The sequence below is a fragment of the Kribbella sp. NBC_01245 genome, from assembly GCF_036226525.1.
Taxonomy (GTDB): Bacteria; Actinomycetota; Actinomycetes; order Propionibacteriales; family Kribbellaceae; genus Kribbella.
Window position 1 is genome coordinate 403,067 of record NZ_CP108487.1, and the last position, 115,343, is coordinate 518,409.

98 protein-coding genes and 1 pseudogene (2 of these 99 running past the window's edge) are annotated in these 115,343 nt (G+C 67.8%); 65 read left to right on the plus strand and 34 right to left on the minus strand.

Annotation, left to right across the window (positions count from 1 at the left end; all coding sequences use genetic code 11):
• Positions 1–150, minus strand: partial view of an ADP-ribosylglycohydrolase family protein gene (locus OG394_RS01810; protein ID WP_328992990.1) — the 5' end (the start) only. It extends 918 nt beyond the left edge of the window; 150 of the gene's 1,068 nt are visible here — the first part of the coding sequence; it begins with the start codon at positions 148–150; its stop codon lies off the left edge, out of view.
• Positions 151–313: 163 nt separating this feature from the next.
• On the opposite strand from OG394_RS01810, the gene OG394_RS01815 reads away from it, so the two are divergent.
• The 4 genes from OG394_RS01815 (at position 314) to aroB (ending at position 3,335) form a co-directional block, all read left to right on the plus strand.
• Positions 314–475 carry an alpha/beta hydrolase gene (locus OG394_RS01815; RefSeq protein WP_328992991.1) on the plus strand — a complete coding sequence of 54 codons (162 nt, stop codon included), beginning with the start codon at positions 314–316 and terminating at the stop codon, positions 473–475.
• A gap of 63 nt (positions 476–538) precedes the next feature.
• On the plus strand, positions 539–1,732 hold the full coding sequence (gene aroC, locus OG394_RS01820) for a chorismate synthase (protein ID WP_328992992.1): 1,194 nt from the start codon (positions 539–541) through the stop codon (positions 1,730–1,732).
• Positions 1,733–1,743: 11 nt separating this feature from the next.
• Complete coding sequence (locus tag OG394_RS01825) at positions 1,744–2,241, plus strand: shikimate kinase (protein ID WP_328992993.1); 498 nt, start codon at positions 1,744–1,746, stop codon at positions 2,239–2,241.
• Entirely contained in the window at positions 2,238–3,335 is a 1,098-nt protein-coding gene (gene aroB, locus OG394_RS01830) for a 3-dehydroquinate synthase (protein WP_328992994.1), read from the plus strand. The genes OG394_RS01825 and aroB overlap by 4 nt, the downstream gene beginning before the upstream one ends.
• A 15-nt stretch (positions 3,336–3,350) precedes the next feature.
• Here aroB and OG394_RS01835 read toward each other — a convergent pair.
• A pseudogene (locus OG394_RS01835) lies at positions 3,351–5,330 on the minus strand (HelD family protein); the annotation flags it as partial.
• An 81-nt stretch (positions 5,331–5,411) separates the two neighbouring features.
• On the opposite strand from OG394_RS01835, the gene OG394_RS01840 reads away from it, so the two are divergent.
• The 3 genes from OG394_RS01840 to OG394_RS01850 all read left to right on the plus strand — a co-directional run bounded on the left by OG394_RS01840 (position 5,412) and on the right by OG394_RS01850 (position 7,371).
• Positions 5,412–5,990, plus strand: a complete 579-nt coding sequence (locus OG394_RS01840) for a TetR/AcrR family transcriptional regulator (RefSeq protein WP_328992995.1) — start codon at positions 5,412–5,414, stop codon at positions 5,988–5,990.
• Between the two features lie 4 nt (positions 5,991–5,994).
• Positions 5,995–6,435 carry a type II 3-dehydroquinate dehydratase gene (gene aroQ / locus OG394_RS01845; protein WP_328992996.1) on the plus strand — a complete coding sequence of 147 codons (441 nt, stop codon included), beginning with the start codon at positions 5,995–5,997 and terminating at the stop codon, positions 6,433–6,435.
• A 123-nt stretch (positions 6,436–6,558) separates the two neighbouring features.
• A complete protein-coding gene (locus OG394_RS01850) occupies positions 6,559–7,371 on the plus strand; it encodes a response regulator transcription factor (RefSeq protein WP_328992997.1) in 813 nt (270 codons plus the stop codon).
• Between the two features lie 612 nt (positions 7,372–7,983).
• Here the strand turns inward: OG394_RS01850 and OG394_RS01855 are convergent.
• Genes OG394_RS01855 through OG394_RS01865 form a run of 3 tightly spaced genes read right to left on the minus strand, consistent with a single transcriptional unit; the run spans position 7,984 to position 10,535 of the window.
• On the minus strand, positions 7,984–8,967 hold the full coding sequence (locus OG394_RS01855; RefSeq protein WP_328992998.1) for a hypothetical protein: 984 nt from the start codon (positions 8,965–8,967) through the stop codon (positions 7,984–7,986).
• Positions 8,964–9,608 carry an RNA polymerase sigma factor gene (locus tag OG394_RS01860; RefSeq protein WP_328992999.1) on the minus strand — a complete coding sequence of 215 codons (645 nt, stop codon included), beginning with the start codon at positions 9,606–9,608 and terminating at the stop codon, positions 8,964–8,966. Before OG394_RS01860 ends, OG394_RS01855 begins: the two co-directional genes overlap by 4 nt.
• A gap of 48 nt (positions 9,609–9,656) precedes the next feature.
• A complete protein-coding gene (locus OG394_RS01865; RefSeq protein ID WP_328993000.1) occupies positions 9,657–10,535 on the minus strand; it encodes a hypothetical protein in 879 nt (292 codons plus the stop codon).
• Positions 10,536–10,736: 201 nt separating this feature from the next.
• On the opposite strand from OG394_RS01865, the gene efp reads away from it, so the two are divergent.
• From efp to OG394_RS01880, 3 genes are read left to right on the plus strand one after another with little or no spacing between them, the layout of a single operon-like run.
• A complete protein-coding gene (gene efp, locus OG394_RS01870; RefSeq protein ID WP_328993001.1) occupies positions 10,737–11,300 on the plus strand; it encodes an elongation factor P in 564 nt (187 codons plus the stop codon).
• A gap of 33 nt (positions 11,301–11,333) precedes the next feature.
• The gene (gene nusB / locus OG394_RS01875; RefSeq protein WP_328993002.1) at positions 11,334–11,744 is read left to right on the plus strand and encodes a transcription antitermination factor NusB; all 411 of its coding nucleotides are present in this window, start codon (positions 11,334–11,336) and stop codon (positions 11,742–11,744) included.
• 41 nt (positions 11,745–11,785) lie between these two features.
• A complete protein-coding gene (locus OG394_RS01880; protein WP_328993003.1) occupies positions 11,786–12,655 on the plus strand; it encodes a hypothetical protein in 870 nt (289 codons plus the stop codon).
• A gap of 133 nt (positions 12,656–12,788) precedes the next feature.
• Here OG394_RS01880 and bldD read toward each other — a convergent pair whose 3' ends face one another.
• Positions 12,789–13,310, minus strand: a complete 522-nt coding sequence (gene bldD / locus OG394_RS01885) for a transcriptional regulator BldD (protein WP_442914266.1) — start codon at positions 13,308–13,310, stop codon at positions 12,789–12,791.
• 183 nt (positions 13,311–13,493) lie between these two features.
• Between bldD and pyrR the strand changes: the two genes are divergently transcribed.
• The 18 genes from pyrR (at position 13,494) to OG394_RS01975 (ending at position 32,530) form a co-directional block, all read left to right on the plus strand.
• A complete protein-coding gene (gene pyrR, locus OG394_RS01890) occupies positions 13,494–14,117 on the plus strand; it encodes a bifunctional pyr operon transcriptional regulator/uracil phosphoribosyltransferase PyrR (protein ID WP_442914293.1) in 624 nt (207 codons plus the stop codon).
• On the plus strand, positions 14,114–15,061 hold the full coding sequence (locus tag OG394_RS01895) for an aspartate carbamoyltransferase catalytic subunit (RefSeq protein ID WP_328993005.1): 948 nt from the start codon (positions 14,114–14,116) through the stop codon (positions 15,059–15,061). The genes pyrR and OG394_RS01895 overlap by 4 nt, the downstream gene beginning before the upstream one ends.
• Positions 15,058–16,350, plus strand: coding sequence for a dihydroorotase (locus OG394_RS01900; protein ID WP_328993006.1), 1,293 nt, complete (start codon positions 15,058–15,060; stop codon positions 16,348–16,350). Before OG394_RS01895 ends, OG394_RS01900 begins: the two co-directional genes overlap by 4 nt.
• Positions 16,347–16,835, plus strand: a complete 489-nt coding sequence (locus OG394_RS01905) for a PH-like domain-containing protein (protein WP_328993007.1) — start codon at positions 16,347–16,349, stop codon at positions 16,833–16,835. The genes OG394_RS01900 and OG394_RS01905 overlap by 4 nt, the downstream gene beginning before the upstream one ends.
• Positions 16,832–17,953, plus strand: coding sequence for a glutamine-hydrolyzing carbamoyl-phosphate synthase small subunit (gene carA, locus OG394_RS01910; protein ID WP_328993008.1), 1,122 nt, complete (start codon positions 16,832–16,834; stop codon positions 17,951–17,953). The genes OG394_RS01905 and carA overlap by 4 nt, the downstream gene beginning before the upstream one ends.
• Positions 17,953–21,270: a carbamoyl-phosphate synthase large subunit gene (gene carB, locus OG394_RS01915; RefSeq protein WP_328993010.1), complete on the plus strand. Its 3,318-nt coding sequence runs from the start codon at positions 17,953–17,955 to the stop codon at positions 21,268–21,270. The genes carA and carB overlap by 1 nt, the downstream gene beginning before the upstream one ends.
• Positions 21,267–22,319, plus strand: a complete 1,053-nt coding sequence (locus OG394_RS01920; protein WP_328993011.1) for a quinone-dependent dihydroorotate dehydrogenase — start codon at positions 21,267–21,269, stop codon at positions 22,317–22,319. The genes carB and OG394_RS01920 overlap by 4 nt, the downstream gene beginning before the upstream one ends.
• Positions 22,316–23,149, plus strand: coding sequence for an orotidine-5'-phosphate decarboxylase (gene pyrF, locus OG394_RS01925; protein ID WP_328993012.1), 834 nt, complete (start codon positions 22,316–22,318; stop codon positions 23,147–23,149). The genes OG394_RS01920 and pyrF overlap by 4 nt, the downstream gene beginning before the upstream one ends.
• Positions 23,150–23,155: 6 nt before the next feature.
• Positions 23,156–24,241 (plus strand): helix-turn-helix domain-containing protein, encoded by a 1,086-nt coding sequence (locus OG394_RS01930; protein WP_328993013.1) that lies wholly within the window; start codon positions 23,156–23,158, stop codon positions 24,239–24,241.
• A complete protein-coding gene (locus OG394_RS01935; RefSeq protein WP_328993015.1) occupies positions 24,238–25,440 on the plus strand; it encodes a tetratricopeptide repeat protein in 1,203 nt (400 codons plus the stop codon). Before OG394_RS01930 ends, OG394_RS01935 begins: the two co-directional genes overlap by 4 nt.
• The gene (locus tag OG394_RS01940) at positions 25,437–27,683 is read left to right on the plus strand and encodes a helix-turn-helix domain-containing protein (RefSeq protein ID WP_328993016.1); all 2,247 of its coding nucleotides are present in this window, start codon (positions 25,437–25,439) and stop codon (positions 27,681–27,683) included. Before OG394_RS01935 ends, OG394_RS01940 begins: the two co-directional genes overlap by 4 nt.
• Before the next feature lie 144 nt (positions 27,684–27,827).
• The gene (locus OG394_RS01945; protein ID WP_328993017.1) at positions 27,828–28,190 is read left to right on the plus strand and encodes a hypothetical protein; all 363 of its coding nucleotides are present in this window, start codon (positions 27,828–27,830) and stop codon (positions 28,188–28,190) included.
• A 134-nt stretch (positions 28,191–28,324) separates the two neighbouring features.
• A complete protein-coding gene (locus tag OG394_RS01950) occupies positions 28,325–28,711 on the plus strand; it encodes a hypothetical protein (protein WP_328993018.1) in 387 nt (128 codons plus the stop codon).
• Positions 28,712–28,787: 76 nt separating this feature from the next.
• Positions 28,788–29,102, plus strand: a complete 315-nt coding sequence (gene mihF, locus OG394_RS01955; protein ID WP_328993020.1) for an integration host factor, actinobacterial type — start codon at positions 28,788–28,790, stop codon at positions 29,100–29,102.
• A gap of 28 nt (positions 29,103–29,130) precedes the next feature.
• Positions 29,131–29,757 (plus strand): guanylate kinase, encoded by a 627-nt coding sequence (gene gmk / locus OG394_RS01960; protein ID WP_328993021.1) that lies wholly within the window; start codon positions 29,131–29,133, stop codon positions 29,755–29,757.
• Positions 29,758–29,760: 3 nt separating this feature from the next.
• Positions 29,761–30,060 (plus strand): DNA-directed RNA polymerase subunit omega, encoded by a 300-nt coding sequence (gene rpoZ / locus OG394_RS01965; protein WP_328993022.1) that lies wholly within the window; start codon positions 29,761–29,763, stop codon positions 30,058–30,060.
• A gap of 15 nt (positions 30,061–30,075) precedes the next feature.
• Positions 30,076–31,338: a bifunctional phosphopantothenoylcysteine decarboxylase/phosphopantothenate--cysteine ligase CoaBC gene (gene coaBC, locus OG394_RS01970; RefSeq protein ID WP_328993023.1), complete on the plus strand. Its 1,263-nt coding sequence runs from the start codon at positions 30,076–30,078 to the stop codon at positions 31,336–31,338.
• Between the two features lie 52 nt (positions 31,339–31,390).
• A complete protein-coding gene (locus OG394_RS01975; protein ID WP_328993025.1) occupies positions 31,391–32,530 on the plus strand; it encodes a winged helix DNA-binding domain-containing protein in 1,140 nt (379 codons plus the stop codon).
• Positions 32,531–32,762: 232 nt separating this feature from the next.
• On the opposite strand, the gene OG394_RS01980 is transcribed toward OG394_RS01975, so the two are convergent.
• The 3 genes from OG394_RS01980 to OG394_RS01990 all read right to left on the minus strand — a co-directional run bounded on the left by OG394_RS01980 (position 32,763) and on the right by OG394_RS01990 (position 34,451).
• Positions 32,763–33,341 (minus strand): vitamin K epoxide reductase family protein, encoded by a 579-nt coding sequence (locus tag OG394_RS01980; protein WP_328993026.1) that lies wholly within the window; start codon positions 33,339–33,341, stop codon positions 32,763–32,765.
• Positions 33,322–33,987, minus strand: coding sequence for a DsbA family protein (locus OG394_RS01985; protein WP_328993027.1), 666 nt, complete (start codon positions 33,985–33,987; stop codon positions 33,322–33,324). Before OG394_RS01985 ends, OG394_RS01980 begins: the two co-directional genes overlap by 20 nt.
• A gap of 92 nt (positions 33,988–34,079) precedes the next feature.
• Complete coding sequence (locus OG394_RS01990) at positions 34,080–34,451, minus strand: hypothetical protein (protein ID WP_328993028.1); 372 nt, start codon at positions 34,449–34,451, stop codon at positions 34,080–34,082.
• 150 nt (positions 34,452–34,601) lie between these two features.
• Here OG394_RS01990 and metK point away from each other — a divergent pair, with 150 nt between their 5' ends.
• Both metK and OG394_RS02000 read left to right on the plus strand, forming a co-directional pair.
• On the plus strand, positions 34,602–35,795 hold the full coding sequence (metK, locus tag OG394_RS01995) for a methionine adenosyltransferase (RefSeq protein ID WP_328993029.1): 1,194 nt from the start codon (positions 34,602–34,604) through the stop codon (positions 35,793–35,795).
• A 96-nt stretch (positions 35,796–35,891) separates the two neighbouring features.
• A complete protein-coding gene (locus OG394_RS02000; protein WP_328993030.1) occupies positions 35,892–37,898 on the plus strand; it encodes a primosomal protein N' in 2,007 nt (668 codons plus the stop codon).
• A 157-nt stretch (positions 37,899–38,055) separates the two neighbouring features.
• On the opposite strand, the gene OG394_RS02005 is transcribed toward OG394_RS02000, so the two are convergent.
• The gene (locus OG394_RS02005; RefSeq protein WP_328993032.1) at positions 38,056–39,024 is read right to left on the minus strand and encodes an ArsR/SmtB family transcription factor; all 969 of its coding nucleotides are present in this window, start codon (positions 39,022–39,024) and stop codon (positions 38,056–38,058) included.
• A 73-nt stretch (positions 39,025–39,097) separates the two neighbouring features.
• Between OG394_RS02005 and OG394_RS02010 the strand changes: the two genes are divergently transcribed.
• Both OG394_RS02010 and OG394_RS02015 read left to right on the plus strand, forming a co-directional pair.
• Entirely contained in the window at positions 39,098–40,297 is a 1,200-nt protein-coding gene (locus tag OG394_RS02010) for an MDR family MFS transporter (protein WP_328993033.1), read from the plus strand.
• Positions 40,298–40,310: 13 nt separating this feature from the next.
• Positions 40,311–40,919, plus strand: a complete 609-nt coding sequence (locus OG394_RS02015) for an HAD family hydrolase (RefSeq protein WP_328993034.1) — start codon at positions 40,311–40,313, stop codon at positions 40,917–40,919.
• Here the strand turns inward: OG394_RS02015 and OG394_RS02020 are convergent.
• Together OG394_RS02020 and OG394_RS02025 are read right to left on the minus strand one after the other, a co-directional pair.
• Complete coding sequence (locus tag OG394_RS02020; RefSeq protein WP_328993035.1) at positions 40,916–42,031, minus strand: hypothetical protein; 1,116 nt, start codon at positions 42,029–42,031, stop codon at positions 40,916–40,918. The two genes, OG394_RS02015 and OG394_RS02020, sit on opposite strands and share 4 nt — an antisense overlap.
• 4 nt (positions 42,032–42,035) lie before the next feature.
• On the minus strand, positions 42,036–43,094 hold the full coding sequence (locus OG394_RS02025) for a hypothetical protein (RefSeq protein ID WP_328993037.1): 1,059 nt from the start codon (positions 43,092–43,094) through the stop codon (positions 42,036–42,038).
• Between the two features lie 132 nt (positions 43,095–43,226).
• Here OG394_RS02025 and def point away from each other — a divergent pair, with 132 nt between their 5' ends.
• Genes def through OG394_RS02045 form a run of 4 tightly spaced genes read left to right on the plus strand, consistent with a single transcriptional unit; the run spans position 43,227 to position 47,219 of the window.
• Positions 43,227–43,790: a peptide deformylase gene (def, locus tag OG394_RS02030; protein ID WP_328993038.1), complete on the plus strand. Its 564-nt coding sequence runs from the start codon at positions 43,227–43,229 to the stop codon at positions 43,788–43,790.
• The gene (gene fmt, locus OG394_RS02035; protein WP_328993039.1) at positions 43,787–44,719 is read left to right on the plus strand and encodes a methionyl-tRNA formyltransferase; all 933 of its coding nucleotides are present in this window, start codon (positions 43,787–43,789) and stop codon (positions 44,717–44,719) included. Before def ends, fmt begins: the two co-directional genes overlap by 4 nt.
• Positions 44,716–46,149 carry an RsmB/NOP family class I SAM-dependent RNA methyltransferase gene (locus OG394_RS02040; protein WP_328993040.1) on the plus strand — a complete coding sequence of 478 codons (1,434 nt, stop codon included), beginning with the start codon at positions 44,716–44,718 and terminating at the stop codon, positions 46,147–46,149. Before fmt ends, OG394_RS02040 begins: the two co-directional genes overlap by 4 nt.
• A 47-nt stretch (positions 46,150–46,196) precedes the next feature.
• Complete coding sequence (locus OG394_RS02045) at positions 46,197–47,219, plus strand: DMT family transporter (RefSeq protein WP_328993042.1); 1,023 nt, start codon at positions 46,197–46,199, stop codon at positions 47,217–47,219.
• On the opposite strand, the gene OG394_RS02050 is transcribed toward OG394_RS02045, so the two are convergent.
• On the minus strand, positions 47,216–48,184 hold the full coding sequence (locus tag OG394_RS02050; protein ID WP_442914267.1) for a DMT family transporter: 969 nt from the start codon (positions 48,182–48,184) through the stop codon (positions 47,216–47,218). The genes OG394_RS02045 and OG394_RS02050 overlap by 4 nt on opposite strands.
• Before the next feature lie 67 nt (positions 48,185–48,251).
• Between OG394_RS02050 and OG394_RS02055 the strand changes: the two genes are divergently transcribed.
• On the plus strand, positions 48,252–49,433 hold the full coding sequence (locus OG394_RS02055; RefSeq protein ID WP_328993044.1) for a cysteine desulfurase-like protein: 1,182 nt from the start codon (positions 48,252–48,254) through the stop codon (positions 49,431–49,433).
• Here OG394_RS02055 and OG394_RS02060 read toward each other — a convergent pair.
• Positions 49,430–50,506 (minus strand): Gfo/Idh/MocA family protein, encoded by a 1,077-nt coding sequence (locus tag OG394_RS02060; RefSeq protein ID WP_328993045.1) that lies wholly within the window; start codon positions 50,504–50,506, stop codon positions 49,430–49,432. The two genes, OG394_RS02055 and OG394_RS02060, sit on opposite strands and share 4 nt — an antisense overlap.
• Positions 50,507–50,691: 185 nt before the next feature.
• Here OG394_RS02060 and OG394_RS02065 point away from each other — a divergent pair, with 185 nt between their 5' ends.
• Genes OG394_RS02065 through OG394_RS02075 form a run of 3 tightly spaced genes read left to right on the plus strand, consistent with a single transcriptional unit; the run spans position 50,692 to position 54,828 of the window.
• Positions 50,692–52,278 carry a hypothetical protein gene (locus tag OG394_RS02065; RefSeq protein WP_328993046.1) on the plus strand — a complete coding sequence of 529 codons (1,587 nt, stop codon included), beginning with the start codon at positions 50,692–50,694 and terminating at the stop codon, positions 52,276–52,278.
• Positions 52,279–52,325: 47 nt separating this feature from the next.
• A complete protein-coding gene (locus OG394_RS02070; protein ID WP_328993047.1) occupies positions 52,326–53,516 on the plus strand; it encodes an ROK family transcriptional regulator in 1,191 nt (396 codons plus the stop codon).
• Positions 53,517–53,541: 25 nt separating this feature from the next.
• On the plus strand, positions 53,542–54,828 hold the full coding sequence (locus OG394_RS02075) for a glycoside hydrolase family 125 protein (protein ID WP_328993048.1): 1,287 nt from the start codon (positions 53,542–53,544) through the stop codon (positions 54,826–54,828).
• On the opposite strand, the gene OG394_RS02080 is transcribed toward OG394_RS02075, so the two are convergent.
• The 3 genes from OG394_RS02080 to OG394_RS02090 all read right to left on the minus strand — a co-directional run bounded on the left by OG394_RS02080 (position 54,821) and on the right by OG394_RS02090 (position 57,427).
• Positions 54,821–55,666, minus strand: coding sequence for an ABC transporter permease (locus OG394_RS02080; RefSeq protein WP_328993049.1), 846 nt, complete (start codon positions 55,664–55,666; stop codon positions 54,821–54,823). The genes OG394_RS02075 and OG394_RS02080 overlap by 8 nt on opposite strands.
• On the minus strand, positions 55,656–56,618 hold the full coding sequence (locus OG394_RS02085; protein ID WP_328993050.1) for an ABC transporter ATP-binding protein: 963 nt from the start codon (positions 56,616–56,618) through the stop codon (positions 55,656–55,658). The genes OG394_RS02080 and OG394_RS02085 overlap by 11 nt, the downstream gene beginning before the upstream one ends.
• Before the next feature lie 143 nt (positions 56,619–56,761).
• Positions 56,762–57,427 (minus strand): response regulator transcription factor, encoded by a 666-nt coding sequence (locus OG394_RS02090; RefSeq protein WP_328993051.1) that lies wholly within the window; start codon positions 57,425–57,427, stop codon positions 56,762–56,764.
• Positions 57,428–57,722: 295 nt separating this feature from the next.
• On the opposite strand from OG394_RS02090, the gene OG394_RS02095 reads away from it, so the two are divergent.
• Positions 57,723–66,494 (plus strand): SpvB/TcaC N-terminal domain-containing protein, encoded by an 8,772-nt coding sequence (locus tag OG394_RS02095; RefSeq protein WP_328993052.1) that lies wholly within the window; start codon positions 57,723–57,725, stop codon positions 66,492–66,494.
• Between the two features lies 1 nt (position 66,495).
• The gene (locus tag OG394_RS02100) at positions 66,496–66,864 is read left to right on the plus strand and encodes a hypothetical protein (protein ID WP_328993053.1); all 369 of its coding nucleotides are present in this window, start codon (positions 66,496–66,498) and stop codon (positions 66,862–66,864) included.
• Positions 66,865–66,878: 14 nt separating this feature from the next.
• On the opposite strand, the gene OG394_RS02105 is transcribed toward OG394_RS02100, so the two are convergent.
• Positions 66,879–67,580 (minus strand): FadR/GntR family transcriptional regulator, encoded by a 702-nt coding sequence (locus tag OG394_RS02105; RefSeq protein ID WP_328993054.1) that lies wholly within the window; start codon positions 67,578–67,580, stop codon positions 66,879–66,881.
• Positions 67,581–67,659: 79 nt separating this feature from the next.
• Here OG394_RS02105 and OG394_RS02110 point away from each other — a divergent pair, with 79 nt between their 5' ends.
• Positions 67,660–68,874, plus strand: coding sequence for an alpha-hydroxy acid oxidase (locus OG394_RS02110; protein ID WP_328993055.1), 1,215 nt, complete (start codon positions 67,660–67,662; stop codon positions 68,872–68,874).
• On the opposite strand, the gene OG394_RS02115 is transcribed toward OG394_RS02110, so the two are convergent.
• Entirely contained in the window at positions 68,843–70,000 is a 1,158-nt protein-coding gene (locus tag OG394_RS02115; protein WP_328993056.1) for a sensor histidine kinase, read from the minus strand. The two genes, OG394_RS02110 and OG394_RS02115, sit on opposite strands and share 32 nt — an antisense overlap.
• A gap of 104 nt (positions 70,001–70,104) precedes the next feature.
• Between OG394_RS02115 and OG394_RS02120 the strand changes: the two genes are divergently transcribed.
• On the plus strand, positions 70,105–70,713 hold the full coding sequence (locus OG394_RS02120; RefSeq protein ID WP_328993058.1) for a dTMP kinase: 609 nt from the start codon (positions 70,105–70,107) through the stop codon (positions 70,711–70,713).
• On the opposite strand, the gene OG394_RS02125 is transcribed toward OG394_RS02120, so the two are convergent.
• The gene (locus OG394_RS02125) at positions 70,686–71,318 is read right to left on the minus strand and encodes a pyridoxamine 5'-phosphate oxidase family protein (protein ID WP_328993059.1); all 633 of its coding nucleotides are present in this window, start codon (positions 71,316–71,318) and stop codon (positions 70,686–70,688) included. The genes OG394_RS02120 and OG394_RS02125 overlap by 28 nt on opposite strands.
• Positions 71,318–72,562 carry an MFS transporter gene (locus OG394_RS02130; RefSeq protein ID WP_328993060.1) on the minus strand — a complete coding sequence of 415 codons (1,245 nt, stop codon included), beginning with the start codon at positions 72,560–72,562 and terminating at the stop codon, positions 71,318–71,320. Before OG394_RS02130 ends, OG394_RS02125 begins: the two co-directional genes overlap by 1 nt.
• Before the next feature lie 167 nt (positions 72,563–72,729).
• Here OG394_RS02130 and OG394_RS40000 point away from each other — a divergent pair, with 167 nt between their 5' ends.
• The 4 genes from OG394_RS40000 (at position 72,730) to OG394_RS02145 (ending at position 74,755) form a co-directional block, all read left to right on the plus strand.
• Positions 72,730–72,801 (plus strand): putative leader peptide, encoded by a 72-nt coding sequence (locus OG394_RS40000; protein ID WP_442914294.1) that lies wholly within the window; start codon positions 72,730–72,732, stop codon positions 72,799–72,801.
• Positions 72,802–72,905: 104 nt separating this feature from the next.
• Entirely contained in the window at positions 72,906–74,123 is a 1,218-nt protein-coding gene (locus OG394_RS02135) for an acyl-CoA dehydrogenase family protein (RefSeq protein WP_328993061.1), read from the plus strand.
• Between the two features lie 12 nt (positions 74,124–74,135).
• The gene (locus OG394_RS02140) at positions 74,136–74,570 is read left to right on the plus strand and encodes an LLM class flavin-dependent oxidoreductase (RefSeq protein WP_328993062.1); all 435 of its coding nucleotides are present in this window, start codon (positions 74,136–74,138) and stop codon (positions 74,568–74,570) included.
• Positions 74,571–74,602: 32 nt separating this feature from the next.
• On the plus strand, positions 74,603–74,755 hold the full coding sequence (locus tag OG394_RS02145) for a hypothetical protein (RefSeq protein WP_328993063.1): 153 nt from the start codon (positions 74,603–74,605) through the stop codon (positions 74,753–74,755).
• Between the two features lie 45 nt (positions 74,756–74,800).
• Here the strand turns inward: OG394_RS02145 and OG394_RS02150 are convergent, their stop codons facing one another.
• Positions 74,801–75,574 (minus strand): heparin lyase I family protein, encoded by a 774-nt coding sequence (locus tag OG394_RS02150; RefSeq protein ID WP_328993064.1) that lies wholly within the window; start codon positions 75,572–75,574, stop codon positions 74,801–74,803.
• A 168-nt stretch (positions 75,575–75,742) separates the two neighbouring features.
• Here OG394_RS02150 and OG394_RS02155 point away from each other — a divergent pair, with 168 nt between their 5' ends.
• Positions 75,743–76,156 (plus strand): hypothetical protein, encoded by a 414-nt coding sequence (locus OG394_RS02155; protein WP_328993065.1) that lies wholly within the window; start codon positions 75,743–75,745, stop codon positions 76,154–76,156.
• On the opposite strand, the gene OG394_RS02160 is transcribed toward OG394_RS02155, so the two are convergent.
• The 3 genes from OG394_RS02160 to OG394_RS02170 form a co-directional block, all read right to left on the minus strand.
• Entirely contained in the window at positions 76,103–76,630 is a 528-nt protein-coding gene (locus tag OG394_RS02160) for a diadenosine tetraphosphate hydrolase (RefSeq protein WP_328993066.1), read from the minus strand. The two genes, OG394_RS02155 and OG394_RS02160, sit on opposite strands and share 54 nt — an antisense overlap.
• Positions 76,631–76,740: 110 nt before the next feature.
• Positions 76,741–77,394 (minus strand): helix-turn-helix transcriptional regulator, encoded by a 654-nt coding sequence (locus OG394_RS02165; RefSeq protein ID WP_328993067.1) that lies wholly within the window; start codon positions 77,392–77,394, stop codon positions 76,741–76,743.
• Positions 77,395–77,932: 538 nt separating this feature from the next.
• Entirely contained in the window at positions 77,933–78,559 is a 627-nt protein-coding gene (locus OG394_RS02170) for an alpha-ketoglutarate-dependent dioxygenase AlkB (protein ID WP_328993068.1), read from the minus strand.
• 494 nt (positions 78,560–79,053) lie between these two features.
• On the opposite strand from OG394_RS02170, the gene OG394_RS02175 reads away from it, so the two are divergent.
• Positions 79,054–79,974, plus strand: a complete 921-nt coding sequence (locus tag OG394_RS02175) for a TolB family protein (protein WP_328993069.1) — start codon at positions 79,054–79,056, stop codon at positions 79,972–79,974.
• Between the two features lie 441 nt (positions 79,975–80,415).
• Positions 80,416–80,811 carry a VOC family protein gene (locus OG394_RS02180; protein WP_328993071.1) on the plus strand — a complete coding sequence of 132 codons (396 nt, stop codon included), beginning with the start codon at positions 80,416–80,418 and terminating at the stop codon, positions 80,809–80,811.
• Between the two features lie 45 nt (positions 80,812–80,856).
• On the opposite strand, the gene OG394_RS02185 is transcribed toward OG394_RS02180, so the two are convergent.
• The 3 genes from OG394_RS02185 to OG394_RS02195 all read right to left on the minus strand — a co-directional run bounded on the left by OG394_RS02185 (position 80,857) and on the right by OG394_RS02195 (position 86,921).
• Complete coding sequence (locus OG394_RS02185) at positions 80,857–82,347, minus strand: nickel/cobalt transporter (protein WP_328993073.1); 1,491 nt, start codon at positions 82,345–82,347, stop codon at positions 80,857–80,859.
• Positions 82,319–85,996 carry an outer membrane protein assembly factor BamB family protein gene (locus tag OG394_RS02190; RefSeq protein WP_328993074.1) on the minus strand — a complete coding sequence of 1,226 codons (3,678 nt, stop codon included), beginning with the start codon at positions 85,994–85,996 and terminating at the stop codon, positions 82,319–82,321. Before OG394_RS02190 ends, OG394_RS02185 begins: the two co-directional genes overlap by 29 nt.
• A 115-nt stretch (positions 85,997–86,111) precedes the next feature.
• A complete protein-coding gene (locus OG394_RS02195; protein ID WP_328993075.1) occupies positions 86,112–86,921 on the minus strand; it encodes a phosphotransferase in 810 nt (269 codons plus the stop codon).
• 48 nt (positions 86,922–86,969) lie between these two features.
• Here OG394_RS02195 and OG394_RS02200 point away from each other — a divergent pair, with 48 nt between their 5' ends.
• Entirely contained in the window at positions 86,970–88,307 is a 1,338-nt protein-coding gene (locus tag OG394_RS02200; RefSeq protein WP_328993077.1) for an amidohydrolase, read from the plus strand.
• Here OG394_RS02200 and OG394_RS02205 read toward each other — a convergent pair.
• A complete protein-coding gene (locus tag OG394_RS02205) occupies positions 88,304–90,364 on the minus strand; it encodes a DUF1906 domain-containing protein (RefSeq protein ID WP_328993078.1) in 2,061 nt (686 codons plus the stop codon). The genes OG394_RS02200 and OG394_RS02205 overlap by 4 nt on opposite strands.
• A gap of 52 nt (positions 90,365–90,416) precedes the next feature.
• Positions 90,417–93,242 carry a S8 family serine peptidase gene (locus OG394_RS02210; RefSeq protein ID WP_328993080.1) on the minus strand — a complete coding sequence of 942 codons (2,826 nt, stop codon included), beginning with the start codon at positions 93,240–93,242 and terminating at the stop codon, positions 90,417–90,419.
• 149 nt (positions 93,243–93,391) lie between these two features.
• Between OG394_RS02210 and OG394_RS02215 the strand changes: the two genes are divergently transcribed.
• The 3 genes from OG394_RS02215 to OG394_RS02225 all read left to right on the plus strand — a co-directional run bounded on the left by OG394_RS02215 (position 93,392) and on the right by OG394_RS02225 (position 95,025).
• Positions 93,392–93,724 carry a YciI family protein gene (locus OG394_RS02215; protein ID WP_328993081.1) on the plus strand — a complete coding sequence of 111 codons (333 nt, stop codon included), beginning with the start codon at positions 93,392–93,394 and terminating at the stop codon, positions 93,722–93,724.
• A 120-nt stretch (positions 93,725–93,844) separates the two neighbouring features.
• Entirely contained in the window at positions 93,845–94,906 is a 1,062-nt protein-coding gene (locus OG394_RS02220; RefSeq protein ID WP_328993082.1) for a tartrate dehydrogenase, read from the plus strand.
• Complete coding sequence (locus OG394_RS02225; RefSeq protein ID WP_328993084.1) at positions 94,903–95,025, plus strand: hypothetical protein; 123 nt, start codon at positions 94,903–94,905, stop codon at positions 95,023–95,025. Before OG394_RS02220 ends, OG394_RS02225 begins: the two co-directional genes overlap by 4 nt.
• On the opposite strand, the gene OG394_RS02230 is transcribed toward OG394_RS02225, so the two are convergent.
• Positions 95,012–96,700, minus strand: coding sequence for a glycoside hydrolase domain-containing protein (locus OG394_RS02230; RefSeq protein WP_328993085.1), 1,689 nt, complete (start codon positions 96,698–96,700; stop codon positions 95,012–95,014). The genes OG394_RS02225 and OG394_RS02230 overlap by 14 nt on opposite strands.
• A gap of 174 nt (positions 96,701–96,874) precedes the next feature.
• Between OG394_RS02230 and OG394_RS02235 the strand changes: the two genes are divergently transcribed.
• Both OG394_RS02235 and OG394_RS02240 read left to right on the plus strand, forming a co-directional pair.
• Complete coding sequence (locus OG394_RS02235; RefSeq protein ID WP_328993086.1) at positions 96,875–97,675, plus strand: dienelactone hydrolase family protein; 801 nt, start codon at positions 96,875–96,877, stop codon at positions 97,673–97,675.
• 213 nt (positions 97,676–97,888) lie between these two features.
• Entirely contained in the window at positions 97,889–98,530 is a 642-nt protein-coding gene (locus OG394_RS02240; protein ID WP_328993087.1) for a hypothetical protein, read from the plus strand.
• A 309-nt stretch (positions 98,531–98,839) separates the two neighbouring features.
• Here OG394_RS02240 and OG394_RS02245 read toward each other — a convergent pair whose 3' ends face one another.
• Together OG394_RS02245 and OG394_RS02250 are read right to left on the minus strand one after the other, a co-directional pair.
• A complete protein-coding gene (locus OG394_RS02245; RefSeq protein WP_328993088.1) occupies positions 98,840–100,225 on the minus strand; it encodes an IS1380 family transposase in 1,386 nt (461 codons plus the stop codon).
• Positions 100,226–100,902: 677 nt separating this feature from the next.
• Entirely contained in the window at positions 100,903–102,057 is a 1,155-nt protein-coding gene (locus OG394_RS02250) for an IS30 family transposase (protein WP_442914290.1), read from the minus strand.
• Between the two features lie 1,020 nt (positions 102,058–103,077).
• On the opposite strand from OG394_RS02250, the gene OG394_RS02255 reads away from it, so the two are divergent.
• Positions 103,078–103,257, plus strand: coding sequence for a hypothetical protein (locus OG394_RS02255; protein ID WP_328993089.1), 180 nt, complete (start codon positions 103,078–103,080; stop codon positions 103,255–103,257).
• Positions 103,258–103,584: 327 nt separating this feature from the next.
• Here the strand turns inward: OG394_RS02255 and OG394_RS02260 are convergent, their stop codons facing one another.
• A complete protein-coding gene (locus OG394_RS02260) occupies positions 103,585–105,012 on the minus strand; it encodes a glycoside hydrolase family 71/99-like protein (RefSeq protein ID WP_328993090.1) in 1,428 nt (475 codons plus the stop codon).
• 443 nt (positions 105,013–105,455) lie between these two features.
• Between OG394_RS02260 and OG394_RS02265 the strand changes: the two genes are divergently transcribed.
• The 7 genes from OG394_RS02265 to OG394_RS02295 form a co-directional block, all read left to right on the plus strand.
• Positions 105,456–106,736 carry an ROK family transcriptional regulator gene (locus tag OG394_RS02265; protein WP_328993091.1) on the plus strand — a complete coding sequence of 427 codons (1,281 nt, stop codon included), beginning with the start codon at positions 105,456–105,458 and terminating at the stop codon, positions 106,734–106,736.
• On the plus strand, positions 106,733–108,238 hold the full coding sequence (locus tag OG394_RS02270; RefSeq protein WP_328993092.1) for a sugar ABC transporter ATP-binding protein: 1,506 nt from the start codon (positions 106,733–106,735) through the stop codon (positions 108,236–108,238). Before OG394_RS02265 ends, OG394_RS02270 begins: the two co-directional genes overlap by 4 nt.
• A complete protein-coding gene (locus OG394_RS02275; RefSeq protein WP_328993093.1) occupies positions 108,235–109,269 on the plus strand; it encodes an ABC transporter permease in 1,035 nt (344 codons plus the stop codon). The genes OG394_RS02270 and OG394_RS02275 overlap by 4 nt, the downstream gene beginning before the upstream one ends.
• Before the next feature lie 43 nt (positions 109,270–109,312).
• A complete protein-coding gene (locus OG394_RS02280; protein ID WP_328993094.1) occupies positions 109,313–110,356 on the plus strand; it encodes a substrate-binding domain-containing protein in 1,044 nt (347 codons plus the stop codon).
• Positions 110,356–111,519 (plus strand): Gfo/Idh/MocA family protein, encoded by a 1,164-nt coding sequence (locus tag OG394_RS02285; protein ID WP_328993096.1) that lies wholly within the window; start codon positions 110,356–110,358, stop codon positions 111,517–111,519. Before OG394_RS02280 ends, OG394_RS02285 begins: the two co-directional genes overlap by 1 nt.
• Positions 111,516–112,661 carry a xylose isomerase gene (gene xylA / locus OG394_RS02290; protein ID WP_328993098.1) on the plus strand — a complete coding sequence of 382 codons (1,146 nt, stop codon included), beginning with the start codon at positions 111,516–111,518 and terminating at the stop codon, positions 112,659–112,661. Before OG394_RS02285 ends, xylA begins: the two co-directional genes overlap by 4 nt.
• Before the next feature lie 86 nt (positions 112,662–112,747).
• A protein-coding gene (locus tag OG394_RS02295; RefSeq protein WP_328993099.1) for a ThuA domain-containing protein crosses the window boundary here: on the plus strand, positions 112,748–115,343 show its 5' end (the start). 2,777 nt of this gene lie beyond the right edge of the window; 2,596 of the gene's 5,373 nt are visible here — the first part of the coding sequence; its start codon is at positions 112,748–112,750; its stop codon lies beyond the right edge, outside the window.

Here is a 115,343-nt window from a genome sequence, read left to right on the forward strand (position 1 = left end):
TACGAACGTGCGCACCCCGTCCGGATGATCGGCCAGGATCTTCGCGAGGGGGTCGAACTCGACCGGGCCACCAAGCGCGTCACCAATCGCACCGCCGAGCAGACACCCCCGGACCTTTGCCCGGTACTCCTCGGCCGCAGCCCTTTCCATGACGTCCTTCCGTTTGACAGACCCGCACGATGGTAGCGCCGACGCGACCCTGGCTCGGGCTCGTGCACCAGGGTGCGGGGCGTACTGAGATCAGGAACGAGGTCCCGGTGCTACTACTGACGCAACCGGTGACCCGCGTACGACGTAAGCCAGTGCCCTGAAGATGCACAAGCGCCTCTCGGCTTCACGTTTTGTCACCCTCGAAGGCTCCCGGACGCATGGCGTGTTCGGCGATCCGGAGGCCGGCTGCGCGAACGCCGTCGTGCTGAAGTACCTAGCCGACGGCAAGCTCCCTACCCCCAACATCACTTGCCAGAAGAGCTAGTCAGACGAGCCCGTAGGTGGACGGGGTGCGGGGAGTCCGGCGCAGCGTGAAAGAATCGGCCTCATGCTGCGCTGGCTCACCGCCGGCGAGTCGCACGGACAAGCGCTCGTCGCCGTACTCGAAGGTCTTCCCGCAGGCGTCCAGGTCACCACAGATGATGTGGCCGACGCCTTGGCCCGTCGTCGTCTCGGCTATGGCCGTGGCGCCCGGATGAAGTTCGAGCGGGACGAGGTGACGTTCATCGGCGGATTCCGGCATGGGCTGTCACTCGGCAGCCCGATCGCCATCCAGGTCGGTAACACCGAGTGGCCGAAGTGGGAGCAGGTGATGGCCGCGGATCCGGTGGACCCGGCGATCCTGGCCGATCTCGCCCGCAACGCGCCGCTGACCCGGCCGCGGCCCGGTCACGCCGACCTTGCGGGCATGCAGAAGTACGGCTTCGACGAGGCCCGGCCGGTGCTGGAGCGCGCGAGCGCCCGCGAGACCGCGGCCCGGGTGGCGCTCGGCGAGGTGGCGGCGCGATTCCTGAAGCAGGCGTACGGCATCACGATCGTCAGCCACGTGGTCGAGCTCGGCACGGTCAAGGCGCCGTACGGCTCGGTGCCCACGATCGAGGACGTCGCCCGGCTCGACGAGGATCCGGTGCGCTGCCTCGACGCCGACGCGAGCAAGGCGATGGTGGCCGAGATCGACGCCGCGCAGAAGGCCGGTGACACCCTTGGCGGTGTCGTCGAGGTGGTCGTGAACGGCCTGCCGCCGGGCCTTGGCAGCTACGTGCACTGGGATCGCCGGCTCGACGCGAAACTGGCCGGCGCGCTGATGGGCATCCAGGCGATCAAGGGTGTCGAGGTCGGCGACGGCTTCGACCTGGCCCGGACGCCGGGCTCGAAGGCGCACGACGAGATCGTCAATGTCGACGGCGTGGTCCGCCGGACCAGCGGCCGCTCGGGCGGTACCGAAGGCGGGATGAGCACGGGCGAGACCCTGCGTGTGCGCGCCGCGATGAAGCCGATCGCCACCGTGCCGCGCGCGCTGCGCACGATCGACACCGCCACCGGCAAGGCCACCGCGGCGCACCACCAGCGCTCCGACGTGTGCGCCGTCCCCGCCGCGGGCATCGTGGCCGAGGCGATGGTCGCCCTGGTCATCGCGGACGCCTCGGTGGAGAAGTTCGGCGGCGACTCGGTGACCGAGACCGCGCGCAACCACCAGTCGTACCTGGACAGCCTGCCGGCCACGATCGCCGCAATCCGATGAGCCCTGTCCCGATGAGCCCTGTCGTGGTGCTGGTCGGCCCGCCCGGCTCGGGCAAGTCGACCATCGCGGCTGCGCTCGCCAACCGCCTCGGCGTGGTCCATCGCGATACCGACGCGGCCGTCGAGAATGAGGCCGGCCGGTCGATCTCGGACATCTTCGTCGACTCCGGCGAGGCCCATTTCCGTAAGCTCGAGCGGTCCGCCGTGGCCGCCGCGCTGCAGCAGGACGGCGTACTGTCGCTCGGCGGTGGCGCGATTCTCGACCCGGAGACCCGGGCGGATCTGGCCGGCCATTTCGTGGTCTTCCTCGACGTGACGCTGGGGGAGGCGGCCAAGCGAGTCGGGCTTGGTACGTCCCGGCCGCTGCTGCTCGGCAACGTCCGGACCCAGATGAAGAACCTGATGGACGCTCGCCGCCCGTTGTACGAGGAGGTCGCCGCGCTGGTCGTCAGCACTGACGGCCGTACGCCGACGGACATCACCGACGAGATCCTGGAGAAGATGTCGTGAGCGACGCCCGCCGGATCACCGTCGACGCCAGCGCGCCGTACGACGTGGTCATCGGTCACAACCTGCTCGGCGAGTTGCCGGCGCTGCTCGGTGACGACGTCCAGCGCGTCGCGGTGATCCACCCGCGCGCGCTCCGGGCCAGCGGCGACGCGATCCGCGACGACCTCGTTTCGGCCGGTCTCACCGCGCACGCGATCGAGATCCCGGACGCCGAGGAGGCCAAGTCGGCCGAGGTCCTGGCCTATTGCTGGTCGGTGCTCGGGCAGGCCGGTTTCACCCGGTCCGACGCGATCGTCTCGATCGGCGGCGGTACGACGACCGACCTGGCCGGGTTCGTCGCGGCGACCTGGTTGCGTGGCGTGCGTGTTGTGCACATCCCGACCACGTTGCTGGGCATGGTCGACGCCGCGGTTGGTGGTAAGACCGGGATCAATACGGCCGAAGGTAAGAACCTGGTCGGCGCCTTCTGGGAGCCCGCTGGGGTGTTGTGCGATCTCGCGGCGCTCGAAACGCTGCCGAAGAACGACTACATCAGCGGTCTGGCCGAAGTGGTCAAGTGCGGGTTCATCGCCGACCCGGTCATTTTGGACTTGGTGGAGGCAGATCCGGCTGGTTCGACTTCGCCGGGTTATCAGCACACCGAGGAGCTGATCGCCAGGGCCATCCAGGTGAAGGCTGACTCGGTTGGTGCCGATCTACGCGAGCGGACGAGTTCTGTGAGCGGCAAAATCGGGCGGGAGGCGCTGAACTACGGGCATACGCTCGGGCACGCGATTGAGCGGGTTGAGCGGTTCAAGTGGCGTCACGGTGCAGCGATCAGTATTGGCATGGTCTTCGTCGCAGAGTTGGCCCGAGCCGCTGGACGCCTCGACGACGCTACTGCCGACCGCCACGTCACTGTGCTGGAGTCACTCGGTCTGCCGGTCCGCTACCGCGCTGACGCCTGGCCGCACTTGCAGGACGCTATGAAGCTCGACAAGAAGACTCGGGCCGACCGGCTCCGCTTCGTCATCCTGGACGCGCTTGCCAAGCCCACCATCCTCGAGGCGCCTGACCCGAGTCTGCTGGTCGCTGCTTACGCCGAGCTCACGTAGTTCCTTGGTGTAGATGACGTCGAGCCGGGAGACGGCTCGCGTCAATGCGACGTACAGGCGGTTGAGACCACGCGTCTCGGCTTGGACGATGTCGGCCGGTTCGACGACGATCACGTGGTCGTACTCGAGTCCTTTCACCAGGGATGCCGCGATCACTGTTACGCGGTTGTTGGTGATTTCGGCTAGCTCGTCGCTGATTTTGGTCAGGCTGGTGTCGGCGACGATTACGCCGATCGAGCCTTCGGTCTTTAATGCCTCCCTCGTTACCTGCAGTGTGCCGCCGCGGTTGAAGCGGACTTGGCCGTCGGAACGGAACGAACGCGTCGGCGGTACGTCTACATCCAGCAGCGGCAGCAATCGGTTGGCCAGGGCAACCACTTCGGCCGGTACGCGATAGCCCGTACTCAAGGCGACTATCTCCGCCTGAGGTTTACCGAGATGCGCTAGCTGTTCCTTCCAATCCCTAGTCGCCCAGGCCGTCGTACCTTGCGCTAGATCGCCCAGCACCGTGATCGAGCCCATCTCGCTCCGACGAGCTATAGCCCGGCACTCCATCGGCGAGAGGTCCTGCGCTTCGTCGACGATTACGTGGCCATAGCCGTCTGGGCGAGCCAGTAGACCCTCTAGCTCGTCCAGCAGTACGACGTCGGCCAAGGACCACCTCGCGCTCTTGAACGACCTCGGCGGCTTCTGCCAGGCCAGAGCCTCTTGCTCCTGAGTCGTCAGTACGCCGTCGGCCCTGCGGGCTATGGCATCCCGTGACGACAGGAGATCGGCCAGCACTTCTACGGCGGTTGCAGCGGGCCAAACGGCGTCTACGAACGGTAGGACGGCCCGCGACATCTTGCGCGTCCAGATCGCGTTGGCCGTTTGCCCGCGCGCTTCGGCCTGCCTACGCATTGCGGCGACTACGCGGGCGATTACGCGCTCACGGCCGACCAGGTACGCCGTACCCTCTCTGCGCGTGTCATCCACGATCCGCCGGAACTCGTCCTGGTAGACCCTCCACCGGTAGGAGCCGTCTTTGGCAACCACTGGTTCTTCCGGCTTGGTGACCAGCCCGTACAAGGCATTACGCAGTACGTCGGCCATGCGGGCGTCGTGCTTCACCACGGCGGTGCCGGGACTATCGACGGCCCTCGGCTCTCCGCGAGCCAGTAGGCGCTCAACCGTGGTCTGCTCGACGTCGACCTCGCCGAGTGTCGGTAGCACTGCGGAGATGTAGTGCAGGAATGCGCGGTTGGGGCCGAGCACTAGTACGCCGTTGCGCTTGAGGCGGTTCCGATGGGCATAGAGCAGGTACGCCGCGCGGTGGAGGCCGACGGCCGTCTTGCCGGTACCAGGTGCGCCTTGGACGCAGATCGACTCCTCGAGGCCGGCACGGACCAGTTCGTCCTGCTCGGGTTGGATGGTCGCCACGATGTCCCGCATCGGTCCGACCCGAGGGCGCTCGATCTCGGCCATCATCAGCCGGCTCACGCCTTCGGCTTCGGCTTGGTCCCTGGGTTGGTCTCCGGCTTGGTCATTGGCCAGGTCTCTGGCTAGGTGTTTGGCCTGATCCAGGCGCTCGTCCTCGAAGCCGGTCAACGTGCCGTCGGACCAGCCGTACCGGCGGCGGAGGCCGATGCCGAGCGGATCGCTCGCCGTGGCCCGGTAGAACGCCGTCGACACCGGGGCACGCCAGTCGATCACCAGGGGAGGGCGGCCGATCTCGTCGGAGATGTGCCGGCGGCCGAGGTAGTACTGCTGGCCGCGATGCTCCTTCAGCGGCGAATCCGCCGGGTACGCGATGGTGCCGAAGAACGGCGGGCTGTCCGGCTCATCCGCGAGCTCCCGCGCCAGGCTCTTCAGGTAATAGCCGAGCCGCTCGGCCGTATAGCGATCGCCCCAGGTCAGCTCGCCGGTCGCGATATTCGACCGCGCACCGTCGACCATGCGCCGCAAGGCCTCCCGGCAGCGGTTCGCGTACGCCGCCTCTGCGGTCAGGTCTCGCATCACGCTCCAAAAGGTTAACTCGGTTAAGACATTGACCAGGTTAACACTTTGCTAGGCTGAGCTGTGGCCGGATTGCGGGACTTGAAACGACAGCGCACGCGCGAGGCGATCTCGTCGGCGGCGATCACTCTTTTCCTCGAGCGTGGTTTTGCCGCGGTGTCGGTGGCGGACGTTGCCGCGGCGGCACAGGTGTCGAAGCCGACCCTCTTCAAGTACTTCCCGACCAAGCAGGACCTGGCCCTCGATCGGATCGCCGACCACGAGCGCGAGGCGGCCCGCGTCGTCCGCGAACGCGAATCGGGCGAGGATCCGATTCAGGCGTTGCGTCGGCATTTCCTGGCGAACCTGGAGAGTCGCGATCCGGTGACCGGGCTCAACGACCACCCCGTAGTGCTGGCGTACCACCGGCTCGTCTTCACCACGCCAGAACTCGCGAGCCGCGTGCTCGACCTCGTCGTACAGGATGAGGAAGCGCTCGCCGAGAGCCTTATCGAGACCTATGGCGAGTTGGCCGCCAACGTGCGGGCCGCACAAGTCGTCGCGACCCAGCGAGTGCTTGCCCGGCGCAATTGGCAGGCGCTGGCCGACGGTTCGACCGCCGCCGAGCGCTATCCGGTGGCTGTCACGGAGGCATCCGAAGGGTTCGACCTACTAGGCTGATGGCGTGACGGAACTGCGCAAGGTGCTAGTGCTGAACGGGCCGAATCTGGGCCGGCTGGGGTCGCGGGAGCCGGACGTGTACGGCGCGACGACGTTCGCCGACCTGGTCGCCGACTGCGAGAAGACCGGGGCCGAGCTCGGGCTGCAGGTCGAGGTGCGGCAGACGGACGACGAGGCCGAGCTGGTCGGCTGGTTGCACGAAGCGGCCGATGGCCGGGTGCCGGTGGTGCTCAATCCGGCGGCGTTCACGCACTACTCGTACGCCCTCCGGGACGCTTGCGCCCAGCGCACGGCCGCCCTGATCGAGGTGCACATCAGCAACCCGGCGGCCCGCGAGGAGTTCCGGCACAACAGCGTCGTCAGCGCGGTCGCCAACGGCACGATCGCCGGTTTCGGCCTCGACTCCTACCGCCTGGCCCTGCGCGCCATCACGACGCTGCCCTGACCTGCCGGGGGTTGCCGGCAGAAGGCCTTTAAGGCTTCCTGAAGGCTTGGCCGGAGGATTGTTGACGAGTCGATGTCTGAGACTCCGAACCGTCTACGCCACGCTCTTGGGGGAGTGAAAGTTTTGACGAATCACCGCATTCCGGTCTGGGTAAAAGCCCTAGACCCGCTATCCCAGTTCGGCCTCGTACACGCCCTACGCCAGCGCCCGGAGATCGCCCTACTCACCGACGCCGACCTGGCCCAGCTAACCCCACCGACCGCCCACACCCGCACGGCCACCGCCCCCAACGGCCACGCGGCCGCCGGTTCCAACGGTCACGCCATCCCGGGGGCTAACGGTCACGCTGTCGCCGGCTCCAACGGTCACGCGGTTGCCGCGCCCGCGGTCGCGGCACCTGCCGTGCACAGGCGGCCCCTCACTGGCCCGCCCGTGATCGGCCTGATCGCGGCCGACTCGCTCGACCCCGTCGCCATCCAGGTACTGCGCGCCGCCACCAAACGCGGTTGCCGCCGTACCGTCCTGATCGGTGGCACCATCGACGACGAGGCCCTGATGACCGCCGTCGAGCTCGGAGTCTCCGGCGTACTCCGCCGCTCCGACGCCACCGCCGACCGGATCGTGCACCTAGTGCGGTCAGCTGCCGCCGGCGACGGCAGCCTGCCCCCGGACCTACTCGGCCGGCTCCTCGGCCAGGTCTCCCGCATGCAACGCCACGTACTAGCACCGCGCGGCCTATCCCACACAGGCCTATCCGACCGCGAAACCCAAGTCCTCCGCCTAGTCGCCGACGGCAAGGACACCCAGGAGATCGCCCGCGAACTCTCCTACTCCGAACGCACCGTCAAAAACGTCCTCCACGACGTAACCAGCCGCCTCCACCTCCGCAACCGCTCCCACGCCGTCGCCTACGCCCTCCGCGAAGGCCTCATCTAGCCGACCCGCCCCATTCCGCCGCACACCACGGTCAGACCCAAAATGCGGCCCCGCCTGTGGACACCACTACGACGGTCGGACGCGAAATGCGGCCCGCCGGTGGGCACCCCCTGCGACGGCCCCTGCGACGGTCGGACCCAAAATGCGGCCCGTCTGCGAACACCGCCACGACGGTCGGACGCAGAATGCGGCTCGCCTGTGGATACCCCTGCGACGGTCGGACGCGGAATGCGGGGCGCCTGTGGATACCGAGCCCACGGCCCCTAGGCCCGAACCGCACACATGCGGGCGAATTTGTGCAAAACCCTCCCGCGAGGTGCCTCCTTGTGTCGCGCGTGTGCAAACACAACAAGGCACCTCGCGGGGGAGTTATCCCCAGATTGGCTTGGGCGTATGGCATTCCGCGTCCGACCGTGGCAGCGATATCCACAGGCGCCCCGCATTTTGGGTCCGACCGTCGCAGGGGTGTCCACAGGCGGGCCGCATTTCGCGTCCGACAGTGGCAGGGGAAACGCCGGTGTGGAACCGCCGGTGTGGAACCGCCGGTGTGGAAGCGCCCGAGCGGCAGCCCGCCTGCGGTTCGTAGGACCAACTCAGCGGCGTAGGACCCGCTTAGCGGCGTTGGTGCCAGTCGATTCGGGCGAGGTTGGGGAGGCCGGCCATCGGGTCTGGGTTCACGATGCCGACGTCGATCCGGGTCGTGCCGGGGCTCGGCGTCAGCCCGCCACCACCCATTTGGTCGGCGGGGGCATCGAGGAGTTTGCCGGCCTTGTCGCGTACTTGGGTCTCGACCTGGACCTTGTCGCCCTTGCGGAACACCGTCGACTTGTCCCAGGTCTCCAGGTAGACGTACCCGTCGACCGCATCCCCGACGTACCAAGGCCCGGCCTTGCCGTTCACGAGGATGCGCTGGCGCATGGTCGCGACCCGCTCGTCGACCCGGTACCAGCTGTACATGGCGAAGAAGGACGGTTTCGCATCCAGCGAGACGTGCCCCGTCTGGGACATCCCCTCGGTCGGCGCGGCCGGGTGGGTCCGGTCGGGCGGGTTGAGCCTGATCTTGTGTGCGGCGGCGGCAGCCGGATCACCACCGACGACCGCGGCCTCGAACTGCGGTTGGCCCGCGATGAACCGCCCGACGCAGCCGTAGATCAGGCCGCTCCGAGCGTCGGTGACGGTGAGGGTGAGCCTGGTCGGGTACTTGCCCGAGCCACGCGATCGCAGCGGATGGGCGATGTCGCCGACGATGCCGTTCGGGACCACCTGCCGAAGACAACCGGCCGCGGCCGCCGCGCGTTCGCTCGCCTTGAGCCGTCCGACGGTGAGGGAAATGCTCTCCTCAGCAGGCGCGACGGCCGTCCGGGAAGTAACAGCCGTCTGGGAAGTAGAGGCCACTGGCGGTTGATCGGGCAACAGCTCAGCGGCACCACCACGCGAGGCCACGAACAACCCGCCCGCGACGACTGCCACCGAAGCGGCCGCCGCGACCGGGATCAGCCAGGTACGACGTACCGGGTGGTTGCCGTCGGCAAGTACTTGGTCGAGCACGGCCTGCGGTTGCGGGAGCCGTCGTTCGGCCGGAGGCTTGAGCGTCATTCCGATACCTCCAGGGCGGGATTACCGAGATCGAGACGGGTGGCGAGGGCACGGCGGGCGCGGGCCAGCCGGGATTTGACCGTGCCTTCGGGGATGCCGAGCGCGCGAGCCGCCTCGGCCATCGAGCACTCCGACCAGACGACGAGTTCGACCACCTCGCGTTGTGCGGCCGGGATCTCGTCCAGGACTTCGCGGATCCGGGCCATCGCGCGTTCGTCGTCGAGTCGGGACGCCGCGGCGGCGGCAGGGTCGGGCTCGTCGGCGCCACGGTCGAGCGCGGTGATGCGGTCCACCAGCGCCAGGTGGCGACGGCTGGACCGAAGCAGGTTGCTGCACTCGTGCCCGGCCATCACCAGCAGCAGCGGCCGGGCGGATTCGAGCGTGAGTACGTCGATCCGGCCGCTTCGGGCCCGTCGCCAGAGCGAGGTGAAGGTGGCCTGGACCGCGTCCTCCGCGGCGGACCACGACGACAACCGCCGGAACGCGAAGTTATAGACGGCATCGCTGTGCCGACGGAAGAGCGCGGTGAGGGCCTGCTCGTCGGCCTCCCGTAATCGCGCCCACAGATGCTGGTCAGGGGCGCCGATATCGCGATCCGACCGGGACACGGCCACCCCCAGCGTCGCTGCTCGTGTGCTCATATCCGGAAGAGTCCGGCCGAGCGACGCCGGTTCCGCGGCAGCGGGTGGTCAGTCCAGATCGATCTCGGAGTCGAACACCGAGTTGTCCTCGTCGGCCCGCCCGGCCGAGGCTGAGGCCGATCGGGGCTGGCCGGCTTCGCGGACCGTACGCCAGAGCTCGTCCATATCGGTACGGTCGTCCGCCTCGGGCTTGTCCGTCCAGCCGCTGGCCCAGCCCTCGTCCTCGCCGAGGTCGAACGTCGACGTGGCGAACGCCGCCGACCCGATATCCCGCGTCTCCGGATCGACGTCACGCTCGTCCGCCGTACGGCGCTGTGCCGGGGCAGCGCCATCCAGACCGGCGGGCGCTGTCAGACCGGCGGGCGCGTCCAGACCGGCGGGCGCGTCCAGGCCGGCGAGCGAGCGGGCGTAGCGCTGCGCCTCGATGATGCCGAGATCCGCCTCGTCGCAGAGCAGCCGGACCGCGCCGACCTCGTGGCCCGCGTCCATCAGCTTGCGCACCCGGCTGTCGAGATCCTGCTGGCTCGACGGCACCCGGTTGATCGGCTGCCGCCCCGGATCCGTCTGGAACGGCATCTGCACGCCAGGCTGCCAGTGCTGCCCGCCCACCGGCCCGCCCTGGTATTGAGGCCCGCCCTGGAACTGCACCGGACCGCCTTGGTACTGCTGAGGAGCTCCGTACTGCTGCGGCCCGGGCGTAGGAAAGCCCCCAGGCGTGGGAAAGGTATACGGCTGAATCGGCGCGATCGGCGCCGGCTGCATGGCGGGCGGCATCGGCTGCGGCGCCGCCCAGGTCTGCAACCGCTGGGCGCCGTTCTGCACCCGGGCCCACGGTGCCGCCGCGGCCGGCTTCTTCTTCATCGCCTTCGCCACATTGCCGAAGAGCACGATGATGACCACCACGATGGCGAAGAGGATCTCGAACATGGCGCCTCCCGGCGTCCGGCGTACCGCTGTCAGTTCCGCATCGTAGGCCGCTACCAGTCCGCGACCGGTCAACTACCCGCCCGCGAGCGGCGGACCGATAGCACGGAATCGGCTGAGAGGGGTCCTGACCGCTACAATCCGGTGTACCGCTGACGACTTTCACTGCGTCATCGACCTGATCGACATCGAAGGGCTTCCCGCGTGGCAACGACGAACGACCTCAAGAACGGCATGGTGCTCAACCTGGATGGGCAGCTGTGGTCCGTCGTCTGGTTCCAGCACCACAAGCCGGGCAAGGGCGGTGCGGTGATGCGCACCAAGCTGAAGAACGTGCTGTCCGGCAAGGTCGTCGACAAGACGTTCAACGCCGACGTCAAGGTCGACGTGGCGAACGTCGACAAGCGCGACATGACGTACCTGTACAACGATGGCGAGTCCTACGTCTTCATGGACGCCGGGACGTATGAGCAGCTCACCATCACCCCCGAGGTGGTCGGCGAGGCCTCGCACTTCCTGCTGGAGAACCAGGAGGCGATCGTCGCGGTGCACGAGGAGCTCCCGCTGTACGTCGAGCTGCCGGCCTCGGTCGAGCTCACCGTGGAGTACACCGAGCCCGGTCTGCAGGGCGACCGCTCCACCGGCGGCACCAAGCCCGCCAAGCTGGAGACCGGCTACACCATCCAGGTGCCGCTGTTCCTGACCACCGGCGAGAAGGTCAAGGTGGACACCCGGACCGGGGACTACCTCGGCCGCGTCACCTCCTGATCACCTGACTCGCGAGAGAGCCGCTAACCAAAGATGTCTGCCCGGAGTAAGGCCCGCAAGCGCGCCCTCGACGTCCTGTACGAGTCGGAGGTGCGTGGCCTTGCCGTTGGCGGCACGCTGGCCGAGCGGCTCGAGGACAACGACCCACCGGTGGCGGAGTTCACCGTTTCCCTGGTCGAAGGGGTGTCGACGCACATCACGGCGATCGACGACCTGCTGAGCACTCACTCGGTCGGCTGGACGCTGGACCGGATGCCCGCCGTCGACCGCAACATCTTGCGGATCGGCGTCTACGAGCTGCTGTACGACGAGCAGGTGCCGGACGTCGTCGCGGTCAGCGAAGCGGTGGCCATGGCCAGGGATCTGTCCACGGACGAATCCCCGGCCTTCGTCAACGGGTTGCTGGCCCGTCTCCTTCAGCTCAAACCCACCCTCGGCGTCTGACGCCTGCTCGCTTCAGGCTGGGTTTCGAGACTTTGAGCGAGATGGATCCGGTCGCGGCACGTCGCGCGAAGCGGCAGCGCCAGGCGGGACAACCGGCCGTGCTGGTCGGCGCGATCATCGGCGCGGTGGCGCAGGCGGTCTGTGCCTTCGTGCTCGGCCGGGGCATCGGCGCGTTGGTCGAAGTGCTGAGGCATACGTTCACCGATAGCGTCTTCGACGAGCGGGTGCCGTATCCGACCTACTGGGGGCCCGCGACGATCGGCATCCTGCTGGTTGTCGGCGGTATCGGGATGGTCGTGGCGGCCGGGGTGACCTGGTCCTTGGTCGATCGCTACCGCGGGGGAGAGAAGCGGCCGGCCCTGCTGGCGCCGCTCGGGGTCAGCGCGGTCGCGGCCGGCGTCGTGGTGGACTCGCGAAGCTGGATCAAGCCGCTGGAGGTTGGGACAAAGGTCGATACAGCGTTCCACACCGACGAGTCGTGGAGCGTGTTCGGCTGGATCGCCTACTACGCGGATATCTGGTTCCCGGCGCTTCTGGTGGTCATCGCCGTGCTCTTCGTCGTCTTCGGGATCAAGCACAACCGACGGTTGAAGCAGCAGATCGCCGACCGGACCCGGCTCTTGACCGAAGGCCGCCGGGTCGAGGGTGAGATCACCGAGGTCACCATCCGGACCAGCCAGAACGACCAAGGCCAGCGCACGATCGTCGGCGCCGACATCGTGGTGAAGTTCGCCGACGCCCACGGGACCGATCGCTGGGTGACCCGCCGGAGCAACGACCGATCCGCGATGCCCGGCACCGGCTACGCCGAAGTACTTTTCGACCCGATGCGTGCGAGCGAAGAAGACCTGATCTTCGTCGCCTTCCATCGCGATCCGGCTCCGGGCGACTGGATCGGCACTGCCGGCTGATCCAGGGCCGCTTGGCCCACCCTCGGCGTCTGACCACCACTACGCCCAGGGTGGGCAATCCCACTCTCCTCAAAGCCCTCTTGAGAGCTGCACTACGGTCGCCGCGATCTCCTCAGAATGCGGCGAGTACTGCTCAAGCGCCGGCGGTCTCCTCGACCTCGACGTCACCCTTCGCCTCGGGGTTGAGAACACCCCAGGAGATGAAGCGCTCGGTCAGAGTGGTCGGAGACTCGTCGTAGATGACGGCGAGCGTGCGCATGTCGTCCTGACGGATCGACAGCACCTTGCCGTTGTAGTCACCACGCTGCGCCTGAATGGTCGCCGCATACCGCGTGAGCGGTCCGGCCTCCGACGCGTCGAGGTGCTGAAGGGCCTCCAGGTCGAGGATCAGCCTCGGCGGAGCGGCCGCTGCCGCCGCCGCACTCGCGGAACCTGGGAGTAGCTCACGGATCGGCACGCCATAGAAATCGGCGAGCTCGGCGAGCTTCTGGACGGTGACGGCTCGGTCGCCACGCTCATACGAGCCGACCACAACCGCCTTCCAGCGACCCTTGGACTTCTCTTCCACGCCATGCAAGGACAGGCCCTGCTGCTGGCGGATGGCGCGTAACTTGCCGCCAAGTGTCTTCGCGTATTCGCTAGGCACGCTGGTCATTCCCTCCGATGTCAGATCCCAATGCGGATCCCGTTGCGGTGAACCCCCCACGGTTACACAGAGTAACAATATTCCGGCTCAGAGGCCAGCGTCAAGACGGCGTGTCACTTCCGATACCATGTCAAGCGTCCGAACATCCTTTAAAGACCCGTCCAGAGAGGCGGGAAAGGAGGAACGGTGGCAATCACGCCTGCCTCGGCGATTGAGCCGAGAACAGTCCTTGACGCTTCCGACATCTCCCGGGCATTGACCCGGATCGCGCACGAGATCCTCGAGCGCAACAGGGGCGCCGACCCCGTCGTCCTGCTGGGCATTCCGACCCGAGGAGTGGGACTCGCGTCCCGTATCTCGGCACGCATCGCGGCGGTCGAAGGGCAGACCGTGCCCACAGGGTCACTCGATGTAACCATGTACCGCGACGACATCGGCCTCAAGCCCGCCCGCGCGCTCGAGCACACCGACATCCCCGGCGACGGGATCGACGGCAAGGTCGTCGTCCTGGTCGACGACGTGCTCTTCTCCGGCCGCACCATCCGCGCCGCGCTCGACGCGATCAGCGACATCGGCCGCCCGAAGGCGGTCCAGCTCGCGGTTCTGGTCGATCGCGGCCATCGCGAACTGCCGATCCGCGCCGACTATGTGGGCAAGAACCTGCCCACCTCCCTGGTCGAGCGGGTCACCGTCCGGCTCACCGAGTACGACGACTCCGACGCGGTGCTGATCGGCGTCGGTGCTGACGCCAAAGTCGGTGCTGACGCCAAAGTCGGTGCTGACACCAAAGCCGGCGAGAAGGGGGGCGTGAGATGAAACACCTGTTGAGTGCGGGCGATCTGAGCCTGGACGAAGCCAACTTGATCCTCGACACAGCCGAGGAGATGCGGTCGCTGGCCGACCGCCCGATCAAGAAACTGCCCGCCCTGCGCGGCCGGACCGTGGTGAACCTCTTCTTCGAGGACTCCACCCGGACCAGGATCTCGTTCGAGGCCGCCGCGAAGCGCCTCTCGGCCGACGTCATCAACTTCTCCGCCAAGGGCTCGAGCGTGAGCAAGGGCGAGAGCCTGAAGGACACCGCGCTGACCCTGCAGGCGATGGGCGCGGACGGCGTGGTCTGCCGGCACGGCGCCTCGGGTGCACCGCACCTGCTCGCCACCTCCGGCTGGCTGCGCGGCAGCGTGGTCAACGCCGGTGACGGCACCCACGAGCACCCCACCCAGGCCCTGCTGGACGCTTTCACCATGCGGCGGCACCTCGGCTCGCTCGACGGCCGCCGGATCACCATCGTCGGTGACGTGCTGCACAGCCGGGTCGCCCGGTCGAACGTGTTGCTGCTCTCGACGCTCGGCGCCGAGGTCACCGTGGTGGCACCGCCCACGTTGTTGCCGGTCAACATGAACGGCTGGCCCTGCGAGACTTCGTACGACCTGGATGCCGTGCTGCCGAAGAGCGACGCGGTGATGATGCTGCGGGTCCAGCGGGAGCGGATGGGCGAGGCGTTCTTCCCGAGCGCCCGCGAGTACAGCCGGCGCTACGGGCTCGACGTACACCGGATGGCACAGCTGCCGGAGAACACGATCGTGATGCACCCAGGCCCGATGAACCGCGGCATGGAGATCACCGCGGACGTGGCCGACTCGACCCGCTCGGTCATCGTCGAACAGGTCACGAACGGCGTGGCCGTTCGCATGGCCGTCTTGTATTTGCTGCTATCCGGAGCCAACGACACCGCGAACACAGAGGAGACGACCGCATGACCGCCTACCTGATCAAGAACGCCCGCATCCTGGGCGGCGAGGCGGCGGACCTGCACCTCGACAACGGCGAGATCGTTGCCGTCGGCAAAAACCTCTCCACCCCCGAAGGCACTCAAACCATCGAGGCCGACGGCCTGATCGCGCTGCCCGGCCTGGTCGACCTGCACACGCACCTCCGTGAGCCCGGTCGCGAGGACGCCGAGACCGTTCTGACCGGGACGCGCGCGGCGGCGCTCGGTGGTTTCACCGGCGTGCACGCGATGGCCAACACGGACCCGGTCGCGGACACCGCAGGCGTCGTCGAGCAGGTCTGGCGCCTCGGGCGTGAGGGCGGCTACTGCGACGTGTTTCCGGTCGGCGCGGTCACGGTCGGCCTGAAGGGCACGCAGCTCGCCGAGCTCGGTGCGATGGCCGACTCGGCCGCGCGCGTGCGGGTCTTCTCCGACGACGGCCTCTGTGTCTGGGACGCGGCCCTGATGCGTCGCGCACTTGAGTATGTGAAGGCCTTCGGCGGCGTCATCGCGCAGCACGCGCAGGAGCCACGCTTGACCCAGGGCGCCCAGATGAACGAGGGCGAGCTGTCCGGCGTACTGGGGCTCACCGGCTGGCCGAGTGTCGCCGAGGAGTCGATCATCGCGCGCGACATCCTGCTGAACGCGCACGTCGGTTCCAAGCTGCACGTCTGCCACCTGTCCACCAAGGGCTCGGTCGAGATCGTGCGTGCGGCCAAGAAGCGCGGCCTCGCGGTCACCGCCGAGGTCACGCCGCACCACTTGCTGCTGACCGAGGAGAAGGCCACGACGTACAACCCGGTCTTCAAGGTGAACCCGCCGCTGCGTACGAAGGAAGACGTCGAGGCGGTCCGTGAGGGCCTGGCCGACGGCACCATCGACATCGTCGCGACCGACCACGCGCCGCACCCGGTGGAGGACAAGGACTGCGAGTGGAGCGCGGCCGCCTTCGGCATGCTCGGCCTCGAGACCGCCTTGTCCGTCGTCCAGCACGCGATGGTCGACACCAAGCTGATGACCTGGGCCGACGTCGCCGACCGGATGAGCTTCCGGCCGGCCAGGATCGGTCAGCTCAGCGGCCACGGTCAGCCCCTCCAAGCGGGCGCGCCGGCCAACGTCACGCTGGTCGACGCGAGCGCCACCCGCACGATCGTGCCGAGCGAGACGGCCTCGCTGTCGCGCAATACGCCCTTCGACGGCATGCAGTTGCCCGGCCGGGTGGTCGCGACCTTCCTTCGTGGTGAGGCGACCGTGCTGGACGGGAAGCTGGCCAAGTGACCTACGCACTGGGCGCCGTCGGCACCCTGGCCGTCATCGCGCTGGCCTATTTCGGCATGTTAAAAGGCTGGCGTCATCGCCAGCAGCGGCAGGCCGATCTGGCCGAGCTGCCCGCGGTTCCGGACATCACTGACCAGGGCGTGGAAGGTGTCTACATCGCCACCACCACGGCCGGCGACTGGATGGACCGCATCGCCGTACAGGAGCTCGGGGTTCGCAGTGTCGCGGACCTGGCCGTCACGGACGCCGGGCTGTTGTTCCGCCGCCGTGGCGCGGCCGATCTCTTCATCCCCGCGGATCGCGTCACGGAAGTCCGCACCGACCGCGGTATCGCCGGCAAGGTGACACCGGAGTCGTCGGGTCTCGTGGTGGTGACCTGGCAGCACGACGGGCGCGACCTGGACACCGGGTTCCGCCCGCGCCGCAAGGCCGACATCGCCACCTTGACCAGTTCCATCTCGACCCTGATCGGAGCAGACCGATGAGTTCGCACAAGCCCGCACTGCTGGTGCTGGAGGACGGCCGGACCTTCGCCGGTACGTCGTACGGTGCGGTCGGCGAGACCTTCGGTGAGGCGGTGTTCACCACCGGCATGACCGGATACCAGGAGACGCTGACCGACCCGTCGTACCACCGCCAGATCGTCACCCAGACCGCCCCGCACATCGGCAACACCGGTGTGAACGACGAGGACGACGAGTCGTCGAAGATCTGGGTCGCCGGATACGTCGTGCGCGACCCCGCCCGCGTTCCGTCGAACTGGCGCTCCGTCCGCACGCTCGACGACCAGCTCAAGGCCCAGGGCATCGTCGGCATCTCCGGGATCGACACCCGCGCCCTCACCCGCCACCTGCGCGAGCGTGGCGCGATGCGGGCCGCGATCTCCACCGAGGAGCTGAACCCCGAGACGTTGCTGGCTCGCGTCTTGGAGCAGCCGAAGATGGCGGGCTCCGATCTGGCGTCCGAGGTCACCACCGAGCAGACGTACGTCGTACCGGCTGAGGGGGAGAAGCGGTTCACGGTTGTCGCGCTCGACCTCGGTATCAAGACGATGACGCCGAAGCGGATGTCCGAGCGTGGCATCGAGGTGCACGTGATGCCGATGACCTCGACGCTTGAAGAGGTCCTCGCGGTCAAGCCCGACGGCGTGTTCATGTCGAACGGCCCGGGTGACCCCGAGACCACCGAGCACCCGACCACGTTGCTGAAAGCCCTGCTGGAGAAGGGGATTCCGTACTTCGGGATCTGCTTCGGCAACCAGGTCTTCGGTCGTGCGCTGGGCCTCGGCACGTTCAAGCTGAAGTACGGCCACCGCGGGATCAACCAGCCGGTGCTCGACCGCGCCACCGGCAAGGTCGAGATCACCGCGCAGAACCACGGCTTCGCGGTCGACGCGCCGCTCGACGGAGGTGTCGAGACGCCGTACGGGCTGGCCGAGGTCAGCCACGTCTCGCTCAACGACAACGTGGTCGAGGGCTTGAAGCTCACCAAGGACGGGAAGCTGAAGGGCTTCTCGGTCCAGTACCACCCCGAGGCGGCGGCCGGCCCGCACGACTCGGCGTACTTGTTCGATCGCTTCGTAGACCTGATGGGTGAGAGCTGATGCCTCGTCGTACTGATATCGACTCGGTGCTGGTGATCGGCTCCGGCCCGATCGTGATCGGCCAGGCCTGTGAGTTCGACTATTCCGGCACGCAGGCCTGCCGGGTGCTCAAGGAGGAGGGCTTCCGGGTCGTCCTGGTGAACTCCAACCCGGCCACGATCATGACCGACCCGGAGTTCGCCGACGCGACGTACGTCGAGCCGATCACGCCGGAGTTCGTCGAGAAGGTGATCGAGAAGGAGCGCCCGAACGCGCTGCTCGCCACCCTCGGCGGCCAGACCGCGCTGAACGCCGCGATCGCCCTGCACGAGAACGGCGTGCTCGCCAAGTACGGCGTGGAGCTGATCGGCGCCTCCGTCGACGCGATCCAGCGCGGCGAGAACCGCGAGTCGTTCAAGGCCATCGTCGAGGAGCTCGGCGCCGAGGTCGCACGCTCGGTCGTCTGCCACACGCTGGCCGACGTGCTCGCGGCCGCGGACGAGCTGGGCTACCCGCTGGTCGTCCGGCCTTCGTTCACCATGGGTGGCGTCGGTTCCGGCATGGCGTACGACGAGTCGGATCTGCGCCGCATCGCGGGTGCGGGTCTGGCCGCCAGCCCGACCACGGAGGTCCTGATCGAGGAATCCATCGTGGGCTGGAAGGAGTACGAGCTGGAGGTGATGCGCGACAAGGCCGACAACGTCGTGATCATCTGCTCGATCGAGAACCTCGACCCGATGGGCGTGCACACCGGCGACTCGATCACGGTCGCGCCGGCGATGACGCTGACCGACCGCGAGTACCAGACGATGCGGGATCTCTCGATCGGGATCATCCGCTCGGTCGGGGTCGACACCGGCGGCTGCAACATCCAGTTCGCGGTCAACCCGGTGGATGGCCGGCTGATCGTGATCGAGATGAACCCGCGGGTCTCGCGTTCGTCCGCGCTGGCGTCGAAGGCGACCGGCTTCCCGATCGCGAAGATCGCGGCCAAGGTGGCGATCGGTTACACCCTGGACGAGATCCCGAACGACATCACCCAGCAGACGCCGGCGAGCTTCGAGCCGACGCTGGACTACGTCGTCGTCAAGGTGCCGCGGTTCGCCTTTGAGAAGTTCCCGGCGGCCGACAACACCCTGACCACGCACATGAAGAGCGTCGGCGAGGCGATGGCCATCGGCCGGAACTTCACCGAGGCGTTGCAGAAAGCCCTTCGCTCGTTGGAGAAGCCGGAAGCCCGGTTCTCCTGGTTGTTGCCCGCAGCAACGTCGGTGGAGCCCTTGCTGGAGGAGATCCGCACGCCGCGCGACGGTCGCCTGCGCAAGGTGATGGACGCGATTCGCGCGGGCGCCTCGGCCGAGCAGTTGTTCGAGGCAACCAAGATCGACCCGTGGTTCATCGACCAGCTGTTCCTGATCCACGAGACCGCGCTGACCGTTGCCAAGGGCACCCGAATGACGCCCGAGGTGATCCGGCTGGCCAAGCGGCACGGGTTCTCCGACCTGCAGCTGGCGGAGATCCGCGGCCTCGAGGAGGACGTTGTGCGCGGCGTCCGCCAGGCCCTCGGGATTCGCCCGGTCTACAAGACGGTCGACACCTGCGCGGCCGAGTTCGCGGCCAGCACGCCGTACCACTACTCGTCGTACGACGAGGAGACCGAGGTGGCACCGCGCTCCGAGCCCGCCGTGCTGATCCTGGGCTCGGGCCCGAACCGGATCGGCCAGGGCATCGAGTTCGACTACTCCTGCGTGCACGCGTCGATGGCGCTGCGCGACGCCGGCTATTGCACGATCATGGTCAACTGCAACCCGGAGACGGTCTCGACCGACTACGACACCTCGGACCGGCTGTACTTCGAGCCGCTCACCGCCGAGGACGTGCTCGAGATCGTGTACGCCGAGATGCAGGCCGGCCCGATCGCGGGCGTAATCGTGCAGCTCGGTGGTCAGACCCCGCTCGGCCTGGCCCAGCGCCTCGCGGACGCGGGTGTGCCGATCGTCGGTACGTCGCCGGAGGCCATCCACCTCGCGGAAGAGCGCGGCGCCTTCGGCAAGGTGCTCGCGGACGCCGGATTGCCCGCGCCGAAGCACGGTACGGCGATGTCGTTCGGCGAGGCCCAGGCCATCGCGGCGGAGATCGGCTTCCCGGTGCTGGTCCGGCCGTCGTACGTGCTGGGCGGTCGCGGGATGGAGATCGTCTACAGCGAGGCCGAGCTCAGTGCCGCCCTGGTGCGGTTGAGCGGTGGCGAGGAGGTCGCGAGCTGGGAGCACCCGGTGCTGATCGACCGGTTCCTGGACGACGCGGTCGAGATCGACGTGGACGGCCTGTTCGACGGCGAGGAGCTGTTCCTCGGTGGCGTGATGGAGCACATCGAGGAGGCCGGGGTGCACTCGGGCGACTCGTCCTGCGCGCTGCCGCCGATCACGCTCGGCCGGGCCGATATCGAGAAGATCCGCGCCTCCACCGAGGCCATCGCGCGTGGTGTCGGCGTGCGCGGGCTGCTGAACGTGCAGTACGCGCTCGCGGGTGACGTGCTCTACGTGCTGGAGGCCAATCCGCGCGCCTCGCGGACCGTGCCGTTCGTCTCCAAGGCGACGGCCACGCCGCTGGCGAAGGCGGCCGCCCGGGTGATGCTCGGCGCGACCGTGGCCGAGCTGCGGGCCGAGGGCATGCTGCCGGCCGTCGGTGACGGGGGCACACTGCCGCCGAACACGCCGATCGCGGTGAAGGAGGCGGTGATGCCGTTCAACCGGTTCCGTACCGTCGAAGGCGCCTCGGTCGACACCGTGCTCGGGCCGGAGATGCGGTCCACCGGTGAGGTGATGGGCATCGACGACACGTTCGGTACGGCGTTCGCCAAGTCGCAGGCAGGCGCCTCGGGACCGCTGCCGTCGTACGGGAAGGTGTTCGTGTCCGTCGCGAACCGGGACAAGCGGCACATGATCTTCCCGGTCAAGCGCCTCGCCGACCTCGGGTTCGAGATCCTCGCGACCGAAGGCACGGCCGACGTGCTGCGGCGCAACGGCGTCGAGGCCAAGGTGGTCCGGAAGAACAGCGAGGGCCCCGGCCCGAACGGTGAGCCGACGATCGTCCAGGTCGTGCACGAGGGTGAGGTCGACCTGATCGTCAACACCCCGATCGGCATCACCCAAGGCGGTTCGCCGCGGATCGACGGGTACGAGATCCGGAGTGCGGCCGTCGCGCGGAACATCCCGTGCATCACCACCGTCCAGGGCCTCGCGGCCGCCGTACAGGGCATCGAAGCGCAGCGCGCCGGCGATATCGGCGTCAGATCCCTGCAGGACTGGGCCGCCCGGATCCGCGGAACCGAGCAGTGAGCCTCTATCGCCGCCTGGTCCGGCCGGTGCTCTACCGGCTGGGCCGCGGCGATGCCGAGGTCGCCCACGAGCAAACCTTGCGTGGTCTGCGTTTGCTCAATGCTGTTCCCCAGCGGCTCTTGGGACGTACATCGCCCGCGCTGGCGACAACGGTCTTCGGCATCCGCTTCCCGTCGCCGGTCGGACTGGCGGCGGGAATGGACAAGAACGGCATCGCGCTGCCGGCCTGGCGAGCCCTTGGTTTCGGGTTCGTCGAGGTCGGCACGGTGACGGCCGAGCCGCAGCCGGGTAATCCCAGGCCGCGATTGTTCCGCCTCGTGGACAGCGAGGGCATCATCAACCGAATGGGCTTCAACAACGAGGGTTCCGAGGCTCTTGCAGCGCGGTTGAAGTCTTATGGCGACCTGGGATATCCGCTCGGCGTGAGCATCGGTAAGTCGAAGGTCACGCCATTAGCAGATGCAGTCGGGGACTACGTCACCTCGCTGCGCCGCTTGTATGCCTATGGCAACTACTTCGCGGTGAACGTGAGTTCGCCCAACACGCCGGGATTGCGTTCCCTGCAAGACGCCGGTCAGCTTCGCGAGTTGCTGGTTGCCCTGCGCAACGAAGCGCTTGCCTTGGGCAATGGCGCTGATCCGAAGCCGATTCTGGTGAAGATCGCGCCCGATCTCACCCTCGAGGCGATCGACGAACTGCTCGACGTCTGCACCGAGACGAAGATCGCCGGCATCATCGCCACCAACACCACCTTGAGCCGCGACGGGCTCAAACCCGACGACGTCGCGCTCGGCGCCGAGGCGGGCGGACTGTCCGGCCGCCCGCTGACCGGCCGCGCCCGCCGTACCGTCGCGCACATCCACCAGGCCACCGGCGGGCAGCTACCGATCATCGGCGTCGGCGGCATCCTCGATCCGGACGACGCGTCGCGGATGATCGACGCCGGCGCGAGTCTGGTGCAGATCTACACCGGCCTTATTTACCGCGGTCCCGGCCTCATCCGGCAGACGAACCGGGCCCTGCGGACCAATATCTTGGAGACCAGATGATCGTTCCCTTCGGCACCCGTCTGCGCGCCGCCATGGCCGCGCGCGGTCCGCTCTGTGTCGGTATCGACCCGCACGCCCACCTGCTGCAGGCCTGGGGTCTGCCCGATGACCCGAGCGGCCTGGAGAAGTTCACCTTCACCGTCATCGAGGCTCTCGCCGAGCAGGTGGCGATCTTCAAACCGCAGTCCGCGTTCTTCGAGCGATTCGGCTCGGCCGGCGTCGCCGTACTCGAGCGCGCCATCCCGGCGGCCCGCGCGGCCGGTGCGCTGGTCCTGCTGGACGCGAAGCGTGGCGATATCGGTTCGACCATGGCCGGTTACGCCTCGGCGTACCTCGCCAAGGACGCGCCGATGGCCTGCGACGCCTTGACCGTCAGCCCGTACCTCGGCTTCGGCTCGTTGCAGCCCGCCTTCGAGGAGGCGCACGTCGCCGGGGCTGGCGTCTTCGTCCTGGCCCTCACCTCGAACCCGGAAGCCCCTGCCCTGCAATCAGCCCGTACGGCGGGAGGTCCGACCGTCGCCGGGTCCGTGCTCGACGGCCTGCGCGGTCTCAACGAGGGCGTCGAGGATCTCGGCTCCTTCGGCGCGGTCGTCGGTGCCACGATCGGCTCGACCGACGAGGACCTGGACATCCGCGGCCCACTGCTCGCACCCGGCCTCGGAGCCCAAGGCGCCACCGCGGAAAGCCTCGCCAAGATCTTCGGCTCCGCGCTGCACAACGTCGTACCCAACATGTCCCGCGAGATCCTGGCCGAAGGCCCCTCGGTCCAGGCCCTCCGCGACGCCACCACCAGAGCCAACGACACCCTCGGACCGGTGCTGGGGTACTAATCGGTCATGACCGACTCCTTTGGTGATCTGCTCCGGCGTCGCCGCCGGGGCAGGTCCCTGACTCAGCAGGCCCTGGCGGAGCGGTCCGGGCTGAGCGTGGAAGCGATCGGGGCGCTGGAGCGTGGTACGCGGCGCATGCCCTATCGGGAGACCGTCGAGCAGATCGTGTCCGCGCTCGAGTTGGACGAGTCGGAACGCGTCCAGCTCGAACAAGCCGCCCGGCCTGGTCCGCTACCGGTCGAGGAGGAGCCGACCGGCTGGGTTGTGCCGGCCCAGTTGCCGACGGCGGTCGCGGACTTCACTGGGCGGGGCGAGCAGGTGCGGACGGCGCTGGCGTGGTTCGCCGATGGTGGGCCGCCGGGAGCGCCGTCGATCCTCGCGATCGAGGGAATGGCGGGGGTGGGGAAGACCGCGCTCGCCGTACAGCTCGGTCGTCTGCTGGCCGAGCGGTATCCCGACGGTCAGTTGTATCTGGACCTGAACGGGTTCAACGCGATGACCACGCTGTCGCCGCTGGACGCGCTCGGCGCACTCCTGCGCGCCGTGGGGGAGTGGGTTGTTCCCGCGGAGCCGGCCGAGGCGGGTGCGTTGTTCCGCTCACGGGTTGCCGGGCGCCGAGTGCTGCTGGTGCTGGATAACGCCGCCGATGCGGCCCAGATCGACGCGTTGATCCCGGCCGGGGCGGGTTGCGCGGTACTGGTCACGAGCCGGCGCAAGATGATCGGCCTCGCCGCCGCACGCCACCTCGAACTCGACGTGCTGGAGCCGGGGGAGTGCCGGGACTATCTCGGCTCGATCCTGGGCCGGAAACGCCTTACGGCCGAGCCAGGTCCGGCGGATGCGCTGATCGAGCTGTGCGGCCGGTTGCCGCTCGCGCTCGGGCTGGCTGCGGCACGATTGCGGGCGCGGCCGGACTGGCGGATCGCTGACCTCGTCACCGAACTGGACGATGAGGGTGCGCGCCTCGAGCGCCTCGACCGGCTTGAAGCTGCGGCCGATCGAAGCTTGCAGGCGCGGTCTCCATCGGCTCGCCGATCGCCGGCGCGAGTCTGGACGACGACGCCCGGCTCGCGTTTCCGGCCCTCGGCGTGATTGCCGCGCAGGACCTCAGCCTGCCGGTCGGCGCGGCGATCCTCGGTCGCCCGCCGCAGCAGGCCGAGGCGGTGCTCGAAGCTCTGGTCGACCTGCATTTGCTGCGGTCCACCTCGCCGGAGCGTTACCAGTTGCACGACCTCGTTCAGGTGTACGCCCGGACGCTCGCCGAAAACCGATTGTCCGCCGCCGAGCGCACCGCCATTCTCGAACGCGTGCTGTGCGGCTATCGGCGAATCGGCCTGGCGACAATCGAGTTGTCCGAGCCGTCCAGCGCGCTGCTCTCCTGGATCGACGCCGGCTGGCTCGAGGCTCCGCGTGGGTTCGACGATCCGGCGGCCGCTTTCGAATGGCTGGATCGTGAGCTGCCGACGCTGCGGGCCGTCGTACGGCAGGCGACGCAGGCCGGCGGGGAGACCGCCGAACTCGTGCCCGGGGTGGTGCTGAGCCTGGTCGGCTACCTGATGGCCCGGAACAACGCCGTCGACTGGTGTGACTTGTTGAGCGATGCGCTCGCACTGGACCTCGACGATCGGGTCCGCGGGATGCTGGTGATGCACCGGGGCATGTCCGAGGCGATCGCCGGGCTGCGGGACGAACCCGTGCAGAGCTTCCGCGACAGCGCTGAGTTGTTCCGGCGGGGTGGCGACGCGCAGGGCGAGGTGGCGGCGACCGGCAACCTCGGGCAAATGCTGAACCGCCTCGGACGACTCGACGAGGCGGTCGAACCGATCGAACGAGCGCTGGCGATCAACCGTGAACTCGGGAACGAGAACCAGGCGGCGAAATCCCTGCGTACGTTGGGGAATCTGTTCTGGATGCGTGGCGATCACGCGCGCGGGCTGGAGACGACGGAGGCCGCCTTGGCGTACTTCCGCGCTGCGGGTGAGGCCTGGGACATCGCCATGTCGTTGCACATCCTCGGCGAGATGCGTCGGCAGCAGACGCGCTATGCCGAGGCGGTCGACCACTTGCTGGAGGCCGCCGGGTTGTATCGCTCGATCGGTCACCTGTCCGGGCTGATGGAGTTGCTGGGGGATCTCGCCGCCTGTCACGTCGAAAGCGGTGCCCCCGACCTCGCCGTACCGGTGTTCTCCGAAGCCATAGAGCTCGCAGAGGAGCTGAGAGATCCCGGCCGGGCCCGACGGTTCGGAGCTGCTCTGGATGCCGCGCTCGAGCAGATCGAGGCGGATGGGTGACGTTCGGGCAGCTGCTGCGGCGGCATCGGCGGGCGGTCGGCATCACCCAGGAGATGCTGGCCGCGCGGTCCGGGCTGAGTGTGGAGGCGATCGGTGCGCTGGAACGTGGCACGCGGCGAGCGCCGCACCAGGGGACGATCGAACAGCTCGTTGACGCCCTCGGGCTTGCCGACGAGGCCCGCGACGAGTTCGAACGGTCGGCTCGGCCCGCGGATGCGGGTTGGCCGGGTACGCGCGGTCGCCTGCCGCCGGTGTTGCGGCATTTCGCGGGCCGGGACAGCCAGGTTGATGAGGTCGTCGACCGGTTGCGGGCCGCGGGGAGGCGGGGTGCCGCGCCGATCCTGTCGATCGAGGGAATGGCTGGGACCGGGAAGACCTCACTTGCCGTGTACGCCGCGCATCGGCTGGCCGACGCGTATCCGGACGGGCAGATCTATCTGGAGCTCAACGGGTTCAGCGCTCGGCCGGCGCTGACCGAGCTGCAGGCGTTGACGCGGTTGCTCGGAGCCGTCGGCGTCCAGGCGAAGGCCGTACCGAGTGAGGTCGCGGAGGCGTCCGCGCTGGTGCGGTCGAAGCTCGCCGGGCGGCGCGTACTGCTGCTGCTCGACAACGCGGCCGACTCGGCCCAGGTCGAGCACCTGATCCCGGCCGATGCCGGTTGTGCGGTCATCACGACGAGTCGTCGCAAGCTGATCAGTCTGGCCGGTGCGGAACACCTCGAACTCGGGCTGCTCGAACCGGTTGCCGCTCTCGCGGTGCTCCGCTCGGTGCTCGGGAGTGGCCGGGTGGACGCCGAGCCCGCCGAGGTGGAGCGGCTGGTCGAGCAGTGCGGGCGGCTGCCGTTGGCGATCGGTCTGGCCGCCGCGCGGTTGGCGGCTCATCCGTCGTGGCGCGTGCGCGATCTGGCGGATCGGCTCGCGGACGAACAGGCCCGATTGGACGAACTCGCGGCCGGCGATGCTGCGGGCTTTGCTGCGGCCTCTGCCTCGGGATTTGCCGAGTTGCGGGCCGCCTTCGCCGTCTCGATCGATGAGCCGGCGGATTTCGCCCGGCTCGGCGTGGTGGACCTCGAAACGATCGGCCTGGCGGTCGGCGCCGCGATCCTGGACCGGCCGTTGAGCGCCGCCGAGGCAGTGCTCGAGGAGCTGGTCGACCTGCACATCCTGCAATCGGCCGCGCCCGAGCGGTACCACTTGCACGACCTGCTGCAGGTGTACGCGCGCGAGCAGGCGAGCATCACGCTCGCCACCGACGAGCGTGACGCCGTACTGACTCGCGTGATCGAGCTCTACCGCCGGGCGGCGCTGGAGTCGACCCGGCTCTACGCGCCGAGCAGCAAGGTGCTCGGCTGGGCCGACGACGCCTGGTCGAGTCCGCCGATCGGGTTCGCTGACGCGGCCGAAGCGTTCGCCTGGCTGGACGCCGAGCAGCCGAACCTGGTCAGCGCGATCAACCAGGCCGCCCAGCAGGGCGAAGCGGCCGCGGAACTGGTGCCCGGGCTGGTCCTCGGCCTGGTGCCGTACTTCATCTCCCACGGCCCGATCTCCACTTGGCGCCAGCTGATCGAGACGGCGCTCAGGCTGACCGGCGACTCGGTCACCCGGGCGATGCTGGTGGGGGATCGCGGTATCACCGAGGCGCAGCTCGGGCTGCAGGACGAATCCATCGAGAGCTTCGACCAGGCCGTCGAGTTGTTCCGGACCGCGGGTGATCGCGTCGGTGAAGCGATGGCGGTCGGCAACCTCGGGCGTCAGCTGTCCCTGATCGGACGGCGCGAACTCGCCCTGGCACCGCTCGAGCGGAGCCTGGCCCTGCATCGCGAGCTCGGCCTGGCCGCGGGGGAGGCGGGCCTGCTGCTGACGCTCGGCATGCACCACTGGATGAGCGGCGAGCGGGAGTTGGGCCTGGACCTGGTCTGGCAGAGCCGGGAGCTGAACGAGCGGCTCGGCAACGTTCGCGGACTCGCCATCGCGGAGCACAACATCGGGCTGCTGTCGGTCGAACTGGGCAAGATCGCCGACGGCGTATCCGCGCTGATCACCGCCATCCACCTTCAGGGGCTGATCGACCATCGGGCCGGAGTGGCCGATGGACTCGCCGATCTCGGCAGTGTCGTGGCCGAGTACGGCGATCGCGCGGACGGCCTTGCGCCGATCCGGGAGGCCCTCGCGATCGCGTCGGAGCTCGGGGACAAGCTCTTGCTGGCCAAATGCCAGGGCGCCCTGGCGAAAGCGCTGGGCTGACGCGGTAGGTAACGGTCTCGTTCCATCCTGGGCAAGCGTTCTAGATCACCTCGGGGACTTGGGTCGGATGACCCCGCGAATCCGTCAAGGTTCATGTCGACGGGGACCACTCGGGATCCCCCACAGGTACGAAAGTAGGACCAGATGCGTAAGGTTGCGGCCCTCGCTGCGGTAATGACCATCAGCCTCGGCGCCCTCACCGCCTGCTCGGGCTCCAGCGGCTACTGCAGCGCGCTGAAGGACAACTCCGGCGCGGCCTCGATGCCTCAGAACGGCGACTTCGGTCCCGTGATCGAGAAGGCCAAGAAGGTCGCTGACAAGGCGCCGGCTGAGCAGAAGGCCCACTGGACCGTCCTGATCGAGTTCATGGAGAAGTTCCAGGCCGCCAAGGGCGACCCGGCCAAGACCGCCGCGCTGGCCGGTGAGAGCGCGAAGGTCGCGCCCGCGAGCGAGGCCATCTCCAAGTACGCCAAGGACGAGTGCAAGGTCGAGATCAAGGGCGCCTGATCGCCTTTCAGGACCTCACCACCCGGTCGCCGGTATTCGGCGGCCGGGTGGTCTCATGAGTACGTGGGGTACGGGCGTCGTACCGATGGGTAGTTGGACCGGGTCGGTAGGTTTGCGGGTTCACAGTGAATCGAATGGATTGGGTGAGGATGCGCAAGGTTTTCGCGACCGCGGCGGTAGTGGCATCGGTTGCTGGTCTGACCGCTTGTACCGAGGAACAGGCCTACTGCGTGGATCTGGCGGGTTTCGCGGCGGCGGCCTCGGAGGTTGACCCGACGAATGCGGCCGACTACGGAACGATTGTGGACGACGCCAAGAAGATCGGGGCGACCGCTCCGGCCGAGGTGAAAGACGACTGGCAGAAGGTGATCGCCTTCGCCGAGAAGGCCAAGGCGGCGAACGGTAATCGGGTCGAAATGGCCCGGCTGAGCCAGCAGACCGCCGGCGTCACGAAGGCGTACAAGGCCATCGCGACGCACGCCAAAGACGCCTGCAAGGTCGACGTGCCGAACCTGAATTAGCCCTGGTGTTTGCCGCTGCCCGGACTCGTTGGCTAGGTTCACCTGCTGAAGCCACAAAACGGGACAAGGTGAAACGGTGCCACTTCCTTCGTTGAGTCCGGAGCAGCGGACAGCAAACCTGGAGAAGGCCGCAGCCGCGCGGCGAGAGCGAGCAGAGATCAAGAACCGCATTCGTCACTCGGGGGCCTCCCCGCGCGACGTGCTGCACGAGGGCCAGACGAACGACGTGATCGGCAAGATGCGGGTCAGCGCGCTGCTGCAGTGCATCCCCGGTGTCGGCAAGGTCCGGGCGCAGCAGATCATGGAGCGGGCGGGTATCTCCGAATCCCGGCGGGTCCGGGGCCTCGGCACCAACCAGATCGCCGCCCTCGAGCGCGAATTCGCCGAGTGAGCGAAAGAGCAGAGTGAGCATTCAGTCGATGGAGGTCACGGTGGGTACGCCGGACGCACCGCCCACGGACAAGACGGGCCACGGTGGCGCGCGTCTGACCGTGCTGGCCGGCCCGACCGCGGTCGGCAAGGGCACGGTCGCGGCGGATATCCGCGCGCGTTATCCGGAGGTCTGGATCTCGGTCTCGGCCACCACCCGCAAGGCCCGGCCGGGCGAGATCCACGGTGTGCACTACCTGTTCGTCTCCGATGAGGAGTTCGACCGGATGGAGGCCGAGGACGAGCTGCTGGAGTGGGCCGTCGTCCACAAGGCCGCCCGGTACGGCACGCCCAAGCAGCCCGTGCTCGAGAAGCTGGCCGAGGGCCGTCCGGCGCTGCTGGAGATCGATCTGCAGGGCGCGCGGCAGGTCCGCGAGCGGATGCCGGAGGCGCTTTTCGTCTTCCTGGCACCGCCCAGCTGGGACGAACTGGTCCGCCGGCTGGTCGGCCGGGGCACCGAAACGGCCGAGGAGCGGGAGCGCCGGCTGGAAACGGCTACTCTGGAGCTGGCCGCCGAAAAAGAGTTCGACGCCACGATCGTCAACGCCTCGGTGCGGGAAGCTGCCGATCACTTGGTAAAGTTGATCCGATCACCCTCCATCTCTGGAAAGAGCTGAACCTTGTCAGGCACCCAGCCCGTCGCCATCGGCATCACCTCCCCGCCGATCGACGACCTGCTCACCCACACCGACTCCAAGTACAAGCTCGTGCTGTACTCGGCCAAGCGTGCGCGGCAGATCAACGCCTACTACTCGCAGCTCGGTGAGGGTCTGCTCGAGTACGTCGGTCCGCTCGTCGAGACCCACGTCCAGGAGAAGCCGCTCTCGATCGCCATGCGCGAGATCAACGAGGGCGTGCTGACCTGCACCGACATCGACCCTGAGGCCGAGGCCGCCGCCGCGGAGAAGTCCGCCGAGTAGTACCTCCACCTCCTGATGACCACCTCGACGACCGACGGCACCGCTAAGGCGCGCCCGTCGGTCGTACTGGGTGTCGGCGGCGGAATCGCGGCGTACAAGGTCTGTGACCTGCTACGCCGTCTCACCGAGTCGGGCCACCAGGTCCGGGTCGTGCCGACCGCTGCCGCCCTGGAGTTCGTCGGCGCCTCCACCTGGGCCGCGCTCTCGGGTCAGCCGGTCACGCCCGACCCGTTCGACGACGTGCACGAGGTCCCGCACGTCCGGATCGGCAAGGCCGCCGAGCTGGTCGTCGTCGCGCCCGCCACGGCGAACCTGATCGCCAAGGCCGCGCACGGTCTGGCCGACGACCTGCTCACCAACACCCTGCTCACCGCGCGTTGCCCGATTCTCTTCGCGGCCGCGATGCACACCGAGATGTGGGAGCACCCGGCCACCCAGGCGAACGTCGCGACCCTGCGTGAGCGCGGTATCACCGTGCTCGACCCGGCCGTCGGCCGCCTCACCGGTTCGGACACCGGCCGCGGCCGGTTGCCCGAGCCCGCCGAGATCTTCGCGATCAGCCAGCTGATGCTCGCCGACGAAGCCGCTCGCGCCGCCGGCCACAAGATCGCCGACCTGACCGGGCGGCACGTGCTGGTCAGCGCCGGTGGCACTCGCGAACACCTCGACCCGGTCCGCTATCTCGGCAACTCGTCGTCCGGCAAGCAGGGCTATGCACTGGCCCGCATCGCGGCAGCCCGTGGCGCCAAAGTCACGTTGGTCGCGGCGAATTCCGAGTTGCCCGACCCCGCCGGCGTGCACGTCGTACCGGTGACATCGACGCGCGACCTGTTCGACGAGATCACCGCGCGTGCCGCGGATGCGGACGCCGTCGTGATGGCCGCGGCCCCGGCCGACTTCCGCCCTTCCGATGTGGCCGAGCACAAGATCAAGAAGACCGCCGACGGTTCGGTGCCCGCGGTCAACCTCGTGCAGAACCCGGACATCCTCGCCACCATCTCGCACGACCGCGCACGTACCGACCAGGTCATCGTCGGGTTCGCGGCCGAGACCGGTGATGCCGAGCACAGCGTGATCGACCTGGCCCGCGCCAAGCTCGAGCGCAAGGGCTGCGACCTGCTCGTGGTGAACGACGTGTCCGGCGGCAAGGTCTTCGGCAGCGACATGAACGAGGCCGTCATCCTCGACCGCGACGGCGGCGCCCTGCCAGTCCCCTCCGGCAGCAAAGACGCCCTCGCCGGCGTCATCTGGAATCTCGTCGACGCCCGCTGGCAGTAGTTTTTGGGAGTAGTGGCCAGTTCCTGACCGGTACTGCTGGTTGATTATTGGTATGAAGCTCACCTGGGACCAGGTCTCCGCTCGTCGGCTGCAGCGCCATTTCCCTGGTGGTCAGGACCTACCGGCCGTGGTCCGGGCGATGTCCGGCGCACACGCGCAGATCCTCACCGCCGCCGAACTCTCGATCGCCGTCCGCTGCGATGGCATCACCCGGTACGACGTACAGAGTGCTCTGTGGACCGAGCGCTCCCTCGTGAAAACGTTCGGCCCTCGCGGAACGGTGCACCTCCTGCCAACCGACGACCTGCCGATGTGGACCGGCGCCCTCCAGGCCCTGCCGACCAGGGCGGCGTTGTTCGCGACGGACGTCCGGATGACGGCAGCGCAGACGGAGCAGGTGATCGCGGCGTTGGCGGACGCACTCGCGGATGACGAGCTGACGGTTGAGGAGTTGACGGTTGCGGTTGTGGCTCGCGTGGGGAAGTGGGCTGGGGATTTGGTGATGCCGGCGTTCCAGGGCTTCTGGCCGCGCTGGCAACAGGCGATCACCGAGGCGGCCAATGCCGGGGTGCTTTGCTATGCGCCGAACAAGGGACGGAAGGCGGCGTACACGAATCCGCAGCGGTGGTTGCCAGGGTTCAAGCCGATGCCAACCGACGAGGCGGTTGCCGAGTTGGTGCGCCGGTACTTGTACGGGTACGGGCCGGCCACCTCGGCGAATTTCGCGCGCTGGCTGAGTGCGCCGGAGACGTGGGCTGCGAAGGCGTTCGCGTCGTCCGATCTTGTGCAGGTGTACGTCGAGGGGCGCGAGGCGTGGGTCTGCGCGGACGACGCCGCGTTCTCCTCCGCCGAGGCTTCCGGGGGTTCCGGGTTGCGGTTGCTGCCGTACTTCGACGCGTACGTGGTTGGTGGTCAGCCCCGGGATCTCCTCTTCCCGGGGAAGGCGTCGGAGCGAGCGTTGGCGGGTGGGCAGGCGGGGAACTACCCGGTCGTGCTGGTCGACGGCGTGGTCGCGGGCGTCTGGCACCAACGCCGCTCCGGCCGCCGCGTGGACCTCACGGTCGAACTCCTCGGCTCCAGCACTGCCCGGGTACGTCGATTGGTCGAAGCGGAAGCCGAACGCATAGGCGAAATCCTGGGCGCGACTCCCACCGTCACCTTCGACGTGGTGTCGGTGGGGCCGCACGCGTAGTCGGGTTCGCTGGCATCCAGTCTTTGGTGGGTTCTGACCGGGTGTGGTGGTTGCCCGGCGCTGCCGTGTCGCGTGGTGCCGTGCACCGTGTGGACCTGGCGGTCGCACCCACGCGGCACAACTCCACGCGCGGCACCACTTGACGCGGCAGCGTCCGGGCCACCACCAAAGCCGGTCAGACTTCACCCGTCCCCCTGACAATTCGCAAGACGTCAGGGGGACGGGTGCCACCTCAAACCAAGGTCACCCAATACGACCAGAATCGCTGAAGGATCATCCCGACGACGGCCAATCCCCATACCGTCAGGACGACGCTGTGGAAACGGGCGAGCCGTAGGGAAAGGCGGTGGGGGACCAAGTACCAGAAGAGGGGGATGGTGACGAGCCAGACGACCATGCAGTACGGGCACAACGCCCCGATGCGGTACAAGCTCTGGAAGATCAACCAGTGCACGAACACCACACCTGCCGTAGCGCCCACCTGCAAACCAACCCACACCCACCGAGGCAGAGCGGCTCCGGCGAGTAGGACCACCCCGAGGGTGAGCACGATGGTGAAGCCGACGATCCCGATCAGCGGATTCGGGAACCCGAACGCCTCGGCCTGGGGCTTGCTCATCACCGATCCGCAAGACAGCACCGGGTTGATGCTGCAAGACGGCCGGTGTGACGGATCCTTCAGCAGCAGGAACTTCTCGACCGTCAACACCAACGCGGCAGCAAGCCCAAGCGCTCCACCGCCCACCATCAACCAAGCGACCGCCCGGCTAACACCCGAGCCGGCGCCCGAGTTAGCGGTTGAGTTCGGCATCGATCAGCCTGGTGAGGTCTTCGAAGGACTGCGGCTGGATCTGCTGCCCGTTCAGGAAGAACGACGGCGTGCCGCGGACGCCGACGGCGATTCCGTCCTCAGCGTCCTTCTTGACCCGCGCCAGCGTGGCCGGATCGGCGTACGCCTTGTCGAACGCGGCGAGATCCAGCCCAAGCCCTTTGGCGAACGCCCGGAACTTCCCGTCCGCGGCAACCTGCTGCTCACCCCACTCGCCCTGCGACTCGTACATCTTCTTGTACATCGCCTCGAACTTCCCCTGCTGCGCAGCCGCCTCGACCGCCCGCGCCGCGCGTTCCGCGTTGAAGTGCGACTCGATCGGGAAGTACCGCACGACGAACGTCACCTTGCCGTCGTACTGCTCCCGCAACTTCTCCACCGCCGGATAGGCCGCACGACACGCCTCGCACTCGAAGTCGAGGAATTCCACGAACGTGACCTTGCCATCCGCCGCCGTACTGAGCCGATGACTGTCCGGCCGCACCAGCCGAGGATCCGGAGCGACGCCACCACTGGAGGAAGCAGGCGAGGGACCGGGGGAGTCGGTCGCGTTCACGACCAGGAGGACGCCGACGACGAGCGCGAAGGCGGCCGCGATACCAATGGACAACCGGGTGTTCAAACTCATAAGGGATCTCCCAATGCCAAGAAGTAGCCAATGCAAGAAGGACCAACAGGCCTGGCCTGCTGGTTGAGGACGCGGAGAACCGGCTGGCCGGCTCAGGTCCGGGAGATCCCCAGTTGCAGAGGTGTGACCGCGGCAAAGGCGGTCCGGTCGCTCTCGATCGACCAAGGCGGCAGGGGTGTCCGATGGAAAACAGCCCAGCTCTTCGGCCGCAGGAGCAACATCACGAACAGCAAGATCCCGAGCAACACGCCGCAGAGATCCGGCAAATCCAAGCCGATCGGCGTCGACGCGCCCTCGTCCATGGCGAGGTCGTCCACCTGGATCGTGTACGTCGGCACGCTCGGCGCGCCGGCGTCAGGATGGAACCGCTCGGCGCTATAACTCCCCACCAGCACGAGCGCGGTCGCGAAGAGCAGCACGGCCAGCCGCACGAAGGCGGACGCTGATCCCGGGCTGCTGGACACGGGCGAAAGTCTAGCCAGCCCACCGGATCACCGTTCAAAAGACGAGCATGGCAGTCTTAAGTAATGGTCAGCCGTCTCACAGACGTGGATATGGGACCCCGGGCTGGCATACTGCGGGGGCATACGATCCGAGGGAACTGAGGGAGAACCGTGGCACGGCGCCTTTTCACGTCCGAGTCGGTGACGGAAGGTCACCCGGACAAGATCGCTGACCAGATCAGCGACTCCATTCTCGACGCCCTGCTGGCGGAGGACCCCAAGAGCCGCGTAGCGGTTGAAACGCTGGTCACCACCGGCTTGGTCGTCGTCGCGGGCGAGGTCACCACCTCGGCGTACGTCGACATTCCGGGCATCGTGCGGAACCGGATCCTCGAGATCGGTTACGACTCGTCGCTCAAGGGTTTCGACGGCGCCTCTTGTGGGGTCTCGGTCGCGATCGGCAGCCAGTCGGCCGATATCGCGCAGGGTGTCGACACCGCGCACGAGACCCGTACCGGCGCCTCCGCCGATGAGCTGGACCTGCAGGGTGCCGGCGACCAGGGCCTGATGTTCGGCTACGCCTGCGACGAGACGCCCGAGCTGATGCCGCTGCCGATCACGATCGCGCACCGGTTGTCGGAGCGGCTGTCCGAGGTCCGCAAGGACGGCACCATGGCGTACCTGCGTCCCGACGGCAAGACCCAGGTCACCGTGGAGTACGACGGGGACAAGGCCGTGCGGATCGACACCGTGGTGGTGTCCAGCCAGCACGCGGCCGACATCAGCCTCGAGTCGATGCTCGGGCCCGACGTCAAGAAGCACGTGGTCGACCCGATCCTCGAGCAGTTCGAGATCGACTCCACCGACTACCGGCTGCTGGTGAACCCGACCGGCCGCTTCGAGATCGGTGGCCCGATGGGCGACGCCGGTCTGACCGGCCGCAAGATCATCATCGACACGTACGGCGGCATGGCCCGCCACGGTGGTGGCGCGTTCTCCGGCAAGGACCCGTCGAAGGTGGACCGTTCGGCCGCCTACGCGATGCGCTGGGTCGCGAAGAACGTTGTCGCCGCCGGTCTCGCCAGCCGTTGCGAGTGCCAGGTCGCGTATGCGATCGGCAAGGCCGCTCCGGTCGGTTTCTACGTCGACACTTTCGGCACCGAGACCGTGCCGGTCGAGCAGATCACCGATGCCGTGCTGGCCGTGTTCGACCTGCGCCCGGCCGCGATCATCCGCGACCTGGACCTGCTGCGCCCGATCTACACCCAGACCGCCGCGCACGGCCACTTCGGCCGCACCGGCGATGCCTTCACCTGGGAGCGCACCGACCGCGTCGAGGCGCTCAAGGCCGCCATCAAGCAGTAGCTCAAAAGCACGTAACGACAGCCCCGGCCGTGCATCGGCCGGGGCTGTTGTGTGTCTGATCCCGGACCTGTCGATGCCGCCGTTTAGAGTTCGCTGGTGACCGAGCAAGGACAAGAGCCCGAGCAGCTGATGCTGATACGGCAGACGGTCCGCCGCTCGAAGACCAAGGAGCCGGCCGGACTGGCCACCGAGCAGCCCATCGCGCGCGTCGCGGTGGACGTTTCGCTGCCGCATCTCGATCGGCCCTTCGACTACCTGGTGCAGGCCGACCAGGACGAGAACGCTCAGCCCGGCGCCCGGGTGAAGGTCCGCTTCGCCGGCAAGGAGCTGGGCGGGTTTGTGCTGGCCCGCCTGGACGAGTCGGCTCACCTCGGCAAGCTGGCCCGCCTGCGCAAGGTCGTATCGGGCGAGCAGGTGCTCTCGCCCGAGATCGCCGACCTCTGCCGCGCCGTCGCCGACCGCTATGCCGGCGTCTTCCCCGACGTCACCCGCCTGGCCGTGCCACCCCGCCATGCCAAGGTCGAAGGCGAGCCGCCGCAACCCGACCAACCCGTCGCGCCCGTCGGGGACCTGACCGAGTGGGCGGCCTACCCGCACGCCCAGTCCTTCCTGGACGCGCTCACTCGCCACGAGGCGCCGCGCGCGGCCTGGACCGCAGTCCCGGGCACCGACTGGCCGCGCGCCTTCGCCCAGGCTGCCTCCGTCACCGCCGCGGCCGGTCGTGGTGCCCTGCTGCTCGCGCCGGACGCCCGCGACCTGGCCCGTCTGGCCGATGCCTGCGTGGACGTGCTCGGGCCGGACGGATTCGTCACGCTCTCCGCCGACCTCGGCCCGACCGCTCGCTACCGCGCCTTCCTGATGGCGCTTCGCGGCAACACGCGAGTCGTGATCGGGACGCGCGCGGCCGCGTTCGCCCCGGTCACCAACCTGGGCCTGGTCGCGATCTGGGACGACGGCGACGATTCGTACGCCGAGCCCCGAGCGCCGTACCCGCATGCCCGCGAGGTGCTGCTGCTGCGCTCCCACCGGCAGGCTTGCGCCGCCCTGCTCGGTGGATTCGCCCAGTCGACCGAGGTGGCCGCCCTGCTGGAGTCGGGCTGGGTCCGCGAACTCGTCGCAGACCGTACGACGATCCGCGCGGCCGCGCCTTCCGTGCACGTGACGGGTGAGTCCGACACCGACCTGGCGAGGGATGCCGCAGCGCGGGCCGCCCGCCTCCCGCACCAGGCGTTCGAGGTGGCGCGCGACGGTTTGAAGACGGGCCCGGTGCTGGTCCAAGTTCCGCGCGCCGGGTATCTCCCGAGCCTGGTCTGCCAGACCTGCCGCACGCCATCACGATGTACGTCGTGCGGCGGGGCGTTGCGTCGTACGGCGTCTGCCGGGCCGGCCGTCTGCGGCGTGTGCGGGCGTCCAGCGGAGGACCATCGCTGTCCCGAGTGCGGCGACCACCGGATGCGCGCGGCCGTCGTAGGCGCGCGTCGTACGGCGGAGGAGCTGGGCCGGGCCTTTCCCGGCACCACGGTCCGTACGTCGGGAGGCGATGCCATGCTCGACACCGTCGCGGACAAGCCCGCGTTGATCGTGTGTACGCCCGGGTCCGAGCCGGTCGCGACTGGTGGTTACAGCGCCGCGTTGTTGCTCGACACCTGGCTGATGCTGGCGCGGCCCGAGCTCAAGGCGACTGAGGAGGCCGTCCGGCGCTGGTTCAACGCGGCCGCGCTGGTCCGGCCCGACGGCTCGGTGATGGTCGTCGGTGAGGCCGGCACGGTCCCGATGCAGGCGCTGGTGCGATGGAGCCCGGAGTTCTACGCGAACCGCGAGCTGGAGGACCGCCGTACGGCGCGACTCCCACCGGCCGCGCGGGTTGCCGAGGTGACGGGCTCAGCCGAAGCGGTGGAGGACTTCCTCGGCCGCGTGCGCCAAGCGGTGACGGTGCTCGGCCCGGTCCCGGTCGACGACGAAACCGTGCGCGCGGTGCTCAAAGTGCCACGCGGCGTCGGCCTGGAGTTCGCCCGGTCGTTGCACGAGGCCCAGGCCGCGCGCAGCACGAAAAAGGTCCCCGGCTCAATCCGCATCCAAATCGACCCACCCCACCTCGGCTAGCGCGCCTCCGAGGCTTAGTGGCCTGGCCGCCTCCGCGCGGGTCTGGCGGCCTCCTTTGTCGTTCATTCGTCGGAATCTGCCCTCTCCCGCCGCGGACTTGTACAGGTCCGCGGTGCTGAGAGGGCAGATTCCGACGAATGAACGACAAGACAGTCGGTCAGGCGGCTAGCAGGAGGTCGTTGCCTAGGGGGGTGCGGAAGTAGAGGACGGTGCGGCCTTCGCGGCGGGAGTCGACGACGCCGGCGGCTCGGAGGATGCCTAGGTGGATGCTCAAAGTCGGCGCGGCGAGGCCTAGTTGATGCGCGAGATGGGTGGTCGACATCGGTAGGTCTAGGTGGCCGACGATCGCTGCCCGGGTTTTGCCGACGAGGTCCGCCAATGGGGATCCGGTCGTGTCCTGGCGGCTCTCCCACAGCCGGCCGAGGCCGCGTGGGGGATAGGTGATGGTCGGCACGTGCGGTGTCGCGGTCACCTGCAGGGGGACCGGCCAGGTGAAGACGCACGGCACCAGCAGCAGCCCCTGACCCGGCTGCGGAGCGCCTTCGCAGAAGAACGGCTTGTCGACCTCGATCCGGTCCCCGGTGAACGAGACTGACGGATGCAGGTTGCGGAACAGCCGGTTCACACCACCACTGGCCAGCTCCTCCAGCCGAAAGGTCAGATCGTCTTGCAACAGCGCGCGCATCCGGCCCCAGTCCGGCTCGAGTGTGCGCTTCCAGTAGCTGTGCAAGGCGTCGGTGATCTGCTCGAGAGCCCGGGCCGGATCCGCGATCAGCTCATCCAGCAGCGGATCGGGCGTCTCATCACGCAACTTCCGAAGCTCCGCCACCACCAGCTCATGCGGAGTCGCGGCGATCGCAGCCAACCCGGATTCGAAACTGGTCGACCGACGCGGCGGCGCCGGCGTGATGAAGTCCGGGATATACCCGATCGCCGGAATGAGCGCCCTGAGCAACGAATAGTCCGGCCCGGCGACAATCGGCCGGACCCGGCTCAACCACGGCCCGTGCAAGCTGTTCAACCCATTGGTCCGCAAGGCCCGCACGCTCGTGACCGTCTCCCAGATCGGCGAGAAGGCGAACCGGATCCGCGCGAGGTCGTCCGCGGTGAGGGCGATCGTGATCACCACGGCAGTGTACGACGATTAGCGCTCAAGCTAATGATCGACGCCTGGGAGATTGGCCGGGAGGCTTAGTCGCATGCCTACCGATGTCCCCGCCCTGCCGAAAGCCTTCTGGGCGTTGTGGGCCTGCCAGCTGGTCAACCGGCTCGGCGGGTTCGTTCAGCCATTCCTCGTGCTCTACCTGACCCAGGACCGCCACCTGTCGGCCGGAACCGCCGGAGCTGTTGCCGCGGCGGTCGGAGCCGGTTCGGTCGTCTCGCAGTTCGTCGGCGGCTGGCTCACCGACCGGATCGGCCGTCGGCGGACCATGCTGACCGGCTTCGTCGGTACCGCGGCCGCCTTGATCGCCCTCGGCTCGGCCGCCTCGATGGCGTCGATCTGGGCCGCGGCGTTCGGCGTGGGCCTGATGGCAGACCTGTTCCGGCCGGCGGTCCAGGCGACGGTGGCGGACCTGCTCGGGCCGCGCGAGCGCGTACGGGCGTTCGGCCTGCTCTTCTGGGCGATCAACCTCGGCTTCTCGATCTCGACCGTAAGCGCGGGCGTGCTCGCCAGTGTCGGCTACAGCCTGCTGTTCTGGATCAACGCCGGTACGTCGCTAGTGGCGGCTCTGATCGTCTACAAGGTCGTGCCCGAGACCCGGCCGGTACTGGTCGAGCAGGTACGACGGCCGTTCCTGCCGGTCGCTGCGCGTGATGCGACGCTACTGGTGATGGTCGGCATCTCTGTCGTCTACGCCGCGATCTACTTCCAGGGGTACTCGACGTTGCCACTGGCCATGGCTGCCGACGGACTGCCCAGTTCGACGTACGGCATTGTGCTGGCGTTGAACGGCGTAGTGATCGTGCTGGTACAGCCGTTCGTCGGGAGGCGTCTGGCCGAGAAGGACCGTCCTACCGTTCTGGCGGCGTCTATGGCGCTAGTAGGCCTCGGGTTCGGCCTAGGAGCCTTGGCGGACAACTGGTGGACGTACGGCCTGTCGGTGATCGTATGGACCGTGGGGGAGATCGGGTACGCCACGATGTTCGGGGCCGTCTTCGCGGACCTTGCGCCGATAGACCTGCGTGGAAGCTACATGGGTCTCGGAGGCGTGGCGTGGGGCCTTGGTGCCGTCATCGGGCCTCTGGTTGGTACCAGGGTCCTAGACGGTGCTGGAGCCACCACTGTCTGGTCTGGATGCGCAGTGCTCGGTGTAGGCCTCTTTGTCGCGCAGATGCTGCTAGCGCCCGCACTACGCGCCCGAGCAGCCCAGGCCGATCTAGCGGCTACAACTGCATGAGAGGGTTGGAGCCATGCCTATCGACACCGTGGTCTTCGACATCGGCGGCGTGCTACTCGACTGGAATCCGAACTACCTCTACGAAGAGCTGATCCCGGACCAGGAGCAGCGCGAGCACTTCCTGACGAACATCGCGACGTCCGAGTGGAATATGCGCCAGGACGCCGGCCGTGCCTGGGCCGACGCGGTCGAGGAGCTCTCGGCCCTCCACCCGCAGCATGCCGAGTGGATCAGCGCGTACGACACCGGCTGGCTCAAGATGGTCCGCGGCGTCATCGAGGACACCGTGCAGCTACTGGAGGAACTACGCGCGGCCGGCATCCCGACGTACGCCCTGACCAACTTCTCCGCCGAGAAGTGGCAGGTGGCGCTGGAGGCCTTCCCGGTGTTGCGCGGGTTCGACGGCACAGTGGTGTCTGGGGTCGAGGAAACGGTCAAGCCCGACGAGAAGATCTACCGGATCCTGCTGGAGCGGTACGACCTGGACGCGGCCCGCACCTTCTACACCGACGACGTCCAGCGCAACGTGGACACTGCCCGCGCTGTTGGCCTACAAGCCGAACTGTTCACCGGTGCGGCCGACCTACGCCAGCAACTGAAGGACCACGGCCTACCCGTCTAGTCGGCGGGGGTCACCAACGCGTCGGCGTACTTCGAACCAGCGGCCAGACTGGCGCTTTCAACCAGTAGCTGCGACTTCTGGCAAGTCGGGGCGCTCAGTGCCGTCTCAGGCTCGCTGACGAATACGCTCTGCGGGTCAGAGCCTTCGCGCCACCGGTGGATCTCGTAGTGCTCGACGCCATCAGTGACGCGTCTGACCTGCCAGTAGATCCAGCTACCGCACGGGACGATCGTGTCCGTCATGATCTGGCCGAGCTTCCTGGTAGGCGCAGCCGCGCTCACACGCACGTACCCCTCGCTCTGGTATTGGTCGCTGGAACCAGCAGGCACCTCGGACCAGACGGCCGTCCCGCGCAAGCTGGCGCCACTCCACTGGATACACGGTTTGGCCGGCGCGATCGGCTTGGCGGAACCACCAGCCAGTGCAGCCGTCAGGAGGCGCTTGCAGCGTTTCGCCGTACCGGGCGCAGTGATCTCGCTAAAGGTGACCGAGTCGGTCGAGACGATCGGATCGGCCAGATAACCCGGTGCCTTCACACAGCCGACCAGGTGATTCTCGAGCGTGCCGATATCGGCCACGACCAGGCACGAGAGCTCCTTGGCGTCAGTGGTCGTGTAGGCGAAGGTGCTGCCGTTCGCGCCGATCTCGGGCTCGGTGATGTGGGGGAGACCCTTGATGCTGCCGAGGTCTTCCTTGCTGCCGGCATCCAGGTTGTACCGCGTGGCGCGGATTTCGGGATTGGGTCCATCGGAGCGGATGTCCTGGATCAGCGCCCATCGCCCGGCCAGTACGACCGGCGACTGGGCGATGAACCCGGCCGCTGGTTTGTGCCGGAGCACCACCTTGTTGCTGCCACGGTCGATGATCGACGTCGTACCGGCCGGATCGCTGGCGCGGACCACCACGAACGGCCCGTCGATCCCGATCACGTGATCGCCGTCCACCGCCCCGCGCCGCAGCCTGGTCCACCGCGGTGCCGGCGCCGGCCCGGTCGGCTTCGAGCTGATGGTCGGACTCGAAGACGGCGTTGGCCCGGTCTGATCCGAAGCTGGAGCCGAGCAGGACGCGGCCAGCACCACCACCGCGGCAACTACAAGTGGGGCCCTCCGCATCCGGTTAGAGCCCGATGTTCTTGAACTGGTTGGCTAATGTCGCGTTGAACAGCGCCGAGGCCGGGATCTGCTTCGATCCGGCAGTCTCGTTGCCCCGGCTGTTGAACCGCTTCTCGTTGAACACCTCGAAGATGGTGATCGTGCCCTCGTCGACGTTGTAGCCGCGCCCGACCTGGTAGTGCCCGCTGTAGTTGTAGGCCAGGTAGGGGAAGTACCGCTTCAGCAACTGGGTGTGCTCGATGATCGGCGCGCCGGTGCCGTCGCCGAGGTGCGTGCGGTGGATGTCGAAGAACTTCTTGGTGTCCCAGTGACCAACGCTCTGCACGATGTACGTACCGGCGTGGTTGTCCCACTTGGTCTTCAAGTTCGTCTGCTGCACCATCGCGGCGATCCCCGTGCCGGACGTCGTACTGCCGAGGTCCTTGGCCCAGGACGCCTGGCTGTCCTTCTGCTTGTCGTCGGCCCAGTCGATCGACTGGAAGCTGGCCGGGCCACACCAGTAACCGCGCTCCTGGGACGTCCCGTACGAACCCATCAGCGCGAGCTTGTCCGGCAGTTGCCGCGCGCTCGTGACCTGGTTCGTCCGCATCGCCTTGGCCTTCTCGCGGCCCTCCCACGCGGTCCGCATCTCGGCCAGTTCGGCGTTGAGCCGGTCTTCCTCGTTCATCGCGGACCGCTGGTGTACGAAATCCGTCGTACTCAACGCGCCGGTCCCGCCGCCGAATTCGGCGTCCGTGGGCAGCGCTTCGACCGGTGTGGCGGCCGCGACGATCTCGTCATCGGTCGGGACCTCGTCCACGAAACCGAGACCGAGGCAGTAGTTCTCTTCCTTGAGCTGGAAGCACCGCATCGTCTGCGTGGCGCGCTCGGCGGGCCCGGCCTCGGCGGCCGCGCTGGCGGTCGGCGCGGTCTCGGCGACCTGCTGGACGAGCTGGCTCCAGGTTTGTGCGGGCTGCTCGCTGACCGGCTCGGGCGCGGCCTGCGCGGCTCCGATCGGCGCGATCAAGGGTGTCAGTAAGGCACTGATGAGGATGAAGGTGGCCCCCCGTGCTGCTGTGGCCATGGTGCTCTCCCGTTCGGCGTGTGACTGAAGTGACGGTAGGTACGCCTGTCAACACAGTACGTCGTCACCAGCGAGAACGCGAAGCCCATTAGACTGACAGGGTCCCCTTGAGTCGGTGTTGTGGAGTTTCGCGTGTCGGTTGTGCCCATTCGCCTGTTCGGCGACCCCGTTCTGCTGACCAAGGCCGACCCGGTCGTGGACTTCGACGCGGAATTACGCCGCCTGGTCGACGATTTGACCGAGACCATGCTCGCCGCCCCGGGCGCAGGCTTGGCCGCGCCTCAGCTGGGCGTGGGTCTGCGCGTGTTCACGTACAACGTGGACGGCGAGATCGGGCACCTGGTCAACCCGGATCTGACCCTGTCCGACGAGGAGCAGCTCGGCCCCGAGGGCTGCCTGTCCATCCCCGGGCTCACGTTCGACTGCCGCCGCTCACTCCAGGTCGTTGCCAAGGGCTACAACATGTACGGCGAACCCGTGGTGATCGAGGGCTCGGACCTGCTGGCCCGCTGTATCCAGCACGAGACCGACCACCTGGACGGCGTACTTTTCCTGGACCGACTCGATACGCCGACCCGGAAGGCCGCGATGAAGGCGATCCGCGAGGCAGACTGGTCCGGACTGGGCGGTCCGCCCGTGCTCAAGGTCTCTCCCCATCCGGCTTCTCCCCACCTCACGAACGGATTCGGTCTGTGAGACTCGTCTTCGCCGGCACCCCCGAGGTCGCCGTCACCGCCTTGCAGGCGATCGCCAAGTCCGGCCACGAGCTCGTTGGCGTCGTGACTCGCCCCGACGCGCCGGCCGGTCGCGGCCGCAAGCTCGTCGCCTCACCCGTCGCGGAGTACGCCGAGACGCTCGGGGTCGAGATCCTCAAGCCGGTTTCGCCGCGCGAGCCCGAGTTCCAGGCCCGCCTAGCCGAGCTGGCGCCGGACTGTTGCCCGGTCGTCGCGTATGGCGGACTGCTGCCGCAGGAGGCGCTGGACATCCCGACCCATGGCTGGGTCAACCTGCACTTCTCGGTCCTGCCGTCCTGGCGTGGCGCCGCGCCCGTGCAGCACTCGATCATCGCCGGGGATGACGTCACCGGCGCGAGTACGTTCCAGATCGTGAAGGCGCTCGACGCCGGCCCGGTGTACGGCGTACTCACCGAGCCGATCATGCCGACGGACACCGCGAGCGATCTGCTCGGGCGGCTGGCCGAATCCGGCGCGAAGCTGCTGGTGGACACGCTCGACGGCCTCGAGAAGGGCATTCTGGAGGCGCGCGAACAGCCCTCCGACGGGGTTTCGCTCGCACCGAAGCTGACCGTCGGGGACGCCGAGATCGACTTCGACGCGCCGGCCCAACGGGTCGACCGGCTGGTCCGTGGCTGCAACCCGTCGCCGGGCGCGTGGACCACGTTCCGCGGTGAGCGCCTCAAGGTGCTGCAGGTCAAGCTCGCGTCGGACGCCGAGGTGCTGGTGCAGGGCGAGCTGCTCGCCTCGAAGTCGTCCGTCCTGGTCGGCACCGGGAGCCACCCGGTCGAGCTGGTGACGGTTCAGCCGCAGGGCAAGAAGCCGATGGCCGCAGCTGACTGGGCGCGCGGCGTCCGGGTTTCCGCCGACGACCGACTCGGCACGGTGTGAGCACCCCGGGCTCGACCGGCGCGGGATCAGGTGGCCAGCGGAACGCGCGGAACAAAGCGCCGCAACGACGTCCCGACAAGGTCCGCCGCGTCGCGTACCTGGTCATTCGTCAGGTCAACGCCGAGGACGGATACGCCAACCTCGCGCTGAACAAGGCACTGCGCGATCACCGGCTGAGCGGCCGCGACGCCGCCTTCTGCACCGAACTCGTGCACGGCACGCTGCGCTGGCAGGGCACGTACGACGCGATCCTGGCGTGCTGCGTCTCGCGTTCGCTGGCGGATCTCGACCCGGAGCTGCTCGACCTGCTCCGCCTCGGCGCGCACCAGTTGCTCCGGATGCGCGTCGACTCGTACGCCGCGGTCAACGAGATGGTCACGCTGACCCGCACCGAGGTCGGCCAGAGCCGCAGCGGCCTGGTCAACGCCGTACTGCGCAAGGTCAGCCAGCGGACGTTCGACCAGTGGATCGACTCGGTCGCGCCGGCCATCGCCGATGACGCGATCGGCCATCTCGAGATCGCCCGGGCGCACCCGCGCTGGGTGATCGACGCGTTCGCGGACGCCCTCGGCATCGAGCCGGGCGACTCGCTCGCGGAAGTGGCCGAACTCCTTGCCGCCGACAACGACCCGGCCCGGGTGACGTTGGTGGCGCGGCCCGGCCTGGCCGACCTGGACGAGCTGATCGAGGCGGGCGCCACGCGCGGCCGCTTGTCGCCGTACGCCGCGGTGCTGCAAGGCGGGGGAGACCCGGGCGCGATCGGGGCCGTCGCGACCGGTCGTGCGGGCGTTCAGGACGAGGGCTCGCAGCTGGTGGCGTTGGCCCTGGCGGCAGCACCGGTCGAAGGTGAGGACTCCCACTGGCTCGACCTGTGCGCTGGACCGGGTGGAAAGGCCGCGTTGCTGGCGTCACTCGCCATCGAACGCGACGCCGTACTCACCGCGGTCGAGCCGTTGCCGCATCGGGCGGAGCTCGTCCGGTCGAACCTGCGCGCCGTCCGGGGCGAGCACCAGGTTCTCGTCGGGGACGGGACCGAGCCGACGTGGGCCGAGGGCTCGTTCGACCGGGTGCTGGCCGACGTACCGTGCAGCGGGTTGGGGGCGCTCCGGCGTCGGCCCGAGGCCCGCTGGCGTCGTACGCCGGAGGACGTGGCCGAGCTGACGCCGCTGCAGGAGCGGTTGCTCGACTCGGCCATCCAGTCGGTCCGGGTCGGTGGGCTGGTGGCGTACGTGACGTGCTCGCCGCATCTGGACGAGACGCGGGGCGTGGTCGACGCCGTGCTGGCGAAGCGCGGGGACGCTGACTTGGTCGATGCTCGCGAGTATCTGCCGGACGTGCCGGAGCTGGGCGACGGCCCGGACATTCAGCTTTGGCCGCACCGGCACAACACCGACGCGATGTACCTGGCGTTGATCCGGCGCGTTCGTTAGGTGGACCTGAGTCAGGGGTCATCAGGTCGAACGGTCATGATGGGGTAGTGACTTTAACGCAGACCCGGCCCGTGCGCAGCGCTCAGACCAAGCAATATTGGGGTCTGGGGGCGGCGTTCGGAATCGGGATCCTGGTGGCGATCCAGTCCCGGGTGAATGGCGATCTCGGTCAGCGGCTCGACGACGGCATCGCGGCGGCGCTGATCTCGTTCGGGACCGGCCTGGTGATGCTGCTGATCGCGTGTGCGGTCGTGCCACGTGTTCGCGGCGGCCTGGCGAGCGTCTGGCGCACGATCCGCAACCCGCCGGCCGGTGATCCCGAGCGAGGCCTGCGCTGGTGGCAGTGCATCGGCGGGCTGGCCGGGGCGTTCCTCGTCGCCACGCAGTCGATCACGGTCTCCGTCATCGGCGTGGCCGTCTTCACCGTCGCGGTGGTCGCCGGTCAGGCGGCAACCAGCCTGGTCGTGGATCGCCTCGGCTTCGGTCCGGCCGGCCCGCAGCCGTTCACCACCCTGCGCGTGGTCGGCGCGATCGTCGCCGTACTCGCGGTGATCCTCGCCGTCTCCGATCGCCTGAGCCACCCGGCCGGCCTCGCGCTCGCGATCCTGCCCGCGATCGCCGGCATCGGCACGGCCGTACAGCAGGCCATCAACGGCCGCGTCGCCCGCACCGCCTCGCCCGACGCGTACGGCGCGGTGACCGCAGCGGTGATCAACTTCACCGTCGGTACGACGGCCCTGGCGCTGGTCTTCGCGATCGACGTCTTCTTGCGCGGCGCTCCGCGACCCCTGCCGACCGAGCCCTGGCTGTACGTCGGAGGCGCGTGCGGTGTCGCCTTCATCAGCCTCGCGGCAACCGTCGTACGCGTCGTCGGCGTCTTCGTACTCGGCCTCGGCACGATCGCGGGCCAGTTGATCGCCAGCCTCTTCATCGACCTATTCGTGCCGGCCGGCGACAACCCGGTCACCGCGCCCGTAGTCGCCGGCACCCTCCTAGCCCTCGCCGCCGTAGTCCTAGCCGCCCTCCCCGCCCTCCGCCTCGCCGCCCGCATCCCTTCCCCCTCGCGCTAGGCCTCTTGCGGGATGGGGGCTTTCGTAAGGGGCGTTGGGCGGCGGTTGAAGATGCCTTGGGAGACGGCGACGCCGGCTAGGACGACCAGTGCGCCGACCGGCTGGTACCAGGTGAGGCGCTCGTCCAGGACCAGGACGCCGACGACGATCGCGAAGATCGGCATCAGGTAGGTCACCATCGACGACATGCTCGCGCCGATGATGCGGATGTTGCGCAGGCTGAGCACGAAGGCGAGCCCACTACCCAGCGCGCCCAGAGCCAGCACACTCAGCAGCACCTCGACCGACAGGTCCCACGGCGCGGGTGGTGCCTCCCCGGCCAGCAGCGGCGCGATCACGGCGAGTTGGACGGTCGCGCAGATCAGCAATGACGCCGACAGAGAGATGCCGGACGTGGTGCTGCCGGCGACGTACCGCTTCTGGTACGGGATGGCGATGCCGTAGAAGACCGCGGCCGCCATGCAGAGGATCTGGCCGAGTAGGTCGGCGCCGCCGGAGGTGTTCCAGGCGCCGAGCACGACCAGCATGCCGACGAAGCCGACGACCAGACCGAGCACGCGCTGCAGTGTGAACTTCTCCGTCCGGAAGACCAGCACGGCGATCGGCAGCACGACCAGCGGGGTGATGCCGTTCCAGATACCGGCCAGCAGGGACGGGATGCGCTCCTCGCCGTACCCGAACAGCGTCCACGGGATGGCCGAGCCGACCGCGCCGAGCACGAACTGGTGCACCCACATCATCGGGTCGCGCGGCAGCGAGTCGCGCTTGATCGCGAGCAGCGCGAGCAGGACCAGGGCGCCGGCCGCGACTCGGCCGAGGGCCAGGTAGGCAGGGTGCAGCTCACGCACACCGACGGAAATGAACAGGAAGCTGCAACCCCAAATCGCGGCCAGCAGCAACATCGTCGGCAGCCAGGCCCGAAGCGGCGGCTTGTCAGTAGTCGTCAGTGTGCTCACTCCTGACATCTTGCAGTACGGCACCGACAGTCCGCACCCCGGATCCCGTGGGATGGCATGGGGCAGGATGGCCGGTATGGCCGTTTTCGATGTCGCCGCCGTTCGCGACCAATTCCCAGCCCTGGCCGAAGGGGCCGCCCACTTCGACGGACCTGGTGGTTCGCAGACACCCCAGGTGGTCGCCGACGCGGTCGCGGCCGCGATGACCGGCGCCATCGCGAACCGGGGCCGCAACACCCCGGCCGAGCGCCGCGCCGACGACATCGTGGTGCAGGCTCGTGCGGCGATGGGCGATCTGCTCGGCGCGGATCCGGGCGGCATCGTCTTCGGGCGGAGCATGACCCAGTTGACGTACGACTTCGCCCGGACGCTCGCCAAGGACTGGGGGCCGGGGGACGAGATCGTCGTGACCCGGCTGGACCACGACGCGAACATCCGGCCCTGGGTCCACGCCGCCGAGGCCGTCGGCGCGACCGTGCGCTGGCTCGAGTTCGACCCGGCCACCACTGAGCTGTACGACGTGGCCGACGTCCTCTCGGAGCGGACCCGACTGGTTGCCGTCACGGGCGCGTCCAACCTCGTCGGCACTCGCCCGGACATCCCGGCGATCGCCGCTCGCGTGCATGCGGCCGGCGCCCTGCTGTACGTCGACGGCGTCCACCTCACCGCGCACGCCTCGGTCGACGTACGGGCGATGGGTGCGGACTTCTTCGCGTGTTCGCCGTACAAGTTCTTCGGGCCGCATTGCGGAGTTGTTGCCGCGAGCCCCGATCTGCTGGCGTCGCTGCGACCCGACAAGTTGCTCCCAGCAACCGACGTCGTGCCGGAGCGGTTCGAGCTCGGCACCTTGCCGTACGAGCTGCTCGCCGGGACCACCGCCGCCGTCAACTTCATCGCCGGCCTGGGCACGGTTGTCGGTGATCGACGGGCCCGCATCCTCGACAGCATGGCCACGCTCGAGGCCTACGAGCACGGCCTGCTGACTCTTCTCGAGAACGGTCTGGACGGTCTAGGCGTCACTCGCTACAACCGGGCCGCCGACCGCACGCCAACCGTGCTCTTCTCGATCGAGGGCCGCGAGTCCGCCGACGTGGCGAAAGCCCTTGCGGAGCGCGGAGTCAACGCGCCCGCCGGTTCGTTCTACGCCCTCGAGGCCTCGCGCCATCTCGGCCTAGGCGACACCGGTGCGGTCCGCGCGGGCCTCGCGCCGTACAGTGACCACACCGATGTCGAGCGTCTGATCGACGGCCTGCGCTAGTTCTGCGTGGCCCAGGGGGCGCCGGGGCCGTCCATGCGGTGGGCGAACGGGTCTTCCGGGGTGATGTCGCCGTGGAAGACAGGCCTTGCGGTAAAGGCGGATCGGTAGATCGCGGCCACCAACTCCAGCGTATTCCTTGCCTCACGCAACGAAACCGGCGGCACCGTTTTGTTGTCCAGGGCATCGAGTACGGCGACGACCTGTGCGTGGTGACTGCTCGGCCGCCCCTGCGGGCCTTCCGCCCAGGCGGCGGCCACCTGATCCTCGAACCCGGGTGCTGCCGTGACGGTGAAGTCGTCATCCGTATAGCCGTACAGATGGTCCAACTCGACCGTGGCCTGCTCGAAGTCGAACCGCAGATGCGAGACCTCGCGCGGGGAGACGACCGAGTTCACCACACTCGAGAGAGCCCCCGAGGCGAAACGGATCATCGCCATCGAGACGTCCTCGGTGCCGGTGTCGCGCGAGGTCCGGGCGGCGAGCGCGGTGACCTCTTGCCAGTCGCCGAGCATCGCGAGCAGCAGGTCCATCTGGTGGATGCCGTGGCCCATCGTCGGCCCGCCACCCTCGATCTCGAACGAGCCGCGCCACGGCACGGCGAAGTACGCCGCATCGCGGTACCACTCGGTGTGGCAGGTCGCGATCAGCGGCCGCCCGAAAGTCTCCTCGACGACGATGCGCCGGAGCCGTTCCGCGCCCGACCCGAACCGGTGCTGGGAGACGACCGCCACCGAACCCTGCGACTCGGCCTCGACCGCGAGCAGCCGGTCGACCGCCGCGAGCGAGGTCGCGATCGGCTTCTCGACCACCACGGTGGCGCCGGCCGCGAGGGCCTGTTCGGCCAGTTCGACGTGGCTGCCCGGCGGCGTACAGATGTGCACCAGGTCGTACCCCTCCACGTCGGCCAACGCCGTCGCGGCGGTCGGGATCGACCACTGCTTGGCGAACGCCTCGGCCCGATCGCGGTCGACGTCGATCGCGGCGACCACCTTGGCTCGGTCCGAGGCTTTTTGCAGCGCCTCGGCATGGGCGTTGGCGATACCGCCGGTGCCAACGATCGCGACTCGGTACATACTGGTCCTCCAGGCAGGCGGGAAAACGCATTCCCCGCTTGTCTACCCGAGTAGATCGGTAAGGTCAACGGCCTTGACACCTATTCGGACAACTAACTAAAGTCATTGGGGTAAATCATCGGGCCCTTGTGACGCGGCGTGTCGCCGTTCATCGGTCCCTTGTGACGTCTAGGCGGGAGGTCTCGGTGTTCCGTCCGACCGCGATCTTCGTCGAGGGCGAGACGCTGCGCCCATCCGGCGGCGACCGCTGGGTTGGCCCGGGCATCCAGGTCACTTGGCGCCCATCGCAGGACGCGGCGGATGTCTCAGCGGATGTCTCTGCGGATGTCGAGGTGGCCGCGTCGACCCGGGTTTCCCGGATCGCCGTGCGCTGGGCCTTGCCGACCCCGCCCGGTTCGCTGATCCTTGGGGATGCCTGGGAGCGCTCGTACGGCGATCTGCAATGGCGGCACCTCCAGCCCGACCGGTTCCTGCCTTGGTACTGGCTGTCGCATGACCCGGTCACGGGCCGCACCACTGGCATGGGTGTCGACGTACAGCCGGCGGCCTTCTGTTCGTGGACGGTCGACGCCGACGGCGTGACGTTGTGGCTCGACGTCCGCAATGGCGGCGGGCCCGTCCAGCTCGGCGATCGAGCACTGACCGCCGCGACGATCCGCTTCTTCACCGATGCGGGTGATCCATGGGCGACGCTCGAAGCGGCGGTCGCCCTCATGAGCTCCCGACTGCCGGCGCGACCTGAGCCCGCGCCGGCAGTCGGGGCCAACAACTGGTACTACGCGTACGGCGTGGATTTCGACGAGAAGGCCGTGCTCAAGGACGCGACCACCATCGTCGAGCTGGCCGATGGTCATCCGGTCAAGCCGTTCAGCGTGGTCGACGACGGCTGGAACCCGGGCGGTCCTGCCTCGGGTGGCCCCTGGGACAGCGGTACGCCCGGGCTGTTCGACGACATGGCGGGTACGGCGGCCGCGGTGAAGGAGATCGGCGCCCGGCCGGGTCTTTGGTTCCGCCCGCTGCTCGCCCGCACAGCAGGTCCTTGGGGGATCCCCGGCCGCCCTGAGCGCACCTTGGATCCATCGCGTCCTGAGGTGCTCGATGTCGTCCGGGCGGATTTGCAGCGCTTCCGCGACTGGGGTTTCGAGCTCGTCAAACACGACTTCAGCACGTACGACGTCTTCGGCCGGTTCGGGCCTGCCATGGGCGCGCGCCTGACCGATGACGGCTGGCAGCTGGCCGATCCGACCCGGACCACCGCCGAGGTGATCCTCGATTTCTACCGGGTGATCCGTGACGCCGCCGGCGAGCTCGTCCTGATCGGCTGCAACACCGTGAACCACCTCGCCGCCGGGCTGGTCGACATCCAGCGCACCGGCGACGACACCTCCGGCCGGGACTGGGAGCGCACCCGCCGGATGGGCGTCAACACCCTGGCCTTCCGGCTGCCGCAACACGGGCGCTTCTTCACGGTCGACGCCGACTGCGTGCCGTGCACCCCGCAAACGCCGTGGTCGCTGAACCGGCGCTTCCTCGATCTGGTCGCACGTTCCGGCACGGCGTTGTTCGTCTCGATCGACCCCATGGCCCGGACCGACGAGACCGACCAGGACCTGAGCGCCGCGATCCGGATCGCCCTCGACGGCGGCGACCCCGGCGGCGTCAAGCCGTTGGACTGGCTGCACAACACGACGCCGAACGACTGGGCTCTTTCGGGTGGCACCACCAAGTACGGCTGGTCCGAGCCGTGGGGCGCCGATCCGGCGGCAGGCTGATGGCAGGTCAGGCGCCCGCGGCTCGCCGTGGGACGAACCTGCTGCGGGTGGGCGATTTCAACGAGATCGTCATCCTGGATGCGATTCGCCGGGCCGAGCACCTGCTCAGCCGGGTCGAACTCGCGGCCGCGACCGGTCTTTCCGGCCAGACCATTTCCAACATCACGCGCCGCCTGCTCGAGGCCGGACTGATCCGTGAGGCAGGCCGTCGCCCGGCCGATGGTGGTCTCGGCAAACCTCGCACGCTGCTCGCGCTCGAACCCACCGGCCAGTACGCCGTCGGCGTCCACCTCGACCCGGCAGTCGTCACCGTCGTACTGCTGGATCTCACCGGTCAGGTGGTCGCGCGTCATCGGTCCGAGCCCGCTGGCGCTGCGGATCCGGCCCGTTTGATCGACGGAATCGCTTTGGCCATTGACGATCTGATCCAGTCCGCTGGTGTTGACGCAGACCGGGTTGTCGGTGTCGGGATCGCCGCGCCCGGGCCCATCGACGTACGGCGTGGAGTAGTCGTCGATCCGCCGAACCTGACCGGCTGGCACAACGTCCCGCTACGCGACGAACTGGCCGCGCGGACTGGGTTGCCGGTGCTGCTCGACAAGGACGTGACGGCGGCCGCTTCGGCTGAGAAGTGGGCTGGTGGTCCGCAGGGCGAGGGCAGTTTCGTCTTCTTCTACCTCGGTACGGGCGTCGGCGCCGGGCTGGTCATCGGCGATGAGGTCGTGCGCGGTTCGTCCAGCAACGCGGGGGAGATCGGTCACGTGATCGTGGACCCGGACGGCCCGTTGTGCCCGTGCGGCCGGCGTGGTTGCGTGGGGGAGTCGAGCCAGCCGCGATACCTTGTCCAGCAAGGGATCGACGCCGGAATACTTGCCGCCGGCATCGACCTGGACGATCGGCACGAGGTGGACGCCGCCTTCGCCCGGCTCTGTTCGTTGCCGGAGGCATCGGAGCTACTCGCCTTGCTGGCAACGCGAATCGCCAAGGTGGTGGAGGATATCGCCAACCTGCTCGACCTGGACCGGGTCGTCTTCGGCGGTCCGCATTGGGAACGACTCGCGCCTTCGTTCGGCCCGGTGCTGCGCAAGGAGCTGGAACGGCGCTTCCTCGTGCGCGCCGTACATCCCTTCACCGCCGTCGGTACGTCGCTCGGCGCGGACGTTGGTGCCGTTGGGGCGGCGAGCCTGGTGCTGGATCACACGTTCTCGCCCAATCCGTCTGTGCTGTTGCTCGGCTGATGCCGAATTCTCGAGAGGTGATGCAGTGATCGATCGTCAGGTCCTGGCCCGGGCAGTCGACGAGGTCCGCCGGGCGACGGGTGATGCCGTGGTGGCCGAGATGTTCGAGCGTTCGATGCGGGACAACCTGCCGGCCGTCGCGGAACGCCTCGATGACGGCACGACCTTCGTCCTCACCGGCGACATCCCTGCCATGTGGTTGCGCGACTCGGCGGCACAACTGCGTCCGTACCTCGTGCTCTGCGGGGATGACCCGGACCTGCAGGACGTCCTCATCGGCGTACTGCATCGTCAGTTGGAGTACGTCGCTCTCGATCCGTACGCGAACGCCTTCAACCGTGAGGCCAACGGCGCCGGCCACACCACCGACGAGACCGAGATGTCGCCGTGGGTGTGGGAGCGAAAGTACGAGATCGACTCGTTGTGCTATCCGCTCGAACTGGCGTACCGGCTTTGGCGTATCACTGGGCGCAAGGACGTCATCGACGAGCGGTTCGCCGTTGCCGCGCGGGCGATCCTGGACCTGTGGACGGTTGAGCAGGACCACGAGAAGCGGTCGGCGTACCGGTTCCAGCGGCACGACGAGGCACCGACGGACACGTTGATCCGCGACGGGGTTGGGCCGTTGACGCGGCCGACGGGGATGTCGTGGAGCGGGTTCCGGCCGAGCGATGACGCGACCACTCATGGGTACAACGTGCCGGGCAACATGTTCGCCTCGGTGGTGCTCGGTTATCTGGTCGTGTTGGCGTCTGAGGTGCTGGGCGACCGTGAGCTGGCTGCGCGGGCGGATGACCTCAAGACTGAGATTGACGCCGGCATTGCGACGTACGGCGTGGTGGAGCATCCGCGGCACGGCCGGGTCTACGCCTACGAGGTGGACGGCTTCGGCCGTACCTTGCTGATGGATGACGCGAACATGCCGAGCCTGCTGTCGATCCCACTGACCGGTTTCGCTTCTCGTACCGACCCGGTCTATCTCGCGACGCGTGCGCTGCTCCTGAGCGAGGACAACCCGTACTACTACGAGGGGACGGCCGCTGTGGGCATAGGCAGTCCCCACACCCCTGAGCGACATGTCTGGCCTATCGCTCTAGCGGTGCAGGGACTGAGCAGTGACTCGCAGGACGAGAAGCTGCGCCTACTGACGTTGTTGCGGACTACGGATGGCGGGACGGGCCAGATGCATGAGTCGTTCCATAGCGACGATCCGACCGTCTTTACCCGGGAATGGTTCTCCTGGGCCAATGCGATGTTCTGCGAGCTTGCACTCGACTGTGCGGGCCTGACCATCTCAGGAGCCCTTAAGTAACGTCGCGCTTCCTGGTGGAGATGGCGGCCACGATGGTGAAGAACGCCGTGTAGGCGAGCAGAGTCACCAGTGCGCGCGTCCCGCTTACTGCGTCGCGTACGCCGGGTGGGGCGTCCAGGCTGGCCATGTCCGTCGCTGCGAAGATGAGCGAGCCCGCGTTCGCCCCGGGCATCAGGTTCGCCACAACGTCCAGGCTGGGTAGGAGACTGGCGACGACGCCTGCGAGTAGTGCCTCGACGCCGAGGATCCAGACGACGCCCAGACCGATTGGCAGCGCGACGTTGCGGAAGGCAACGGCCAGCAGTGCGCCGAACAGACACCAGGTGGTGAGCACGAGCAACCCGCTGCCGAGCGCCTCGGCGATGGCCAGCGGCCCGGGCCAGTTCATCGGTCCGTTCTCCGCGGCTGCGATGCCGATACTGCACAGGGCACAGGCGGCGAAGATGCCGAGCACCCAGACGGTCAGCATCGTGACCAGCGCGGCCACCTGTGCGCCGAGCACCTGAATCCGGCCGGGACGCTGGGTGAGGATCGTCTTCAGCGTGCCCCAGGCGTACTCACCGCCGACGACGATCGCGCCCAGTACCAGCGCGAGCGCGCCGGCGAAGACCGGGAATCCGCCGACGGTGTTGTCGAGAACGCCTTCCGGCAGGATGCCCTTCAGCACTTGGTCTCGCGGGACGCCGTCAGTCTGCTGGTTCTGGTCGCCGGTCGCGTAGCTGATGTACGGCAGGAGGTAGCCGAAGATCAGACTGAGTACGAGACCCGCGGCGAACAACACCCAAACGGCAGAGCGTTTGCGGAGCTTCAGTAGCTCCGCGCGGTAGCTACCCAACATCGGACTTCTCCTCATTCGTCGTTTCGCCTTGAGTTGTGTCGCCCTGAGTCGTTTCGCCTTGGGTCAGTTGGAAGAAGACGTCCTCCAGCGCGCGTTCGGTGGTACGGAGTTCGGAGACGGCGATATCCGCCTCGACCAGGCGCCGGTTGAGCTCGGCCGTACGGCCCGGATCGACCTCCACCCGCAGCTTTCCGTCGTACGGGTGAACCGCGTCCGCACCGAGCAGGTCCGCGATGACCCGCTCGGCCTTGTCCAACGGGTCGGCGCCGATGACGAGGTCCTGCTGCTCGCGCAACTCCTGGACATCGTGTTCGGCGACCATCCGGCCGTGGCTGATGATGCCGACGCGATCGCAAATCTGCTGGACCTCGCCGAGCAGGTGACTCGACAGCAGTACGGTCCTGCCGCCGGTGCCGAGCTCGCGGATGAGTCGGCGCATGTCGCGCATTCCGGCCGGGTCCAGCCCGTTCGTCGGCTCGTCGAGGATGACCAGCTCGGGGTCCTTGAGCAATGCCCCGGCGACACCGAGCCGCTGCTTCATCCCGAGCGAGTACGTCGAGAACCGGTCGCGGGCGCGGTCGGTGAGATCCACCAGCTCGAGCACTTCGTCGATCTTGCGCCGAGGCACCGCGGCGTACTCGGCCAGCAGGCGAAGGTTATCCAGGCCCGACAGGTACGGGTAGAACGCGGGCGCCTCGATCAGGCTGCCGATCCGGCGCAGTACGTCGGACTGGCCGGGCCTGCCGCCGAGCACGCGGACCTGGCCTGCCGACGGCGCGATCAGGCCGGTGAGGATCCGGAGGGTGGTGGTTTTGCCGGCACCGTTCGGCCCGAGGAATCCGTACACCTCGCCGGGCCGGACGGTCAGATCGACACCATCAACCGCGATGGTGTCGCCATAGCGTTTGGTCAGGCCGGTGACCTCGACCAGCGGAGCAACAGTGGTAGTCATACCGAGAGCCTCCCGTTGGGGAGGGGGTCGGCGCGTCGTCTCGGGGGAGTGACCGGCCCTACCTCACGGGGAGTACCCGGCCGCCTCCGACCTGCCTCAGCTCGGCAGGGTTCGCCTCGGTTTTAGCGTGGTTCGGCGTGGTTTTAGCCGAGCCAGCCAGGGCGGACGAGGCCGGTCTGGTACGCCACGACGACGAGTTGAGCCCGATCACGGACGCCCAGCTTCACCATCGCGCGACTGACGTGCGTCTTCGCCGTCGCAGGACTGAGCACCAACCTCGCCGCGATCTCGTCGTTCGAAAGCCCCTCGCCGACCAGCGCCACGATCTCCCGCTCGCGCTCGGTCAGTACGTCAAGTTCCTTGCTGGCATGGGGTTGCCGGCTCCTCGACGCGAACTCCGCCACCAGCCGCTTCGTCACCCCAGGCGACAACAACGCATCCCCACGAGCGACCACCCGGACGGCCTGCAACAGCTCGACCGGCTCGGTGTCCTTGACCAGGAAGCCACTGGCCCCGATCCGCAACGCCTCGAACACATACTCATCGAGGTCGAACGTCGTCAGGATGACCACATGTACGTCGCTGAGCGTAGTGTCGGCCCCGATCAACCGAGTCGCTTCGAGCCCATCCATACCCGGCATCCGGATATCCATCAGCACGACGTCAGGCTTCTCCTCGCGCGCGACCCGCACCGCCTCAGTGCCATCGGCCACCTCACCCACCACGGTGATGTCGTCCTCAGCGTTCAGCAACGCCCGGAACCCAGCCCGCACCAACGCCTGGTCGTCCGCCAGCAATACCCGAATCACCCGCTCACGCTAACCCACAACAGAGTCGTCAGGCGGCATCGAGTGCCGACCTGAGAATTCATCCCGCAAACCGTTGACGGCTGCCCATCGTGTCCGCAAGCTAGCTCCTAGTCAGCAAGTTGAGGGGTAAGGAATCACCGGGGTCAGCGGCCCGGACGGCAGGTTCCGCTGTTGGGGGATGGGGACGTTAATCGGTAGTCCGGCTGCTTTGGCGCGCCCGCGCGCCAGTGGGGGTGTCTCGGTGAGGAAGCGATTCGCAGGATTCAGGGGTGGCAGGCGCGCAGCGTTCGCCTCGATGGTGGTCCTCGCACTACTCGGCTCGGTCCTGAGGCCGTCCATCGCACCGGCGGCGCGGATATCCACGCTGCCGCCGGCGCTCGGGTGCACCGCCCCGGCGGCCGCGGGGCCACCCGCCGCACCGAAGGCAACGCCGTACACGAAGTTCGTCGACCCCAAGCAGCCCGGCCATATCGCCGTGGCGCACGAGGACTCGAAGCTGCTGATCGGGCCCGACTCGGTGGCCGCTCCGGTGACCGTCTCGGTGACCGCGCTGGCCGAGAATGAGTTGCACGAGCTCGCGCCGGGCATGGAGAACGTGACCAAGGGTCCGCGGCGCGGGTACAAGTTCACGCCGCATCCGTTCAAGTTCGACCGCAAGGTCGAGCTGACGCTGCCCTACGACGCGGCAGCGGTCGGCACCGCCACCGACGACCTGTACACGTTCTACTACGACGACCAGCGCGGGTGCTGGCGGCCGCTGGAGCGGGTGCGGGTCGACACGGTCAACAACGTGGTGGTGTCCCTCACCGATCACTTCACCGACATGATCAACGCGACCGTGGTGGTGCCGGACCACCCAGACGGCGCGTCGTTCGATCCCACCCAGATCAAGGACATCCAGGCCGCCGATCCGAGCTCCGGAGTGAACCTGATCGCGCCGCCGGCCCCGGCCAACTCTGGCGAGGCGCGGATGACCTACCCGCTCGAGGTGCCGCCGGGGCGGTCCGGACTGACGCCCAAGCTCGGCGTGTCCTACTCGTCCTCGGCGGCCAACGGCTGGCTGGGCGCGGGCTGGGACCTGCCGTTGCAGGCGATCACCGTCGAGACCCGCTGGGGCGTGCCGCGCTACAGCGACGGCCTGGAGACCGAGACCTACGTGATGGCCGGCGAGCAGCTGACTCCGGTCTCACACCGTACGGCGCCCGGAGCGCGGACCGCGGAGAAGGTGTTCCACACTCGGACCGAGGGCGGCTTCGCGCGGATCGTGCGGCACGGCAGCTCGCCGGACGGCTACAGCTGGGAGGTCACCGATAAGTCCGGCGTCCGCTGGCTGTACGGCGGAACCGCCGGGTCGACCCTCGCCGACGACAGCGGGAACGGCTTCTTGTGGGCGCTGCGCGAGGTGCGCGACCGGCACGGCAACACGATGCGCTATCACCATGCCCGGGTGGACGACCCAGGCGTCGCCGCCGGCGGAACCGTGCCCGGCCGCGACCTGTACCTGCAACGCATCACCTACACCGGTAGCGGCGACACCGAAGGCCCGTACAGCGTCACCTTCGTCCGGGACCGCGAGCTGGGCGAGCCGCGCCGCAAGGACGTCGGCATCAACGCCCGCGGCGGCTTCAAGCGGGTCACCGCGGACCTGCTGCGGCGGGTCGACGTACAGCTGTCCGGCGCGTTGATCCGGCGGTACGAGCTCGACTACCAGACCGGGGCGTTCGAGAAGACGCTACTGAAGTCGGTCTCGCAGTTCGACGAGGACGGCCGGCTGTTCAACACCCACGAGTTCGAGTACTTCGACGACATCCGCGACGCCGAGGGCCGCTACCAGGCGTTCGGTCAGATCGACTGGACCTCGCCGGACGACAACGTCCGCAACGGCACGGTCAACGCGATCCGCAGCGGTGCCGGCGAGGCCGGAGCGATCAACGGCAGCGAGAGCTCCGGCGGTGGCGGCCACCTGTACGTCGGGTTCGGCACCGGGCCGACCAAGACGAACTCGGTCGGCGTCAAGGCCGGCTTCAGTCGCGGCGAGGACGACGGACTGCTCGCACTCACCGACGTGGACGGCGACGACCTGCCGGACAAGGTCTACAAGAGCGGCGGCATCAGCTACCGCAAGAACCTGTCCAAGCCTGGTGGCGAACCGCGATTCGCCGCGCAGGCCAAGCCGTTGGGCAACCTTCCCGGCATCATGTCCGGGCAAGCCGACACCCTGACGCTCGGCGTCGAGGGCTACCTCGGCGGTGTCGCCGCGCAGCTCGACTACGTCAGCACCACCAGCACCACCGACCGGTACTTCACCGACGTCAACGGCGACGGCATCACCGACCTGGTGAACGGTGGCCGTGTGCTGTTCGGCCGGGTCGGCCCGGACGGCGTGCCCGTCTACGGCCTGGCCGCCGACACCCCGGCGCCGATCGGGTCCGCCTCGGTCGATCCGAACGGCCTGCTCGGTGACTTCGCCGCCGAGCGGGACCGCCGCAACGACTCGTTCCCGCTGGTCGACAGCGTCCGCCGCTGGGTCGCGCCGTTCGACGGAACCGTTGCCGTGACCGGTGCAACCAAGCTGCTCCCGGCGGAACCGGGCGCACGCTTCGCGCACCCGGACGGCGTCCGGATTGCCGTCCAGCACGAGAACACCGAGCTGTGGTCGCAGACGATCGCCGCGAACGACTTCGCGGCGCACACCCCGACGGGCGTCGACACGATCGCGGTGACGCGAGGTCAGCGGCTGTACTTCCGGGTCGGCTCCCGCGACGACGGCAGCGCCGACCGGGTCTCCTGGGACCCGGTGGTCAGCTACGTCGGCGCGCCCGCCACGACCGATGTGAACGGCCTGACGCCGCACCGCTACCAGGCCTCCCGCGACTTCACCCTCGGCGGCCGTAAGTCGGAGGTGACGGCGCCGGTCAACGGCACGCTGCACCTGGGCGGGACGTTCACCAAGTCCGGTCCGACGACCGACGACGTGACGGTACTGGTCACCAGCAACGGCACGCCCGTGTTCCAGCAGACGATCTCCGGCGCCGACACCAGCACGGTGACGATCGACCAGGACGTCGCGGTGACGCGTGGGCAGAAGCTGTCCTGGCGAATCAAGACCGACTCGTCGATCGACCTGGACAAGGTCTCCTGGACGCCGACCGCGCACTACACGGTTGCCGAGGGCATCGACCGGCTGTTCGACGAGAACGGCCGGCCGCTGGTGAAGATCGACCCGCCGTACGACGCCGACATGTACCCGGGCAACGACCTCACCGCCGCGCAGGCGTCGTACCCGGTGAGCAGCGACGGCACCCTGTCGGTGCAGCCGCAGCTGACGTTCGACTTCGGCGGCGCCGCGTACGACAGCACGGTCGTCTTCACGGTGAAGAGCCGGACCGGACTCAAGGCGAAGAAGGTTATCGAGATCACCGACGGGCAGCTGCCCGACCCGGCAACGCTGCGACTCGACGTACCGGCGACCGCCGGCGACGAGCTGTTCTTCGACTTCAGCACCAGAGACCGCAAGCTGAGGTCGTTCCTCAGCAGCCAGTCGGTCACGGTCGACGGTACGGCGGCGCCGAGCGCGTTCCACCGGTCGGTCGAGGAGGGCGCGTTCGCGCAGCCGTACCGCGGCTGGGCGGTGATCGGCTACAACGCCAACCGGGATCGCGCCACCCAGCCGATCCGGCAGACCGACCTCGTGGTCGACGAGAACTTCCGCGACCAACTGCCGGCCGACGTGGACCCGCAGCGCGACCAGGCCGCATTCACCGCGGACCCGCGGATCACCCCGCCCAAGGTGATGGTGTTCGCGCCGTCTCCGGCGGACAACCGGTGGGCATCCGGCCAGACGTCCTGGATCGCCAAGGACTCGGTGTCGAGCTCGCGGCTCGGCGGTCAGTCGATCGACCTGCCGACGGCGGCCGACCTGACCGGCGTCGTGGCACCGCCGCGCGTGGCGAGGTCGCAGCAGGTCTCGCTGACCGGTGGCGTTGGTGGCCCGATCGGCAGTGTCGGCGGCAGTATCGCGACCGGTGACAGCACGGGCGAGCTGGACTACCTCGACCTGAACGGTGACAAGTTCCCGGACGTGGTCGGTTCCGGCGGTATCCAGTACAGCGATCCGATCGGGACCCTCGGCGGTACCCGTGGCAACCTGCCGGACGGCAGTGTGCGGCGCAGCCACAACGTCACCGGCAACGCCAGCGCAGGCAGCGCGGCCCGTACCCTCTCCACCGGACGGGGAAACGCGGCACCGCCCGGCGATGGCACCGCGAACACCTCCCAGACCGGCAACGACATGCCGCCTCTCGGCATCGGTGGCAGCCTCGGTACCGGCACCAGCGACAGCCGGTTCGACCTGCTCGACATCAACGGTGACGAGCTGCCCGATCGGGTCTACGAGAACGGCCGGGCGGCGCTCAACCTCGGTTACCGATTCGCCGCGGCCGAGCCGTGGCCGGGCGGGGCGCTGAACGACGGCGAGAGCTCCAACGCCGGGATCAACATCGGCTTCAACACCGACTTCTACGGCCTGGCCGGCGGCGCGTCGTTCAACCAGGGGGACAGTAACACCGACGGCACCCTGCAGGACGTGAACGGCGACGGCCTGGCGGACCGGGTCTTCGACGGCAACCCGATCCGGGTCGCGCTGAACACCGGCAACGGGTTCGCGGCGGCGCAGCCGTTCCTCGGCAGCCTGTCCGGGATCAACGCCGACGCGAACGCCAAGCTCGGCGGTGGTGTCTACTTCACCATCCCGATCTGCTTCCTGGTCGGCTGCATCATCATCAACCCGGGCGCCGACGTGTTCACCGGCGCCAGCCGCGCCGAGCGGGCGCTGCGGGACCTCAACGGTGACGGGTACGCCGACCACCTTGCCTCGAGCAACGACGGCCAGCTCACGGTGGCGCAGAACCGCACCGGCCGGACCAACCTGCTCAAGTCCGTGTCCCGGCCGCTGGGTTCGCGGATCGACCTCGACTACACCCGGGACGGCAACACCTACGGCCAGCCGCACTCGCGCTGGGTGCTGTCGAAGGTCGCCGTGACCGACGGCCACCCCGGCGACGGACCCGACGTCCAGCTGTCGACGTACAGCTACTCGGGCGGGAACTACAGCCGGCTGGAGCGGGAGTTCTTCGGTTACCGCACGGTCGTCGAGCGGCACCACGACACCGGTGCCGGCAACGCGACCTTCAGCGCCGTGACCCGCGACTACCGCACCGACAGCTACTACACCCGCGGCCTGCTCGAGCGCGAACGCGTATCGGACGGGCAGGGCCGCCCGTTCACCGAGACCGAACATGGCTACCAGTTGCGCGACGTGGCGACCGGAGCGGTTGCCAATGGCAACAGCACGACCGCGACCGTCTTCGCGCAGCTTGTTCGCACCGACCAGCGCTGGTTCGAGGGACAGGCTCAGCCCGGCAAGTCGACGTACATGGAGATGTCGTACGACGAGTTCGGCAATCTGGCCCGGCAGATCGACCACGGGGAGGCCGGAACGGCCGACGACGTCGACACCCGGACCGATTACTCGCGTTGCCTCGACCAGCACATCGTCGGCACCCCGACCTCGCTCGAGGTGCGCGGTGGGGCAGGCACGCTGATGCGCAAGCGCGAGTCGACGATCGACTGCGGGACCGGAGAGCTGACCCAGCACCGGGCCTTGCTCGCGGACGGTTCGGCGGCGGTCACCGATCTGACGTACTTCGCCAACGGCAACATCGCGTCCGTGACGAGCCCGGGCAACCTGCGCGGGCAGCGCTACCGGCTCGACTACACCTACGAGACGACCGCCGGCACGCACGTCAACTCGATCACCGACAGCTTCGGCTACCGGTCGACGATGACGCACAACCTGAAGTACGGGCTGGTGGAGACCACCACCGACGTCAACAACCAGCAGCTGCGGCAGCTCTACGACAAGGTGGGCCGAGTCGACTCCGTCGCCGGTCCGCACGAGATCGGCGAGGGCCGGCTGAGCATCGATTTCGAGTACCACCCCGAGGCGCCGGTGCCGTACGCCGTCACCCGGCACGTGGACCGGCAGGCCGACGGCAGCGTCAAACCGGACACCATCGACACGGTCACCTTCACGGACGGGCTGAAGCGAGTCCTGCAGACCAAGAAGGACGCCGCCGTGCACACCGGGCCGGACTCGCAGCCGGCCGACGTGATGACGGTCTCCGGCCGGACGATCTTCGACGCGTTCGGGCGGACCGCGCAACAGTTCTTCCAGGTCACCGAGCCGAAGGGCGCGGCGAACACCACGTTCAACCCGGCCTTCGATACCGAGCAGCCGACCAAGAAGACCTATGACGTGCTCGATCGCTCCACCCGGGAGACACTGCCGGACGGCACGGCCAGCACGACGGCGTACGGGTTCGGTGCCGATCGCGCGGGCGTCCAGCAGTTCGAGGTCGTGGCGACCGATGCCGAGGGCAACATCACGCGCACGTTCGCCGACACCCGCAAGCAGACGACAGCGGTCAAGAAGTCGAACCCGGCCGGCAACCAGCCCACGATCTGGACCAGTTACGGCTACGACCCGCTCGGTCAGCTCACCCGGGTGCAGGACGACAAGAACAACGTCACCACTTCGGCGTACGACAACTTCGGCCGCCGTACCGTGGTGGACAGTCCTGACTCCGGCCGCACCGTGACGTCGTACGACCTGGCGGGCAACACCACCCGGCGGGTCACCGCCAAGCTTGCCGCAGTCGGCAAGGCGGTCGAGTACGACTACGACTTCAACCGGCTGGCCGCCGTCCGGTACCCGCTGTTCACCGACAACAACATCACCTACACCTACGGCCCACCCGGTGCCCCGAGCAACGGTGCCAGCCGGGTTACCGCGATCAGTGACGCGGCCGGGACGGTGACCCGTGCCTACGGGCCGCTGGGCGAGGTCGTCACCGAAACCCGGACCGTTCCGGGACAAGGCAGCCACACGCAGGTGTTCACCACGCGATACACCTACGACACCTGGAACCGGGTTCTCAAGCTGACGTTCCCCGACGGCGAGGTGCTGTCGTACCGGTACAACAGCGGCGGCCTGGTCGACGCGGCCACCGGCGTGAAGGCCGACAGCAGCTACCACTACCTGAAGCGGCTGGACTACGACAAGTTCGATCAGCGGGTCCTGCTGGATGTCGGCAACGGCACCCGCACGACGTACAGCTACAACGCCGCCGATCGCCGGCTCGCCAACCTGCAGTCGAAGCTTGCCCAGGGCTACGTCTTCCAGAACTACGACTACGACTACGACAACGTCGGCAACATCACCTCGCTCGTGAACGACACGGCGCCACCCGACGGCCCCGAGGTCGGCAGGCAGGTGGGCGGGCCGAGCCAGCAGACGTTCCAGTACGACGACCTGTACCAGCTCACCCACGCGGCGGGAAGCTACACGTCCCGCGGACCCAAGACCGACAAGTACACCCTCGATCTGTCCTACGACTCGATCCACAACCTGATCGGCAAGGACCAGTTCCACGAGTTGATCACGAACGGCAACTCGGTCACCCAGCACAAGACGACGTACGACTACGGCTACACCTATGCGAGCGGACGGCCGCACGCGGCGTCCGGACTCGGGCCGCACTCGTTGCAGTACGACGCCAACGGCAACCAGATCAGCCGCGACCAGCAACCACGACCGCGGCGGCAGTTGATCTGGGACGAGGACAACCGGCTTGCCTGCACGCACGAGAACGTGCAGAACAAGGTGCTGCCGCAGGACCCGACCTCCTGCGACAACCCGGGCGGCGCCCCGGACGTCCGGTTCGCCTATGACGACCGCGGCAACCGGGTGATCAAGGACTCCAGCCAGACCCACGTCTACCCGAACCACAACTACTCGACGGTCGGGAACAAGGCGTACAAACACGTCTTCATCGGCGACACCAAGATCGTCACCAAGTTCGTCGAACCCGACCAGCGCTACGAGGACCGGCAGTTCTACTCACACGGCGACCACCTCGCCTCCACCGGGTTCGTCACGGACGTCTCGGGCGGGATGTCGGAGCACCTGAACTACTTCCCTGGCGGCGAGACCTGGGTCGAGGAGCACCCCAACCAGCCGGTGCCGCACCAGTTCACCGGCAAGGAGATCGATCCCGAGACCGGCCTCTACTACTACGGTGCCCGCTACTACGACCCGCGGACGAACGTGTGGCAGAGCCCGGACGAGGCGCTCGAGAGCTACCTCGACGGATCGCCGAACAGCGGGGTGTACGCGTCGGCCAACCTCGCGGCCTACACCTATGCCAACAACAACCCGATCCGGCTGACCGATCCGGACGGAAACTGGGTGCACATCGCCATCGGTGCGGGCATCGGTGCCCTGGTCGGCGCGGGCATCGAGGGCTACCGCCAGTACAAGTCCGGCGAGGACTTCAGCCCACTCCGGCTGGGTGGAGCCGCACTGGGTGGCGCGGTTGCCGGTGGCGTCGGTGCAGCGACTCTCGGCGCCAGTGCGGGTGGCGCGGCAATCGGCGGCAGCGTGCTGGCCAGATCCACCGCGACCGTAGTCGGCGGCTCGGCGTCCGGTGCGATCAGCGGCGCGGCCGGCGGCGCGACCGAGGCCCTCGTCACGGGCGACGACGTCGGCGGGAAGGCACTCGAGGGTGCGGTGGCCGGTGCGGTCACCGGGCCACTCGGCGCAGTCGCAGGCAAGGTCGCCGGTGGCCTGTCCGTGCATGCGCGGGCGGGTGCGTACTCGACCGTCCGCGGCCACCACCCGGTCGCCCAGGCCGGGATGCGCAATGCAGCCAACTACGACGCCGGTGCCGCGCTCGCGGTGCCCGACAAGGTGCTGCGGCAACTGGGTGTCCCGCACATGGGCCGCGGCAGCATCTCGGCCTTCCAGAACACCCACTACTCGGCCTGGCGCAGGGCCAACCCCGGTGTGGCGCCGACATGGGAGACTATCCGGCAGGTCGAGACGAAGGCGATGGCAAGCGCCGGGATGGACCCGACCCTCGCCCGCACGATCGTCGATCGCGCGATCAGAGATCTCGAGTCCCGCGGCGTGACCGCACCGACCCGCATCCCCTGGAGAGACCCGTAAAATGGACGACCCGGCTCAGCTGGACCGCTTCGGCCAGCAGCTGATGACGTCGGTGCGCGACGAGGCCATCGCCGACCTCGACGCCCTCGCGGCCCGCCGAATGGGCGGGCCCGAGGGCAAACGCTGGCGCTCGCTGCTGGCCGATGCGGACACTCGGCGGACCGTGCAGGAGCTGATCCCGGACATCGTCGACCTGGTCCTGGCCCGTCTCCTGCACGCCGCCGACACCGGCTCGCTGCCCCTTGGCTGGCAGCGAGCCGACGGTTCGTGGGAGGAGCTCGGCGGCAGCGGTGAGCTCGTCGGCTGGCTGATCGACTCCGAAGGCTGGCGGGTTCGCTACTCGGCTTCGCGCTACAACGATCCGACCTAGAACGACCGTTGAGGTCAGCCGAGGCGGGCGGCGCGGTAGAAGCCTTCGATGTGGTTAATGACTTCGGTCGCGGCGAGGGTTGGGTCGCCGGCGCGGATGGCGGCGATGATGGCGCGGTGTTCGGCCCGGAGGCCGACGGCGGTCGCTTCCCAGTCGGGCAGGTTCGGGACGGCGGCCAGGACGTACCCGTGGATTGCCGATCGCAGCGAGGCCATCACGGCGGCGATCAGGATGTTGCCCGCGAGGCCGGACAGCGCGACGTGGAACTCGGCGTCCAGGAGATGGAAGTCCTCCGGCGAGATCGACAGGTCGTCCATCGTGTCCAGCAGGGTCTCGGCCTGCGTCAGGCCTGCCAGCACCTCGGAGGTGCCGGTCCGGGTGGCGGCTTCGCGGGCGGCCCAGGACTCGAGCAATACGCGGGTCTGGACGATGTCGCGGATCGGGAGGTGGTTTGTGGCGAGGTGCAGGCGCAGGAGGGAGGTCATCGGCGAGCTCGGATCCGCCACGATGACGGCACCGGCATCCGGGCCGGAGCCGACGGCCGTTCGGATCACGCCGAGCGCCTCCAGTACCCGGATGGCCTCGCGGACCGATGGCCGGCTGATTCCGAGCTGCTCGGCCAGCGCGCGCTCACCCGGGAGGCGGCCACCCAGGCGCAGACGGCCCGCGGCGAGATCGGCCTCGACATGGCTGAGGACGAGCTCGTAGTTCTTCATGTGGACACTCTAGTGGTGTGGTCAGACCACAGGGCTTAGAGTGTGGTCAGACCACAGGATTCGATTCGGAGAGTGCGCCATGACCGACCGCCAGATTCCCCGCTGGTCCGAGCTCAAGCCCTTGCTCCGGCCCAAACCGCTCACGCTCGATGCGACCGAGCGCCGCCTGGGCAAGGCGCTGACGATCGCGGATCTGCGCGCGATCGCCAAGCGCCGTACGCCGCGCTCGGTCTTCGACTACACCGACGGCGCGGCCGAGGGCGAGATCAGCCTGGGCCGGGCCCGCCAGTTGTTCGCCGAGATGGAGTTGCGGCCGTCGATCCTGCGTGACGTGTCCGATGTCGACACCAGTACGACGATGCTGGGCGAGCGTTCCGCACAGCCGTTCGCGTTCGCGCCGACCGGGTTCACCCGGATGATGAACCACGAGGGCGAGAGCGCGGTCGTGCGGGTGGCGGACCGGGTCGGCATCCCGTACGCGTTGTCCACGATGGGCACCACCTCGATCGAGGACGTCGCGGCCGCCGCGCCGAACGCGCGCAAGTGGTTCCAGCTGTACGTCTGGAAAGACCGCGATTCCGGCGAGGACCTGGTGAAGCGCGCGGCCTCTGCCGGGTACGAGGCGTTGATGCTGACGGTCGACGTGCCGGTCGCGGGCGCGCGGTTGCGCGACGTACGGAACGGGTTCACGATCCCGCCTTCGCTGACGGCCAAGACGGTTCTGGACGCGGCGTCGCATCCGGCGTGGTGGATGAACCTGCTGACCACCAAGCCACTCACGTTCGCGTCACTCTCGAACTGGAACGGCACGGTCGCGGAGTTGCTGGACAAGCTGTTCGACCCGACCATGACGATCGACGACCTGGCCTGGTTGCGTTCGATCTGGTCAGGACCGCTGATCGTGAAGGGTATCCAGACCGCGGACGACGCTCGCCGCGTGGTCGATGCCGGCGCAGACGCGATCGTGTTGTCGAACCATGGCGGCCGCCAGCTCGACCGGGCGCCAACGCCGCTGCGCATCCTGCCCGAGGTGTCCAAGGCCGTTGGCGACAAGGCCGAGGTCTATCTGGACACGGGCATCATGAGTGGCGCCGACATCGTTGCGGCGCTCGCGCTTGGTGCCGACGCGTGCCTGGTCGGTCGCGCGTACCTCTATGGCCTGATGGCCGGGGGAGAGCGTGGCGTGCAGCGGGCGGCGGACATCCTGAGCACGGAAATCCGTCGCACGATGGCGCTGCTAGGCGTTCGTCAGGTGTCGGACCTCAATCCGGATCACGTTCGTCTTCCGCACTGAGGGGGAAGTGGGCCGTCACCCGGAAGCCGCCGCTGGGCGACCGGGTGGTGGTCATCGTGCCGCCGAGGGCGGTCGCACGTTCGCGCATGCCGACCAGGCCGTTGCCCTCGACAACTGTTTCCGGTACGCCGTTGCCGTCGTCGTCCACCCACAGCTCGAAGAACGTTCCGCCGTACTGGAGGTGGACGCCCACCTTGGTCGCGCCGCTGTGCCGAACCACGTTGGTCAGCGATTCCTGGATGATCCGGAAGGCCGCCCGGTCCACGCTCGTCGGGAGTGCATGCGGCAGACCGGCGCTGGTCTTGTAGACCTCCAACCCGGCCCCGGATGTCCGGCTGAGCAGGTGCTCGAGGCGCTCGAGTCCGGGCACGGGCTGTCGAGGAGCAGACTCGTCGGACTGACGCAGCACGCCGACGATGGAGCGCAACTCGACCAAGGCCTCCTTGCTGGCCTCCTTGATCGCGGCCAGCGCCGTCCCGGCTTGCTCGGGTTGCCGGTCGACCAGGTGCAGCGCGACCCCGGCCTGCACGTTGATCAGCGAGATGTGGTGAGCCACCACGTCGTGCAACTCCTGCGCGATCCGCAGCCGCTCCTCGCCCGCGCGTCGCAGCTCTTCCTGTTTTCGGGTCCGCGCGACCGCGGCGGAACGCTCGCGGCCGTTTCGCACCAGTTCGGCGACGATGACCATCACCACGAACCAGGCGCCGACCGCGAGACTCTGATAGATCCCGTCCTCGTTGATGCCGAGTGCTATCCGCCCGAGGACGTGCCCGAAATACAGCGCGGCCGCGGCGACCCAACCCGCCAGCCGGTGCCCCGCGATCACGGCCGAGAAGACGGATATGACGAAGCTCAGGATGACCGGACCATACGGATACTGCAGCAGCATGAACGTCAGCGTCGAGATCGTTGTCGCGGTCAAGACGAGGACCGGCCGCTGGCGCAGCCAGTACAGCGCGATCGGCCCGATCAGCGCGAGCACCACCATCAGCGCATCGGGCTCACGCCGCTCGAGCTGGCCTCGGTAGGCGCCGTACGAGCCGGCGACCTGAACCAAGCCGATCGCAAGCGGCAGCCACAATCGGCGCAGCCGCCGCCGGGTGGAGGTGGGCTCAGAACTGGTCACGTATGAACCGTAGAGGCCGACGCCGACAAAAGTCATCGCCGCCACGGCGTATCCGCGACTGCGCCCTGGGGAGTATTACCAGGCGTTGGATACTGTAGAAACGCATGACCCGCCAATTACGTATCGCCATGATCGGGATCGACGGATCAGGCAAGACCACGCTCGCCCATGCCCTCGCCGACCAACTCACCGCAGCCGGCCGACCGGCCGCCTATCTGCAGGCTCCCAGTGGCCGACCGACACTGAATCGGCTGGCGGTTCGCCTCGGTCGCCGCGACGCCATCGATCTCTTCGGCCGGTTCGTCTATCTCGCGATCGAATCGACCATCCGCTTCGCCGTGATCAGCTACGCCTTGATCAAGTCCGCTCTGACCGGGCGGATCGCCGTGCTCGATCGCTATGTGTACTGCCAGTTCGCGGTCGTGCGTGCCAGGCGGCAATCTGGTGAGCGATTCATCCGCGCGCTGTTCGGGCTGTTCCCGAAGCCGGATCTCGTGTTCTTCCTGGCGGTCTCACCCGAGATCGCCCAGCGTCGGGTGGCGCTGCGGGGTACCGACTCCGAGGAGCTCGAGTACTTGATGGCCTCCGACCAGGCCTACCGGTCGCTGCCGGAATGGCCGGACTTCGTCGTGATCGACGCGGATGCGGGTCCCGACGAAGTCCTGGCCGAGGTGGTGAATTTGGTTCAGGACGCGTACAGGCCGTTGGCGTAGCTGGGGCCGTAGTACTCCTCGAGGGTGGCGAGGTCGTCCTCTTGCCGCTCGAGGGCCTTGGCGATGCGCGGGCGGCTCGGCACGGCGTCGAGGTTCCAGGTCTCCGGCTTCCACAAGCTGGAGCGGAGGAACGCCTTCGAGCAGTGGTGGAAGATCTCGTCGATCTCGACCAGCAAGGCCAGCTGCGGCCGATGGCCCTTCACGATCATCTCGTCGAAGAAGGGTGCGTCCTTCACGAGGCGGGCGCGCCCGTTGATGCGGAGCGTGTCGCCGCGGCCGGGCAGGACGAAGATCAGCCCGACGTGCGGGTTGGACAGGATGTTGCGGAAGCCGTCCATCCGCCGATTGCCCGGTCGCTCAGGCAGCGCGATCGTGCGGTCGTCCAGTACGACGGCCAGGCCGGCCGGATCGCCCTTGGGGGAGACGTCGCAGTTGCCGTCCGCATCGGAGGTCGCGATCAGGCAGAACGGCGACGCGGCGAGCCACTGGCGGTCGAGCTCGTGGAGCGCGGAGCGGGCCTTCTCGGCAGTGCGCTTCAGGGGTGGCGGAACGATCTCCCGCAGCTCTTCTTGGGTAGTGATCTCGACCAGTCCAGGAATCTCCATCAGTGCGCATACTCCTTTGTAGGCAAGGAACTCCGTGCTGCCCATCGTACGGCGGGACCAGTCAGGCAACTGGTACCTAGGAAGAGCGCACCGACCAGCAGCCAGCCGATCGGACCCCAGCCGAGGATCATCGTGGTGAGCAAAACCGGGCCTAGCATCCTGGCGATAGCCGGCCCACTTCCGAAGAAGCCCTGGTACTGACCCTGCTTGTCCGCAGGCGCCAGAGCGAAGCTGATCTCCCAGGAGCCCGACGCCAGCATCATCTCGCCAAAGACGAGTAGAGCCGCGCCGAGACCGAGTACCAGTACGGCCGACTCCGTGGACAATCCGGTTGCCGATAGTGCGAATACCGCGCAGGCGAGGAGCATGGCCAGTCCGGCGTTCCTTACTGACTTGGAGGCGGTCCGAAGGTCAGTGACGCGCCGGGCCACCTTCACCTGGAAGAAGGTGACAGTCATCGTGTTGAGCACCAGTAGCGCGGCCATAGTCCAACCAGGCGCGTCGGTCTGGGTGACGATCCACAACGGCAGCACCAGGCTCAGGAGCGGCATGTAGAGCAGCATGATCGCGTTGAGCAGCGTCAGTACGGCGTAAGGCTTGTCCCGCAGCACTGCGAGCTTCGGCCCGGCGGTGCGGGTGGTAGCGGCTGCGACGGCCGGAAGCCGGTGCAACGCGATTGCGGCGATCAGGAAGCTCAGACCGTCCAGTGCGAACACAACCAAGTACGCCGCGGAGGTGTCGACGGTGAGCGCCAAACCGCCTATGCCGGCGCCGATCGCTAGACCGGCGTTGACCGTCGACTGGAGGTACGCGCGAACAGTGGTTCGCTCAGCCGCGTCAACCAGTCCTGCGAGTAGCGCCTGCCTCGCGGCGGCCAAACCTGTCTGAGCTGTTGCGTAGACGATGGCGGCTGCTACGAATAGCGGGAACGACCGGACGAAGAGGAATGACCCGACGGCTGTAGCGGTCAAGACGGCCAGGAGGATCGCCGTACCGCGTGGGCCTCGTCGGTCGGCCAGGTGCCCGAGGGGTACGCCGGCGAGGAATCCGACGGCCCAGGCGATCGTCAGGCCTAGTCCGACCTGGCCCGCGCTCAGACCGACCACGCGGGTGAAGAAGAGGGCCGAGGTGACGAGGAAGGCGCCGTCGCCGATGGCGTTCGCCAGCTGGGCCAGGGCTAGGCCCCGAGCATGGCCGGCGGGCGGCAGAAGGCCTGCGGTTCGGCGTACTGCGGTGGTGGTCATCTCGTCTCCCTTGAGCTCGGTGCTTTGAGCCTATTGATCGATCGGCCCAGCTGGGAGATCCACTTTGGCCTCATTCGCATGGGCCACTTGGATCCGGCCTGACCGAATGGTGAGAAGCGCGGAGAGACGGTTGACGAATGTCTAGTGCGCCTGTTGACATTGACCTCATGACCGCCGAATTGATCTTGGTGCAGCGCCGCCATATCGATTTGCTGCGTGTCGCGTCCCAGGCGTGTTAAATCCGCCTCGTTTCCCGTTGATCGCCACGGCCTGACCGCCTGGCGCTGATCCCCTGTGCGTCCTTTCCGATCGCACGATCTCTCTTTTGGAACGAGGAATTTCCATGACCACTGTTTCGCATCGTCCTGCCCTTACGCCGGTCAAACCAAAAACTTCTGAGGAATGGATTCAGCGGGCGGCCGAGGTGGCCGCCATTCTCGCCGTTGACGCCGCCGAGCGGGATCGCGCCGGCGCTACGCCGTTCGAGGAGGTGCGCCTGCTGAAGGAGTCCGGCCTGGTCACGTTGCTCGGCCCGGCCGAACACGGCGGCGGCGGGCAGACCTGGCCCACGGCGTACCAGGTGATCCGTACGGTCGCGGCGGCCGACGGGTCGATCGGCCAGCTGCTCGGGTACCACCTGCTCTGGTTCTGGGCGGCCCGCCTGGTCGGCACCCGCGAGCAGATCGCTCATGTGGAGGCGGAGGCCACCAAGAACAAGTGGTTTTTCGGCGGTGCGGTCAATCCGCGCGACGAGGACGTGATCGTCACCGACGAGGGCGACACCATCGTGTTCAACGGGCGGAAGAGCTTCTCGACTGGCAGCAAGGTCTCGGACGTGACCGTGCTGGAGGGCACTCTGCTCGGCAGTGACACGCACGTTTTCGCGATCGTGCCGTCGGATATCGAAGGCCTGAACTTCCACGACGACTGGGACAACCTCGGTCAGCGGCTGACCGAGAGTGGCAGCGTCAGCCTCAACCACGTCCGCGTTGGCTGGGATCAGGCGGCTGGTTTTGTCGGCAAGACCTTCCAGCCCCGGGTTTATAACACGTTGAATGTCCCGACAATCCAGCTGGTATTCGTCAATTTCTATCTGGGGATCGCCCGTGGTGCGCTGGAAACAGCGATCACCTACACGCGCGAGAAAAGCCGGTCCTGGTTGCACGGTGGTTATGAGAATGCCGTGGACGAGCCTTATGTGATCGATATCTACGGCGATTTACAGGCCAAGCTCTGGGCCGCCGAGGCGCTTGCGGATGCGGTCGCACTCGAGGGGCAGCGAATTCACGAGAACGCGTGGGAGGTCACCGCGGAACAACGCGGAGAGCACGAGGTGCGCGTTGCCGCGTTGAAGGCGCGGGCGACCGAGGTGGCGTTGGAGGTGACCAGCCGGATCTTCGAGGTCACGGGTGCGCGGGCGACGGCCAGTAAGGAAGGTCTCGACCGGTTCTGGCGGAACGTGCGTACGCACACGCTGCACGACCCTGTGGCCTATAAGCGGCGTGAGGTCGGCCGGCACCTCCTGACCGGCGAACTGCCCGAGCCCACCTGGTACTCCTGAGAGGTACGGCCGATGACCACCGAAAGAGTGTCCGACCAGGTCCGCTACACCGCCAGCTACGGCGCCGAGTTCCAGTACGAGTCGACCAGCTTCAGCCTCGCTCTGCTGCTGGCGACTGAGCGGCTCAAGGTGATCGCTGCGGTCCATCCCGGCCTCTGGCAACCCGGCGTACTCGCGAAGCTCGGTGCCACGGCGGACCACCTGTCCAACGGCAGGTTCGCGGTGAACGTGGTCAGCGGCTGGTTCGAGGGGGAGTTCACCGCACTTGGTGAGCCGTGGCTCGAGCACGACGAGCGCTACCGGAGGTCTGCCGAGTTCCTGCAGGTGCTGCGCCGGCTGTGGACAGAGGACGACGTGGAGTTTGCCGGGGACTTCTACCGGATCCGCAACTTCACCTTGAAGCCCAAGCCGGTTGTGGTTCCTGAGCTCTTCCAGGGCGGCAGCTGATCGGCACGCCCGAGCAGATCGCCGAGCGAATCGTGGCCTATCGGCACTGCGGAGTCGACCTGATCCTCGGTGGTTTCCTGCACTTCCAGGAGGAGATCGAGTACTTCGGCGCGAAGGTGCTGCCGCTCGTGCGCGAACTCGAAGCGTCCCCTGCCGGCACCGGGGCGGAGCTGGCAGGGGTCTGATGAGGCGTCGGGCTGGGTGGTCTCAGGTGCCACCCAGCCCGGGGCTCACTCGTACTTGTAGGCCTTCAGATTGCGGAGCAGTAGGTGGCAGTTCTGCAACGAGCCGGAGGTGTCGCCGAGCGACCGGTAGATGCCCCACTTGGGCCGGAGCCGGTCGCCGAGCCAGGTGTCGACGCCGGTCTTCGTGGTGTCGATGACGGTCGTGCCGCCGTTGCGCACCACCCAGCGCAACCGGCCGTTGGAGCCATCGCCGGCCTTGATCTCGACCTCGGTATCGATCCAGCGGTTCTGCAGCGGGGCAAGGTCGACGGCTCCGACCAGGACATTGCCCTCAGTGACCTTGAACTCGATCTTCGGCACGCTGCCGTGGCGCCGCAACGACATCACCGTGACAGGCGCGGAACCGAGGCCCGGCATCTTGGTCTGCATGATGTGGGTGAAGGTCGTCGTGGCCTTGAGGCTCGTGGGGATGTACATCGAGTAGGTGATTCGCCAGGTCTGGCCGTTGAAGATGTCCACCACGTTGCCGCTCTGGCGCATGCCGCGGACTTCGTTGCGTTGCCGGTCGGTTGAGGTGTCGCGGTCCTGCGTGTGCATGTCGAAGCGGTAGCTGTCGCCGCTCACGTAGATATGCGTGGCGCTCGGGTGTGAGTCGGCGCGGTCGTCCTCGATGCCTTCGAATGCACGCAGGCCGGTGCTGCTGGGGGTCGGATTCCACTTCAGGTTCCAGCCGGCGGCGGTTGCCGGGAGCGTGCCGGTAAGGCTCAGGGGGAGCGCGGCGGCGCTGCCGAGCAGGAGGGATCTGCGGCTCAGGGCCATGGGTTTCTCCTTCGTGCTTTGGAGGGTGGACGTCGCCGCAGGGATTGGAAAACGGTCTTACTAATAGTCGCCGAGTCGTGTGGGTGTCAATGGGCAGTGGCGGGCGATCGGTGAAATTGACCTGTGGATAACGCGGATTTGGGCTCATAACGCGTGCATCTTCCCTGCATGGGATTTCAGGATCTGTCAGAGGGTTGGCGGGACCGGCCGGTGTCGGACCCGCATGTGATGGCCGACGTGGTCGACCTGTTCGTGTCCGAGCAGAGTCGGCACTGCGGCGCGCTCTACCTGCTCTTTTGCGACGAGCAGAATCGCGTGGCTTTGCCGATGGTGTTCGACGACGTCGATGTCGGCCAGCCGGAGGATTGCCGGGAGCGGCTGGTGCCGATTCTCGCGATGGTCGGTCAGCGGTTGCCGGGCGGCAGCGTGGTGGCGGCGCTCGGCCGGCGAGGTCTGCCGCGTGTTACCGCGGTCGACCTGGAGTGGATGGCGGGAGTCCGTGACGCGTGTGAGCGAGTGCAGACGCGTCTACTCGGCTTCTACGTCGCCGTTCCGGATGGGATCCTCAACGGGATGCCCTGAGTAATGCCCACGGAGGTCGGTCAGCTCTGTGATGAGTTGCCGGCGTAGATCGTCATGTTGCGGACCTAGGAGGGTGGTGGGGTTATTGCGAGAGGACCTTGGATAGCTGGTCTCTGGCCCGTTGACGTACTCGGCCGGTTCCCAGTCGTAGCGCGCGTGGATGTGTGCGTGGAGGTAGGTGTCGAGATTGCCGAGTACGGCGTAGTTGACCCGGCGGAACTGGGGATCGCGGCGCTGGCAGACGCGCTGGACGGCTTCGCCAACGAGATCGACGTCGGCTAGAAAGGCGAGCCGTCGACTCCGCGGCAGGTCAGCCAGGCGATCCTCGGCGGGGTTGTCGGAGAGGAAGACGCAGTAGCCCGGGAGGTGCTGGCTGTCGCCGATCACGGCAAAACCGGTCGCGAGGCGCGCGAGTACTGTCGGGTTCTCGCCGCGCAGCGCTGCGCCGATACGGTCGGCTCGCCAGTCGGTCATCGGGCCAGGTTAGTCGGACGGACGACCGTACGGACGGACGGACGGGCGGACGGTTGGTCGGGCGGACGGGGGCGGACGGTTGGTCGGGCGGTGTTGGGGTGGTGGGCGGATCAGCTTGCCTCGTCGAGGAGCCAGCCTCGGTCGGCTGCCTTCACGCCGGCCTGGAACCGGCTGCGTGCGCCGAGCCGGTTCATCAGCTGCGCCACCATTCGCCGTACGGTGCGAACGGAAATGCCGAGCTGCGTCGCCACGACCTCATCCGTCGCTCCCAGTGCCAGCAGGCGGAGCATGTCGCGCTCGCGACCGGTGATGTCGGCGTCCATGGGCAGTTCGCCGGCCGCGAACGGTACGGCGGTCGGCCAGATGCGCTCGAACAGTTCGGTGGTAGTCGTCACAACACTGGGCAGGCGGAGTACGACGACGCTGTTGGCCGACGAGTCAGCCGGCAGTACGGCGATCGAACCGTCGATGACCAGCGCGTCCATCGGGACGGTCGGAGTCGTCCGTACGTCGACGCCGTTCATCGCGAGCATGCTCAGCCTTCTACCTAAGGTGTGCGCGGTTCGGGCGCTGTCGGGGAAGACCGCCCGGTAGCGCAGCCCTTGCCGCGTCGGCGTCCCGTGGCGGAACCCGCCGTCACCCGACAACGTGCTGAGGGCAATCACCTCGTGCCGCGCATTCGCGACGAGCGCGTGTACGCCGTCGGTCGCAGGCATCCGGTGGATCTGGTCAGGCTGGTCCACGATCGTCAAGAGCCTGTTCATCAAGGCACCCCCAGGGAGCGTTATCGCGTCAAAGGACCGTTCACGCCCCACACTCCGTTGCCGCGATGACATTTTGATGACACGGCCGGTCACAGCCCCACCACCTGTGCCATCCGACCGCCCGCCTACCCGCGGTACTCGGGTCAGCGAGGTGGTTCGCAGCGGCCGGCCGGCGGGTCCGCTACCCGCGGTGCTCGGGCCAGCGTGGTGGTCAGCGACGGCCAACCGACGGGGTCCGCAAACGTCCAGAGCGCAGGGTTCGCGGTCGCCGGTGACGGGCGGGGGCTGAGTCAGTCAGCGGATGCCGCTGGGTGGTGGGGGTTGGGTCAGCGGATGCCGCTGGGTGGTGGGGGTTGGGTCAGCGGATGCTGCTGGGCGGTGGGGGATTGGGGCAGCGGACGCCGCGGGGTGGTGGGGGTCAGCGGACGCCGCGGGGGCTGCTATCGGGTCGGCGGACGCCGCGGGGGCTGCTATTAGGTCGGCGGATGCCGCGGCGGGGCGGCTGTCGGGTCAGCGGACGCCGCGGGCGGTTATCGGGTCAGCGGACGCCGCGGGGGCGGAATTGGATGCTGATTCGTGGGCCGACGTACTTGGTGGTCTTGGGGATGGCGTGCTCCCAGGTGCGTTGGCAGGAGCCGCCCATGACGATCAGGTCTCCGTGCCCCAGTTGGTGCCGGATGGTCTCGCCGCCACCGCCGCGGGGTCGGAGCAGGAGCGCGCGGGGTGCGCCGACTGAGAGGATCGCGACCATCGTGTCGACGGTGTTGCCGCGGCCGAGGTTGTCGCCGTGCCACGCCACGCTGTCTCGCCCATCGCGGTAATAGCACAGCCCGGCGGTCCGGAACGGCTCACCCAATTCGTCGGCATAGTGCGCGCTCAACGCGGCCTTGGCCTCAGTGAGCACGGGGTCGGGCAACGGTGAACCCTCGTCGTAGAAGCAGAGCAGGCGCGGTACGTCGACCACCCGGTCGTACATCTGCCGACGCTCTTCCCGCCAGGGAACGTCCGTCACCAGTCGCTCGAACAATAGGTCAGCGCCGCTCAGCCAACCCGGCAGAACGTCGACCCAGGCTCCGCGCGACAAGGGTGTGCGACGCAAGCCGGTCAACGCTCCGAGCGCAGGCTGATCGACCTGATCGAATAGCGATGCCTGAAGCGCGGTCATGCCGATTAGCGTACCCGAGATCGAACACATGTTCCCTTGAGCTCGTCGTATCGTGTCTTTGATGTAGCCGACGTGGCCGGATCGGCCCATGCTCTGTGGTGAGGTCCGTCGTTATCTGGAGTGTCGTTCACGCTCGGGAGGCGGCAATGGGTCTGTCAGTTCAATGCGTCGACGTATGCGGCGAGAGGGGCCGGACCAGTCATCCACGGCGGCATCTGCCACACCCTCCGCACTTCAACTCACGGACCAGCCCCTTGTCGTCGGCGGGAACGAAGGTCCAGACTGCTTCGCAGGGGTGGCGTGAAGGGGGGTTGCGCCGGCATTGCCCATCTCTCTCAATTGCTGATTGGGGGATGTGCGATGGGCCGCGTCGAGCACTGGCGAAACCCGGCTCACCCCAGAGGGGGAGGTCGCGCCGTGAAGAATGGTGATCCCGGTCATCTTGCTGCGCCGAGGCCATGGCCTCCCTCCTCGGCTGACTCGAGGGGGATTCCGTGAACCGAACAAGTCGTCGAACCGCGGTCCTTGCGACCGTGGTCCTCGTGGCACTCGCACTCGCGCCAGACGCGGCTGCCACCGCCCCTGGCCGGAACGGCCTGATCGCTTTCCAGGCCAACATCGGTGATACCGGGCCACAGATCTTCACCGTCCGATCGAACGGGCGCAAGCTTCGCCAGATCACCCACGTCGACGGGGTCGCGGCCCTGCCGGACTGGTCACCCGACGGGCGCCGGATCGCGTTCACGCTTAACGAGTGTGCGATCGCCCTGATGGACGTAGATGGCGGCAACCTCCACGAGGTTGCATCCGATCCCGGTCTGTGTCTGAGCGATCCGAGCTTCACGCCGGACGGGGCACGACTCGTCTACACCCGCTTCGACTTTGCACTCGAGGCAGAACAGATTTGGAGCATGAAGACTGACGGGTCCGACCAGCGGTTCATCACCGACGCGGGTGGGCCCGATCCGAACGTCTCGCCTGACGGCCGGAAGATCAGTTTCAAGGGCCAGCCTGATGGCGCCTTGTTCGTCGCGAACATCGACGGCAGCGGCATCGTTCAGGTCTCGCCGTCGATCTCGGTCACCTACAAGCACGACTGGGCGCCGGACGGCCAGCACCTGGTTGTCAGTGACAACTCCGATCCGGCACCCGACGAAGCCGTCAACATCTTGACGGTCCGGCCCGACGGCAGCGACTGGACATACCTGACGCACTACCCGGCTGGATACCGCGCCAACGTGGGCGGCTATTCCCCGGACGGACAGTGGATCGTCTTCAGGCTCGAGGGCCCCGGTCTGGAACCCACGATGTACCGCATCCGCCCCGACGGGACTGACCTCCACGCACTCTTTGCGTCGTCGACGATTGTTCCCCGGTTCATCGACTGGGGTCCGGCGGAGCGGCACACAGGCTGAGGAACAGAGAGGGAGCGAGCCTTGCGGCGGCTCCCTCTTCCGCTCTCGCTGGCGCTAGTTCAGGCGGCGCGGTCGCTGAGGGCCATGGGCGGCCTGCGGACGTGGCCAGCTCCTCTCTGCGGTTCACCAGCGGAACCGCTCCAACCTACCCAGGCGCCGTCTCGGCAACGTCTCTGCCGCCCCAGCCACGTTAGAGCCACGGCGCGGGTATCCGTATTGCGGACGGGCATTGTGAACCGGAAGCTACGGGTCCAGCTCGGCCACGTCACGGACACCGTCCACGGCGCAAACCCCCAGGTCAACGCGCCAAGATGACATCCTTAGCTCAAGGGAACACATGTTCCCATAGTTCCCGGTGGACTCGGAATCTCCGGCAGGGGATCAGCGGCGCGATTAGGGTGTTGGCGTTGGCGGACCCGCTACTTGACTGGAGGTCCTGACGTGGCCAGTAAGTTCACCGAGCTTGCGATCGACTGTGCCGATCCCAGTGGTCTCGCCCGGTTCTGGTGCTCGGTCCTTGGCTACGAGGTGCAAGACGAAGACGAGGACGACGGAGTTGTCATCATTGGCTCCCCTCTGGTGCCTGAAGGCAGGAACCGCGTCGGCCCGGTGCCACCCACGTTGACATTCGCGCGCGTGCCCGAAGGCAAGACCATCAAGAACAGGCTCCACCTCGACGTCAACCCAACCGATCGGGACCAAGACGAAGAGGTCCGTCGCCTGCTCGACCTAGGCGCTCGACACGCCGACGTCGGCCAAACCGGCGATGAAAGCTGGGTCTGCCTCGCCGACCCAGAGGGCAACGAGTTCTGCGTCCTCGCCTCCCGCCACCCCTGACCGGAGACCGCGAACCACGCGGCACTCGCGGCGACGGTAGGTGCGTCAGGTGGTGATGACGCGGACTGCGGCGAAGACGGTGGCGATGGAGCCGCCCGTGACGACAAGACCCGCGGCGGCGAGTGGGAGGCGCAGGCTCATGCGGTGGAGGCGGGTCGAGGTCGCCGCTCGACGGAGCAGCGCGTCGCGGCCGCGGAGGACGGCCAGGCCGACGCTTGAGAGGGTGAGTGCCATCCCGATGCCGAACGCGATCACCATGAGCACCGCCGTACCGACTCGGCCGGTGAGTAGGCCGGCGACCAGGACGAGGAAGGCGGACGGCGAAGGGAGCAGGCCGCCGGACGTGCCGAGCAGGACGATGCCCCGCCGGGTGAGCAACGCCTCCGGCTCGAGCACCACATGCCCGTGACCATGCCCGTGTCCGTGGTCAGGCCCGTGCCCCTGACCCTGGCCGTGCCCGTGACCCTGCCCCTGGTCAGGCCCGTGACCATGCGCGTGTCCGTGGTCAGGCCCATGTCCGTGACCCTGCCGGTGGTCAGGCCCGTGACCGTGCCCTGGGTCAGGCGCATGTCTGTGGTTGGGCTGGCGGTTGCGGAGGTGGCGGCGGATGAGGGTTAGGCCGACCGCGACGACCAGGAGCGAGCCGGCCAGTTGGAGCCAGCCGGTGACGGCGGCCAGATCTGGAGCGGTATCGGCGAGGATCCAGAAGCCGACGCCGAGTACCGAGACCGACAGCGTGTGCATGACCGCGACGACCAGCCCCAACCACACTGCGTCCCGCGCCCGGCCATGCCCGCCGACCAGGTACCCGGCGGCGAGCGTCTTGCCATGCCCCGGTGCGCACGCGTGCGCCGCACCGACCAACGCGGAAACCAGCAGCATCAGCGGCAGCGCCGCGCGCCCGTCGAGCAACGCCGGCAGATCCGTCGTCCAGGCCGACCCACGCGCGGCCGTCTCACCAGCAGCCTTCCCCGCGAGCGCGAGCCCGAGATCGATCGTCTGCGTTGGCGCCGTAGCTGTATGGAGTGCTCCCGAACCGCTAGTGCTGACAGAGACAGTCCGGTACGCCGCGTCGATGTCCGTCAGAGCGGTGATCCTCAACGACACCCCGGTCACCACGGCCGGGCAGTTGAACTCCAGCCGCGCCCCGTCCTCCCAGAGCGCAGCCGCGGTCACTCCCGCGAGCGTGCACGCTTGGTTGCCCTGGGCAACGGCAACATGCTTACCGAGGTATCCGACCGCAGCCTGAGCCACGCTCACCCGACGAGCCAGATCGTCGACGTTGCCCGATCCCCGAGGCAGTACCCCGGTCCCGATCCCCAGCGCAACAAGATCGTCGTCCGCGGCCGACCAGGTGACCGCCACCCGGTTGCCGTCGGCAACCACCTTGGCGACCGGCGGCGGCCCGAAGGGATGAGCCGCCGCCTCAGTCGCAACAGCCGCAGACCCGAGGCAGACCAAGGCGACCAGAGAGAGCGCCCGCAACCAGGAACCGAGCGTCCTCACGTCAGCGGTCGCGCCGGGCCGCGAGGGCATGGATGACGCCGTCGTCGGTGAGAGCGAACACCCGGTCCCCGCTGACCGACAGCGCCGACGCGACTCCACCACCCAGGTTGTGCTGCGCGAGAAGTCTCCCGGTCACCCGGTCCAGGACGACGAGCCGCCCGTCCCACGTCCCGGCGTACACGACGGTCTCGGTGACGAGCGCGTGCATCGCGGGCGAACCGGGGCCGGCCGCCTTACAACCGGCGGCGACGCGCCAACGGTCGTCCATCGGGCTCTCACCGGGGAGGTACCCGAGCGGCGTTTCCCACAGCGGCTTGGCCGGGTCAGTTGCCTGTGTGTCGTACGCACGGACCACGCCGTCCTGGCTGGCGACGTACGCGATGCCGCCGCGGACCGCTGGGCTGGTCACAGGTGGCGGCCCCGGTTCGCAGGTGGCGCTCGTGCCCAGCTTGGCGTGCCATAGTTGCGCGCCGCCGGCGGCTGGGTTGTGCCCGCGGGTCCCGGTCCAGGTTGAGGTGACCAGTTGTGCGGCACCGGTGGCCGGGTCCGTGAAGGTCGGTGACGACTGGCTGAAGATGTCGCCGCCGGTGTCGACGGTGGACAGGCGCGTACAGGTGCGCAGATCCATGCCGATCAGCGACTGGCTCGAGCCCGAGTGCAGGTACGCCGTCGTCGAGCCGGCCTGTCGTACTGCGGTGCTATGGAACTCGCCCCACCCGGCAGGCGCGTTGAATCCTCCAGGCAGCTTGGCGCCGGTCTTCGCGTCCCGGCACTTGACCCCGTCCCACTCGTGGTAGACCGCGACCGCTCGTTGCTCCGTCGGCAGGTCGAAGACGCTGACGGGTCCACCGGCTCGCCCGTACCGCCTGACTGTCCCACCTGGTTGCTGCTGCTCCGCGTCGATCGTCTCCCAGCTGACCTTGCCGGTCCGGGCATCGAGCGCGTACACCCTCGCGTTTCCCGTGGTGAGGTAGACGAGCCCGCCGTGCACGGTCGGGAACGACTCGGCATCGCCGTCGAGGTACGTCCGCCACAGTTCTTTACCCGTGGCAGCGTCGTACGAGAGCACCATGCTGTACGGCGAGTCGAACGCCTGCGAGGCCGCGTAGACCTTGCCGTTCACGATGGCGGCGCCGTTCAGGTGGAACTGCTCACCGGTCTGCGCGGTCCAGCGCAGATCCAGCTTCGCGCCCGGGTCGTCGATCGCGGAGGATCGGCCGGCTTCGTCACCACCCTGGCGAGCCCAGTCCTGCCCGTTCGCCGGCTGGGCCGACCGACCGGGCGGCACCACCTCGAACGAAGTGGTTGCCTTCGGCCACGACTTGCCAGCGGTGTCCTTGGCAACGAGTTCGGCGGTATAGGTGCCCGGGGGAAGGCGGTCGATCCGTGTGCTCACCCGAGTCCAGGCACCTCGCCGCTCCGGGCACGGCTCGGTCTGGCCGCCGGGCGGCGTGTAGCAGTTCACGATGCCGCCAGTACTGACGGATCGGCCGAAGTGGAGGTCGCTGCCATGCCAAACCTGCCGGCCCTTCCGATCCCGGACCACCAGTGTCGCGCGTCCCGGCGTCCGGCCGTCGTCCTCGGCGTACAGCTCTACCGGGATCGCGGAGTTCGCCGGATGGACGCTGTCCTGGGCAGGGCTGACGAGCGCGACGTCGTCGTCCACGTCGAACTGCCGGTGGGTGCCGGTGACGTACCCGGTGTCCTCATTGCGCTGTGTCCGCGGGTCGTCCGTGATCTCGGAGAAGTCGAGGATCTTGTAGTCGGGCCGCGCCGCGTCGATGCCGTAGGTGCCCATGTTGTTCACCTCGACGGACCGCTTGAACGCACCCCGGCGGAACTCCGCCTGCTGGTTGTGCCCGGCCGCGAACATCCGTACGTCGTACTTGGCGAGCTCGTCGACGATCGGCTGCATGCCGGCCCCCGGTCCCCAGCGGGTGAACAGGGATCGGTGTGCGAACACGAACACCTGCTTGCCGACGGCGTGCCGGCGCAGATTCTCCCGCAACCACGCCAGCTGCGGAGCCAGGCCGCGGGCGTCGTAGTTGTCCTCCAGTACGACGACGTGCCGGCCGTTGCGGTCGAAGGAGTACCACTCGGGACCGAGGTTGCGTCGCCAGTACTCGAGGCTGCCGCCGTACCCGGTCGACGTCGCGGTGCCGCCGACGTCGTGGTTGCCGATCACCGGGTAGTAGGGGTGGCCGAGGTTGCCGGCCGTCAGACCGTTTCGGAGGATGTCGTAGCCGCCCTGCCGCCTCGGCTCGGCCGCGTAATCGGTGACTGTGAGGTCTCCGGTGGTGATGGTCATCGTGGCGCGGTCGACCTCGGACAGAGCCTCGGCCTGCCCGGTCCAGGTGGGTAGCGCGCGCTTGGCCTCTTCGTCGGTGCGGTTACCGACCTCCGTATCGGAGACCAGCAGCCAGGTCTCGTCCGGCTTGGCCGCGTTCTGGTCCGGGACCAGTGGAAAGTCAACGCCGGTCCGTGGGCCCGGGCCGGCCGGCACCTCGCGGAAGTACTGCGGTACGAAGTCCTTGCGCAGGGTCGGCGTGTACCCGTTCGGCGACACGATGTTGACCAGGTCGGTCTCCCGACGGCCGGCGTCGATCTCGAGTGTGTAAGCCCCGTTCGCGCCGCTGGTCGCCCACACCGCACCATCGGTGACGGACACACCGGGCAGACCCTGCTCTCCGGCGTCACGGATGCCGTCACGGTCGGAGTCGCGGAAGACGCTGCCCTGGACCGTCACCTTCTGACCTGGCCCGGCCGGTGCGAGCGTGAAGGTGATCGGGTCGCTCAGTGCCTGGTAGCCGTCGTTCGCGAGGAAGTGGGCGGTCCACGTTCCGCCTTCGAGCGCGGTACTGCTCAGGTTGACCGTGCCGTCGGCGGCCGGCGCGTAGCTCCAGACCCGCGATGAGACCTGTCCCGGCACCTCGCCCGGTGCGTAGATGCCGACCCAATTGAGCGGCGCCGGTGTCGCTGTCATGTAGCGGAACTGCAGTGTCTGCCCGACCTGCGGGTTAACAGTCACGAGTGCCAAGGTGTCACCGGGCGCCGCTGCGGCCACCCCGGGCGCGACTAGCGCAGCAGCCAGTACGGCGACCAGGCCCGCTGTGGTCGCAGTACGTCGGCCCGGCCGACGTACTGCCTGGCGCTTGCGGACCAGCATCGTCAGGGCGACGAGTGCGAGAACGACAGCGGCTGCTAGCAGGATTGGCGCGAGAATGCCGGGGCCGGCCGGTGCCGGTAGCGGGCGTACCCCGAAGGCGCCGACCACCGGATTTCGCGGGTCGACGGTCACGGTGCTGCCATCGAACTCCGCGACGATCTGGCTCAAGCCACCGTCGGCGAGTAGGCCGGTCAGGTCCAACTGGTCGACCCGGCAACTCCAGGCGAGCTCGACGACCACGCCGTTCGGGATTCCGCCGTCGTCCCCGGCGACGCCGTGTCCCGTGACCGGGCAGCCGGCGCCGAGCCGTTCGGTCACCCAGGCGCCGGCCCGGTCCGGGCTGACGACATCGCGATGCAGCACCAGCCTCCCGCTGCTGACACCGTCACCGGTCGACACGACCAGTTCGCCGTGTTCGCGGGTCAGGTGGGCGAATGCGGGTCCGGCGGACAGGCCGAGAAGGCAGGCCAGGGCGGCAACAAGGCCGAGCCCGAGGCGAAGAGGGCGGCTCATGGCGAGGACGCTAACCCGGAAGATCGGCCTTCTCGGCTGAGGTCATCGACAGTTCACCAAACGTTCGCTAGTGCCCATGGAGAGCCAAGTTAGAACATTACCGCGCAGAGTCAGGCTAAGACTCCGCGTCGAACAGGGCTAGGACGCGGGCGGCTTGGGCTTCGAGGGTGCCGGGCGGATTGCGGGAGTGCGCCGGGCGACCGGGAAGCAACATGTCCAGCCAGAACAAGGACAGGAGGCGACGGGCTTCGTGTAGCCGCGCGCGCTCCACCGACGTCAGGTCGAACTCCGCAAGCAGGGCGGGCTCGTCCAAGTCGCCGTGCGTTCGACCGGCGAGGTGCTCGACGGCGTCGGCAAGTTCGTAGGCCAGGTCGCTGCGGCCCGCTTCCTCGAAATCGAGGACGCGAACGCGCTCACCGTCCCAGTGGTAGTTCGCCAGATTCGGATCGCCATGACCGAACACCGGCAGCGCGTCCGCTGTCGCGAGCAGCGCCGGCGCCCGACTCGCTAGCCAGGTACGACCGTCCTCCACAGCACGTCGTACGTCGGGGTCGGGCATCGGGCGAGGTACGGCGAATCGGTCGCGGAGCAGGTCGTGCATCTCGCCGGCATGCCCGATGCGCAGCGGCAGTTCATCCAGGATCCGGCGGGGAATGGCCGAGTGCAGCCGCCTTATCGCCAAGGACAGCGCGCCGATCGCGGTCGCTCCGCGAGCAGCCAGCAGCGGCTCACCCGGCACCCGCGTCATCTCCAGCCCAGGCGCCTCGGTGGTTCGCCGCAAAGGGAGGGGAGAAAGGCCGGGAGCGTGGGCGGCCAGGAGGGTGAGGGTGGTCCACTCGCGGTCGGGTTCGCCGCGTTCCCAGCTGCGGTAGTGCTTGCGCACAATGGACCCGTCGACCTCGATCGTATGCGTACTGTTCGCCACCCCGCGAGCCTAGACTTGCGCGCACTCGAAGGGACAGCGAGGAGGAAAATGCGGCGCTCGGTGGTGCGGGGTTGTGCTGTGTTGGTGGTCCCCGAGGCGGGGGAGTGTTCGGTCGAACCCGATCGCGACATCTGGATCGAGGACGGCGTGATCACCGCCATCACCTCGACCGGCCAGACCGTTGCCGAGGGCATCGAAGTGGTCGACGGCGCAGGGCTGTTGGCGGTGCCGGGGCTGACGAATTCGCATACGCATAGTCCGATGGTGTTGATGCGTGGCGCCGCCGAGGACCTGCCGCTGGATCGCTGGTTCAACGAGCGGATCTGGCCGATGGAGGTCAACCTCACGCCGCAACTCGTGCGGGTGGGCGCTGGCCTCGCGTGCGCGGAGATGCTTCTGGCCGGGGTGACGACCTTCGTGGACCACTACTTCCACTCCGACCAGATCGCCTCGGCCGCGGCGGAGACGGGGATCCGGGCCGACCTCGCGCCGACGTTCTTCTCGTCGAACGGGCCCGACGAACGCGATGCGGCGTACGACGCGGCCCGCGAAATCCGCGCGCTCGGTCTGGACCGGGTGACCGCCAGCCTCGGCCCGCACGCGCCCTACACCGTGAGCGACGCGGACCTCGAGCGTACGGCCGAGGTGGCCCGGGCCGACGGCTTCCGCATCCACCTGCACGCGGCGGAAACGATGGAGCAGACGACGTCGTCGCAGCAGCGGCTCGGGGTTACGCCGATCGAGGTGCTCGAGCGCACCGGCGTACTCGATGCGGGCGCGTTGATCGCCCACGGCTGCGGCATTCTCCCGGCGGACTTGCCGATCCTCGAGCGGTACGCCGACCGTACGGCGATCGCGTCCTGCCCGAAGGTCTATCTGAAGATGGCGATCGGAGCGACCACGCCGTTCCGCGGCCTGCGGGAGGCGGGCATTCCGGTGGGCGCGGGTACGGACGGCGCGGCGGTGCACAACACGCTCGACGTGTGGGAGGCGCTGAGGTTGATCGCCCTGGTCGAGAAGCAGAACGAGCAGGACGCCACCTGGATGACCATCTCCGACGTGCTCCGGGTCGCGACTCGCGGCGGCGCGACGGCGGCCGGGCTGGGGACCGAGACGGGCGCGCTCGAGGTCGGACGCCGCGCCGATATCGCGCTGGTCGATCTCAACCAGCCGCACGTGCAGCCGGTGCACGACCCACGCGCAGCCCTGGTCTACTCGACCAGGGCCAGCGACGTGGTCACCGTCTTGGTCGACGGCGAGGTCGTCGTGCACGAGCGGCGGCTGACCCGCACGGACCTGACCGAGATCGTCGGCCAGGCCCGCGAGGTCGCGCCGCAACTCGTGGACCTCTCCAAAGGTGGCGCGGTCCAGACGTACGACGCCTAGGTGACGTTGAAGGTGCGCATCGGGCTGGTGGTGGTCAGGTGGTCGACGTCGCCGGGCTTGGCCACCCGATAGGCGTACGTGCCGCGCGCGGTCGGCTTGATCGTGAACATGTACGTGCTTTGCGAGGTGAGCTTCCCGACCGTGACGTGGTTCCACTTACCGCCGACCCATCGCTGCAGGTAGACGGCCTGGCCCGGATGCGCGGGCGAGACGCTGCCGTACAGCAGGAGTGAACTGCCCAGCGGCATCGTCGACTTGGACACGTTGGCGGTGACGACCGGTCGCACGCCGACGGCAACGCTGGCGCTGCGCGAGCCGAGCAGCTCGGCCGAACCGTTCGGCCCCCACTGGTAGTCCTGGCCCCACACCGGCTTGTGCACGTACGACACGTAGCCGCTCGAGTTGCTGGTCGTTGTCTTCAGCAACTGCCAGGTGGTCGCGCCATTCTGCTTGCGATACAGGCTGAGCGGTACGCCGACCAGGGCCGCGCCGTTGTCGATCCGCGTAGCGCGACCGGTGATTGTCGTCGAACCGCCGGCGGTCACGGATGCCGGCGAAACCGAGGCGGCCGTGCGGGTGCCGATGAGCCGAGTATCAGCGGGCGGTCCGACCTTGCCCGACTTGTCCTTGACCCAGGCGCGGAAGGTGTACGTCGTCCCTCCGGCCAACCCGGTCGCCGTGGCGGCCGTCCCGGTTCCGGCGTACACGGCGGTGCCGTGCGCAGGTGTCGCGGGCGGCGCGGTGCCGGTGTTGCGACGGACGATGACCTGGCCGAGATCGCCCGCAGGCGGCGCGTTCCACCGCAGCGACGCGCGCGCGAACGCACCCGTCGCGTCAAACCCGCCCACAGCCGCAGGCGGCACGGTCAGGTCAAGGTAGTTGCGATCGATGGTGACGCTGACGCCGCCATAGGTCTCGCTGGTGTCGCCCTTGTATTGGTGGACCCGCTGGTGGTTTGTCCATTGGCTGGCGGGGATGTAGCTGCCGCCGTCAACGTCGGCCTTGCTGTTCCACCAGGCGAACCAGATGCTGTCCGGCCGGATGTAGCGGGAGTCGCCGTACCCCCAGGAAAGGTCCTTGACGGCGCCGGCGGCGCTCGAATACACGCCACCGAGGTAGCCGCGAGTGTTGAGCTCCTCGACCCAGCCACTCACGTACGACAACACAGCCGCGCGGCACGAGATGCTCGTCGTGTAGTTCTCGATGTCGGAGTACAAGGTGCTGCGAGCACCGATGCCGAGTGCCGTCGCGGCCTGCGCAGCGCCTACCGCGGCGGTGCGTCCCTCGGCCCGAGCGACAACCGGATCGTTGGACATCCGGCTGGCATACGCGGAGCACGGCGCCTGCTTGCCCACGTCGATCGGCAGGAACTTCCAGCCGTTGGCCGCGTTCGTCTGAACCCAAGACGAGGTCAAGTTCGGTTGGGCACATTTCCGAGTGCCACCGCTGATGTAGATGCCCACGGCGTCGTAGGGCGACGCGGACTTCCACGCGTCCATCGTGGACTGGGGCGGTGCGGCGCAGGCGTCGAAGGCCTCGCCCTTGTATGTCCCCGGCGTCACGATCGTGGCGGCAGCTGCCGCGCGATCAACGCCGACCGACCGGTCCGAGCTCAACGACGCGTCCGGCGCCTTGCGACCTGAGGCCAAGGTGCCGGTGGAGAGGATCTCGCGCAAAAGCCCAGCCTGCGCGGCGCCGTGGTAGCCGGTGACGAGTACGCCGGCCTCCTTCACCTCGACCTGGATATCGCCGTCCTTCAGCGCAGGCGTCGACGCATCCAGAGGTGCGATCGTCAGACCGTTAGAACGGGTCCCCGCCGTGTCAGCAGGACAGTTGGGCTGTGCGGTGCTGCGGCCGAGGTAGACGGCCGCGCGGTCGAACCGCACGCAAGCAGTCGGGTCGACAGCGAGGTCGATCACCGGCCAGTCAGCCGGAACGGTGACCTGGTAGCCGGAGTACGAAACGACCTTGTCGGTCGGCGTGGCGCCGGTGGCCGCGCTGGTACCGACCGTGAGGGTCAGGCCGGCGACGGTCAGCGCGGTGAGGATGGATCGCATCAGTTGGTGCACACTCCCTGGTGGCGGTCAGGTGGGCTTGGAAATAAGGGAATCAGGTGACCTTGAACGTCCGCATCGGGCTGGTCGTGGTCAGGTGGTCGACATCGCCGGGTTTGGCGACGCGATAGGCATACGTGCCTCGGGCGGTCGGCTTGATCGTGAACATGTAGGTGCTCGACCCGGTCAGCTTGACCGCAGTGGCATGCGTCCACTTACCGCCGACGTACCGCTGCAGATAAACGGCCTGGCCGGGATGCGCGGGCGTGACGCTGCCGTAGATCAGAACCGAACCGCCGAGCGCAAAGGTCGTCTTCGACACATTGGCCGTGACCACCGGACGCACGCCGACCGCCGCACTGGCACTCCGCGAACCGAGCAGGTCGGCCGAACCGTTGTGACCCCACTGGTAGTCCTGACCCCACACCGGCTTATGCAGGTACGACACGGCACCGGCGGACGTCGTCGTCTGTGTCGTAACCGCCTGCCAGGCCGTCGCACCCTTCTGCTTCCGGTACAACGTCAACGGCACACCAGCCAGGGCTGCACCGTTATCCGCCCGCACAGCCTTGCCGCCGATCCGCGTCGACCCGCCATACGTGACGCTCGTAGGCGAGACAGCCGCCGTGAGCCGAGTCCCGATCAATCGCGTATCAACCGGCGCACTCAGCAGGCCCGAGCGATCCTTCACCCACGCCCGGAAGGTGTACGTCGTACCGGCGGCCAATCCGCTGACGGCGGCACTCGAACCGGTCCCGGCGTACACGGGCGTGCCGGTGGTCGGTGAAGTCGGCGGGTTGTTGCCGGTATTGCGGCGGACGATGATCTGCCCGGGATCGCCAAGCGCGGGCACGTTCCACTTCACGCTTGCCGTTCCGTAGCCACCAGTCGCGTCGAACCCCGTCACCGCGGGCGGCGCGACATTCACCGTCTGGAAGGTAGACGAGTAGCCCTCGCTGAACGTCGCACCACCGGTATCGCGCACGCCATCGACGATTAGCCGGTACGGCGTCCCGTCCTGGAGCGGGCTCGTCGGGTCGAACGTCGCCGTGCGGGTGGTCGCGTCGTACGTCACGACACCGGGCACGGAGCTGTAGCTGCGGTTCTGGATCAGCCGGATCCCGCTCTGCAGCGATGCCGGGTCGATCTCGCGCTGGAATCGCACGGTGGGGTTGACCGAGAGCGCGACGCCTCCGGCGAAGTCGGCCGGGCTGAGGTTCCGCACCCACTCCTGCTCACCGACCAGCGCCGTTCCACCGGTGGCCTCGGCGAGAGTGATCGTGTGCGCACGCGTGGCCGCGGCGCCATTGAGGTTCTTGACGGCGACGTAGTGGCGGCCGGCTTCGAGCGGCACGGTCAACGTGAGGTCTTCGGCCGGGATCTGGGCCTCTGTAGCGGCGATCAGCTTGAGGTCGGTCCCGAACACCGCGAAGGTGGCGCGCAGATTCTGATCGCCTTCGGCCGCGGGCGCGTTGAGGTCGATCGTCACGGACTTCGCGGCGTCGAGATCGAACCGGTACCAGTCGAGATCGCCTTCGATCGCGATCGAGCCACTGGTGGATCCGGGCAGAGTCAGGGGAGTTGCGCGATCGGGGACCTCGTTGGCATCGGGGCTGGCCGTGCCGAGGTCGCCGCCGAGGGTGCCGCCGAGCGCCGCATACGCGTCGACGAGGCCGAAGCCGTAGTACGGGTCGATGCCGCGCGGTCCCGCGTCCCGGGCCGTCGTCTTGAGCCGGCCGATGACCTGCGCCGGCGTGAGCGACGGATAGCGCGTGCGGACGAGGGCGGCGAGCCCGGCGACGAGCGGGGCCGAGAACGACGTACCACCACTGATGCCGTAGCCGCTGGGGTAGAGGTCGCGCGGGAACGTGGAGACGATGCCGGTACCAGGTGCGGCGATGTCGACCCAGCCACCCCAAGTGCTGAAGTCGGCGAGCTTGCCGGTTTTGTCGGTCGCGCCGACGCCGATGACCTCGCTGTAGGCGCCCGGGTATTCCGGTTCGCCGCGGCCCGTGTTGCCCGCGGCGGCCACGACGAGCACGCCCTTGCTGTTGGCCCGCTGGATCGCCGCGTGCAGCGCCGGGTTGTCGACGCCGCCGCTGAACGACATGTTCACGATCGTGGCGCCATGCGCGACAGCCCAATCCAGACCGCGGATGATGTCGCTGTCGCGGGAATCCCCGGCGAGGTTGAACGTCACCTTGACCGGCATGATCCGGCCATTCCAAACGACGCCCGAGACGCCGAGAGCGTTATGCGTTTTGGCCGCGGCCACGCCCGCGATGAACGTGCCATGGCCCGTCTCGTCGACCGTGCTGCCGCCGTCGACGGAGTTGTAGCCCGGCACGAGCCGCCCGGAAAGGTCGGGATGGCCCGCGTCGATCCCGCTGTCCAGCACGGCGATGACCTGTGTGGTCGCGTCCCGGTTGAGCGACCAGGCGGACGGGAGCCGCATCAGGTCCAGGTACGTCTGGTAGCCGCCCTTGTAGAACGGGTCGTCGGGCGTGACCGCGGCATGCCGGATGTAGTCCAGCACGGCGACCTCGACCGACGGGTCCCTGCGCAGCACGGCCGCGGCCGCCTCGGGCGCACCCTTGACCTTCACCTCGACGAATCCGCCGGGCAGGCTGCCGACTACTCGAGCCGAATTCCGGGCGAGGACGCGGTCGCGGGTCGCCGTACCGGCGCGGAACTTGACCAGCACGGTGCCCGGCGCGAACTTCGGTGCGAGCTTCGGCCCGGGCGCGGGTCGCGCGACCGGGAGCTGCGCGAGCGGCGGCACCGGCTCCCGCGACGAAGGCGCAGCGGTCGCAGGCGGCAGGGTCAGGCTGGTGATGAACGCGGCGACGAGCGCCACGGGCACGGTAAGGCGGACGAACACAGGACCCCCCCAAGGGTCGGAGTGACAACAGGGCGGAGTATGTCAGAGGCCAGGGACAGAAAATGGCCGGCAGTAATGTCAGTTCCTGCAATCCCGCTCCGACGTCACCATCAAAGCGCCCGCTAGGGGCGCGAGACGAGGAGAACACGATGAAGTATCTGCTGCTGATCTGGGATGACCCCGACCTGCTGCCGGACGTGACCCCGGAGGCGCTCGGCGAGGCCACCGCGTGGGTCGACGAGATGCACGGCCGCGGCGTCCGGCTGGTCGGCGACCGCCTCCGGCCCCAGCACGAGGCGGTCCAGGTCCGCGTCCGTAGCCGCAAGGTCGTGACCACCGACGGCCCGTTCGCCGAGGCCAAGGAGCAGATGGGCGGCTTCGACCTGCTCGAGTGCCGCGACCTGGACGAGGCCATCGAGGTCGCCTCCAAACACCCCGCCGCCCGCACCGGCCTAGTAGAACTCCGCCAACTCTGGGGCTAACCACCAGCGCGACCGAAGCCGGGCGGGCCCTGATCAAGCCCGCCCGGCAGTTCCTGTCGATAGGTGCTGCCTATAGGTGAGTCTTGGACGTACGACCGCCGGGGCTGGTCGGATGGGGGTATGACCACTTATCGGATTGCGCGTATCCCTGGTGACGGAATTGGCCTGGAGGTGACTCCGGCCGCCTGTGCGGTGTTGGAGGCTGTCGGGCGGCGGCACGGGCTTGCTTTCGCGTACGACGACTACGACTGGTCATGCGAGCGGTACCAGGCTACGGGCGCCATGATGCCTGCAGACGGCCTAGACCAAGTCCGCAACCACGACGCGCTACTCCTCGGTGCAGTCGGCTCACCCGGCGTCCCGGACCACGTGTCGTTGTGGGGCTTACTGATACCTATACGTCGCACCTTCCGGCAGTACGTCAACCTGCGGCCGATCAAGGTCTTCGAAGGCGTCGAGAGCCCAGTACGACGTGCAGTCGCCGGCGAGGTCGACCTGGTCGTAGTGCGGGAGAACGTCGAGGGTGAGTACAGCGAGATCGGCGGACGGATTAACCGGGGCTTCCCGGACGAGATGGCCGTGCAGGAGTCCGTATTCACCCGTGCCGGTGTGACCCGGCTGGTGGACTACGCCTTCGCGCTGGCGGAGCGCCGTACCGGCTATGTCACCTCGGCCACCAAGTCGAACGGCATCGTGCACACCATGCCGTACTGGGATGAGCTGGTCACCGAGGTCGCGGCCGGCCATCCGGATGTCCGGTGGGATGCCGAGCACATCGACGCGTTGTGCGCGAAGCTCGTGCTGGATCCAGGCCGGTTCGACGTGATCGTCGCGTCGAACCTGTTCGGCGACATCCTCAGCGATCTGGCGGCCGCCGTCGCGGGCAGTATCGGCATGGCCCCGGCCGCGAATCTCAATCCCGAGCGCGACTTCCCGTCCCTGTTCGAGCCGGTGCACGGGTCGGCACCGGATATCGCCGGCCGCGGTATCGCGAACCCGATCGGCGCGATCTGGACCGCCGCGATGATGCTCGACCACCTCGGCCATCCCGAGGCGGCGACCGAGATCACCGACACGATCGCCCACACACTCGCAAAGACCTCGTTACGTACGGCGGATCTCGGTGGTAGCGCGACCACCACCGAATTCACCAAGGCCGTGATCGACAGACTGCCGCGATGACCGTGCCCTTGCCAAACACCTTCCGGCGCGGGCGGGCGGTTCCGTCGGACCACTACCTCCCCGAGGAAGCCCCCGGAGAGGTAGTGGCCGAACTCAGCGCATTCCTTACGCCGGGCTGAAGTACCAGCGTTGGCAGGGGCCGCCATGGAAGGGCCAGAGGATTACGTCCGCTCCGCGGCTGGCGGAACAGCCCGCCACGTCGAGAGACGTACCACTGGCACTGTTGATCACCTTGTACGCGCCACCCTCGATCGGCTCGATCAGCCAGGTCTCGCAAGGCGTGTTGGCCTCGGTCCACAAGGTCACCGGCGTCACGTCGGCGGTCGCACACCCTTGCGTGGTGAGCGGCTTGCCGGTGTTGCCGTCGTAGATCTTGAAGGCGTTCGGACTACCCGCCGAGGTGACGTGCCACTTCTGGCAGGGGCTGCCGAGGATCCGGTCCCACATCCGTACGTCGGCGCCGTCGTGGCTCTGGCAATCGGTCACGTCCAGGTCGTACCCGCCGACCTCGGCCTTGATCCGGTAGACGCCGTCGGACATCGGCGGCGGGGGAGTTGGTGTCGCCACGTCGACGTAGTTGCTGTCGATGTTGATCGTCACGCCACCCCACGTCTCGTTGTGGTCGCCGCGGTACTGGTGCAGGCGCTGGTGGTTCACCCACAGACCTGCCGGGATATAGCGGCCACCATCGGTGTTGGCGAGGCCGTTCCACCACGCGAACCAGAGGTGGTTCGGCGGCGTGTACTGCGGGTCGCCCGCTCCGGCCGATAGGTCGACACCACCCGAGCCTGCGCTGGTGTAGACGCCACCGAGGAAGCCCCGGGCGTTGAGCTCCAGCGTCCAGCCACTGACGTACGACAGAACCGCGGCCTTGCAGCTCGCGTTCGACGGGTAGTTCTCGATGTCGGAGTAGATGGCACTACCGCCACCGAAGCCGAGGTTGACCGCCGCCTGCGCCGAAGCGGCCGCCGCGTCCCGGCCCTGCTGCCGCGCGGTGGCGGGATCGCTCGACATCCTGGTGTTGTACGTCGTGCATGGCGCCTGCCGGCCGACGTCGATCAGGATGAATTGCCAGCCGTTGGTGTAGTTCGCCGCCACCCACGAAGGCGTGAGGTTGGCCTGGCCGCAGGCCCGGACGCTGCCGCTGATGTAGATGCCGACGGCCTTGAACGGCGAACTGCGCCAGGCGTTCATCGAGCTCTGCGGCGGCGCCGTACACGCGTCGAACGCCTCGCCGAGAAGGTTGCCCGGAGCAATGATCGGCGCCGCGACGCTCTTGGTGGCAGCGGGTTTGACGAGCTCGACTCGGCTACCACCCGACGTCAGCCGAGCGCTGCCGAGGACGTTGCGGATGGTCTGCTCCTGCTCGGGAGCGTGCACGGCCGTGACGAGAACGCCCGCGTCCTCGACCGCAACCTTGATCTCGCCGTCGACCGACTTCGCGGCCGGCTGGACGGCTGACCCCGCGGCGGTCTCGGTCGTTTCGGCTGTCGCGGTGGCCTGCCGGTCGAGCGCCTCGATGTGCAGGCCGGCGGTACGCCCGACGAGGTGGGCCGGGCAACTGGACTGCTCGCCGACATGCCCGAGGTACACCGCAGGCCGGTCGAAGCGAAGGCAAGCGGACGGGTCCTTCGCCAGGTCGACGACCTGCCAGTCGGACGGCACCGCTACCTGGTAGCCGTGGTACTTCACGATCTGCTCGGCGCTCGCTCCCTGCGCGGGGGTGAGCCCGGTCGCCAGACTGGCCACCGTGGCGATCACGGCGGCCAGGCCGAGTGGTCTGGAACGTCTCATCAAGGTCCTCCCTGGGCGGCAGGCCGCCGGCACCCGGCAACCCGGTGGGATCAGTACAACGATGGAGATCGAGGTCGGCAATCCTTTCGAGCCAGACCGCAGAGTCACCCTGGGTAGGGTGGAGCTGACAGGCCGTTCCGCCAGGCCGAAGCTTTGCCGAAGGAGTACGTGGCGATGACCACTGCGCCCACCTCCGACCTGACCGGTTGGGTCCGATCGACCTTTACTGGTGGCGGTTTGAGCCATGACTGCTACGAAAAGGGCAGTGGTCCTGGCGTGGTGGTGATCCCGGAGGTCCCCGGCATCACGCCCGAGGTGCTGGGCTTTGCCGATCACCTGGTCGACCAGGGTTTCACCGTCGTCGTACCTTCACCTTTTGGTCAGCCCGAACGCGCCGAGTCCACGACGTACACGCTGGGCGTCGTCGCCCGGCTCTGCGTCGCCAGCGAATTCCGCGCCTTCGCCACCAATGCGGAGCGGCCGATCGCCCGTTTCCTGCGAGCCGTCGCGTCCGATCTCGCAGCCCGTACGACGGGACCGGGCGTGGGCGTCATCGGTATGTGCTTCACGGGTGGGTTCGCCCTCGCGGCAGCCGTCGACGACACGGTGCTGGCCTCGGTCCTCAGCCAGCCGTCCGTGCCGATACCGCTCGGGCAGACCCGGCGGCAGGACCCGGGCCTCTCGCAGCCCGAGCTCGACCGGATCGCCGAACGGGCCGAGAAGGACGAGGTCCGGATGATCGCGCTGCGGTTCAGCGAGGACCGGCTCTGCCCGCGCCAGCGATTCGACGTACTGCGTGCGCGGCTCGGCGATGCGTTCGAGATCATCCAGCTCGACTCGTCGCCGGGTAACGCGGCTGGCTTCGGCAAGACCGCGCATTCGGTGCTCACCCGCGAGCTGCGGGAGACGCCCGGGCATCCGACACTGGACGCGCGGGATCGAGTTGTAACGTTCCTACGCGAGCGATTGGGCTAGTTCTATACGAGCGTTTGACCTAATCGCGGGCTGAACCGGACGCGGCGGAAACCTAACGCTGGGTGATGCGATACCCCGGTTTTCGATGCTTAGTGCAAGGATTTGGTTGCCTTCGGTCACTTGAACCGCTCAGGTCTTCTCCGAAGTTCGTTGACGTGGCAGCATCCCGCACTGGGGAGTGCGGGGAGAGTTGCAAACGTTGGGGGACGGAATATGGCGAAGACCAGACGAGCAAGTCATCGTGGCGGTAACGAGCGACCGAGATGGATCCCGGGAGCGCTCGCCGCAGACGACGTCGACCAGTCAGTGAACGAGCCGGTCGCAGCCACTGCCGCCGCACACGATGAAGCGGCCGTTGCCGAGAGCGACGCCACGGCGAACGGCTGGAGCATGCCGGTGCGAGTTGACGAGATCGCCGTGGCCGCGATGGCCCTGTCGGACGGATTGCGGGCGGCAACGGATCACCTGCCGGACTCCGCCGAGGCCCGTCGCTTCCGCCGTCGGCTGGACGACGTCGCTCGCGCATGCCGGGAGATGGCGGGCGAGCTGGAGGTCACCGCGGGCGAGTTGGTCCGTGTGGTCGCCAACTCCGAACGGACTTGCGAGCTGACCTGGGGCATCTGCCCGGAGCATGGCGTCACGCTGGTCGTCTATGGCGAGGTCTCCCGCTGCCGCATCATCGGCTGCCACCGCCCAGCAGGCACACCCGAACGCTGCACCCAAGAGGTCGAGTACCGCGTAATCGACGCCGCCGGCCCCTCCCTCCAAACCTGCACCGGCCACGCCATCGCATCCCGAACCCTCCTCCCCGGCGCCGTAATCACCCAAACCACCGACACCTTGGAACTCCTCTAACCAGCCCTTACGTACCTGCGTTGATTCGTCTGCATCCGCTCGCCCTTCTCTGCGGCGGGTCCGTTTGGTCGCCTACGTGGGCGGGCGGATTCGGACGAATCAACGCTAATCGCCTGCCCGGCATCACCTTTGAACCGGGTCTTTCGGTGGGCACCCGTCCCCCTGAGCCCGGATCCACCGGTGTGATTCCTGGGGCGTGTTGGTCGGGTTTGTTGGTGGTGGTTGTGGGTTTGGGCGTGAGGGGTTGGCCGGTCTGTCCGGCTTTTCCACTGTGAGGGTTTCGGTTTGGGCCTGGGTTGGGCGGTTGGGTCAGGTGGTGGCTGGGGTTGGTGGGCTGCCGGATTGGTTGTGGAGTTGGGTCCAGTCGTGTTGCCAGGGCCAGTCGCGGGGCAGGTGTAAGACGAGTCGGCGGGCGGATCGGGCGATGCGGGCGGGCACGGTGATCAGCTGGGTGCGGATGGTGGCGGTGGTGGCTCGGGCGTGGAAGGTGCTGGACAGGCAGCCGGCGGCGCGGGTGAGGTTGAAGGCGATCGCGGCGAGTGCCAGCCAGGCGGCGTTCGCGGTGAACTTGCCTGATGGCAGGTGGGCCAGGGCTGAGTTTTTGAGGTCGGCGATGACTTGTTCGATGACCGCGTGGCCGCGGTGTGTCTGTTCGGCCTGCAGCATCGGTAGTGGTGTGTCGGTGAACACGGCGTGGTAGCGCCAGGTGGTGAACAGTTCGCCTTGCCCGTCAGCCTCGCCTGGCGGGTTGAGGCGTTTGACCCGGCGCACGATCAGCCGGGCGGCGACCTGTTCGCCGGCGTTGCGGCGGCGGAACGCGGTGAAGCTGGTTTCGGCGACCTCGGCGTCGGAGATCAGCCGCTGTTCGGTCTCGTCCCAGATCGCGTTCGGGTAGGTGATCGGGGTCCACGCGTCATCGCTGTCGGCGATCGCGGCGATCGCCGCGGCCACGGCCGGTGTCATCCGGGCGGTGATGGAGAACCGGGCGCCGGCGCGGCGGGCAGCAGCGACCACTGGCTGGGAGTAGAACGCCGAGTCCGCCCGCAGTACGACCATCCCGGTCGCGCCCGCGGCCTTCGCCGCGCGGATCGCGTCGGCGACCAGCCGGTGCGCGCCACGCACGGAGTACGCCGTGCCTTTGCGTAGCCGGGTCGCGCAGACCACCGGAGCGGCCAGTGGTGTCGATACCGTCGCGATCAGCGCGTTCAGCCCTTTCACCCCCGAATAGCCGTGGCCGGTGCCCTGCTTGGCGTATCCATACGTCGCGCGGACCGTGTCATCGACGTCAACCCAGGCGACTTGGCCGGCCCCGGGCAGCAACGGTGTATGCGCCGCCAGGTTCCGCAACACCCCGGCCGCGATGCTGTCGAGTTGCCGCACATGCCCGAAGGTGAAGCCGCGCAGGAACGTGCCCAACGTGCTCGGGGCCCGCACCCCAGCGAACAACCGGCCCATTCCACCGTGCCGCAACACGTCCATGTCATCGATCGAGTCCGCACCGGCCACCATCCCCGCCACCAGACAGGCCACCTTCGCGTCCGGGTTCGCGCCACCGGCACCGGCCAACGTCAACCGCTGCGCGGTCAGCCGACCCAGCCCACACCGCTGCGCCAGTGACATCACCGGAACCAGACCCGCGCACGACACGAGGTTCGGGTCATCGAAACCCGCAGAAACACCATGCAACAATTGCATCTACCGGATGCCTTTCTGAGCGCGGCCAATCGTTCCTTAGACACGACCGATTCTCCTTGCACAGCAGGGCATCCGGCCCCCACGACCCGCCACCGAGAACCAAATCACCGGTGGATCCGGGCTGAGTTCTTCCGAATTGTCAGGTGGACCCGGGCCGCGTCAAGGGCTTCATCACCTAACGGTGACGCTAACGCGCCCTTGACCCGACCCGGCTCCACCAAAGGCAGCGGGCTATCAGGGGGACGGGTGAGGTCTGCCCGTTTGCTATGCGCCTTTCCGTTCAGGGCAGGCGCGTGGTGCCGTTCGATGGCGAGTCGCGCCGGGCTCAGACGGCGAGTCGCGCCGTCTCGGATGACGAGCTTCGTCGCTGCTGTCGAGTGACGCCGTCCCTGCTGACGAGCGGGGTCGTTCGAGGATGGCCGGGTCATGCCGTTCACCAGGCCCGGCTCCCACCGTCGAACCGCCTCGCTGTAGCGCGATGGCCGGCTGGTGCCGTTCGCGGATGGCCGAGTGGTGCCGTACTCGGCCGGCGGGTTGTCGCGGATTGCTCTTGCCTGGCCGTGGTCACGAGCCCGATCGCCGCGAGGCCGACGAATCGCGAGGGATAGCCACCGTGCGAGCGGGTTACCACCTCGGATTGGCGGTTTCGAGGGGTCGTTGCAACACCGGGTTGGTTTCTAGGTGGTGAGTAGATCACGTAGGCGTTCGGCTGGGGTGTCCCAGTCGAGCGTTTTGCGTGGTCGCCCGTTGAGTTCTTGGGCGACGTGTTCGAGGTCTTCGGGTCCGTGGATGCTCAGGTCGGTGCCCTTGGGGAAGTACTGGCGCAGTAGTCCGTTGGTGTTTTCGTTGGTGCCGCGCTGCCAGGGGGAGTGCGGGTCGCAGAAGTAGACGGCCATGTCGGTGGCGATGGAGAACTGTTTGTGTTTGGCCATTTCGCAGCCCTGGTCCCAGGTCAGCGAGCCGCGCAGATGGCCGGGCAGGGTTTTCATCGTCGCGATGAGACCGTCGCGGACCTGTTCGGCGTCGTGGCCGCCGGGCAGGTGGACCAGCATCGTGTAGCGGGTGGTGCGTTCGACCAGGGTGGCGATCGCGGACCGGTTGTTCTCGCCCATGATCAGGTCGCCTTCCCAGTGGCCGGGAACCGCGCGATCGTCGGCCTCGGCGGGCCGCTCGGAGATCATGATCATCTCCTCGACGAACCGGTGCTGGCGCTGGCCGGGCTGGCGTTGTGGTTTGCGGCGGGTCCGTCCGGTGCGCAGCGCGGTCTGGACTTCGCGTTTGAGGCCGCCGCGGGCCTGGAAGTAGAGCGCCTTGTAGATCGTCTCGTGGCTCACGCGCATGCTCTCGTCGTCGGGGAAGTCCTTGACGAGCCTGTTCGAAATCTGCTCCGGCGACAACTTCCGCTCCAGACCCAGCTCGACCTGCTCACGCAACGCGGGATCGGTGACCAGCTTTGAGGTCTTGGGCCGGGCCCTGGCGGCCGCAGCGTCGCGGTGGGCCTGGTGGGGCAGGTAGGTTCCTTCAACACTGTGGGCGCGGATCTCACGAGAGACTGTGGACTTGTCCTTGCCGATGCCGGCCGCGATCGCGGTCAAGGTGAGTTTGTTGACCCGCCCATCGGCGATCGCCAGCCGCTGGTCCAGGCACAGGTAACGGTCGCTGATCACCGCGTCAGCTGATGGGGTCATGGAAGTGGAGTATCGGGTTGTGGTGCCGTAGTCCACGACCCGCCCATCGGGATAGACCCGCGTGTTGCCCACCCTGCGGACCCCGTGATGCCAGTCCCGCGCAGTACCCGGATGCACGCCCACCTCCTTGGCTGCGCGCGTGATGGACCAGCCCGCCTCCAGCAACTCCTCGAGGCGGACCCTGGCCTGGGTCTTGCGTTTCACGGCCCGCACCGCGGGAACCAGCCCGGCCACGACAAGGATCCGCCGGGCAGTGTCATGCCTCAACCCGCAGGCCGAACCCGCGCCAGTGATGTTCCCCGATTCCTTGAACACCGCGATGACCTGCTCCCGCAACGCATCAGTGATCACCGTGCGCGGACGCGAACCACGGCCACGAGCCCGCAAGATCTCATAGCCACGACCACGCCCGATCCCCAACGACTCACACGCAGCCGCTACCCCGACCCCCGAATCCACCAGCCGCAACAAGGCAGCACCGTGACGCTCGTTGTCCTCCACAAACGACATAACCATCACAACTCCTCAAATCGAGGTGTTGCAACAACCACGTGAACCCGCCATTCCGGAGTGGTAACCCACCCCGCGAATGGCCAGCCACTCCCAAACCCCACCGCTCCCGCCGATGCCACCGGCCGTCGTCCTATTCCGCGGGTCGACCTGCGGAATGGGGGGTGGACTCGCCAAACTTGCCGGGTCGACTCCCCATTCCGAGAGTCGACCCTCGGAATAGGACGAGCGCGTCTGCCGATGTCGAGCCGCGCTTGCCGATCTGAAGGGTTAACCGCCGAGGTGATGGGTTCACCCTCGAGATCTGAGGGGTTAACTCGGCATCTTGGGGGTTCCTGGGTTCCGGGCCGTCTATTTGTCACCGGAACCCAGCAGATCAAGGGATAACGGCCGACTTGCTGGCGGCAAACCACCGCGAAGGCCAGCACGGGCGCCTTTGTGAGTCCACTGGACGTTTCCGGGGCCGGGAACCGTCCAGCCTGCTCACTAGGACGACGATCAGACCTATAACCCGACGACTCGGCGCATCGACGGATGCCAGCCGGGCGCGGGATCACGCGGTCGTGCTCGCGCACGGACTCGCCATCCGTGCGCGGCATCCACCCGCCATCCGTGTTTGGCGCCACCGCGGTCCGTGCACGGCACGGCCCGCCCGTGCTCGGGACCATTCGGCGTCCGTTTGTGGGACTACTCGCCGTCGTGGACGGCACCACCCGGGCATTCGTGCACGGCACCGCTCGCCATGCGGCTACGGCACCGCTCGCCATCCGTGTACGGGACCGCTCGTCAGCCGAGTACGGCACCAGCCGGCCATTCGCGTACGGCACTAGGTGATGCAAACGGGCAGGCCTCACCCGTCCCCCTGATAGCCCGCTGCCTTTGGCCGGTTCGGGTCGGGTCAAGGGCGCGTCAGCGTCGGCGCTAGCCGATGAAGCCCTTGACGCGGCCCGGACCGGCCTGACAATTCGGAAGAACGGGGGACGGGTGCGACCAACACCACCGGCCGAAAGTCCTTACCGGGCAGGCGATTAGCGTTGATTCGTCCGAATCCGCCCGCCTACGTTGTCGTACATCTGACCCGCCGCAGAGAAGGGCGAGCGGATGCAGACGAATCAACGCAAGAGGGGGAACCCGGGCGAATCGACGCAAACGGGGAAGGGGTTAGGTGATTTGGCAGGAGAGGAGTTGGTCGTTGGCGTTGGGGGTGAGGGTGGTGAAGTTGGGGGTGTCGGCGGTTCGGGTCCAGCTTTGGCCGGTGAAGTTGTCGCCGGCGTACATGGTTACGGTCCAGCCCTGCGGCACTCGCACTGACGACGCCCACCAAGCCGGTACGCCGGCCGCGGCGAGTTGCGCTTGCGTGTATTGACCGCGCGCCAACGGCTGACCGGCAGCTCCCAGATAGTCGACGTGCTGGTAGAACACCACGCTTCCCACGCCCTGGTTAGGCATTGGAGAAGTAGGACGCGTCGGTGTGACTCCGATCTGGCCCTTGAACATCCGGCCGCCGTCCGCAGTGAGCCGCAGGTAGTAGTCGGACGAACAAGCGGTGCCGTCCTCGTCGAGAGCCCGAATGCCTGAACCATTCGGGATCCACGCCGAGGACTCGGCTGTCTTGGCGATCTGGTTGCCCTCGTTGTATTCGTCGAACATCGAGATGTACATGCCCTGCACGCCGACTCGCGTGAGGTTGTAGAACTGCCGCCACATCAGATCACCGTGACGCCGATGACCGGACTGCAGATCACCCGGGATCACGCACGGCTGGTAGTCGATGCCGTGAGCGTTGCAGTCGGCCTGGTCTTGCTGATTCACGTTGTTGTAGTAGTGATCCGCGCCGGCGACGTCGCTGATCCGGCCGACCATCCACGGCGAGATCATGTTGAACGCGTGGTAGACGTCGAGGTAGCCCGCGCGCGAATCCTCAACCCCGCGCCGCCAATGCGTCGGCACACCGCCGATGACGTAGCAGCCCTGGCCCTTGAACCAGTTGACGACATCAAGGCAGACCGAGGCGGGCCACGCTTTGTTCGCCTCGTTGAAGCCGAAGCCCCAGATGCATACGACCGGTTTGCCGTTCTGCTTCGCGTACATCGGCGACGAGGTATAGGCCCGCATCTTGTTGATCCAGTCGGCTTTCATCTCCGGCTGCATGTTCGTCCACGCGGTCGCGTCGTACATGATGTAGAACTTCCGGCCGTACTGCTCGGCCGCCTGCCGGACCTTGACCGCCATCGCGTCGCGGGTCGGGCCTTCACCACCGGTCGGGTTGAACCGTTGCAGGGCAGCGGTATCGCACCCGTGCTGCTGCATCCACTGGAAATGCGTGTTGACGGTCTGCTGGTCGTACGACGAGAAGAGCTTTGCAGGCTGGCCGTTTCCGAGATTCGAGTACGCCGTCTGGTAGGTGCTGGTGTAGTCGCGAACGTCCGGCCAGCTGGCGATCGCGTTGTTGCTGGGTGACGGTGGCTGGCCCCAGTTGCTGCTCCAGTGCCACCAGCCGTTGATCGGTGCGCCATCGCCGGCACAGGCGAACCAGCCCTGATAGCCGACGGTGATCTTGCCGACCACATCACCAGGCGGACTGGCCACCAAAGCCGACGAAGCCGACGAAGCCGAAGACGCCGATGGAGCCGCGGAAGCGACGCTGGGGGAGAGGGCGCCGGTTCCAGCGGCAGCCGCACTGAGGGCGAGGAAATTCCTCCGGGATAGATCCATTGCAGACTCCAAAGTGGGGGCGGGTAGAGCTGCGGAGAGTGGCGCCGACGATACAAACGCTCGTTAGGTATCGCAAACGCCGTGCACCAGAACGCAAAAAGCTGATTGGTCAGGCAGCTTCTGGTCTCAAAGGCGCGGCTGTCAATGCCTCGGAACCGGTTGCGGAAGGCGCAACCGCAAATCTTGCGGTCATCGCAAGAAACATCCTCGCAACATCTTGACGGTTCGATCACCGCTCCTTAGTTTGTTGGCCCAACAGACAAAGTCTGTGACCGCAGTCACAGATCACGTCAGAACACCGAGCTGAGGAGGTCGCCGTGACCCTGTCCGACGGCCAACGCGGTCAACGCTCGAGCGGCGTCGTCGCTCCCGCCGATCACGTCTCCCTGCGCCGCCACAACCTCGCCGTGGTCCTTCGCCACATCCGCGACGCCGGTCCGCGATCACGCGCCCGGATCGCCTCCGACACCGGCCTGAACAAGGCAACCGTCAGCAGCCTCGTCGCCGAACTGGTCGACCGCGGCCTGTTGCGAGAGGCCGAGGCTGAGCGTGGTGCGGTCGGCCGGCCCGGCCAACTCGTCGAGCTCGACGGCCGCCGGGTGTGCGGTGTCGGTGCCGAGGTCAACGTCGACTACCTGGCCGTCACCGCGCTCGACCTGACCGGTGGCGTGATCATCGAGAGTCGCGTCCCGTTCGACGCCGCACACCTCGGTTCCGCGGCCACCTTCGATCGCCTCGAGGGTCTGATCGAAGAAGCGCTCCAAGCGATCGGCACGCGGGGCGGCCAGCCCGTCGGCGTAACGCTCGCCGTGCCGGGTCTCGTGCAGAGCGCGGCCGGCACGTTGGCCCTCGCGCCCAACCTGGGCTGGGAAAAGGTCGATGTCGTCCAGGCCATGACCGAGCGCCTCGGCAATCCGACGTACAAGGTGAGTGTCGACAACGAGGCGAATCTCGCGGCCCTGGCGGCGTACGCCGAGATCGCCGCGGCGGATCCCACCGCGGTTCGGGATCTCGTCTTGCTCACGGGGGCTGTCGGTGTCGGTGGTGGCGTGGTCGCGGGCGGGCAGTTGCTCCGGGGCGGCCACGGGTTCAGCGGCGAGGTCGGCCACATCCCGGTCGCGCCGGCCGGACGTCGTTGCGGCTGTGGCCGGACCGGCTGCTGGGAGACGGTCATCGGCCTGACCGCGTTGCTGGACAAAGCGACCGAACCGGATGATCCGGTACGGGACGTTTCGCTCGACGTCGAGCAACGCCTCGCCGAGATCACCCGGCGGGCCGAGGCCGGGGACGAGCGCACGCTGGCCGCCTTGGCCGACGTCGGGACCTGGCTCGGTCTCGGTGGCGCCATTCTCGTCAACATCCTGAACCCGGACGTGCTCGTGCTCGGCGGCTACTTCGGCGCACTCGGGCCCTGGCTGACCGCACCGCTGGAGGAGGCGATCCGCGACCGCGTGATCGCGCCGGACGGCGGCGGCTGCCGGGTGCTGCGTTCCGGCCTCGGCTTCACCGCGGCGGTGCGCGGCGGTGCACAGATCTCGCTGGACTCGGTCTTCGACGACCCGACCCAAGTCCCCACCCAGGTTGGAGCTTCGGCATGAGTACGGAACTTCTCCGCATGACCGGCATCGTCAAGACGTTCCCGGGCGTCCGGGCTCTCGACGGTGTCGACCTCGACGTACGCCGGGGCGAGGTGCACTGCCTGCTCGGCCAGAACGGCGCGGGCAAGTCGACGTTGATCCGGGTGCTGTCCGGCGCCCACCAGCCGGACGAGGGCACGATCGTTGTCGACGGCAACGAAACGTCGTTCAGCGATCCCGTCGGCGCGATGAAACTCGGCATCGCCACCATCTACCAGGAGCTCGACCTGGTGCCGGATCTCACCGTCGCCGAGAACGTCTTCCTCGGTCACGAGCCGGCCCGCTTCGGCTTCACGGATCGCTCGGAGATCATCGGCCGAACGCGCGAGCTGCTCAAAGGCCTCGGCCACGGCGAGATCCCGCCCGGCCGCCGGGTCGGCGCGCTCTCCGCGGCCGGCCAGCAGGTCGTCAGCATGGCGCGCGCCCTGTCGCGAGACGCCCAGCTGATTGTGATGGACGAGCCGTCGGCGGTGCTCGACTCCGAGGAGGTCGCGAACCTCTTCCGGGTCATCCGCGACCTGACCGCCCGAGGCGTCGCCGTCGTCTACATCTCCCATCGCCTCGAGGAGATTCGCGCGATCGGTGACCGCGTCACCGTGTTGAAGGACGGCGCAACCGTCGCGACCGGCCTCTCGGCGAAGGAGACGCACACCACCGAGCTGATCCGTCTGATGACCGGTCGCTCCATCGAGTACGTCTTCCCGCCGCGCCGGTCCGTCCCGAGAGACGCCGAGGTCGTGCTCAAGGTCGAAGGCCTGTCGCGACCGGGCGAATTCCAGGACATCGGGTTCGAGGTACGCGCCGGCGAGGTGCTCGGCCTAGCAGGGCTCGTCGGCTCGGGCCGTTCCGAAATCCTCGAAACCCTGTACGGCGCCAGGCGCGCCGCCACCGGCGAGGTCCACGTGGACGGCCGACGGCTTCGGCCCGGCCAGGTCGGAGCGGCCGTCAAAGCAGGCGTCGGACTCGCGCCGGAGGAACGCAAGAGCCAGGCGTTGCTGCTGGACGAATCGGTCTACCGCAACGTCACGGTGTCGAGTCTTGCCAGGTTCGCCACCGCGGGCTTTCTCAACCGGAAGGCCGAGCGGGACGCCACCGAAGAGCTGACCCGGGCACTCGACGTACGCCCTGCCGGAGTCGAACGGCCCGTCCGGAACCTGTCCGGCGGTAACCAGCAGAAGGTCGTGCTCGCGCGCTGGCTGTTGCGCGAATGCCGGGTGCTGCTGCTCGACGAGCCGACCCGGGGCGTCGACGTTGGTGCCCGTTCGGAGATCTATGCGCTGGTACGGCGGCTCGCGGACAGCGGGGTCGCCGTGGTGCTGGTGTCCAGCGAGGTGGAGGAGGTGCTCGGTCTGGCCGACCGGGTGGTGGTGCTTCGGGAGGGGCGGGCCGTGTACAGCGGACCCGCGGACGAAATCGACGAGCACCGGGTCCTCGACCTGGTGATGGAAGGGAGTGTCGTGTGACCAGTGAGGGAGTCGCGCGGCCCGAGCAAGGAGTAGTTGCCAAGGGCAATCAGCCGCAGCGGATCATACAGAAGGCGATGGGCAGCGGTGGTGCGCGCAGTCTGGGTCTGGTGATCGCGCTGATCCTGCTCTGCATCGTCGGCGTGATCACGGCGGGGGACCGGTTCGCGAGTACGGCCAACATCCTGACGATCCTGCGGCTGGCCGCGGTCATCGGCGTGGTCAGTATCGGCATGACGTTTGTCATCACCGGCGGCGGTATCGACCTGTCGGTGGGCGCGATGGTCGCGCTCGCGAGCGTCTGGGCCACCACCCTCGCCACCCAGACCATGGCGAAGGACTTCCACTGGATCCTGATGGTCTCGACCGCGCTGTTGGTCGGAGCCGCCTGCGGACTGGTCAACGGTTTGCTGATCGCGTACGGCCGGGTGGTGCCATTCATAGCCACACTCGCGATGCTGGCCGGGGCACGTGGTCTGGCCGAGATCATCGCGGACCGGAAGACCCAGATCGTCAGCGTGAACGGATTCGTCGACTTCTTCGGTGGTTCGTTCCTCGGCCTGCCGACGTTGGTCTGGATGTTCGCCCTGGTGGCAGCGGCCGGCTGGGTGCTGCTCAACCGGACCACTTTCGGCCGCCGTACGTTCGCGGTCGGCGGTAATGCCGAGGCGGCCCGGCTCGCGGGGATCAAGGTGCAACGGCACACGGTCGCGTTGTATGTACTCGCCGGGCTGTGCTGCGGTATCGCCGCGGTGATGCTGATGGCCCGTACGACGACGGGCAGTTCCACCCACGGCACACTCTACGAACTCGACGCCATCGCGGCGGTCGTGATCGGCGGCACCCTGCTGTCCGGCGGCCGCGGCACCATCTTCGGCACCGTGCTCGGCGTGCTGATCTTCACCACCCTGAGCAACGTCTTCACGCTGAACAACCTGTCCATCTCGGCGCAGTCGGTGGCGAAGGGCCTGATCATCGTGATCGCCGTCCTGCTGCAGCAACGCTTCGCTGCCCGCGCCACAAGTTCTTAGAAGTTCCCTGCATATCAGTACGAAAGTCCTGAGGAGGACAACGATGTCCGCAAGAAGGCTGCTATCCGCAACAGCCGTACTGGGGATCAGCGCGCTGTTGGTCACCGCCTGCACCAGCAACACGCCCGAGGCCGAGCCCAGCGCGCCCGGCGCGACGAACCAAGCCGGTGCCGGGGCCAACGATCAGCCAGGTAAGAAGGTCAAGATCGGCTTCTCCGCACCGGCCGCCGACCACGGCTGGATGGGTGCCATCACCGCGGCCGCGAAGAAGGAGGCCGGCAAGCACAGCGACGTCGAACTGGTCGTTGCCGAAGGCACCAATGACGTCAACCTGCAGATCAGCCAAGTCGAGACGTTCATCAACGACAAGGTCGATGCGATCGTGCTGCTGCCGTTCGACGGTGCCGCGCTGACCGCTGTCGCCACCAAGGCGATGGAGGCGGGCATCACCGTCATCAACGTGGACCGCGAGTTCGACAGCCCGTTCGCGGCGAGGTCGACGGTCCTCGGTGACAACTACGGCATGGGCCGCTCGGCCGGCACGTTCGTCTGCAAGCAGCTCAACGGCAAGAAGGACGCCGTCGTCGCCGAGATCGCGGGTATCGACTCGCTGCCGCTGACGCAGGACCGCAGCAAGGGCTTCAAGGAGGCACTCGCCGACTGCGGGCTGAAGGTCAACAACCGGGTCGCGGCCGAGTTCACCGTCGAGTCCGGCGAGAAGGCCGCCGCCAACCTGCTGCAGGCCGCGCCGAAGCTCGACGCCATTTGGAACCACGATGACGACCAGGGGGTCGGCGTGATGGCCGCCATCAAGAACTCCGGCCGCAAGGAGTTCTTCGTCGTCGGTGGCGCCGGTTCCGCGAACGTCATGCGTGATATCAAGGCCGGCAACACGCTGGTCAAGGCGACCGTCATCTACCCGTCTACGCAAGGCGCGGACGGTATCCGGCTGGCCCGGCTGATCGTGCAGAAGAAGGCCCTCGGTGACCTGGTCGAGGTCGAGGTGCCGCGCACGATCCAGCTGTTCGCGCCGGTGGTGACGTCCGAGAACGTCGACCAGTACCTGCCGACCGCCTTCGAGTCCTGATGGCGACGCTCGGTGTGGGGCAGATCGGGTATGCGTTCATGGGTGCGGCGCATTCCCAGGCCTGGCGAAGCGCACCCCGCTTCTTCGACCTGCCGCTGAACCCGGTGATGTCGGTGCTCTGCGGCCGCGACAAGAACGCGGTCGAGCAGGCCGCGGGCAAGCTCGGCTGGGACAGCGTCGAGACCGATTGGCGCGACGTGCTGACCCGGGACGACGTACAGGTCGTGGACGTCTGCACCCCTGGTGACACCCATGCCGAGATCGCGATCGCGGCCCTCGAAGCAGGCAAGCACGTCCTGTGTGAGAAGCCGTTGGCGAACACCGTGGCCGAGGCGGAGGCGATGGCCGCGGCCGCCGCCAAGGCCTCGGCCCAGGGCATTCGCTCGATGGTCGGCTTCACCTATCGCCGGGTACCGGCGATCGCGCTCGCCCGGCAGTTGGTTGCCGAGGGCAAGCTCGGCACCATCCGGCACGTGCGCGCGCAATACCTGCAGGACTGGATCGTCGACCCGGAGGCGCCGCTGTCGTGGCGCCTGCAGAAGGACCGGGCCGGATCGGGCGCGCTGGGCGATATCGGCGCGCATATCGTCGACCTCACGCAGTACATCACCGGCGACCTGATCACCGAGGTCAGCGGCCAGCTCGAGACCTTCGTCAAAGAGCGGCCGCTGCCCACCGAGCACAGCGGTCTGACCGGTACGGCGGGCACCGAGCGCGGTCCCGTCACGGTCGACGACGCCGCGATCTTCCTCGCCCGCTTCCGTGAGGGCGCACTAGGCGTTTTCGAGGCCACGCGGTTCGCCACCGGCCGGAAGAACGCGATCCGGATCGAGATCAACGGCAGCGACGGCAGCCTGGCCTTCGACTTCGAGGACATGAACCTGCTGCACTTCTACGACGCGAACGACAACAGCCAGATCGCCGGCTTCCGGCGGATCCTGGCGACCGAGGCCGAGCACCCGTACGTCGCCGCGTGGTGGCCGCCGGGTCACCTCCTCGGGTACGAACACGGCTTCACGCACCAGGTGGTCGACCTGGTCACCGCGATCGCGGAGAATTGCGACCCGCTGCCCTCCTTCGCCGACGGCCTCCAGGTGCAACGCGTACTGGCAGGCGTCGAGGACAGCTCGGCCACCCGACAATGGCAGGAGATCGCCGTATGACCGACTACACCCCTCGTAAAGAAGACAAGTTCTCGTTCGGTCTGTGGACCGTGGGCTGGGAAGGCGTCGACGTTTTCGGTACGGCGGTCCGCGCGCCGCTGGACCCGGTCGAGGCCGTGCACCGGCTGAACGATCTCGGGGCTGCGGCGGTGTCGTTCCACGATGACGACCTGGTGCCGGATGACGCGGCCCGCCAACATCAGCTGGAGCGGTTCGGCAAGGCGCTCGCGGAGACCGGCATGGTGGTCGAGATGGCCACCACTAACCTCTTCAGTCATCCCGTATTCAAGGACGGCGGTCTGACCGCCAACGACAGGTCGGTACGGCGCTACGCCCTGCAGAAGGTGTTGCGCAACGTTGACCTGGCTGCCGAACTCGGCGCGACCACCTACGTGTTGTGGGGTGGTCGCGAGGGTGCCGAGTCGGGTGGGTCGAAGAACGTTGGTGCTGCGCTGGATCGGTATAAGGAGTCGATGGATCTGCTGTGCGCCTACGTGCGTGAGCAGAACTACGACATCCGGTTCGCCATCGAGCCCAAGCCGAACGAGCCGCGTGGTGACATCTTGTTGCCGACGATCGGTCATGCGATTGCCTTTATCAACGATCTGGCTGATCCGGAGATCGTTGGCATCAACCCGGAGGTCGGGCACGAGCAGATGGCCGGGCTCAACTATGCGCACGGGATCGCGCAGGCGTTGTGGCACGGCAAGCTGTTCCACATCGACCTCAATGGTCAGCACGGTCCGCGGTTCGACCAGGACCTGCGGTTTGGCGCCGGCAACCTGCGCGAGGCGTTCTGGACCGTCGACACGTTGCAGGGTCGCTATGACGGATTCGTCCACTTCGACTACAAGCCCCCGCGTACCGAGGACGCCGAGGGCGTGTGGGTGACGGCTGCCGCGTGCATGCGCAACTACTTGATCCTGCGCGACAAGGTCACCGCCTTCCGCGCAGACCCCGACGTGGTTGAGGCGCTCGCCGCCGCGCGCGTAGACGAGCTAAGTCAACCAACGCTCGCGGCCGGAGAGACCTTGGCCGACGTACGGGCTGAAGTATTTGATCCCGACGCCCTGGCTGCCAGGGGATTGGCGTTCGAGCAGTTGGATCAGCTCGCGATGGAGCACCTGCTCGGCGTTCGTTAAACACCAACAAAAAATGGGCCGACGCCCGGGGACCCGCCCCGGAACCGCTGGAGCGCAGCTTTCTATCCGCACCATAGGAGCTCCCCATGTCCCAAGCACCACGGCGCCTGCACAGGATGGCGATTCGTTTCGTCATCCTGGCGGTCATCGCCGCGTTGTCCATACCCCTAGGAGTTGTCAGCGCCACAGCCCATCCCGGTCACGGTGATGAGACGTTCAAGGCGCTGATCTTCTCGAAGACGGCCGGCTTCCGGCATGACTCGATTCCAGCGGGTATCGCCGCGATCCAGCAGCTCGGCCAGCAGAACGGGTTCGAGGTCACCGCCACCGAGGATGGCGCGGCCTTCACCGATGCGAACCTCGCGCAGTACGAGGTGGTGATCTGGCTGTCGACCACCGGTGACGTGCTGACGGCAGACCAGCAGGCCGCCTTCGAGCGGTACATCCGTGCCGGTGGCGGTTATGCCGGCGTGCACGCGGCGTCGGACACCGAGTACCAGTGGCCCTGGTACGGCAAACTCGTCGGCAGCTATTTCGCCAATCACCCACCCGGTACGCCGAACGCGGACGTCAAGGTCGAGGACCACGCCCACCCGTCCACGGCCGAGGCGCCGACCAAGTGGAACCGCACCGACGAGTGGTACAACTACCAGACCAACCCGCGTGGTGCCGTGCACGTGCTGGCCTCGCTGGACGAGACGTCGTACTCCGGCGGCACGATGGGCGCCGAGCACCCGATCGCGTGGTGCCAGGACTACGACGGCGGCCGCTCCTGGTACACGGGTATGGGCCACACCATCGAGTCGTTCAACGACGCGACCTTCCGCAAGCACCTGCTCGGCGGTATCCGTACCGCTGCAGGCGTGGAAGCCGCCGACTGCGCCGCCTCGCTGAGCGACAGCTACCAGAAGGTCACGCTGGACGACAACACCAGCAACCCGATGGAGCTGGCGATCGCCCCCGACGGCCGAGTCATCTACGTCGACCGGAACGGCGCGGTGAAGATCGTGCGCACCGACGGCGCTGTCGTCACGGCCGGAACGCTGGGCGTCTACACCGGACAGGAATTCGGCCTGCTCGGCATCGCGCTCGACCCCGCGTTCGGCACCAATGGGCACGTCTATCTCTACTATTCGCCGTCGGGCACGTTGTCGGCGGACAAGGTCTCGCGCTTTACGCTGACCGGCGACACACTCGATCTCGCCAGTGAGAAGGAGGTCTTGCGGATCGAGACGCAGCGCGAGCAGTGCTGTCACGCGGGTGGCGCGCTCGAGTTCGATGCCCAGGGCAACCTGTTTATCGCGACGGGCGACAACACCAACCCGTTCGCCTCGGACGGTTACAGCCCAATCGACGAGCAGGCGGGTCGCGCGGCCTGGGACGCGCAGCGGAGTGCCGCGAACAGCAACAACCTGAACGGCAAGATCCTGCGCATCAAGCCCCAGGCCGATGGCAGCTACACGATCCCAACAGGCAACATGTTCGCGCAGGGCACGGCGAAGACGCGGCCGGAGATCTTCGCGATGGGCTTCCGCAACCCGTTCCGGATCGGCATCGACCCGACCACGGGCAGCTTGTTCGTCGCCGACTACGGGCCGGACGCCGGCCAGGTCAGCCCGACGCGTGGACCGGACGGCCGGGTCGAGTGGAACGTCGTCGACCAGCCGGGCTTCTACGGTTGGCCGTATTGCGTCGGCAACAACACGCCGTACAACGACCACAACTTCGCCACCGGTACGTCGGGTGCGACGTTCAACTGTGCGGGCGTGGTGAACGACTCGCCGAACAACACCGGTATCACCACCCTGCCGGCGGCGATTCCGGCCGACCTGTGGATGGGCAAGAGCACGTCGGGCGTACCGGAGATCGGTGGCAGTGGCGCGCCGATGACCAGTGGCGCGTACAAGTTCAACCCGGACTCGGATTCCGTGCGCAAGTGGCCGCGGGCGTTCGACGGGAAGGCCGTATTCGCCGACTGGAACGACAACCGGATGTTCTCGGTGCAGCTGAACGACGCCCGGACCGGGGTCGCGGACGTCTCGCGGATGCTGGAGAAGATGGCGTTCAAACGGCCGCACGCCTTGCATTTCGGGCCGGATGGCGCGCTCTATGTGATCGAGTGGGGTAGCGGCTTCGGTGGTAACAACGACGACTCGGGTGTGTACCGGATCGACTATGTGCAAGGCAATCGGGCGCCGGTGGCCAAGTTCACCACGGACAAGACGTCGGGTGGCGTGCCGCTGACGGTGAACTTCGACGCGAGCGAGTCCCGCGATCCCGACGGCTCGCCGATCACGTACGCGTGGGACTTCGACGGCAATGGCACCACGGATAGCACGGTCGTGAAGCCGTCGTACACCTATAACCAGCCCGGGGCGTTCACCGCGCGGCTGACCGTGACCGATACCGACGGCCGGGCAGCCGTGTCGAACGCGACCATCACCGCGGGCAACTCGGCGCCACAGATCACCGTGACGCTGCCGCAGAACGGCGGCTTCTTCGACTTCGGCGACACCATCCGCTACCAGGTGACGGTGACGGACGCCGAAGACGGCACGGTGGACTGCAACGACGTCATCACCCAGCCCGCACTCGGTCATGACGAACACGCGCACGGCTACGAGCAATACCGCGGATGCAGCGGCACCTTCCCGCTTCCTGGTGACGAGGGACATGTCGGCG

Excerpts from the sequence above, each read along its gene's own strand:
- OG394_RS01815 (WP_328992991.1), top strand. The coding sequence starts at position 314 with ATGCACAAGCGCCTCTCGGCTTCACGTTTTGTCACCCTCGAAGGCTCC.
- aroC (WP_328992992.1), top strand. The coding sequence starts at position 539 with ATGCTGCGCTGGCTCACCGCCGGCGAGTCGCACGGACAAGCGCTCGTC.
- OG394_RS01825 (WP_328992993.1), top strand. The coding sequence starts at position 1,744 with ATGAGCCCTGTCGTGGTGCTGGTCGGCCCGCCCGGCTCGGGCAAGTCG.
- OG394_RS01855 (WP_328992998.1), bottom strand. The coding sequence starts at position 8,967 with ATGACGCTCAAGCCTCCGGCCGAACGACGGCTCCCGCAACCGCAGGCC.
- OG394_RS01860 (WP_328992999.1), bottom strand. The coding sequence starts at position 9,608 with ATGAGCACACGAGCAGCGACGCTGGGGGTGGCCGTGTCCCGGTCGGAT.
- OG394_RS01865 (WP_328993000.1), bottom strand. The coding sequence starts at position 10,535 with ATGTTCGAGATCCTCTTCGCCATCGTGGTGGTCATCATCGTGCTCTTC.
- nusB (WP_328993002.1), top strand. The coding sequence starts at position 11,334 with ATGTCTGCCCGGAGTAAGGCCCGCAAGCGCGCCCTCGACGTCCTGTAC.
- OG394_RS01880 (WP_328993003.1), top strand. The coding sequence starts at position 11,786 with ATGGATCCGGTCGCGGCACGTCGCGCGAAGCGGCAGCGCCAGGCGGGA.
- bldD (WP_442914266.1), bottom strand. The coding sequence starts at position 13,310 with ATGACCAGCGTGCCTAGCGAATACGCGAAGACACTTGGCGGCAAGTTA.
- OG394_RS01895 (WP_328993005.1), top strand. The coding sequence starts at position 14,114 with ATGAAACACCTGTTGAGTGCGGGCGATCTGAGCCTGGACGAAGCCAAC.
- OG394_RS01900 (WP_328993006.1), top strand. The coding sequence starts at position 15,058 with ATGACCGCCTACCTGATCAAGAACGCCCGCATCCTGGGCGGCGAGGCG.
- carA (WP_328993008.1), top strand. The coding sequence starts at position 16,832 with ATGAGTTCGCACAAGCCCGCACTGCTGGTGCTGGAGGACGGCCGGACC.
- carB (WP_328993010.1), top strand. The coding sequence starts at position 17,953 with ATGCCTCGTCGTACTGATATCGACTCGGTGCTGGTGATCGGCTCCGGC.
- pyrF (WP_328993012.1), top strand. The coding sequence starts at position 22,316 with ATGATCGTTCCCTTCGGCACCCGTCTGCGCGCCGCCATGGCCGCGCGC.
- OG394_RS01930 (WP_328993013.1), top strand. The coding sequence starts at position 23,156 with ATGACCGACTCCTTTGGTGATCTGCTCCGGCGTCGCCGCCGGGGCAGG.
- OG394_RS01945 (WP_328993017.1), top strand. The coding sequence starts at position 27,828 with ATGCGTAAGGTTGCGGCCCTCGCTGCGGTAATGACCATCAGCCTCGGC.
- OG394_RS01950 (WP_328993018.1), top strand. The coding sequence starts at position 28,325 with ATGGATTGGGTGAGGATGCGCAAGGTTTTCGCGACCGCGGCGGTAGTG.
- gmk (WP_328993021.1), top strand. The coding sequence starts at position 29,131 with ATGGAGGTCACGGTGGGTACGCCGGACGCACCGCCCACGGACAAGACG.
- coaBC (WP_328993023.1), top strand. The coding sequence starts at position 30,076 with ATGACCACCTCGACGACCGACGGCACCGCTAAGGCGCGCCCGTCGGTC.
- OG394_RS01975 (WP_328993025.1), top strand. The coding sequence starts at position 31,391 with ATGAAGCTCACCTGGGACCAGGTCTCCGCTCGTCGGCTGCAGCGCCAT.
- OG394_RS01980 (WP_328993026.1), bottom strand. The coding sequence starts at position 33,341 with ATGCCGAACTCAACCGCTAACTCGGGCGCCGGCTCGGGTGTTAGCCGG.
- OG394_RS01985 (WP_328993027.1), bottom strand. The coding sequence starts at position 33,987 with ATGAGTTTGAACACCCGGTTGTCCATTGGTATCGCGGCCGCCTTCGCG.
- OG394_RS02010 (WP_328993033.1), top strand. The coding sequence starts at position 39,098 with ATGCCTACCGATGTCCCCGCCCTGCCGAAAGCCTTCTGGGCGTTGTGG.
- OG394_RS02015 (WP_328993034.1), top strand. The coding sequence starts at position 40,311 with ATGCCTATCGACACCGTGGTCTTCGACATCGGCGGCGTGCTACTCGAC.
- OG394_RS02020 (WP_328993035.1), bottom strand. The coding sequence starts at position 42,031 with ATGCGGAGGGCCCCACTTGTAGTTGCCGCGGTGGTGGTGCTGGCCGCG.
- OG394_RS02025 (WP_328993037.1), bottom strand. The coding sequence starts at position 43,094 with ATGGCCACAGCAGCACGGGGGGCCACCTTCATCCTCATCAGTGCCTTA.
- OG394_RS02050 (WP_442914267.1), bottom strand. The coding sequence starts at position 48,184 with ATGTCAGGAGTGAGCACACTGACGACTACTGACAAGCCGCCGCTTCGG.
- OG394_RS02055 (WP_328993044.1), top strand. The coding sequence starts at position 48,252 with ATGGCCGTTTTCGATGTCGCCGCCGTTCGCGACCAATTCCCAGCCCTG.
- OG394_RS02060 (WP_328993045.1), bottom strand. The coding sequence starts at position 50,506 with ATGTACCGAGTCGCGATCGTTGGCACCGGCGGTATCGCCAACGCCCAT.
- OG394_RS02080 (WP_328993049.1), bottom strand. The coding sequence starts at position 55,666 with ATGTTGGGTAGCTACCGCGCGGAGCTACTGAAGCTCCGCAAACGCTCT.
- OG394_RS02085 (WP_328993050.1), bottom strand. The coding sequence starts at position 56,618 with ATGACTACCACTGTTGCTCCGCTGGTCGAGGTCACCGGCCTGACCAAA.
- OG394_RS02095 (WP_328993052.1), top strand. The coding sequence starts at position 57,723 with ATGGTGGTCCTCGCACTACTCGGCTCGGTCCTGAGGCCGTCCATCGCA.
- OG394_RS02100 (WP_328993053.1), top strand. The coding sequence starts at position 66,496 with ATGGACGACCCGGCTCAGCTGGACCGCTTCGGCCAGCAGCTGATGACG.
- OG394_RS02105 (WP_328993054.1), bottom strand. The coding sequence starts at position 67,580 with ATGAAGAACTACGAGCTCGTCCTCAGCCATGTCGAGGCCGATCTCGCC.
- OG394_RS02110 (WP_328993055.1), top strand. The coding sequence starts at position 67,660 with ATGACCGACCGCCAGATTCCCCGCTGGTCCGAGCTCAAGCCCTTGCTC.
- OG394_RS02120 (WP_328993058.1), top strand. The coding sequence starts at position 70,105 with ATGACCCGCCAATTACGTATCGCCATGATCGGGATCGACGGATCAGGC.
- OG394_RS02125 (WP_328993059.1), bottom strand. The coding sequence starts at position 71,318 with ATGGAGATTCCTGGACTGGTCGAGATCACTACCCAAGAAGAGCTGCGG.
- OG394_RS02130 (WP_328993060.1), bottom strand. The coding sequence starts at position 72,562 with ATGACCACCACCGCAGTACGCCGAACCGCAGGCCTTCTGCCGCCCGCC.
- OG394_RS02135 (WP_328993061.1), top strand. The coding sequence starts at position 72,906 with ATGACCACTGTTTCGCATCGTCCTGCCCTTACGCCGGTCAAACCAAAA.
- OG394_RS02140 (WP_328993062.1), top strand. The coding sequence starts at position 74,136 with ATGACCACCGAAAGAGTGTCCGACCAGGTCCGCTACACCGCCAGCTAC.
- OG394_RS02150 (WP_328993064.1), bottom strand. The coding sequence starts at position 75,574 with ATGGCCCTGAGCCGCAGATCCCTCCTGCTCGGCAGCGCCGCCGCGCTC.
- OG394_RS02155 (WP_328993065.1), top strand. The coding sequence starts at position 75,743 with ATGGGATTTCAGGATCTGTCAGAGGGTTGGCGGGACCGGCCGGTGTCG.
- OG394_RS02160 (WP_328993066.1), bottom strand. The coding sequence starts at position 76,630 with ATGACCGACTGGCGAGCCGACCGTATCGGCGCAGCGCTGCGCGGCGAG.
- OG394_RS02165 (WP_328993067.1), bottom strand. The coding sequence starts at position 77,394 with ATGAACAGGCTCTTGACGATCGTGGACCAGCCTGACCAGATCCACCGG.
- OG394_RS02170 (WP_328993068.1), bottom strand. The coding sequence starts at position 78,559 with ATGACCGCGCTTCAGGCATCGCTATTCGATCAGGTCGATCAGCCTGCG.
- OG394_RS02185 (WP_328993073.1), bottom strand. The coding sequence starts at position 82,347 with ATGCCCTCGCGGCCCGGCGCGACCGCTGACGTGAGGACGCTCGGTTCC.
- OG394_RS02190 (WP_328993074.1), bottom strand. The coding sequence starts at position 85,996 with ATGAGCCGCCCTCTTCGCCTCGGGCTCGGCCTTGTTGCCGCCCTGGCC.
- OG394_RS02200 (WP_328993077.1), top strand. The coding sequence starts at position 86,970 with ATGCGGCGCTCGGTGGTGCGGGGTTGTGCTGTGTTGGTGGTCCCCGAG.
- OG394_RS02205 (WP_328993078.1), bottom strand. The coding sequence starts at position 90,364 with ATGCGATCCATCCTCACCGCGCTGACCGTCGCCGGCCTGACCCTCACG.
- OG394_RS02215 (WP_328993081.1), top strand. The coding sequence starts at position 93,392 with ATGAAGTATCTGCTGCTGATCTGGGATGACCCCGACCTGCTGCCGGAC.
- OG394_RS02220 (WP_328993082.1), top strand. The coding sequence starts at position 93,845 with ATGACCACTTATCGGATTGCGCGTATCCCTGGTGACGGAATTGGCCTG.
- OG394_RS02225 (WP_328993084.1), top strand. The coding sequence starts at position 94,903 with ATGACCGTGCCCTTGCCAAACACCTTCCGGCGCGGGCGGGCGGTTCCG.
- OG394_RS02230 (WP_328993085.1), bottom strand. The coding sequence starts at position 96,700 with ATGAGACGTTCCAGACCACTCGGCCTGGCCGCCGTGATCGCCACGGTG.
- OG394_RS02235 (WP_328993086.1), top strand. The coding sequence starts at position 96,875 with ATGACCACTGCGCCCACCTCCGACCTGACCGGTTGGGTCCGATCGACC.
- OG394_RS02240 (WP_328993087.1), top strand. The coding sequence starts at position 97,889 with ATGGCGAAGACCAGACGAGCAAGTCATCGTGGCGGTAACGAGCGACCG.
- OG394_RS02245 (WP_328993088.1), bottom strand. The coding sequence starts at position 100,225 with ATGCAATTGTTGCATGGTGTTTCTGCGGGTTTCGATGACCCGAACCTC.
- OG394_RS02270 (WP_328993092.1), top strand. The coding sequence starts at position 106,733 with ATGAGTACGGAACTTCTCCGCATGACCGGCATCGTCAAGACGTTCCCG.
- OG394_RS02280 (WP_328993094.1), top strand. The coding sequence starts at position 109,313 with ATGTCCGCAAGAAGGCTGCTATCCGCAACAGCCGTACTGGGGATCAGC.
- OG394_RS02285 (WP_328993096.1), top strand. The coding sequence starts at position 110,356 with ATGGCGACGCTCGGTGTGGGGCAGATCGGGTATGCGTTCATGGGTGCG.
- xylA (WP_328993098.1), top strand. The coding sequence starts at position 111,516 with ATGACCGACTACACCCCTCGTAAAGAAGACAAGTTCTCGTTCGGTCTG.